Annotated in this window: 100 protein-coding genes, 1 tRNA gene, 3 pseudogenes and 1 riboswitch (2 of these 105 only partly in view); of the genes and pseudogenes, 45 read left to right on the top strand and 59 right to left on the bottom strand. The window is 73.0% G+C overall.

What is annotated here, in order from left to right; all coding sequences use genetic code 11:
- On the top strand, positions 1 to 579 hold the 3' portion of the coding sequence (locus AYX06_RS15485) for a carbon-nitrogen hydrolase family protein (protein WP_062736529.1). The gene continues 228 nt to the left of window position 1, outside the view; the window shows 579 of its 807 coding nt (coding positions 229-807); its start codon lies off the left edge, out of view; its stop codon occupies positions 577 to 579.
- A 4-nt stretch (positions 580 to 583) separates the two neighbouring features.
- On the opposite strand, the gene AYX06_RS15480 is transcribed toward AYX06_RS15485, so the two are convergent.
- Entirely contained in the window at positions 584 to 2,176 is a 1,593-nt protein-coding gene (locus AYX06_RS15480; RefSeq protein WP_062736528.1) for a helix-turn-helix domain-containing protein, read from the bottom strand.
- Between the two features lie 98 nt (positions 2,177 to 2,274).
- Here AYX06_RS15480 and AYX06_RS15475 point away from each other — a divergent pair.
- From AYX06_RS15475 to AYX06_RS15455, 5 genes and pseudogenes are all read left to right on the top strand, one after another.
- Positions 2,275 to 3,789 (top strand): annotated as a pseudogene (locus tag AYX06_RS15475) (amino acid permease).
- Positions 3,786 to 5,486: a flavin monoamine oxidase family protein gene (locus AYX06_RS15470; RefSeq protein ID WP_062736527.1), complete on the top strand. Its 1,701-nt coding sequence runs from the start codon at positions 3,786 to 3,788 to the stop codon at positions 5,484 to 5,486. The pseudogene AYX06_RS15475 and the gene AYX06_RS15470 overlap by 4 nt, the downstream one beginning before the upstream one ends.
- A gap of 116 nt (positions 5,487 to 5,602) precedes the next feature.
- A complete protein-coding gene (locus AYX06_RS15465) occupies positions 5,603 to 5,875 on the top strand; it encodes a hypothetical protein (RefSeq protein WP_062736526.1) in 273 nt (90 codons plus the stop codon).
- 17 nt (positions 5,876 to 5,892) lie between these two features.
- A complete protein-coding gene (locus tag AYX06_RS15460; RefSeq protein ID WP_062736525.1) occupies positions 5,893 to 6,153 on the top strand; it encodes a hypothetical protein in 261 nt (86 codons plus the stop codon).
- A 147-nt stretch (positions 6,154 to 6,300) separates the two neighbouring features.
- On the top strand, positions 6,301 to 8,724 hold the full coding sequence (locus AYX06_RS15455) for a S8 family serine peptidase (RefSeq protein ID WP_062736524.1): 2,424 nt from the start codon (positions 6,301 to 6,303) through the stop codon (positions 8,722 to 8,724).
- A 136-nt stretch (positions 8,725 to 8,860) separates the two neighbouring features.
- Here the strand turns inward: AYX06_RS15455 and AYX06_RS19930 are convergent, their stop codons facing one another.
- Positions 8,861 to 9,082, bottom strand: coding sequence for a hypothetical protein (locus AYX06_RS19930; RefSeq protein ID WP_062736523.1), 222 nt, complete (start codon positions 9,080 to 9,082; stop codon positions 8,861 to 8,863).
- 256 nt (positions 9,083 to 9,338) lie between these two features.
- Here AYX06_RS19930 and AYX06_RS15445 point away from each other — a divergent pair, with 256 nt between their 5' ends.
- Entirely contained in the window at positions 9,339 to 10,172 is an 834-nt protein-coding gene (locus AYX06_RS15445; protein WP_062736522.1) for a hypothetical protein, read from the top strand.
- Between the two features lie 136 nt (positions 10,173 to 10,308).
- On the opposite strand, the gene AYX06_RS15440 is transcribed toward AYX06_RS15445, so the two are convergent.
- From AYX06_RS15440 to AYX06_RS15430, 3 genes are all read right to left on the bottom strand, one after another.
- The gene (locus AYX06_RS15440) at positions 10,309 to 10,527 is read right to left on the bottom strand and encodes a hypothetical protein (RefSeq protein ID WP_062736521.1); all 219 of its coding nucleotides are present in this window, start codon (positions 10,525 to 10,527) and stop codon (positions 10,309 to 10,311) included.
- A 166-nt stretch (positions 10,528 to 10,693) separates the two neighbouring features.
- Positions 10,694 to 11,140: an ester cyclase gene (locus AYX06_RS15435; RefSeq protein WP_147017760.1), complete on the bottom strand. Its 447-nt coding sequence runs from the start codon at positions 11,138 to 11,140 to the stop codon at positions 10,694 to 10,696.
- Positions 11,141 to 11,142: 2 nt separating this feature from the next.
- Positions 11,143 to 11,625 (bottom strand): ester cyclase, encoded by a 483-nt coding sequence (locus tag AYX06_RS15430; protein ID WP_062736519.1) that lies wholly within the window; start codon positions 11,623 to 11,625, stop codon positions 11,143 to 11,145.
- A gap of 287 nt (positions 11,626 to 11,912) precedes the next feature.
- On the opposite strand from AYX06_RS15430, the gene AYX06_RS20775 reads away from it, so the two are divergent.
- From AYX06_RS20775 to AYX06_RS15415, 4 genes are all read left to right on the top strand, one after another.
- Positions 11,913 to 12,038 carry a hypothetical protein gene (locus AYX06_RS20775; protein ID WP_261775437.1) on the top strand — a complete coding sequence of 42 codons (126 nt, stop codon included), beginning with the start codon at positions 11,913 to 11,915 and terminating at the stop codon, positions 12,036 to 12,038.
- Between the two features lie 318 nt (positions 12,039 to 12,356).
- Positions 12,357 to 12,902 (top strand): hypothetical protein, encoded by a 546-nt coding sequence (locus tag AYX06_RS19925; RefSeq protein WP_062736518.1) that lies wholly within the window; start codon positions 12,357 to 12,359, stop codon positions 12,900 to 12,902.
- A 68-nt stretch (positions 12,903 to 12,970) separates the two neighbouring features.
- Complete coding sequence (locus tag AYX06_RS19920) at positions 12,971 to 13,234, top strand: PLD nuclease N-terminal domain-containing protein (protein WP_062736517.1); 264 nt, start codon at positions 12,971 to 12,973, stop codon at positions 13,232 to 13,234.
- The gene (locus tag AYX06_RS15415) at positions 13,224 to 13,721 is read left to right on the top strand and encodes a hypothetical protein (protein WP_147017762.1); all 498 of its coding nucleotides are present in this window, start codon (positions 13,224 to 13,226) and stop codon (positions 13,719 to 13,721) included. Before AYX06_RS19920 ends, AYX06_RS15415 begins: the two co-directional genes overlap by 11 nt.
- Here the strand turns inward: AYX06_RS15415 and AYX06_RS15410 are convergent.
- Together AYX06_RS15410 and AYX06_RS19915 are read right to left on the bottom strand one after the other, a co-directional pair.
- Positions 13,718 to 13,963 (bottom strand): hypothetical protein, encoded by a 246-nt coding sequence (locus AYX06_RS15410; RefSeq protein WP_062736515.1) that lies wholly within the window; start codon positions 13,961 to 13,963, stop codon positions 13,718 to 13,720. The genes AYX06_RS15415 and AYX06_RS15410 overlap by 4 nt on opposite strands.
- Positions 13,960 to 14,133, bottom strand: a complete 174-nt coding sequence (locus AYX06_RS19915; protein WP_157093470.1) for a hypothetical protein — start codon at positions 14,131 to 14,133, stop codon at positions 13,960 to 13,962. The genes AYX06_RS15410 and AYX06_RS19915 overlap by 4 nt, the downstream gene beginning before the upstream one ends.
- 114 nt (positions 14,134 to 14,247) lie before the next feature.
- Between AYX06_RS19915 and AYX06_RS15405 the strand changes: the two genes are divergently transcribed.
- Positions 14,248 to 15,351 carry a hypothetical protein gene (locus tag AYX06_RS15405; protein ID WP_062736514.1) on the top strand — a complete coding sequence of 368 codons (1,104 nt, stop codon included), beginning with the start codon at positions 14,248 to 14,250 and terminating at the stop codon, positions 15,349 to 15,351.
- Between the two features lie 12 nt (positions 15,352 to 15,363).
- The gene (locus AYX06_RS19910) at positions 15,364 to 15,630 is read left to right on the top strand and encodes a hypothetical protein (RefSeq protein WP_147017764.1); all 267 of its coding nucleotides are present in this window, start codon (positions 15,364 to 15,366) and stop codon (positions 15,628 to 15,630) included.
- Here the strand turns inward: AYX06_RS19910 and AYX06_RS15400 are convergent.
- Positions 15,600 to 16,025 carry a DUF6578 domain-containing protein gene (locus AYX06_RS15400; protein WP_147017766.1) on the bottom strand — a complete coding sequence of 142 codons (426 nt, stop codon included), beginning with the start codon at positions 16,023 to 16,025 and terminating at the stop codon, positions 15,600 to 15,602. The two genes, AYX06_RS19910 and AYX06_RS15400, sit on opposite strands and share 31 nt — an antisense overlap.
- A 45-nt stretch (positions 16,026 to 16,070) precedes the next feature.
- On the opposite strand from AYX06_RS15400, the gene AYX06_RS20770 reads away from it, so the two are divergent.
- Entirely contained in the window at positions 16,071 to 16,202 is a 132-nt protein-coding gene (locus AYX06_RS20770) for a hypothetical protein (RefSeq protein WP_269148880.1), read from the top strand.
- 85 nt (positions 16,203 to 16,287) lie between these two features.
- On the opposite strand, the gene AYX06_RS15395 is transcribed toward AYX06_RS20770, so the two are convergent.
- Positions 16,288 to 16,361 (bottom strand) — tRNA-Leu (locus tag AYX06_RS15395).
- Positions 16,362 to 16,604: 243 nt separating this feature from the next.
- Here AYX06_RS15395 and AYX06_RS15390 point away from each other — a divergent pair.
- Positions 16,605 to 16,895 carry a hypothetical protein gene (locus AYX06_RS15390; protein WP_062736512.1) on the top strand — a complete coding sequence of 97 codons (291 nt, stop codon included), beginning with the start codon at positions 16,605 to 16,607 and terminating at the stop codon, positions 16,893 to 16,895.
- On the opposite strand, the gene AYX06_RS15385 is transcribed toward AYX06_RS15390, so the two are convergent.
- Both AYX06_RS15385 and AYX06_RS15380 read right to left on the bottom strand, forming a co-directional pair.
- Positions 16,883 to 17,959 (bottom strand): hypothetical protein, encoded by a 1,077-nt coding sequence (locus tag AYX06_RS15385; protein WP_062736511.1) that lies wholly within the window; start codon positions 17,957 to 17,959, stop codon positions 16,883 to 16,885. The two genes, AYX06_RS15390 and AYX06_RS15385, sit on opposite strands and share 13 nt — an antisense overlap.
- A 127-nt stretch (positions 17,960 to 18,086) precedes the next feature.
- The gene (locus tag AYX06_RS15380; protein WP_062735104.1) at positions 18,087 to 19,097 is read right to left on the bottom strand and encodes an IS481 family transposase; all 1,011 of its coding nucleotides are present in this window, start codon (positions 19,095 to 19,097) and stop codon (positions 18,087 to 18,089) included.
- Positions 19,098 to 19,495: 398 nt separating this feature from the next.
- On the opposite strand from AYX06_RS15380, the pseudogene AYX06_RS15370 reads away from it, so the two are divergent.
- Both AYX06_RS15370 and AYX06_RS15365 read left to right on the top strand, forming a co-directional pair.
- Positions 19,496 to 20,649 (top strand): annotated as a pseudogene (locus tag AYX06_RS15370) (IS3 family transposase).
- A 130-nt stretch (positions 20,650 to 20,779) separates the two neighbouring features.
- A complete protein-coding gene (locus tag AYX06_RS15365) occupies positions 20,780 to 21,124 on the top strand; it encodes a hypothetical protein (RefSeq protein ID WP_062736510.1) in 345 nt (114 codons plus the stop codon).
- 77 nt (positions 21,125 to 21,201) lie between these two features.
- Here the strand turns inward: AYX06_RS15365 and AYX06_RS15360 are convergent, their stop codons facing one another.
- From AYX06_RS15360 to AYX06_RS15275, 18 genes are all read right to left on the bottom strand, one after another.
- The gene (locus tag AYX06_RS15360; protein WP_062736509.1) at positions 21,202 to 21,546 is read right to left on the bottom strand and encodes a hypothetical protein; all 345 of its coding nucleotides are present in this window, start codon (positions 21,544 to 21,546) and stop codon (positions 21,202 to 21,204) included.
- A 196-nt stretch (positions 21,547 to 21,742) separates the two neighbouring features.
- Entirely contained in the window at positions 21,743 to 23,152 is a 1,410-nt protein-coding gene (locus tag AYX06_RS15355; protein WP_062736508.1) for an NAD(P)/FAD-dependent oxidoreductase, read from the bottom strand.
- An 86-nt stretch (positions 23,153 to 23,238) separates the two neighbouring features.
- Positions 23,239 to 24,672 (bottom strand): S8 family serine peptidase, encoded by a 1,434-nt coding sequence (locus AYX06_RS15350; protein ID WP_062736507.1) that lies wholly within the window; start codon positions 24,670 to 24,672, stop codon positions 23,239 to 23,241.
- Positions 24,673 to 24,695: 23 nt separating this feature from the next.
- Positions 24,696 to 25,646, bottom strand: coding sequence for a Ppx/GppA phosphatase family protein (locus tag AYX06_RS15345; protein WP_062736506.1), 951 nt, complete (start codon positions 25,644 to 25,646; stop codon positions 24,696 to 24,698).
- A 64-nt stretch (positions 25,647 to 25,710) separates the two neighbouring features.
- Positions 25,711 to 26,319: a DUF501 domain-containing protein gene (locus AYX06_RS15340; RefSeq protein WP_062736505.1), complete on the bottom strand. Its 609-nt coding sequence runs from the start codon at positions 26,317 to 26,319 to the stop codon at positions 25,711 to 25,713.
- Between the two features lie 8 nt (positions 26,320 to 26,327).
- Positions 26,328 to 27,098, bottom strand: a complete 771-nt coding sequence (locus AYX06_RS19385; RefSeq protein WP_084271659.1) for an FtsB family cell division protein — start codon at positions 27,096 to 27,098, stop codon at positions 26,328 to 26,330.
- Between the two features lie 117 nt (positions 27,099 to 27,215).
- Positions 27,216 to 28,499, bottom strand: a complete 1,284-nt coding sequence (gene eno / locus AYX06_RS15330; protein WP_062736504.1) for a phosphopyruvate hydratase — start codon at positions 28,497 to 28,499, stop codon at positions 27,216 to 27,218.
- A 189-nt stretch (positions 28,500 to 28,688) separates the two neighbouring features.
- Positions 28,689 to 29,423: a MazG family protein gene (locus AYX06_RS15325; RefSeq protein WP_062736503.1), complete on the bottom strand. Its 735-nt coding sequence runs from the start codon at positions 29,421 to 29,423 to the stop codon at positions 28,689 to 28,691.
- Complete coding sequence (locus AYX06_RS15320; RefSeq protein ID WP_062736502.1) at positions 29,420 to 30,544, bottom strand: adenosine deaminase; 1,125 nt, start codon at positions 30,542 to 30,544, stop codon at positions 29,420 to 29,422. The genes AYX06_RS15325 and AYX06_RS15320 overlap by 4 nt, the downstream gene beginning before the upstream one ends.
- A gap of 7 nt (positions 30,545 to 30,551) precedes the next feature.
- Positions 30,552 to 32,120 (bottom strand): hypothetical protein, encoded by a 1,569-nt coding sequence (locus tag AYX06_RS15315; protein WP_147017599.1) that lies wholly within the window; start codon positions 32,118 to 32,120, stop codon positions 30,552 to 30,554.
- Between the two features lie 72 nt (positions 32,121 to 32,192).
- Positions 32,193 to 33,500 carry a thymidine phosphorylase gene (locus tag AYX06_RS15310; RefSeq protein ID WP_062736500.1) on the bottom strand — a complete coding sequence of 436 codons (1,308 nt, stop codon included), beginning with the start codon at positions 33,498 to 33,500 and terminating at the stop codon, positions 32,193 to 32,195.
- 101 nt (positions 33,501 to 33,601) lie between these two features.
- The gene (locus tag AYX06_RS15305) at positions 33,602 to 34,039 is read right to left on the bottom strand and encodes a cytidine deaminase (RefSeq protein WP_062736499.1); all 438 of its coding nucleotides are present in this window, start codon (positions 34,037 to 34,039) and stop codon (positions 33,602 to 33,604) included.
- An 8-nt stretch (positions 34,040 to 34,047) separates the two neighbouring features.
- A complete protein-coding gene (locus AYX06_RS15300) occupies positions 34,048 to 35,427 on the bottom strand; it encodes an ABC transporter permease (RefSeq protein WP_062736498.1) in 1,380 nt (459 codons plus the stop codon).
- Complete coding sequence (locus AYX06_RS15295; RefSeq protein ID WP_062736497.1) at positions 35,424 to 36,677, bottom strand: ABC transporter permease; 1,254 nt, start codon at positions 36,675 to 36,677, stop codon at positions 35,424 to 35,426. Before AYX06_RS15295 ends, AYX06_RS15300 begins: the two co-directional genes overlap by 4 nt.
- Positions 36,674 to 38,227 (bottom strand): ABC transporter ATP-binding protein, encoded by a 1,554-nt coding sequence (locus AYX06_RS15290; protein WP_062736496.1) that lies wholly within the window; start codon positions 38,225 to 38,227, stop codon positions 36,674 to 36,676. The genes AYX06_RS15295 and AYX06_RS15290 overlap by 4 nt, the downstream gene beginning before the upstream one ends.
- A gap of 112 nt (positions 38,228 to 38,339) precedes the next feature.
- Positions 38,340 to 39,446: a BMP family lipoprotein gene (locus tag AYX06_RS15285; RefSeq protein WP_062736495.1), complete on the bottom strand. Its 1,107-nt coding sequence runs from the start codon at positions 39,444 to 39,446 to the stop codon at positions 38,340 to 38,342.
- Between the two features lie 115 nt (positions 39,447 to 39,561).
- Positions 39,562 to 40,809, bottom strand: a complete 1,248-nt coding sequence (locus AYX06_RS15280) for an amidohydrolase (RefSeq protein WP_062736494.1) — start codon at positions 40,807 to 40,809, stop codon at positions 39,562 to 39,564.
- Between the two features lie 39 nt (positions 40,810 to 40,848).
- Positions 40,849 to 41,970, bottom strand: a complete 1,122-nt coding sequence (locus AYX06_RS15275; protein ID WP_232319465.1) for a mannose-1-phosphate guanylyltransferase — start codon at positions 41,968 to 41,970, stop codon at positions 40,849 to 40,851.
- A gap of 228 nt (positions 41,971 to 42,198) precedes the next feature.
- Between AYX06_RS15275 and sdhC the strand changes: the two genes are divergently transcribed.
- From sdhC to AYX06_RS19380, 4 genes and pseudogenes are all read left to right on the top strand, one after another.
- On the top strand, positions 42,199 to 42,594 hold the full coding sequence (gene sdhC / locus AYX06_RS15270) for a succinate dehydrogenase, cytochrome b556 subunit (RefSeq protein WP_062736492.1): 396 nt from the start codon (positions 42,199 to 42,201) through the stop codon (positions 42,592 to 42,594).
- Positions 42,595 to 42,597: 3 nt separating this feature from the next.
- Positions 42,598 to 43,086 carry a succinate dehydrogenase hydrophobic membrane anchor subunit gene (locus tag AYX06_RS15265; RefSeq protein WP_047804023.1) on the top strand — a complete coding sequence of 163 codons (489 nt, stop codon included), beginning with the start codon at positions 42,598 to 42,600 and terminating at the stop codon, positions 43,084 to 43,086.
- Positions 43,087 to 43,194: 108 nt separating this feature from the next.
- On the top strand, positions 43,195 to 44,946 hold the full coding sequence (gene sdhA / locus AYX06_RS15260; protein WP_062736491.1) for a succinate dehydrogenase flavoprotein subunit: 1,752 nt from the start codon (positions 43,195 to 43,197) through the stop codon (positions 44,944 to 44,946).
- Positions 44,946 to 45,896, top strand: a pseudogene (locus AYX06_RS19380) (succinate dehydrogenase iron-sulfur subunit); the annotation flags it as partial. The gene sdhA and the pseudogene AYX06_RS19380, both read left to right, overlap by 1 nt.
- A 108-nt stretch (positions 45,897 to 46,004) precedes the next feature.
- Here AYX06_RS19380 and AYX06_RS15245 read toward each other — a convergent pair.
- The 8 genes from AYX06_RS15245 to AYX06_RS15210 all read right to left on the bottom strand — a co-directional run bounded on the left by AYX06_RS15245 (position 46,005) and on the right by AYX06_RS15210 (position 53,873).
- Positions 46,005 to 47,126: a YihY/virulence factor BrkB family protein gene (locus tag AYX06_RS15245; protein ID WP_084271657.1), complete on the bottom strand. Its 1,122-nt coding sequence runs from the start codon at positions 47,124 to 47,126 to the stop codon at positions 46,005 to 46,007.
- Positions 47,127 to 47,135: 9 nt separating this feature from the next.
- Positions 47,136 to 47,699 carry a 2'-5' RNA ligase family protein gene (locus tag AYX06_RS15240; protein ID WP_062736487.1) on the bottom strand — a complete coding sequence of 188 codons (564 nt, stop codon included), beginning with the start codon at positions 47,697 to 47,699 and terminating at the stop codon, positions 47,136 to 47,138.
- 28 nt (positions 47,700 to 47,727) lie between these two features.
- Positions 47,728 to 48,783, bottom strand: a complete 1,056-nt coding sequence (gene trpS, locus AYX06_RS15235) for a tryptophan--tRNA ligase (RefSeq protein WP_062736486.1) — start codon at positions 48,781 to 48,783, stop codon at positions 47,728 to 47,730.
- 61 nt (positions 48,784 to 48,844) lie between these two features.
- Entirely contained in the window at positions 48,845 to 49,681 is an 837-nt protein-coding gene (locus AYX06_RS15230; RefSeq protein ID WP_062736485.1) for an exodeoxyribonuclease III, read from the bottom strand.
- A 60-nt stretch (positions 49,682 to 49,741) separates the two neighbouring features.
- Positions 49,742 to 50,269 (bottom strand): hypothetical protein, encoded by a 528-nt coding sequence (locus AYX06_RS15225; protein ID WP_232319324.1) that lies wholly within the window; start codon positions 50,267 to 50,269, stop codon positions 49,742 to 49,744.
- 152 nt (positions 50,270 to 50,421) lie between these two features.
- A complete protein-coding gene (locus AYX06_RS15220; RefSeq protein ID WP_062736483.1) occupies positions 50,422 to 51,309 on the bottom strand; it encodes a bifunctional methylenetetrahydrofolate dehydrogenase/methenyltetrahydrofolate cyclohydrolase in 888 nt (295 codons plus the stop codon).
- 2 nt (positions 51,310 to 51,311) lie between these two features.
- On the bottom strand, positions 51,312 to 52,598 hold the full coding sequence (glyA, locus tag AYX06_RS15215; protein ID WP_062736482.1) for a serine hydroxymethyltransferase: 1,287 nt from the start codon (positions 52,596 to 52,598) through the stop codon (positions 51,312 to 51,314).
- 33 nt (positions 52,599 to 52,631) lie between these two features.
- Positions 52,632 to 53,873: a heparan-alpha-glucosaminide N-acetyltransferase domain-containing protein gene (locus AYX06_RS15210; protein ID WP_062736481.1), complete on the bottom strand. Its 1,242-nt coding sequence runs from the start codon at positions 53,871 to 53,873 to the stop codon at positions 52,632 to 52,634.
- A 293-nt stretch (positions 53,874 to 54,166) separates the two neighbouring features.
- Between AYX06_RS15210 and AYX06_RS15205 the strand changes: the two genes are divergently transcribed.
- From AYX06_RS15205 to AYX06_RS15190, 4 genes are all read left to right on the top strand, one after another.
- Positions 54,167 to 54,913 (top strand): response regulator transcription factor, encoded by a 747-nt coding sequence (locus tag AYX06_RS15205; protein WP_269148879.1) that lies wholly within the window; start codon positions 54,167 to 54,169, stop codon positions 54,911 to 54,913.
- Between the two features lie 39 nt (positions 54,914 to 54,952).
- Positions 54,953 to 56,443 carry a sensor histidine kinase gene (locus tag AYX06_RS15200; protein ID WP_062736480.1) on the top strand — a complete coding sequence of 497 codons (1,491 nt, stop codon included), beginning with the start codon at positions 54,953 to 54,955 and terminating at the stop codon, positions 56,441 to 56,443.
- Positions 56,444 to 56,639: 196 nt separating this feature from the next.
- Entirely contained in the window at positions 56,640 to 59,960 is a 3,321-nt protein-coding gene (locus AYX06_RS15195) for a beta-phosphoglucomutase family hydrolase (RefSeq protein ID WP_062736479.1), read from the top strand.
- A gap of 53 nt (positions 59,961 to 60,013) precedes the next feature.
- Positions 60,014 to 60,550 carry a gamma carbonic anhydrase family protein gene (locus tag AYX06_RS15190; RefSeq protein ID WP_062736478.1) on the top strand — a complete coding sequence of 179 codons (537 nt, stop codon included), beginning with the start codon at positions 60,014 to 60,016 and terminating at the stop codon, positions 60,548 to 60,550.
- Positions 60,551 to 60,571: 21 nt separating this feature from the next.
- Here the strand turns inward: AYX06_RS15190 and AYX06_RS20765 are convergent, their stop codons facing one another.
- Positions 60,572 to 61,216, bottom strand: a complete 645-nt coding sequence (locus AYX06_RS20765) for a TetR/AcrR family transcriptional regulator (protein WP_062736477.1) — start codon at positions 61,214 to 61,216, stop codon at positions 60,572 to 60,574.
- Between the two features lie 82 nt (positions 61,217 to 61,298).
- Between AYX06_RS20765 and AYX06_RS15180 the strand changes: the two genes are divergently transcribed.
- The 3 genes from AYX06_RS15180 (at position 61,299) to AYX06_RS15170 (ending at position 65,464) form a co-directional block, all read left to right on the top strand.
- Positions 61,299 to 62,393: a Gfo/Idh/MocA family protein gene (locus AYX06_RS15180; RefSeq protein WP_062736476.1), complete on the top strand. Its 1,095-nt coding sequence runs from the start codon at positions 61,299 to 61,301 to the stop codon at positions 62,391 to 62,393.
- 156 nt (positions 62,394 to 62,549) lie between these two features.
- Complete coding sequence (locus AYX06_RS15175) at positions 62,550 to 63,053, top strand: Hsp20/alpha crystallin family protein (RefSeq protein WP_371860068.1); 504 nt, start codon at positions 62,550 to 62,552, stop codon at positions 63,051 to 63,053.
- Between the two features lie 188 nt (positions 63,054 to 63,241).
- Positions 63,242 to 65,464, top strand: a complete 2,223-nt coding sequence (locus AYX06_RS15170; RefSeq protein ID WP_062737119.1) for an NADP-dependent isocitrate dehydrogenase — start codon at positions 63,242 to 63,244, stop codon at positions 65,462 to 65,464.
- 116 nt (positions 65,465 to 65,580) lie between these two features.
- Here the strand turns inward: AYX06_RS15170 and purH are convergent, their stop codons facing one another.
- Both purH and purN read right to left on the bottom strand, forming a co-directional pair.
- Positions 65,581 to 67,191 carry a bifunctional phosphoribosylaminoimidazolecarboxamide formyltransferase/IMP cyclohydrolase gene (gene purH, locus AYX06_RS15165; RefSeq protein ID WP_062736475.1) on the bottom strand — a complete coding sequence of 537 codons (1,611 nt, stop codon included), beginning with the start codon at positions 67,189 to 67,191 and terminating at the stop codon, positions 65,581 to 65,583.
- 166 nt (positions 67,192 to 67,357) lie between these two features.
- Positions 67,358 to 67,930, bottom strand: a complete 573-nt coding sequence (gene purN / locus AYX06_RS15160; protein ID WP_084271656.1) for a phosphoribosylglycinamide formyltransferase — start codon at positions 67,928 to 67,930, stop codon at positions 67,358 to 67,360.
- Between the two features lie 59 nt (positions 67,931 to 67,989).
- Between purN and AYX06_RS15155 the strand changes: the two genes are divergently transcribed.
- Positions 67,990 to 68,490, top strand: coding sequence for a hypothetical protein (locus tag AYX06_RS15155; protein ID WP_062736474.1), 501 nt, complete (start codon positions 67,990 to 67,992; stop codon positions 68,488 to 68,490).
- Here AYX06_RS15155 and AYX06_RS15150 read toward each other — a convergent pair.
- Positions 68,385 to 69,908: a cell division protein PerM gene (locus AYX06_RS15150; RefSeq protein ID WP_232319323.1), complete on the bottom strand. Its 1,524-nt coding sequence runs from the start codon at positions 69,906 to 69,908 to the stop codon at positions 68,385 to 68,387. The genes AYX06_RS15155 and AYX06_RS15150 overlap by 106 nt on opposite strands.
- Positions 69,909 to 70,021: 113 nt before the next feature.
- Here AYX06_RS15150 and AYX06_RS15145 point away from each other — a divergent pair, with 113 nt between their 5' ends.
- A complete protein-coding gene (locus AYX06_RS15145) occupies positions 70,022 to 71,191 on the top strand; it encodes a glycosyltransferase family 4 protein (protein ID WP_062736473.1) in 1,170 nt (389 codons plus the stop codon).
- Between the two features lie 3 nt (positions 71,192 to 71,194).
- Here AYX06_RS15145 and AYX06_RS15140 read toward each other — a convergent pair whose 3' ends face one another.
- Together AYX06_RS15140 and AYX06_RS15135 are read right to left on the bottom strand one after the other, a co-directional pair.
- Positions 71,195 to 71,578 carry a PIN domain-containing protein gene (locus AYX06_RS15140; protein WP_062736472.1) on the bottom strand — a complete coding sequence of 128 codons (384 nt, stop codon included), beginning with the start codon at positions 71,576 to 71,578 and terminating at the stop codon, positions 71,195 to 71,197.
- Between the two features lie 22 nt (positions 71,579 to 71,600).
- Complete coding sequence (locus AYX06_RS15135; protein ID WP_062736471.1) at positions 71,601 to 71,789, bottom strand: hypothetical protein; 189 nt, start codon at positions 71,787 to 71,789, stop codon at positions 71,601 to 71,603.
- A gap of 13 nt (positions 71,790 to 71,802) precedes the next feature.
- Positions 71,803 to 71,928, bottom strand: a riboswitch (SAM riboswitch).
- A gap of 391 nt (positions 71,929 to 72,319) precedes the next feature.
- Between AYX06_RS15135 and AYX06_RS15130 the strand changes: the two genes are divergently transcribed.
- Positions 72,320 to 72,616: a hypothetical protein gene (locus AYX06_RS15130; RefSeq protein ID WP_047804986.1), complete on the top strand. Its 297-nt coding sequence runs from the start codon at positions 72,320 to 72,322 to the stop codon at positions 72,614 to 72,616.
- A gap of 173 nt (positions 72,617 to 72,789) precedes the next feature.
- Here AYX06_RS15130 and AYX06_RS19905 read toward each other — a convergent pair whose 3' ends face one another.
- From AYX06_RS19905 to AYX06_RS15115, 3 genes are all read right to left on the bottom strand, one after another.
- Positions 72,790 to 72,975, bottom strand: coding sequence for a hypothetical protein (locus AYX06_RS19905; protein WP_062736470.1), 186 nt, complete (start codon positions 72,973 to 72,975; stop codon positions 72,790 to 72,792).
- Positions 72,976 to 73,164: 189 nt separating this feature from the next.
- On the bottom strand, positions 73,165 to 73,371 hold the full coding sequence (cspE, locus tag AYX06_RS15120) for a transcription antiterminator/RNA stability regulator CspE (RefSeq protein WP_047804984.1): 207 nt from the start codon (positions 73,369 to 73,371) through the stop codon (positions 73,165 to 73,167).
- A 219-nt stretch (positions 73,372 to 73,590) separates the two neighbouring features.
- Positions 73,591 to 74,121 carry a TetR/AcrR family transcriptional regulator gene (locus tag AYX06_RS15115; RefSeq protein ID WP_062736469.1) on the bottom strand — a complete coding sequence of 177 codons (531 nt, stop codon included), beginning with the start codon at positions 74,119 to 74,121 and terminating at the stop codon, positions 73,591 to 73,593.
- Positions 74,122 to 74,298: 177 nt separating this feature from the next.
- On the opposite strand from AYX06_RS15115, the gene betT reads away from it, so the two are divergent.
- The 3 genes from betT to AYX06_RS15100 all read left to right on the top strand — a co-directional run bounded on the left by betT (position 74,299) and on the right by AYX06_RS15100 (position 79,692).
- Positions 74,299 to 76,443 (top strand): choline BCCT transporter BetT, encoded by a 2,145-nt coding sequence (gene betT / locus AYX06_RS15110; protein WP_062736468.1) that lies wholly within the window; start codon positions 74,299 to 74,301, stop codon positions 76,441 to 76,443.
- On the top strand, positions 76,440 to 77,933 hold the full coding sequence (locus AYX06_RS15105; RefSeq protein ID WP_062736467.1) for an aldehyde dehydrogenase family protein: 1,494 nt from the start codon (positions 76,440 to 76,442) through the stop codon (positions 77,931 to 77,933). Before betT ends, AYX06_RS15105 begins: the two co-directional genes overlap by 4 nt.
- A gap of 127 nt (positions 77,934 to 78,060) precedes the next feature.
- A complete protein-coding gene (locus AYX06_RS15100) occupies positions 78,061 to 79,692 on the top strand; it encodes a GMC family oxidoreductase (RefSeq protein WP_062736466.1) in 1,632 nt (543 codons plus the stop codon).
- Positions 79,693 to 79,782: 90 nt separating this feature from the next.
- Here AYX06_RS15100 and AYX06_RS15095 read toward each other — a convergent pair whose 3' ends face one another.
- Positions 79,783 to 82,908: a hypothetical protein gene (locus AYX06_RS15095; protein ID WP_062736465.1), complete on the bottom strand. Its 3,126-nt coding sequence runs from the start codon at positions 82,906 to 82,908 to the stop codon at positions 79,783 to 79,785.
- 127 nt (positions 82,909 to 83,035) lie between these two features.
- Here AYX06_RS15095 and AYX06_RS20760 point away from each other — a divergent pair, with 127 nt between their 5' ends.
- The 4 genes from AYX06_RS20760 to purU all read left to right on the top strand — a co-directional run bounded on the left by AYX06_RS20760 (position 83,036) and on the right by purU (position 90,876).
- A complete protein-coding gene (locus AYX06_RS20760; RefSeq protein WP_062736464.1) occupies positions 83,036 to 86,380 on the top strand; it encodes a DEAD/DEAH box helicase in 3,345 nt (1,114 codons plus the stop codon).
- 176 nt (positions 86,381 to 86,556) lie between these two features.
- Positions 86,557 to 87,969, top strand: a complete 1,413-nt coding sequence (locus AYX06_RS15085; protein ID WP_062736463.1) for a TY-Chap domain-containing protein — start codon at positions 86,557 to 86,559, stop codon at positions 87,967 to 87,969.
- 247 nt (positions 87,970 to 88,216) lie between these two features.
- A complete protein-coding gene (locus tag AYX06_RS15080; RefSeq protein WP_062736462.1) occupies positions 88,217 to 89,362 on the top strand; it encodes a VIT1/CCC1 transporter family protein in 1,146 nt (381 codons plus the stop codon).
- Positions 89,363 to 90,003: 641 nt separating this feature from the next.
- A complete protein-coding gene (gene purU, locus AYX06_RS15075) occupies positions 90,004 to 90,876 on the top strand; it encodes a formyltetrahydrofolate deformylase (protein ID WP_062736461.1) in 873 nt (290 codons plus the stop codon).
- 82 nt (positions 90,877 to 90,958) lie between these two features.
- Here purU and AYX06_RS15070 read toward each other — a convergent pair whose 3' ends face one another.
- Entirely contained in the window at positions 90,959 to 92,002 is a 1,044-nt protein-coding gene (locus AYX06_RS15070; protein ID WP_062736460.1) for a Gfo/Idh/MocA family oxidoreductase, read from the bottom strand.
- 225 nt (positions 92,003 to 92,227) lie between these two features.
- Between AYX06_RS15070 and AYX06_RS15065 the strand changes: the two genes are divergently transcribed.
- From AYX06_RS15065 to AYX06_RS15055, 3 genes are all read left to right on the top strand, one after another.
- Positions 92,228 to 92,968: a GntR family transcriptional regulator gene (locus AYX06_RS15065; RefSeq protein WP_062736459.1), complete on the top strand. Its 741-nt coding sequence runs from the start codon at positions 92,228 to 92,230 to the stop codon at positions 92,966 to 92,968.
- A gap of 190 nt (positions 92,969 to 93,158) precedes the next feature.
- Positions 93,159 to 94,076 carry a 5-deoxy-glucuronate isomerase gene (iolB, locus tag AYX06_RS15060; RefSeq protein WP_062736458.1) on the top strand — a complete coding sequence of 306 codons (918 nt, stop codon included), beginning with the start codon at positions 93,159 to 93,161 and terminating at the stop codon, positions 94,074 to 94,076.
- Between the two features lie 113 nt (positions 94,077 to 94,189).
- Positions 94,190 to 95,554, top strand: coding sequence for an MFS transporter (locus AYX06_RS15055; protein WP_084271786.1), 1,365 nt, complete (start codon positions 94,190 to 94,192; stop codon positions 95,552 to 95,554).
- Positions 95,555 to 95,705: 151 nt separating this feature from the next.
- On the opposite strand, the gene AYX06_RS15050 is transcribed toward AYX06_RS15055, so the two are convergent.
- Both AYX06_RS15050 and AYX06_RS15045 read right to left on the bottom strand, forming a co-directional pair.
- Positions 95,706 to 96,734 (bottom strand): sugar phosphate isomerase/epimerase family protein, encoded by a 1,029-nt coding sequence (locus AYX06_RS15050; protein WP_062736457.1) that lies wholly within the window; start codon positions 96,732 to 96,734, stop codon positions 95,706 to 95,708.
- Positions 96,731 to 97,909: a Gfo/Idh/MocA family protein gene (locus tag AYX06_RS15045; protein ID WP_186815638.1), complete on the bottom strand. Its 1,179-nt coding sequence runs from the start codon at positions 97,907 to 97,909 to the stop codon at positions 96,731 to 96,733. The genes AYX06_RS15050 and AYX06_RS15045 overlap by 4 nt, the downstream gene beginning before the upstream one ends.
- A gap of 157 nt (positions 97,910 to 98,066) precedes the next feature.
- Here AYX06_RS15045 and AYX06_RS15040 point away from each other — a divergent pair, with 157 nt between their 5' ends.
- Entirely contained in the window at positions 98,067 to 99,080 is a 1,014-nt protein-coding gene (locus AYX06_RS15040; protein WP_084271652.1) for a LacI family DNA-binding transcriptional regulator, read from the top strand.
- Positions 99,081 to 99,180: 100 nt separating this feature from the next.
- Here the strand turns inward: AYX06_RS15040 and AYX06_RS15035 are convergent, their stop codons facing one another.
- The 7 genes from AYX06_RS15035 to AYX06_RS15005 all read right to left on the bottom strand — a co-directional run bounded on the left by AYX06_RS15035 (position 99,181) and on the right by AYX06_RS15005 (position 107,611).
- Complete coding sequence (locus AYX06_RS15035) at positions 99,181 to 100,221, bottom strand: Gfo/Idh/MocA family protein (protein WP_062736456.1); 1,041 nt, start codon at positions 100,219 to 100,221, stop codon at positions 99,181 to 99,183.
- Positions 100,222 to 100,317: 96 nt separating this feature from the next.
- Complete coding sequence (locus AYX06_RS15030; protein ID WP_062736455.1) at positions 100,318 to 101,844, bottom strand: CoA-acylating methylmalonate-semialdehyde dehydrogenase; 1,527 nt, start codon at positions 101,842 to 101,844, stop codon at positions 100,318 to 100,320.
- A gap of 12 nt (positions 101,845 to 101,856) precedes the next feature.
- Positions 101,857 to 103,812: a 3D-(3,5/4)-trihydroxycyclohexane-1,2-dione acylhydrolase (decyclizing) gene (gene iolD / locus AYX06_RS15025; RefSeq protein ID WP_062736454.1), complete on the bottom strand. Its 1,956-nt coding sequence runs from the start codon at positions 103,810 to 103,812 to the stop codon at positions 101,857 to 101,859.
- A complete protein-coding gene (locus AYX06_RS19900; RefSeq protein WP_062736453.1) occupies positions 103,809 to 104,747 on the bottom strand; it encodes a Cgl0159 family (beta/alpha)8-fold protein in 939 nt (312 codons plus the stop codon). The genes iolD and AYX06_RS19900 overlap by 4 nt, the downstream gene beginning before the upstream one ends.
- Positions 104,744 to 105,730 carry a 5-dehydro-2-deoxygluconokinase gene (gene iolC, locus AYX06_RS15015; protein WP_062736452.1) on the bottom strand — a complete coding sequence of 329 codons (987 nt, stop codon included), beginning with the start codon at positions 105,728 to 105,730 and terminating at the stop codon, positions 104,744 to 104,746. Before iolC ends, AYX06_RS19900 begins: the two co-directional genes overlap by 4 nt.
- Positions 105,727 to 106,617, bottom strand: coding sequence for a sugar phosphate isomerase/epimerase family protein (locus AYX06_RS15010; protein ID WP_062736451.1), 891 nt, complete (start codon positions 106,615 to 106,617; stop codon positions 105,727 to 105,729). The genes iolC and AYX06_RS15010 overlap by 4 nt, the downstream gene beginning before the upstream one ends.
- 34 nt (positions 106,618 to 106,651) lie before the next feature.
- Entirely contained in the window at positions 106,652 to 107,611 is a 960-nt protein-coding gene (locus AYX06_RS15005) for a sugar phosphate isomerase/epimerase family protein (protein ID WP_062736450.1), read from the bottom strand.
- A gap of 433 nt (positions 107,612 to 108,044) precedes the next feature.
- Here AYX06_RS15005 and AYX06_RS15000 point away from each other — a divergent pair, with 433 nt between their 5' ends.
- Positions 108,045 to 108,437, top strand: coding sequence for a tautomerase family protein (locus AYX06_RS15000; protein ID WP_062736449.1), 393 nt, complete (start codon positions 108,045 to 108,047; stop codon positions 108,435 to 108,437).
- 94 nt (positions 108,438 to 108,531) lie between these two features.
- On the opposite strand, the gene sucD is transcribed toward AYX06_RS15000, so the two are convergent.
- Both sucD and sucC read right to left on the bottom strand, forming a co-directional pair.
- Positions 108,532 to 109,449, bottom strand: coding sequence for a succinate--CoA ligase subunit alpha (gene sucD, locus AYX06_RS14995; RefSeq protein WP_062736448.1), 918 nt, complete (start codon positions 109,447 to 109,449; stop codon positions 108,532 to 108,534).
- A gap of 39 nt (positions 109,450 to 109,488) precedes the next feature.
- Positions 109,489 to 110,658 (bottom strand): ADP-forming succinate--CoA ligase subunit beta, encoded by a 1,170-nt coding sequence (gene sucC / locus AYX06_RS14990; RefSeq protein ID WP_062736447.1) that lies wholly within the window; start codon positions 110,656 to 110,658, stop codon positions 109,489 to 109,491.
- 263 nt (positions 110,659 to 110,921) lie between these two features.
- Between sucC and AYX06_RS14985 the strand changes: the two genes are divergently transcribed.
- Both AYX06_RS14985 and AYX06_RS14980 read left to right on the top strand, forming a co-directional pair.
- On the top strand, positions 110,922 to 111,665 hold the full coding sequence (locus AYX06_RS14985; protein ID WP_062736446.1) for a hypothetical protein: 744 nt from the start codon (positions 110,922 to 110,924) through the stop codon (positions 111,663 to 111,665).
- Positions 111,666 to 111,993: 328 nt separating this feature from the next.
- Positions 111,994 to 112,815, top strand: the 5' portion of a protein-coding gene (locus AYX06_RS14980) for a sugar porter family MFS transporter (protein WP_062736445.1). It continues 627 nt past the right edge of the window; only the first 822 of its 1,449 coding nucleotides appear in the window; the start codon lies at positions 111,994 to 111,996; its stop codon lies beyond the right edge, outside the window.

Raw genomic sequence — 112,815 nt, 5'->3', positions numbered from 1 at the left:
ATCGCCCTGGTCTACAGCGCGCCCCGGCAGGGAGCGGGCGGGCGCTGGCACATCGCCGCCACGCTCCTCGACGACGCCGGGCGGGCCGTGCTGAGCTACGACAAGGTGCACCTGTTCGGGGACGAGGAGCGGCGGGCCTTCGCCCCGGCCGAGGACGCCCCGCGGGTGGTGGAGCACGGCGGCCTGCGGATCTCGCTGCTGATCTGCTACGACGTGGAGTTCCCGGAGAGCGTGCGCGCCGCCTCGGACCAGGGCGCGGAGCTGCTGCTGGTCCCGACCGCCCTCGGCGCCGGGTTCGCCGCCGTGCCGAACATCCTCCTGCCGGCCCGCGCCCTCGAGAGCCAGGTGGTCATCGCCTACGCCAACCACTGCGGCACCGAGAGCGGGCTGGAGTTCGGCGGGGAGAGCGTGGTCGCCGGCGCCGACGGGAGCCTCCTGGCCCGTGCCGGCACGGGCCCGGACCTGGTGCACGCCGTCGTGGACTCGGCCCTGGTGGCCGCCGCCCGCGAGCGCGTGCCCTACCTGCGGGACCGCCGCCCGGACCTGTACGGGCGCTGGGGCGGGCGCCCGACCGGCTGAAGGACTACGGCGCCCCGGGCACGAACTGCAGGGCGATCAGCAGCTCCGCGCGCACCCGTGCGTCGTCGAGGTCCACTCCCAGCAGCTCGGCGACCTGCTGCACGTGCCGGCGCACGCTGTTGCGGTGCAGGCCGAGCCGGCGGCTGCACGCGTCCCAGTTGCCGTGGGCGTCCAGCCAGCACCGCAGCGTGCCGAGCAGCAGCTCCCGCCGCTGCTCGGGAAGCTGCTCCAGCGGCGCGAGGAGCCGGTCCGCCACCAACCGCCCCGACTCCGGGCCGAGCAGACCCGCCACCGACCACGGCACGTCCTCCGCCCGCAGGCTCCTGCCGCCGGCCCGCAGCCTGCGGCGCAGGGCGGAGACCTCCTCGTGGCCGGCCCGCAGACCGGGGAGCTCCGCGGGCCGGCCGACGGCCACGAGCCACCCCCGCAACTCCAGGTCCGCGAGCAGCCGGCCGGGCACCGGCGAGCGGGTGACGGTGACGAACCCGTACGCGGTGAGCTCCACGAGCCGGGTGTCGAACAGCCGGCGCAGCTGGAGCAGCTCCGGGAGCTCGTCGGGGGCCCGGGGCGGCCACGGCCCGTCGTGGCCCGGCCCGCGGACGCCCTGCACCACCCGCACCGGCTCCCCCTCGGGGCCGGCGACGCTCTGCGCCAGCGCCCGCAGCACGGCGCGCTCTCCCCCGGGCTCTCCCGCCCCCAGCAGCAGGGCGGTGGCGAGGCGGCTCGGCGCCAGGTTGCCCACCGTGCGCTGGCGCAGGAGCACCTCGAGCAGACCGACGGCGACGGAGACGGCGGTGTGCTGGGCCGGGGTGAACGCGGCGGGCGCCCCGAGGACGAGCGTGCCCAGGTTGACGTCGCGCTCGCTGCGCAGCGGGTGGCCGACGACGACGGCCGCCCCGGGCTCGGCGAAGCTGGCGACCTCCACCCGCGGGCCGCTCCCGGCGAAGATCTTCTCCTGGAGGGGGCGCAGCTGCTCCTCGTCGAGGGCGGGGCGGCCGGCGGAGGCACTGATCCGCCCGTCGGCCCCGGTCAGCACCGCCCACGCCCGGACCTCCGCGGCCAGCACCTCCAGGAGGGAGCTCTCCGGGGCGCCGGAGAGCACGGCCCGGAGCATCCGGCGGTTGGCCTGCACCAGGTGCCGCGCCACCCGGTCGTTCTCCGCCTCCAGCACGGCGGCGAACCTGCGGGTCACGGCGACGAACGGCGTGTGCTCGGCCACCCGCACCAGGGGCAGGCCGTGCTGGGCGCAGGCCGGGGCGAGCCCGGCGGGGAGGGCGTCGTGCACCGGGGACACGCCCAGCCCCAGGGCGGTGACCCCGGCGGCGGCCAGCCGCGCCACGTAGGCGGCGACCTCCGCCGGCGACCGTCCGGCCAGCGGGACCCCGGCGGTGAGGAGCAGCTCCCCGCCCAGCAGGAAGGGCGTGGGGTCCTCCAGCTCGCTGGTGGCCACCCAGCGCAGCGGCGGGGCCGCCGCCCCCGCCCAGGAGGTCACCAGCTCCAGCTCCGCCGGCATCTGCGCCAGCAGGCGGTCCAGGGTCAGCTCCCCCCAGCCCTCCGTGGCGACGGACCGTTCCCGCAGTGGTGCACTTCCGCTCATGCCAGGGAACTATAGGACACTTCGTCCCGCCTGAGATGCGCGTCACATCCCTAGGGTGTGTGGTGCCCCGCAGGTCGCTCGTCGAAAGGGACCCCACCATGACCACGTCACCCACCCTGCCGGACCGGCGTCCGCGCCCGGGCCTCCCGCTCGGCAGCCAGCTGGTCCGGCGCAAACCGCTGCACCAGATGGCGCGCGAGTCGGAGAGCGCCAGCACCGGGCTCATCCGCAGCTTCGGGCTGCTGCAGCTGACCATGATCAGCGTGGGCGCCACGCTCGGCACGGGCATCTTCGTGGTGCTCGGGGACTCGGTGCCCCTCGCGGGGCCGGCGGTGTGGATCTCGTTCGTCATCGCCGGTGTCGCGGCCATGCTCTCGGCGCTCTAGTACGCGGAGATGGCCGGTGCCGTGCCCGTGTCCGGGTCCAGCTACTCCTACACCTACGCCACCATGGGCGAGGGCCTCGCCTGGATCTGCGGCTGGTGCCTGCTGCTGGAGTACGCCGTGTCCGTCGCCGCCATCGCCGTCGGCGCCGGGGAGTACCTCACCGAGATGGCCACGGCCTTCGGCGTCGCCCTGCCGGAGGCCTTCGTGCAGCCCCCCGGGGACGGCGGCGTCTTCAACGTCCCCGCCGTCGCGGTCGTGCTCCTCGCCACGGTGATCCTGATCCGGGGTTCGCGCGAGAGCGCCTGGGTGAACACCGTGCTGGTGGTGCTCAAGATCGCCGTGCTGCTGTTCTTCGTGGCCGTGGCGTTCACGGCCTTCGACTCCCGCAACTTCGCCCCGCTGCTCCCGATGGGCACCGCCGGCGTCACCGCCGCGGCCTCCCGCCTGTTCTTCTCCTACATCGGCTTCGACGCCGCCTCCACCGCCGGGGACGAGGCCCGCGATCCGCAGCGGGACCTGCCCCGGGCGATCATCCTCTCCATGGCCCTGATCACCTCCCTGTACATCCTCGTCGCGGTGGCCGCCGTCGGCGCCCGGCCGTGGCACTGGTTCGACGGCCAGGAGGCCGCCCTCGTGGGCGTCCTGGAGGAGATCACCGGACGCCCCTGGGTCTCGCTCGTCTTCGCCACGGGCGCCGTCGTGGCCATCGTGAGCATCGTGCTCGTCGTCCTCTACGGGCAGACGCGCATCCTGATGGCCATGTCCCGGGACGGTCTGGTGCCGCCCGTCTTCGGCCGGGTGTCGGCCCGCACGGGCACCCCGATCGCGAACACGCTGATCACGGGCGGCGTCATCGCCACCACGGCGGGGCTCGTCCCCCTGGGCGAGCTGGCCGACGCCACGAGCATCGGCACCCTCTTCGCCTTCAGCCTGGTCAGCCTCGCCGTGATCCACCTGCGCCGCACCCGCCCCGACCTGCCCCGGACCTTCCGGGTGCCGCTCTACCCGGTCACGCCGATCCTCGCCGTGCTCATGTGCGCCTTCCTCATGCTGAACCTGGGAGGCTCCACCTGGGTGGTGTTCGCCCTGTGGATGGCCGTCGGCGCCGGCGTGTACCTCGGCTACGGCCGGCGGCACTCGGCCGTGGCCGCCCTGACCGACCGGGAGTACGCGGAGGCCTCCGCCCCCGTGACCCCCACCCACGAGACCGTGAAGGACACCGTATGACCATCGCGACCGACATCAACCACTCCGGGGCCGGCGCCGCGCCGATCACCATGCTCAGCCCCGACTTCCCGTTCGGCTACGACACCTACCTCCAGCACCCCGCGGGGCTGGGCAGCGTGCCCGAGGCCGCGCTGGGCACGAAGGTCGCGGTGATCGGAGCGGGCCTGTCCGGGCTCGTGACGGCCTACGAGCTGATGAAGCTGGGCCTGCACCCCGTGGTGTACGAGGCGGGCGAGATCGGCGGGCGGCTCCGCACGGCCTCGTTCTCCGGCGCGCCGTCGGTGACCGCCGACCTGGGCGGGATGCGGTTCCCGGTCTCCGGCCGGGCCTTCTACCACTACGTCGACAAGCTGGGGCTGCGCACCGAGGCGTTCCCCAACCCCCTCTCCGAGGTCACCCCCAGCACCGTCATCGAGCTCGGCGGCCGGGCCCACTACGCCCGCACCCCCGACGAGCTGCCCGCGTTCTTCCAGGAGGTCGCCGACGCCTGGCACCACGCGGTCGACGACGGCGCCCAGTTCCTGCAGATGCAGGAGGCGATCAAGGCCCGCGACACCCGCCGGATCAAGCAGCTCTGGAACGAGCTGGTCCGCGACCTCGACGAGCAGACCTTCTACGGGTTCATCGCCGCCAGCACGGCGTTCAAGGAGGCCGGGTTCGAGCACCGGGAGGCCTTCGGCCAGGTGGGCTTCGGCACGGGGGGCTGGGACACCGACTTCCCCAACTCCATCCTCGAGATCCTCCGGGTGGTCTACACCGACGCCGACGACGGTCACCGCAGCATCGTCGGCGGCGCCCAGCGGCTCCCCGAGGCGCTGTGGCACCACGCGCCGGAGGACATCGCCCACTGGCCCGCCGGGACGTCCCTCGCCTCGCTGCACCACGGCTCCCCCCGGGGCGCCGTGGCCCGGATCTCGCGCCCCGCCACGGCCGGCGGCGGCGTCGGGGACCTGCGGATCGAGGAGAAGTGGGGGCGCGCCGCCGAGTACCGCGCGGTCGTCGCCACCTGCCAGTCCTGGCTGCTGTCCACGCGGATCCACACCGAGGAGGGACTCTTCCCCGCGCCCCTGTGGACCGCCATGGAGCGCTCGCACTACATGCAGTCCTCGAAGACGTTCGTGATGGTGGACCGCCCCTTCTGGAAGGACGTCGACCCGACCACGGGGCGGGACACCCTCAGCATGACGCTGACCGACCGCCTGCCGCGCGCCACGTACCTCCTCGACGACGGCCCGGACCGGCCGGCCGTGATCCTCCTGTCCTACACCTGGAACGACGACGCCCTGAAGTGGCTCGCCCTCGACGCCGACGGGCGGGTGGAGCTGATGCTGCACTCCCTGAAGCAGATCTACCCGGACGTGGACATCGCCTCCCACATCGTCGGGGAGCCGATCACCGTGTCCTGGGAGGCCGACCCCAACTTCATGGGCGCCTTCAAGGCCAACCTGCCCGGCCACTACCGCTACCAGCAGCGCCTGTTCACCCACTTCGCGCAGCAGGACCTGCCGGAGCAGCAGCGCGGGATCTTCCTGGCCGGTGACGACATCTCCTTCACCGCCGGCTGGGCCGAGGGCGCGGTGACCACCGGCCTGAACGCCGTGTGGGGCGTCGTCCGGCACCTGGGCGGGTCGAGCGCCCCCGGCAACCCCGGACCGGGAGACCTCCTCGACGAGCTCGGCCCGATCGCCCTGGACTGAGCGGCACGCCCCGGCGGTTCCCGGACCGCCGGGGCGGCCCCACATCTGCGGACAGACAGGCGTTCGCAGATGCACACATGCTGGTGACGAACGACCGTCACCGCCGGAGGCCCGCCATGCCCGACTCCTTCGTCTCGTGGGTGCTGCTGGCCGCGATCCCCGTGCTGCTCGTGGTCGGCGGCCTGTCCGCCCTGCACTGGAGCCGCTACATCGGCACGCTGACCCGGCTGCACCGCTCGCGCAGCGGGCCGCAGGCCGCCCTCGCCCCGTCCACGGTGGCGTGGCTGGAGCTGCGCGGGGAGCAGCAGTACCGCCGGGCCTACCGCCGCACGTGGGAGCTCGTGGGCGTCCTGGCCCTGGGGCTGGCCGTGGCGCTGGCCGTCGGCTGAGCGGCCGGCATCCCCTGGTGGTCCAGCTGCCCGGCGTCCTCGTGCTCTACGGGTGCCTCGTCGTGGCCGCCTCCGTCGCCACGTCCGCCTGGAGCCTCGTCCAGGCCGGGCTGCACCTCTCCGGGCCCGGCCGGCGCCGGGCCCCCGGAGCGCGCGCGGCCGCGGCCGCGCACCTGGACCGGGCCGCGGCCGGCGCGGGCCTGGCCGCGGCGACCGCCGCCCTCCCCCTCGCCCTCGGCCACGCCCGGACGCTCGGCGCCCTGCTTTCGGCATTCTGACCACCCCGGCGCCATGCCGCGCGGAGCGGCCTGCGCCCCAGGTGGCGTCACACTTCGTGATGAAGTCGTGATCTCTTTGTAGATCTTTCCGCATGTATTTGCATGTGAGAACCTGTCTCGGGACCCCCCACCCCCAGGAGTACGCCCATGCAACGATCCACGCTCGCCCCCACCGTGTCCGCCCTCACCCTGGCCCTCGTGCTGGCTCCGCTGACCCCCGCAGCGGCCGCCCCCGAGGACACCGGCGCGACCCTGTCCACCCAGCAGGTCACCGACCAGGCCCCGCCCGCGGTCACCGACCGCATGATCGTCAAGTACAAGACCGAGACCCCCGCCGCGGAGGCGGAGCGCAGCGTCGAGGACGCCGCCACCGCCGTCGACGTCCCCGAGGCCGAGCAGGCCACCGAGGTCCGCAGCACCGCCGACGGCGCCGCCGTCGTCGAGCTGGCGGACGCGGTGTCCACCGACCGGGCCGAGAAGCTCGCCGAGAAGCTCGCCGAGGACCCGGACGTGGCCTACGCCGAACCGGACCGCCTCGTCTCCACCGCCCGGATCCCCGGCGCGGAGGAGGAGCCCCCCGAGCAGCTGGGCTCCGTGGCCGCCACCGCCGCCGACCCCGGGGTGCCGTCCCTGTGGGCGCTGGGCAACCTGCGCGCCTTCGAGGCGTGGGACACCGCCACCGGCCGCGGCGTGACCATCGGTGTCGTGGACACCGGCTTCGCCGGCCACCCGGACCTGGACTCCAAGGTCATCGGCGGCTACGACTTCGTCTCGACCGCGAACCTCGGCAACGACGGCAACGGCCGTGACACCGATCCGCGCGATCCGGGCACCTACTCCTCCTACGGGCAGTGCTACGCCGGCTCCGCGGCCACGAACTCCATCTGGCACGGCACCCACGTGGCCGGCTCCGCGGCCGCCAAGCGGGACGCCTACGGCACCGTGGGCATCGCCCCGGACGCCACCCTGCTCAACGCCCGCGCCCTCGGGGCGTGCGGCTACGGCTACGTCTCCGACATGGCCGACGCCGTGCGCTGGCTGGCCGGCGCCCCCGTGAGCGGTGTTCCGGCGGCACCCAAGCGCGCCGACGTGATCAACATGTCCCTGGCCCTGGGCGGGTCCTGCCCGGTGACGCTGCAGAGCGCCATCGACACCGCCTGGACCCGGAACATCCCCGTGGCCGTGGCCGCCGGCAACTCGAACGCGCCGGCCATCGACTACGCGCCGGGCAACTGCTACAACGTCATCACCGTCGGGGCCATCGGCTCCGACCGCGTGAAGGCGCCGTACTCCAACCACGGCTGGGCCGTGGACATCTACGCCCCCGGGCACCACATCCTCTCCTCCTCGAACTCCGGGACCCGAGGACCGGTCGCCCCGTCGACGAAGTTCGACTACGGCACCTCGATGGCCACCCCGCACGTGGCCGGCACCCTGGCGCTGCTGAAGCAGAAGAACCCCACGCTGACCGCCGCCCAGTACAAGCAGGCGATCCTGGACTCCGGCGACACCTGGGACACCCTGCCGGGCGGCAAGACCCTCAACACCCACGACGCGCTCTACATCACCAAGCCGGCCGCGACCGCGACCCCCGCCGCCCCGGCGCCCAGCTACACCACCAAGGGCGCGATCAACACCTTCTACCAGCGGAACCAGACGCTGCTCGGCACCCCGACCTCCAACGAGATCAGGATCGGCGCGGGAGTCCACCAGCACTTCACCAAGGGCACCGTCTACTGGTCCTCGGCCACCAGCGCGCAGTTCGTGAAGGGCGGCATCAGGACCGCCTACGACCGCAACGGCAAGGCCACGGGGAAGCTCGGCTTCCCGACGAGCGGGGAGAAGTCCAACGGGATCGGCGGCGCCTATCAGCTGTTCCAGAACGGCAAGATCCTCTGGGGCTCCGCCCACGGCGCCTTCGCGCTCGAGGGCGCCGTGGGCTCGGCCTACGCCGCGCTGGGCAGCGAGAAGGGAGCGCTCGGCTACCCGATCTCGGACAAGCAGAGCAACGGCGCCGGCGGCTACTACCAGCGCTTCCAGCGCGGCACCATCCTGCAGGGCCCGCAGACGGGGGCCTACGCGGTCAAGGGCGAGATCAAGAACGCCTACGCGCGCAAGGGCTCGGAGCACGGCTCCCTGGGCTACCCCACGGCCGGGGAGACGTCCGACGGCACCGGCGGGGTCCAGCAGACCTTCCAGAGGGGCCGGATCGTGTGGACCGCCGGCACCGGGGCCCACCCCCTCCAGGGTTCGATCGCCGGACGCCACGCCCAGTCGGGCGGCACGGCCGGCGTCCTGGGCTACCCCACCACCGACGAGGCCTCGACCGGCACCGGCGGGGTCTACCAGGTCTTCCAGAAGGGCCGCATCTACTGGAGCCCGACCACCTACGCCCAGGAGATCAAGGGATCGATCGGCAACGCCTACCTCGCCCTGGGCGGGACGAAGAGCCGGCTGGGCTTCCCCCGCACGGGAGAGGTCGCCCGCGCCGACCGCTCCGTGGTGCAGTACTTCCAGGGCGGATCGATCACCTGGCGCCCCGGGGGCTCCATCCGGATCGACTACCGCTGATCCGCCTCCGGTCCCGCCGCGGCCCCGCTCCCGTCCCCCGGAAGCGGGGCCGCGGTGCGTCCGGGACCGACGACGAGCCCACGGCCGCACCGCAGGTCCCGGCCGTGGGGACCCGCGGCGGGCCGCGCGCCCCGGCTCAGAGCAGCGGGACCAGACCCGACCGCAGCAGCGGCAGCCCGCGCACGGTGAGGAACTGCTCGATGGTGGTCACCGACGGCGACGTGCGGTCCTCCTCCGCGTCCCACAGCGCCTCGCACTCGTCGCAGAACTGGACGATCTCCTGCGTGGCGGTCACCCGGTAGCGGGCCACCGTGCCGTAGTCGCACTCGGTGCACTCGTTGGACTCGTTGGACTCCATGGAAGCGCGCTCCTTCAGGCCGTCCCGGCCGGTTCCCGGGTGGTCGGCGATGGACCGAGGACCCCACTGCACCGGTGCATCAGTGCGCTCGCGAGGTCCTCGATGGATCAGATTGTGCACCCGGATGGCCCGGTCACGGAAGAGCCCCGCCCCGGCACCCCACCGGGGCACGGCCTTCCGCGCCCCGGTGCGGTCCCGGTCCGCTCCGCGCACCGCCGGGGAGCGGAGCACGCCGATCCGCAGTAGGGTCGCGCACATGGTGGACCAGCCGTACGAGTTGATGGACGCGCGACAGGCCGCCGACGCGCTCGACGCCTATCTGGCCGAACGCGACCCGGCGCTGCGGCGCCTGCGCGGCGCCCTGGCGGACGGCGGCCTGGACCCCGACGAGACGCTCGACGGGTCGGTCTACTCCGTCTGCCCGCTGTGGGCCTGGATCACCGCGCGGATCACCGAGCTCGGGGTGGACCCGCACGCGCTCGCCGACGATCCGACCCGTCCCGGCTGGCCGTCCTGGGCACGGCACGGCCGGCTCGTGGACCCGCACCCACCGGCCGAGACGATCGCGCTGGTCGACGGGTTCGCCTCCTATCTCGGCCGGGTCATCGGCGCCGAGGTCCCGGAGGCGGCCTGGCGGGTCGGTGAGCACCTCCTCGCCGACCACCCGCTGCTGAACTACCCCGTGCTCGCCACCGACCACCACCTGATCTTCCTGCCGGCCATCCCGCTCTACAGCGCCTATCAGTCCGCCCACGGCCGGGCCCCCATGAGCGGGACGGAGATGCTCGCCCACACCCGCCGCACGATCGACGCCCTGCACGGGGAGGGCCCGGAGGCCGCCGCCATCCAGGAACCCCTCGTGACGGTGGTCGCCGAGGTCGACTGCTTCGACGTCGGGCTGCGCGAGGACATCCCCGCCGAGCACCCGCAGATCGTGCCGCGGCTGATCGACGAGCTGTGCGCCCGGGAGGGTGTCCAGTCCGTCCACCGCTACGGGCCCGCCGCCCTGGTCGTCGACGTCCCGGACTGGGACGAGCTGCGCCTGAAGCTGTGGTGCACCCTGTGGCTGCAGCGCCACCTGCCGCGCTGACGCACCGCGGAGCCGCTCCCGGACGGGCCCACGGTGGTGCTGCGGCTGTCCGTCCGTGGGCGCCGGCACCGGGCCCCGCCGGTGCCGACCGCTCCGGTCGGCCCGTCCCCGCGCGCTCGGCGGCCACCTGCCTGGGCTAGGGCGTCGCCCGCGCCCGCGCCAGCTTCTCCGTCTGCCGCAGGTCGACGGCGATGCCGGCCACCCCGGTCAGCAGGGCGGCGGTGATGAACTCGATCTCGGCGAAGTGGACGGCCGCACAGAACAGGACGGCGGTCAGCACGGCCAGGCCCGCGCGGGTGCTCGTCCGCGTCGCCGTGGCTCTCTCGTAGGGGCTGCGGGTCGTCGGTGTGCTCATGGTCCCCGAGCCTGCCACCGGCACCTGTGCCGCGCCTGGGTCGAGGCCAGGAGTCGCCCGTCCGGCACAGGAGCGGAGGCGCCGATGCACGCGCGGAAGGACGACGAACCGCTCGGACCGCCGAGGTGAGCACCTCATGACGGAGCCCGGGGCGTGCGGCGTCGTGCTAGGCCCGGCCCAGTTGGCGGAAGATGCCGGCGACGTCGAAGTAGCGGCGTTCCTCGACGATCCGGCCGGCGTCGTCGAAGCGGATGAAGGCGGCATAGGGCAGCCGCAATCGCCTGCCCGTGGCCGGCAGGGGCGTCCCGCCGGGCACGCCGATCGGGCCGGTGTTCGTCCCGGTCATCGTGATCTCGACCGCAGCGGTCCGCCCGGAGGTCAGCATCTGGTGCAGCTCGCCGACGACGTCGGGGAACGCAGTGAGGAACTTCCGCATGTCGCGCCGGATCGCCTCCCGGCCACGCAGCGGTTCGGGATACTCCGGGTCGTGCAGCACCGCGTCCTCGGCGTAGTAGGCGGCGTGCCGGTCCGCGTCGTGGGCGTTGACGGCGGCCGGCTGCTCCTCGAGCACGCGCCGGCAGGACGTGGCGACGTCCGCCGCGGAACCGTCCATGATCACGGCCCGCTCGGGTCGAGCAGGCCGAGCTGCTGGGCCAGACCCATCAGGTCGTAGTAGCGGTGCTCCTCCTCGATCAGGCCGTCCTCGCCCCGGCGGCAGAACACGGCCAAGGCGAGCGATGCCCGCCGGCCGGTGGGAGGGACCTCCCCGGTGGGCATGATCATCGGGCCGGTGTGGGTGCCGACGAGCAGAGCCCGGAACGCCGTGGTGGGGCCCTCACCCGGCAACAGCTCCTCCAGCTGCAGGACGAGGTCCGGCATGGCGGTGATCAGCTGCTGGGCGTCCTGCTGGATTCCGGCCCGCCCGCGCAACGGCTCCGGGGCGGCCGGGTCGTAGCCGATGGCGTCGGGACTGTAGAAGGAGGCGAACTTCGCCGCGTCGTGGGTGTTGAAGGCGTCGATCACCTCCTGGACGCGCTGACGACCGTCCCCGCCCGCTCCGGGCACCGGTCCGACGACGGATGTGTGCGTGTCGCTCATGATGATGACCTCCGTTCCCCGAGAGCCCCGCCGCTGCACGGAGCCGTCCTCCGACGGTAGGCACCATCCGAAGGCCGCCCCAAGCGCTGCCCCTGTATCGCCGCAGGACTGTTACTGGGGACCGCATCATGACGTTCGCCCCGGCGGCGAGCGCCCCGATGGTCATGGCGCCGGCGCCGAAGCGACGCACCGCCACGAGCCCACTGCCCTGCTCGTGGACGTGCCGTGCGGGACGGGATGCGGCCGGGGCCGTGGCACATGCGGCGGCTGCACCGCCGCCTGCCGTGATGAGCCGCCGGCTGATCGCCGGGGCGGTGGTCACCGCCGCCGTGCTCGTGGCCGTGCGAGCCGGCGTGCCGCTGCCGCGCCCGCAGCGCACGCACGTCCGCACCACCGTCGGGTGCCGCCCGTAGAGTGCGGTTCGTGAAGCGGACGTACTACATCACGATGACCAAGCGCCAGGCTGCCGCCGCCTTCGAGGAGTACCTCGCCGAGCGGCCGCCTGCCCTGGAGAAGCTGCGCGCGGAGCTCGCGGCCGACGGCCTGGATGCGGACGCCCTGCTGGACGGGACCCCGCAGTCCCTGGCCCCGCTGTGGCGGTGGGTCGCGTCCCGGATCACGGCGGTCGAGGACGAGGACGTGCCCTGGGATCCGGAGGCGCCCCCGAGCCCTGGTGGCCGTCGTGGGCCCGCTATTCCTCGGACATCCTTCACGGCACCCCGGTGGAGGTCGTGGCCCTGCTCGACGGGTTCATCTCCTACCTCGGCGACGTCATCGCCGCCGGTGCACCCGAAGCGGTGTGGCAGGTCTGCCACCACCGGGTGAAGCGGTACCACCTGCAGAACCACCCGGTGCTCGCCAGCCCGCTCGGCGGCTCGGAGATCCATCCCCCGAACCTGGTCGCCGTCATCGCCAACCGGCTGCGGCGCGGCATGGACCCGCGGCGCGAGGACGAGTTCACCGACTACGCGATCACCGTCATCACCGAGCTGCGCGGGGAGAACGAGCCCGTCCCCGTGGTGGAGGAACCGCTCGTGGAGGTCGGGTCCGACGGCGACGACGGGGTCTTCGACGTCGGGCTGCACGAGGAGATCGCCCACGAGCACTCCCGCAAGGTCAACCAGCTGGTCAAGGAGCTCGCCACTCAGCCGGGCATCCTCTCGGCCCACCGGGAGGACCGCGAGGTGCTGCTGGTGCGCGCCCCGGACTGGGACGCCGCCCAGATCGAGCAGTGGGTCCTGAACTGGCTGAAGGCACGGATCCCCGAGCTGGACTGAGCCCGCCGAGGCCGCGACACACCGGGGCCGCCGCGGGGTCCGCCCGCGCGCAGCCCTACCGTGGAGCCATGGATCTCGTCTCGATGGTCGCCGGCGCGAACCCGATCCTCCCCACGTCCTGGGAGCTCACCGCGCTTCTGCTCGGCGGCGCGCTGATCGCCCTGGTCGGCGTCGCGGTCATCTCCCTGTCCCGCGACCGGTACTACACCCCGGTGCAGCGGCTGCTGTGGCTGTTGGTGATCCTGGCAGCCCCGGTGCTCGGTCCGATCCTGTGGCTGGCCGTCGGCCGGCGCCACACCCTCGAGCAGGAGGTACGTGGCCATGACGGCTGAGGGAGGTGAGCAGAGGGACACTTCAGCTGCCCCGGACGGGACGTCCCGCACGCGACCTCCCTACTGGGTGCTGCAGGTGCTGGTGCGGGCGGTGCCGGTCGTCGTCGTGCTGCAGGTGAGCTTCGAGGTGCTGCTGCGCAACAACTGGTTCGTCGCCGACTCCCCCTACACGCCCGGACTCGTGGCCGGGCTGCTCGCCTTCGTGCCGGCCGGCGTCTGGGCGGTGGTCGACGGGTACCGCTACGTGCCCACCCCGCAGGTGGTCGCCCTGTGGGCTGCCGCGGGAGCCATGGTGGCTCTCGTCAACACTCTCTACGGCTACCTGTCCGGTCTGTGGGTATACGTCCTGGATCTGCCGTTGCGCGACCTGGCCCTGATGCTGGCCGAGCTTCTGCCGCTCGCGGTGATGTACGCCGGGCCCGCCGCCCTGCTGGCACTGTTGGGCGCCGGCCTGTACCGCGTGCGGGAGTCGCGCACCTCCTCCTAGTCCGCGGGCACGGAGTCCTGCCGCGCTCTCTTCCGGGCCTTCCGCTTGCCGTCCAGCAACATCCCGCCCCACACGCCGACGGCCAGCCCGACCCCCAACAGCACGCTGTCGGTGCGCACGGCGCACCAGATCAGGAACGCCAGCAGGAACGGCAACGCGATCAGCGCCAACAGCCCCTGCCGCTCGGTCCGCCGCACCTCAGCGGACTGCGGGGCCCGGTGCCGCGGAGTGCGGGTGCTCATCGGTCGGGCCCGTGCTGCTCCCGGAACAACCGCAGCACGCCCACCGCCATCATGAGGGCACCAGCGATCATGCCCCACCCCCACCAGTGGCCTTCGATCGCCCCAGAGACTCCGGCGATCACCATGAACACCGCGAAGATCGCGTAGAACCAGCGCATCCGTCGCGACACCGTCCGCTCCTCCTCGTCCCGCCGTCCTCGCATCCTGGCACGCCGGCCACCGCGCCGTCGTTCCCCTCAAGTGCACCTGCCACGCCGCCTCGGCCCGCCGGTAGCGTCAGCGCCATGGACCAGTCCGCCCCGCGCACCGACGAGGTGCCCGTACCGCGTGCCGGGCAGGTGCTGGTGCGCACGCTGCCCGCCGCGCTCATGCTGGCCATCGGCCTTCCGGGGCTGGCGCTGTGGGGCCTGGACGAGAACGGCAACGCAGGATCCGGCTGGTTCCTGTTCCTGCCCGGACTGCTCGTTCCAGCAGCCCTCCTTCTCCACCGGCTCACGAGGGCGCCTCGGCCCGATCTGCCACCTGCCACCGAACGGGCGCCGTTGACCTGGGACCTGGCGATCGCGGCCGAGACAGGTCGACTTCCACCGAGATCTTCAGCCCAGGCGGCCACAGCCCTGGCCTGCCGGCAGGTCGAGATGACCGTGCTGGTCGGCGCCGCTGCCCTCGGTGCGACCATCACCTGGGCTGCTCGTGCGGTGTGGTTGTGGCTGGTGCTCGCGACTCTCTGTGCTGCGACCACCTTGGTCGCGGGCCGCCGAGCCCGCCACGGCTGGGCCTACCTGCAAGCCGCAAACTCCACGGGCCGGCCGACGCCATCCGGTGGCATCAGTGTCATGCTCCGTGCCGCCCGGCAGACCACAGAGGTGCCCGTCCCGACCGCCGGTCAGGTTCTCGTGCGCGCGCTGCCCGAGGCGGCCGTGATGATTGTCGGGCTGCCGCTGGTCGTCCGGTTCGTGCTGGACGAGAACGGTGACACGAGCACGCCCTGGTGGCCGGTGCCGCTGCTCGCGCTGGTCGGTCTGGTCATGCTCGTCGACCGCTGCGCCCAGGCTCCGCGCCCACGCTTCGACCAGCGGGTCGGTGAGGCGCAGTGGAAGCCGGCGTTCGCGGCGGCTGTGAAGACCGGGACACTGCCCGAGCACCCCGAGGTGCGGACCGCAGTCGGTGTCGTCGCCTGCCGGACCATCGAAGGAGTGGTGGTCGGCATCGCCATGGTTGTGTCTGTCGCTCTCAGCGCACTGGCCGCCCCTGGCTTCCCGTGGCTGGGTGCACTGGGTGTCCTCTCGATCCTCACCGGGATCAACGCCTTCCGCGTCCGCCGTTCCTGGGCCTACCTGCGTGCCCTGCACACCGCCGAGCGCACCGGCCGACGCTTCGAAGCGTAAGGAGGCACCTTTTTGAAAGCTGCTCGATCGCTGCGTTTCTGGGCCCTGGTGACCACCGGTCCAGGTCTCGTCGTGGTGATGGCGATGCTGGGTCTGGCGGTCATCGCAGACGTCCTCGACCTGGGCGTCCCCATCCCCCCGTTCATGATTGCCACCGGCGGCTGTGCATTGGCAGCCGCCGGACTGATCGTCCTCGTTCTTGATGCAGCACTACGCCTGACCGGCCGGCGCTTCGGACCGGGCGGGCCCTACTCCCAGCCCGGCTCCCCGGGAACGTAGCCCGGCAGCTCTGTGCCGTCGGCGACCTCCAGCTGCACCCGGTAGGTCAGCAGCCGGTGCTCGGCCGAGCATCCCGGCAGCTGGGTGCCGGCGCCGGGGACCGCCTCGAGCTCCACGCCCACTTCGCTGCCGGGACGCACGGTGAGCTCACCGGCGTTCGGTCCCTCGTCGAAGGCGCAGTGCAGCCCCAGGACGGCGCGCACGGTGCCGATCACCGGCAGGTGCGGCACGTGCTCGGGCGTCTCGCCGTGGTGCTCCTCGCGGTAGCGACCCACCGTGCCGGCGTCCTGGCTCGGGGCCCGGGCCACCAGCTTCCACGTCACCGTCGAGCCGACGCGGAACGGGTCGCCGCAGCACTGCTGCTCCCACTCGCTGAGGTCCACCTCGATCACCATGGAGCCGACCATAGCAACGGCCTCCGATGGGCTGCGGCCCATCCGGTGCCCGCGCTCGGTTCCTCGGCGGCGCGCCGGCGCCGGAACGCCCCGGCCACCCGGCAGGACTCCTCGGCCGAGACCACCGCCGGCATCGCCCCGGCGCTGATGCGCACGCTCGAACCGCCCCTCAGGTGACCGGCGGGCCCGTCACCCAGCCCCCGCCCTCACCGGCGACGACGACCGAATCGGCCGGTCTCCGCGCACTCGTCCACGTCCTCGGTGCCCCCAGTCAGACTCGAACTGACACTGAGCGGATTTTAAGTCCGCTGCCTCTGCCGATTGGGCTATGGGGGCCGGTGCCGCCCTCCCGGGCGCCGCACCACCCTACCCCGTCACCACGCCGGAGGGCGCGACGCCACCCGTCCGGATCGAGTATCCTTCGACGGTGGTCGAGCAGCCGGCCGCGTCGTCGTCGAACACGCAGGAGGCTGCCGCCGTGCACCACCCACCCCTCGCACCCACCGCCCGGCGGTCGCCGGAGGGACACTGCCCCGCAGCACCCGGCCACGGGCACGCCGCGGGGATCCGGCGGACGGCATGAGCGACGGCCTGAGCGACGACCCGGCGGTGCCGGGCGACCCGACGCCGAGCACCTACCTGCCGCCGGAGGCGGCGTTCCCGGCGGATCTGACCGAGCTGGCCGCGACGGAGCTGCACGTGCTCCACAGCAAGGTCTCCCGCCAGCTCGAGCAGGAGTACCTCACCGTCCCGGACGGGGCCCATCCCCTCACCCTGGAGCGGTGCCAGGAGATCACCGTGGAGCTCGACGCCCGCGAGATCAACGCCGCCCACAGCGTCCGGGACGCGCTCCGGCCTCAGTCGTCGTAGGTGTCCGCGAGCTGCCGCCGCTGGTGCTCCCGCCGGCTGTAGGTCGCTTCGCGGATGGCCTCGTCGCTGTCGAAGTTCGAGCCCAGGGCCCCGGCCAGGGTGCCCAGGGACGCGGCCAGCCAGGACAGGTTCGCGTAGTCGAGGACGCTGACCGGGTGACCGAGCTGGCTCTGGAGGTAGTCGGCCTCGATCACCGCCAGGGCCACGCCGAAGAGCAGGCACCAGAGCACCGCGTACATCAGGGCCACGCTCAGCCACACGGTGATGACGGTGGAGGCGTTGTCCGACCCGGCCCGCCAGGGCTCGTCGGAGTCCCTGCTCCGGTTCCACAGGCTGTTGTGGAAGATGAGCCACCCGCTGAGCGCCGCGGTGACCACCACGCTGATCATGGCCAGCCGCGCCGGGTGCAGGGCGTCGGACATGTTCCAGATGGAGGCGTAGAAGATGCCGAAGGCGCCGGTGGCCGCCGCCGCGGCCACACAGCTGGCCAACGCCGGCAGGAGCCGTCCGGGGCGGTTGCTCAGCACCATGCCGGCCAGCAGCCGCGCCCGGTTCACCCGTCCGGGCAGCACGATGTAGGAGACGTCCCCGGCGCCGTCCGGCAGCATGCAGCGGACCTGCCCGTGCCCGAGCGCCTCCACCACCTCCGGCGCGGAGGGACACTGCGCGGTGCCCTCCTGCAGGGCGTCGACCAGCGCGGCCAGCAGCCGGCGCGCCTTCCGCGCGAAGTGGTCGAGGCCCAGGGCCGGCAGGGAGACGAGGGCCGCGGAGGCCTCGGCGCTGAGCTCGCACAGCATCGGGGCCCCGCCGTGGGAGCGGGGCAGATCCGTCAGGTAGACGACGACGTCCCAGCCGTAGCGCTCCCGCAGCTGCCCCGCCCGGTCCAGCAGCGGGATGACGCCCTCCGCGGTCAGGGGCAGCGTCTCGCGGCTGACCTCCACCTCCCAGGAGACATCCGGACCGGAGCGGGCCGACAGCACCCCGGGCAGATCCTCCGCGACCCGTCGAGCCACCTTCTCCGGCAGGCCGGGGTCGGCCATGATCCCCACCGTCGTCGTCCGCATCGTCGTCCTTCCTCGTGGCGCGCCCGGCTCCGCCCCCGTCGTCCGGGTCTCCGAGCACGATCCGGCGCACCCGGGGGGCATCGGCAGGGCACCGTGGCGCCCGAAAACCTGCCGTTCCTCCCCGAGCCTAGTTGTAAGAGGGCATGACGTTATTGGCACGGGCCGGGGTGCGTGAGACCGGGGGCTGATCACCACAGGCGGTGTGGGGCCGATGGTAGTTGAAGTGGTTGACCCACACCCCGATCGCGTCCCGGCGGGCCTGCTCGCTGGCGTAGGGGCGGGCGTAGAGGACTTCGTCGGCGAGCAGCCGGTTGAACCGCTCCACCTTCCCGTTGTGGCGCGGGGTGTACGGGCGGATCCGCTGATGCCGGGAGGCGAGGACCTCCACCGTGCGGGTGAAGTCTTTCGCCCGGTAGTTGGCGCCGTTGTCGGTGACCACCCGATGCAGCCGGTCGATGCCGTGGGCGGCGAAGAACACCCTCGCCCGGCAGAAGAACCCGATCGTGGTGGTCGCCCGCTCGTCCTCGAGGGCCTCGGTATAGGCCAGCCTTGAGAACCCGTCCACGGCCGAGTGCAGGTAGGTGTAGCCGACCTTCGCCCCGGGACCACGCTTGGACTGCTTGGCAGCAGCGCTGCCACGGCCGTGGGCCCGCCAGCCGCCGCCGTCGGGGATCCGTCCGACCTTCTTCACGTCCAGGTGCACCATGTGCCCTGGCCACCCCGCACGGATCCGCCGCGGCGGGCGCCGCAGGTCGTCCCCGTCCGGAGTGAGGTCGCGCAGCCGAGAGATGCCCAGCCGGGACAGCCAGCGGCCCACGGTGCGCAGGTGCAGGCGGTGCCCCAGATCCAGCAGGTGGCGGTGGATGCGCCGGGCCGACCACTTCCGGTCCCGGCGCAGGGACTCGATGAGCTCCACGACCGCCGCAGGGGTGCGCTGAGGGCTGCGCCGCGGAGTCGAGGGATGATCGACCAACCCCGCCTCACCCGCTGCGAGGTAGCGGGCCACCCAGGTGGCCACCGTGGGACGGCTGACCCGGAACTCGGTCGCCACATGGGCTTTCGGGATGCCGTCGTGGAGGTGACGGTGGACCATGCGCAGCCGGCCGGTGGGGGTCAGGGGTGCATTACGGTGGGTCATGAACGGGCTCTCTCGCGCGGATGTTGGTGTAGGAACTTCCATCCTGAAGCGAGGAGCCCGTTCCTCATCTCAGCGCCGCACCCGCGCCAAGAACCTCATGCCCCGCAACACCTAGTCGCCGGTGACCGGGCCGGGACGGGCACCGGCGAACGGCCCGGGGCCAGGACGCCGGACCGCGGCGGCACGCCGCTCACGACCGGGGCTGCGCCGCCGGCCGATCGCGACCGCCCGTGGGCACCGGTCGTTGTGGCGCGCGGGAACCGCCGCACGCGCAGCCCGTTCGGCGCGACGGCTCGCAGGCGGTCTGTCCGGCGTTTTGTGGACAGACTGACCTGCCCTATGGCCTGCTTACCCCTGTAGGTGTGAAGATCGGCGCATCTCATTGAGAGGCCCCGACCATGCCACGCCCCTTTCCTGCAGAGTTCCGTCTTCGTGCCGTCGCCCTCGTACGGGCCGGCAAGACCATCACCGCCACCGCCGCCGAGCTGGGCATCAGCACCGGTGCGCTGCACAACTGGGTTCGCCAGGACCAGATTGACCGCGGCGAACGGCCCGGGCTCACCACCCATGAGTCGGCGGAGCTGGCCAAGGCGAAGAAACGCATCCGGGCCCTCGAGGCCGAGGTCGAGATCCTTAAGCGCGCCACGAAGCTGCTCGGGGAGGACCGTCCCGCCCCAAAAGGATTCATCCGGTGATCGATGAGCTCGTCGACGCCGGGCACCCCGTCAAGGTCTGCTGCCGGCTGCTCGGGGTGAGCAGTCCCGGCTACTACCAGTACAAGAATCGGCCGCTGTCGCCCACGGCAATGCGCCGGCAGTGGCTCACGGGGCTGATCCGGGAAGTGCATACCGCCTCCCGCGGCACCTACGGCTCCCGGCGGGTCCACGCAGAGCTCACCCGCGGCATGGACGTGGTGGTCAGTGAGAACCTGGTGGCCGTGCTGATGAGTCTCGCGGGGATCGCCGGGCTACCGGGCCCGGCCAAGGTGAAGAAACTCAAGGGCGTGGCCACCGCCGATGACCTGGTGCACCGGAAGTTCCACCGGCTGGCGCCCAATGAACTATGGGTCACGGACATCACCGAGCACCCCACCAGAGAAGGCAAAATCTACTGCTGCGCGGTGCTGGACGCCTTCTCCCGCCGGATCGTCGGCTGGTCCATCGACAACCACCAGGACTCCTCCCTGGTGGTCAACGCCCTGGACATGGCGATCAAGAACCGTCGACCGGCGCCGGGCGGGATCGTGCACGCCGATCACGGCGTGCAGTTCACCTCCTGGGCCTTCACCCGCCGCATCCGGGAGGCGGGCCTGATGCCCTCATTCGGGACGATCGGGGATGGCTACGACAACGCGATGATGGAATCCTTTTGGTCCTCCATGCAGATCGAGCTGCTCAACCGGAAGAAGTGGCGCACCCGGATCGATCTGGCCAACGCGATCTTCGAGTACATCGAGATCTTCTACAACCGGCAACGGCGTCACTCACAGCTGAACTACGAGTCCCCGGTCACCCACGAACTACGCTACGAATCACCATCCATTCCTGCCTGATCTTCAGACCGCACGGGGTAAGCGAACCGTGGGGCAGGTCAGACTGCTTGTGACGACCGCCGCACGCTGCCTAGGCTGAGCAGCGGTCCAGCAGGTGGCCGCCGGAATGCATGCGAAGAAGGATGCTCCCATGGACCACAAGCTCTCCGTCCTCGTCCAGGTGGACCTCGACGGCCGCTACGTGCGGCTGCTGGTGACCGGCTGCCTGACCGAGGCCAATCAGCACGCCCTGCACCCGCTCATCCGCCGAGCCCGGACCCTGATCCCGCCGGTGACGGTCAGCGTGGACCTCACCGCCGCCGAGCACGTCGAGGGGAGCGCGGTCGGGCAACTGCGCACCGCGGTCGACCACGACCCCACGCTGGAGGGGACGAGCCCGGTGGAGCTGCTGCTCTCGTGCGCGCTGCCGGAGCACCCGGAGGCGCCCGCACGGATGACCCGCCATCTGCGGGCTCCCGGATGGCTCGCCGCCTGAACCGGCCGGCGCGCTGGCCAGGCCGCGGCCTGCTCAGCCGCCCAGCTCGCGGACGTCCTGGTCGGCGAGGGACCTGCTCAGGCCGCGAGTCCGGACACCGCGTCCCGGCCGCGGCGCCCGCCGTACGGTGCGGGCCGGTGCTCGGGCAGCGGATCCGGGAGCACGAGCTCCACCGGGCCGATCTGCTCCAGCATGGCGTCCTCGTCGAGGGACCAGCGCAGCAGGTCCACCGCGGAGGCCTCCACGTGGTCGGCGCAGGTCAGGTCCACCATGACGTTCGCCGGAGGGAACAGGGTGCGCGCCCGGAGGACGAGCGGACGCACGGCCTGGTGGTTGTGCTCGGTCAGGCATCCGCTGACGACCAGGCGCACGGCGGCGCTCTGCCGGTCGACCTGGACGAGGACGGAGACGTGGTGGTCCATGGGGTGCACCCTTCTTCGCGTGCGGTCGCCGCGAGACGGTGTCCTGCGGTCGCGTCAGCCTAGGGAACGCGGCGCACGCCCACAAGGAGGCGTGCGCTTTGCGGACCATCCCCCGCCGGCCGGGCCGGTCCCGGGAACGGCTCGACCCCGCTGCCGGGCGGTGCCGGGGCGGGGTCGAGCGGGTCGGACGGTGGTGTCAGAGGCTGGCCTTGCTCGTGGCCGGGGCGGTGCCGGTGGCCTCCTGGAAGTTCAGCCGGGGCTCGCGCGCGTGCCGGATCGGCGCGGTGTCGCGGCCGAACACGGCGTTGAGCACGTACTCGGAGAACACCCGTGCCTTGCGCTCCACGGTGGGGATCGCATAGCCGTGGTAGAGGCGGTGCATCATCCAGGCCGGGAAGCCGGAGAACTCGACCCCGTTGCCCTTGATGCCGGGCAGGTTCTTGATGCTGGCCACGCCCTTGTACAGGCCCAGGCCGGCCACGGCGCCGAGGTTCTCGTGGTAGTAGTCCTCCAGCGGCTTGCCCGCGCGGGCGGCCAGGACGTTCTTGGCCAGGACGCGGGCCTGGCGCACGGCGTGCTGGGCGTTCGGCACGCAGAACCCGCCGACGCCGCCGCCGGTCAGGTCCGGGACGGCCGCGACGTCGCCGGCGGCCCAGGCGCCCTCGAGGGGCCCGTCGTCGCCGGTGATCCGCAGGTCGGCCCCGGCACGCACGCGCCCGCGCTGGTCCAGCGGGAAGTCGGTGTTCTTCACCAGGGGGTTGGCCTGCACGCCGGCGGTCCAGACGAGGGTGTCCGTGTCGATCTCGCCGGCCGGGGACTTGTCCTGCATGTTGATCAGCTTCAGGTGCTTGTCCACGGCGGAGTCGAGGGATGTGTTGAGCAGCACCTCGATGCCACGGCTGCGCAGGTGGGCCACGACCTTCTCGGCCCGCTCCTCGGAGACCTCCGGCATGATCCGGCCCATGGCCTCGATCAGCACGAAGCGCAGGTCGGACGGCTGCAGGCGGTCGTTGCGCTCCACGGCGGTGCGGGCCATGTCCTCGATCTCGGCGAGGCCCTCCGTGCCGGCGTACCCGCCGCCGACCACGACGAAGGTCAGTGCGCGGCGGCGCTCGTCCTCGTCGGAGGTCAGGGATGCGAACTCGATGCGCTCGAGGACCCAGTCGCGCAGCCCCACGGCCTCCTCGATGGACTTCAGGCCGATGCCGTTCTCGGCGAGGCCCTCGATCGGGAAGGCGCGGGTGACGGACCCACCGGAGATCACGATCTCGTCGTAGGCGAGCTCGAAGGTCTCGCCCTCGTCGACGCCCTGGACGGTCGCGGTGCGGTTGGCGTGGTCGACGCCGATCACGCGCCCGCCGACGAGCTCGCAGTCACGCAGGTGCTGACGGTGCGGGACCACGGCGTGGCGGCCCTCGATGTTGCCGGCGGCCACCTCCGGGAGGAAGGGCAGGTAGGTCATGTACGGGTTGGGGTCGACGACGGTCACGACCCCGCCGGAGTCCTTGATCCGCTTCTGCAGTTCCTGCGCCACGGTGAAGCCGACGTAGCCTCCGCCGACGATCAGAAGGCGCGGACGATCCTTGGCCAGTTGAGTGAAAGACATGCCCCCGAGTCTACTCAGAAAGCTGTCGGCCCCGGGTCCCCGGCAGGAGGCCCGGCACCGTGTCCGGGAGCGGCCGCGGCACCGGCTCAGGCTCCGCCGTCCGCGTCCTCGCGCACGATGCGGCGGATGTGCACGGCGGCCCCGGCGGTCAGGCCCAGGACGAGCAGCCCGAACCCTGTGAGCACCACCACGGGCAGCAGGCCCGTCTCGTCGATCGGGGCCACCGGTTCGGGCGGGGCGACCTCGGCCTCGACCTCCTCGGTGACGGGTGCGGAGCTCTCCGCCGGCGTGGCCCCGGGCGTCGCCCCGACGCTCCGCCGGTGGACCTGCACCCACTGCCGCATGCTGCCCAGCGGGTTCGCCCCGACCTCGGCGACGTCCTCGGTCAGCGCGGCCTCGACGTCGAGCACCCCGTAGCCGTAGAGCGGGTCCTTGCCCGGGGCCCCGGTGTCCCGGGCGGTGGAGATGATCCGGTTGGCGACCTGGGCGGAGCTCATCTCGGGCCACTTCGCCTTGATGAGGGCGGCGGTGCCCGCGACCACGGGTGCGGACGCGGAGGTCCCCGCCCACGACGCGTAGCGGTCCCCGGGGATGGCGCCCACCATGTCCTCGGAGGGGCCGGCGACGGCGATGGAGATGCCCTGCGAGGAGGACTCCCAGCTCGCCTCCCCGGTGCGGCCCACGCCGCCCACCGTGAGCACTCCGGGGATGGTGGCCGGGGCGCCCACCTGGACGAGCCCAGAACCCCGGTTGCCCGCGGAGGCGACGATCAGCACGTCCTTCTCCTCGGCGTAGAGGAACGCCTCGTCCCAGCTCTCGGGCCAGGAGGTGGTGTTGGAGCCCACGGACATGTTGATGACGTCCGCGCCCTGGTCCACGGCCCACCGGACGGCGTCCGGGAGCTGCTCGTCCACGCTGCGGACCTCCGAGGTCTCCCCGCCCAGCCACGTGGACACGGCGAGCACCTCGGCGTCGGGAGCCACCCCGACCACGCCGGCGGGGCGGCCCGGTCCGGCGTCGTCGCGCCCGCCCGGGGCCACGTGGCCGCGGCCCGCGGCCACGGAGGCCACGAGGGTCCCGTGCTCGGGCTCCGTGCCGAGGCCCTCCTGGCCGTCGGCGGCGCCCCCGCCCGAGACGTCGGTGCCGCCGACGACGGCGCCCTCCAGGTCCTGGTGGGAGCCGTCCACCCCCGTGTCGATGACCGCGATCCGGGCGCCCTCGCCCGTCGACTCCTTCCAGGCCTCGCGCACCCCGTACTCGTCCAGCCAGTACTGCAGGGAGCGGATGCCGTCCTCGGCGATCCGCGAGGTGTCCGGGGCGGGGGTCTCGCCGGGCGCCGGGCTGACGGGGTCCTCGATCGGGATGCTGGGGGCCGGGGCCGGCGGCCGGGCATGGACCGGCCCCGCCACGGCGGTGCCGGCCGCTGCGGTGCCGGCCACGGCGCACACGGCCGCCGCGGCCGTCCACCGCGCGGGCACGCGGGGGCGCGGAGTGCGGCGGCGGGCGGGGGTGGAGACCATGGGTCCTTCCGGGTCGGGGCCGGTCAGCCGAGCTGGGACAGGGCGATCCCGTCCAAAATATCGTGCTCGCTGGCGATCGCCGTGCACACCCGGCCGCCGGTGGCGGCGCCGACCCGCTCCACGATCCGCCGCCACACGAGGGCTCCGCCGCCGATGACGTCGACCCGGCCCTCGTGCATGTAGGGCAGCGCGGCCCGCTCCTGGCGGGTCATGGCCGTGAGTTCCCGGCACGCCCGGTCGATCCGCTCGGCCGGGAGCTCGGTCCCGTCGATCGCCTCGGGGTCGTAGCCGGGCAGCCCGAGCGCGTGCGCGGTGACGGTGGTGATCGTGCCGGCCACCCCCACGAGGTGGGTGGCCTCGGCCAGGGGCACGCTCTGCTGCACCACGTCCACCGCGTGGTCGACGTCGCGCAGGACGGCCGCCTGCTGCTCCGGGGTGGGCGGGTTGGAGCCGAGGTGCCGCTCGGTGAGCCGGACGCAGCCGATGTCCACGCTGCGCTCGGCACGCACGCCCCGGGAGTTGCCGAGCACGAACTCGGTGGACCCTCCGCCCAGGTCCACCACGAGCACCCGGTCCTCCGGGTCGGTGCCGGGCACGGCCGCGGACGCGCCGAGGAACGACAGCTCCGCCTCCTCGTCCCCGGTGATCACCTCGGGGCTCACGCCGAGCCGCTCGCGGATCCCCGCGAGGAAGACGTCCCGGTTGCCGGCGTCGCGGGTGGCGCTCGTGGCGACGAACCGCAGCTGCTCGACGCCGTGCTCCGCCAGGAGCCGGGCGTACTCGTCGGCGGCCGCGAAGGTGCGCTCCAGGGCCGCCTCCGCCAGCCAGCCGGTGGCGTCCACGCCCTGGCCCAGCCGGACCACGCGCATCTCCCGCACCAGGTCGTCGAGGACCGTGCGGCCGCCCTCCTCCCGGGTGTCGGCGATGAGCAGGCGGATGGAGTTGGTGCCGCAGTCGATGGCGCATACGCGCATGGGTCGTCCTCGAGGTGGTGGGGGCGGGGGAAGGCCGGGCCGCGGGAGCGGACCGGAAGGGGGCTCAGGCCTCGCGCCAGGCCGGGTCGCAGTGGCACGTCCCGGGGGTCCACCACTCGGCGATCGCCTCCAGGGTCTCGTCGCCGAGCACGTTCACGCCGCGGCCCGCCGCGAGGGCGTGGCCGGCGAGCACGTGCAGGCACTTGACCCGCACGGGCATGCCCCCGGCGGAGATGCCCTCGATCTCCGGGACGGGCCCGGTGCCCGCCCGAGCCCCGATCCGGGCCCGCTCGGCGAGGTAGTCCTCGTGCGCGGCGCGGTGGGCCGCGGCGAGCTCCTCGTCCTGCACGATCCGGTCGGACATCTCGTACATCAGCCCGCCGGCCTCGAGCCGGGACACCGCGGCCGTGATCACCGGGTGGGCCAGGTAGAACACGGTGGGGAACGGCGTCCCGTTGGCCAGCCGGGGCGCGGTGGCCGCCACGAGCGGGTTCCCGCAGGTGCAGCGCGCCGGGATCTCGACGACGTCGCGGACCGGGCGCCCGAGCTGGCGGGACAGGACCTGCAGGTCCAGGGCCGTGGGCGCGACCGTCTCGGCCGTCACCCCGAGCCCCCGCGGGGCGCGTGGTCCGCCCGCCGCCTCGCCGGGTTCGTGTCCGTGCTGGAAGTTCACGCCGTTCCTCACTCCGCGGCCGTGCCGCGGCTGTCCGTCGCCGCGTCCTGCGGCTCGTCGGTCCCGCCCGTCGGGGCGGGGGTCCCCTCGGCGGCGCCGTCCGCCGGGACCGGGGTCCCGCCGTCCTGGGCCCCGCCGGTGTCCTCGGCGGCACCGGTGCCGTCCGTGCTGTCGGTGTCGTCGGTGCCGGTGTCGTCGGTGGTGCCGGTGGCGCCGGTGCCGTCCGGGTCGTCGGTCCCGCTCGTGTCCTCGGTGCCGAGCGTCTCCGGTGCTGCGGCGGCGTCCTCGTAGGCGGAGCTGACCACGGAGTCCCAGAGGGCGTCCACCCAGGCGGGCTTCTCGGCCTCCACCTGGGCCGCCGAGGAGTCCACCACGGCGCCCTCCATCTCCTCGGCGCCCACCACGAGGTAGGACCGCTCCCCCGGCATGACGTAGAGGAGCCGGTCCCGTGCCTGCTGCTTGACGTAGGTCTCGTCCGACCACTGGTCCACCCGGTCCTCCAAGGACGCCTGCTCGGCCTCCATGTCGGCGATGGACTGCTCGAGGGCCGCGATCTCGGCGCGCTGCTCGAGCCAGATCTTGGTGGTCGGGGCCGCCAGGAAGACGATGAGCACGGCCACCAGCGTCAGGAGCAGGAAACGGCCGCTGAAGGTGCGGGCGGGGGTGGGTGATCCCACGGCGCTGGAGCCGCCGCCCGGCCCGCGGGTCCCCGGCGCGGCACCCTGCGCGGCGTCCCGGCCGCCGAGCAGGCGGGTGGTGCGAGGACGGGGAGCGGGCATGGGGACCTCACGGGGAACGGGCGGGAACGGGGACCAGTCTAGCGCTCAGGGGGCGGCCGTCCGGGGACGGCCCGCCCTCGCGGCGGCCGGACCCGCCGGCCCGGCCGCCGCGGCGCCTCACTTCGCGGTGTAGCGCGGGAACGCCGAGGCGCCCGCGTAGCGCGCGGCGTCGCCGAGCTCCTCCTCGATGCGCAGCAGCTGGTTGTACTTCGCCACGCGCTCGGAGCGGGCCGGCGCGCCGGTCTTGATCTGCCCGGCGTTGGTGGCCACCGCGATGTCGGCGATCGTGGTGTCCTCGGTCTCGCCCGAGCGGTGCGAGATCATGCAGTGGAACATGTGCCGCTGGGCCAGGGAGATGGCGTCGAAGGTCTCCGTGAGGGAGCCGATCTGGTTGACCTTCACGAGCAGGGCGTTGCCGGCCCCCTCCGCGATGCCGCGGCTGAGCCGCTCCGGGTTGGTGACGAACAGGTCGTCGCCGACGATCTGCACCTGGGTGCCCACGGAGGCGGTCAGGGTCTGCCAGCCCTCCCAGTCGTCCTCGTCCAGCGGGTCCTCGATGGAGACGATCGGGTAGTCCCGCACGAGCTCCTCGTAGTAGGCGGTCATCTCCGCGGCGCTGAGCTGCTTGCCCTCGAAGCTGTACGCGCCGTTCTCGAAGAACTCGGAGGAGGCGACGTCCAGGGCGAGCGCCACGTCGGTGCCCACGGTGTAGCCGGCCTTCTCGATCGCCTCGGAGATGAGGTCCAGGGCGGCGCGGTTGGACTCCAGGTTCGGGGCGAAGCCGCCCTCGTCGCCCAGGCCGGTGGCCAGCCCGCGCTCTTTGAGCACGGCCTTGAGGGAGTGGTAGACCTCCACACCGGTGCGCAGGGCCTCGGAGAAGGTCGCCGCGCCGATCGGGGCGATCATGAACTCCTGGATGTCCACGTTGGAGTCCGCGTGGGAGCCGCCGTTGAGGATGTTCATCATCGGCACCGGCAGCACGTGGGCGTTGGGCCCGCCCAGGTACTTGTAGAGCTCCAGGTCGGAGGCGTTCGCGGCCGCGCGGGCCACGGCGAGGGAGACGCCCAGGATCGCGTTGGCGCCGAGGCTGGCCTTGTTGTCCGTGCCGTCGAGGTCGAGCATGGTCCGGTCGATCAGGCGCTGGTCGGTGGCGTCGAGACCGATCACGGCCTCGGCGATCTCCTCGTCCACGGCCTTCACGGCGTCGAGGACGCCCTTGCCGAGGTACACCTTCTTGTCGCCGTCGCGGCGCTCGACCGCCTCGAAGGCTCCGGTCGAGGCGCCCGAGGGGACGGCCGCCCGGCCGTAGCTGCCGTCCTCCAGGAGGACCTCGACCTCCACGGTCGGGTTGCCGCGGGAGTCGAGGATCTGACGGGCGTGCACTGCGGTGATCATGGCCATGTGGTGCTCCTGACGTTGGTGCTGGCGTTCGTGCTGACGGTGGTGCGGGCGTGGAACGTGCGGGGCGGGCGGGAGACCGGTGCCGGGCACCGGTCGGGGCACGTCCCCGTCACGACCGGGCGCCCCTGCCGGATCCAGCCTAGCGACTCGTGGCGGCCCGGTCCTTGCCGGCGGCGGCCCGGGACGGGCTCAGTCGCCGTCCCGCGCGGCGGCGTAGGCGCGGGCGGCCCCGCGCAGGGCCCGCTCGGCGTCCAGTCCGCGGGAGGAGGCGGTGCGCACGAGCGCGAACAGGGCCTCCCCCAGTTCCTCCTCGGTGTGCGGGCCGGCGGCCTCCTGCCCGTGGGGGGCCGGGGGCTCGAGGTCGTGCTTGCGGGCCCGGGCGAGGGTCTTCTCCGCCAGGGCCAGGGCGGGCAGGTGCGGCGGGATGCCGTCGAAGGGCCCGGTCCGCTCGGGCTTCTCGGCCTGCTTGAGGTCCTCCCAGCGGGAGTGCAGCTGGTCGAGGGTCTGCTCCCCCGCCACGTCCCCGGACGCCCCGGGGTCGAAGACGTGCGGGTGGCGGCGCACCAGCTTGGTGGTGATCGCCTCCAGCACGTCGGCGACGTCGAACCCGCCCTCGGCGCGCGGGCGCTCCTGGGCGACGCGCGCGTGGAAGACCACCTGCAGCAGGACGTCGCCGAGCTCCTCGACCAGCAGGGAGGCGTGGGCGGCCGGGCCGCCCTCGGCCTCGACGGCCTCGACCACCTCGTAGGCCTCCTCCACGAGATAGCGCACGAGCGACTCGTGGGTCTGCTGGCCGTCCCAGGCGCACCCGCCCGGGGAGCGCAGCCGGTCCATGACCGCCACGAGCTCCGCGAAGCGCTGCGCGGTGCGCTCGGGCACGCCCAGTCCTGCGGGGACGTCGTCCGTTCCGTGTCCCTGGCTCATCCGTGCATCCCTTCGAAGCCCTCCGTGATGATCCCCTCCAGTGCGCTGCGGTCCTCCAGCGGCAGGAACGCGGCCGCGGCCGCGTTGCGCTGCAGCTGCTCCAGGTCCTCGAGCCCGTAGCCGAAGTGGGTCACGAGGGAGGCGAGCTCACCGGTGACCGACGTGCCGCTCATCAGCCGGTTGTCCGGGGAGATGGTCACGGTGAAGCCCGTGCGGTAGAGCATGTCCACCGGGTGGCGTTCGGGGGCGGTGCCGAAGGCGGCCACCGCGCCGGTCTGGAGATTGGACGTGGGGCAGACCTCGAGCGCGATGCCCCGGTCCCGGACCCACTCGGCGGTGCGGCCGAGCGTGACGACGGCGACGCCGTCCTCCTCCTCGATCTCGATGTCCTCCGCGATGCGCACCCCGTGGCCCAGCCGCAGGGCGCGGCCCGTAGCCAGCGCGTCCCGGATGGAGCCGATGCCCGCCGCCTCGCCGGCGTGCAGGGTCACGGGCATGAGCTCGTCCGCGAGCAGCTCGAGGGCCGCGCGGTGGCGCACCGGCGGGAAGCCGTCCTCGGGCCCGGCGAGGTCGAAGGCCACGACGCCGCGGTCCCGGTTGTCGACCACCAGGCGGGCGACCTCGAGGGAGCGCTCGGCGTGGCGCATGGCGCACAGGATCTGGGTGACGGAGACGATGTGCCCGGCGTCCTCCGCGGCGAGCACCCCCTCGGAGAGCCCCAGCCGGACGGCCTCGACGGCCTCGGCCATCGACAGCCCGCCCGCGGTGTGCTGCTCCGGGGCCCACCGGACCTCGGCGTGCACGACGCCGTCGGCGACGAGGTCCTCGACGTACTCCCGGGCGCAGCGCACGAGCGCCTCGGGGGACTGCATCACGGCCACGGTGTGCTGGAACGTCTCCAGGTAGCGCACCAGCGAGCCGGAGTCGGCGCTGGCGCGGATCCACCGGCCGAGGGCCTCGGGCTCCTCGACCGGCAGGCGGTGCCCGGCGGCGGCGGCCAGCTCGACCACCGTGGCCGGGCGCAGCGCGCCGTCGAGGTGGTCGTGCAGGCAGACCTTGGGCAGGTCACGGAGCACGCGGTCCGGCACCCGGGCCGGACCGCGTTCGGCGGACGTCAGCATCACGGGCTCAGTAGTTCCAGTCCTGCAGGGCCTCGTTCATGTGCTGCGGGATGTTCGCCCCGGTCCGCGGGTACATGCGCAGCTCCTCGAGGTAGTTCTGCGCGGGCAGCCGCTCCTCGTAGCGCACGAAGGCCTCCTCGTCGGCGTAGTCGAAGGACACCTCCGGGGGGATGCCCGGGCGGAAGCGGAACATCATGGCCAGCGGAGCGCCGGTGCCCTCCACGTAGGACTCGTTTTTGAACTGCTGCACGTGCAGCAGGTCCTCGGGGATCAGGTCGAAGGTGCGGCGCTGGTCCCAGAAGCCGTTCTTGCGCACGTGCGTGAGGGCGTCGTAGTAGGTGCCCAGGGCGCGGATGCGCACCAGGACGGTGGAGACGTCCATGGCCGTGCCGTCCGGGCCGAACAGGCGCCGCTGGGCGGCCGCGAGCCGGCGCAGGACGTCGGCCTCCTTGAGCACGAGGTTGCCCTCGGCGAGGGCGTCCTGCGAGGGGCGGTCCGTGGCCACGGACGGGGCGCGGTAGGACGGGGAGACGTCGGTGGAGACGGCGGTCTCCGGCGCCGAGGAGTCCTGGTCCTCGCCGGTCGAGGTGCCGGCCGCGACCGCGGCGGCAGCGGCGGCGCCGGCGCCGGTGGGGGCCGGCGGCTCGACGTCCTCGTGCCACTCCTCGTGGTCGACGTGGTCGGGGACGCGCTGGGCGTCGTCGGTCCCGGGTGCGGTCCCCGGTGCGGTTCCGGCCGCGCTGGGCCCGGACGGGGCTGCGGAGGAGCCGGTGGGTCCGTCGACCTCGGTGATGACCGGCGTGCCGCCGGTCGCGGGAGCGGGCTCGGCGGCCGGTGCCCCGCTGTCCGGGGCCTCGGCGTCCTGCGCCGCGGCCTCCGGGGCGCCGGTCCCGGAGCGGGCCCCGGAGTCCTCGGTCCACCGCTCGTCGGGCCGCTGCTCGTGCGCCGGGGCGCCGGCGGCCCGGTCACCGGGGCGCTCGTCGCCGTCCGTCCCCACGGCGCTCGCCGGGGGCGGCGGGGTGGGCCGGCCCGACCGCCAGGTCTGCACGTCCTCGGCCCCGTCGGCGAACCCGTAGGTGGTCACGACGGGACGGACCCCGCCCTGCTCCGGGCCCACCTCGATGCGGGCGTTCTGCCACGCGCCCCGCGGGGAGGACATGGCCTCGCTGTAGAGGTCGGCGACCGGGTCGAACAGCGGCGAGTCCTGGTCCACGGTGCCCGACTCCACGGACGGGGCCACGTCCCCCACGGACTGCTCCGTCTGGTGCGTCATGGTGTTGCCGCGCTGGACCAGGGTGAGCACGGCGCGGTCGGCCCCGCGGGACGTCAGCCGCTCCACGAGAACGGCCAGCGGCCCCTCCGGCGGCACCGGGCGGGCCTCCCCGGCCCCGTGCTCCCGGCCCGGGGCGACGGGTGCGCCCGCTCGTCCCTCGGCCTCGCCGGGACCGGTCTGCCCGGCGGGCGGAGCGGCCGGGCGGCCCTCCGGGGCCGTCTCCTGCGACGTGCCGTCACCGCTGTTCTTCCGGAAAATGCCTCGCAGACCCAACTGGACCCACCCTTCTGAGCGTGTGCGCACGCCCTCGGTTCTCGTTTCGCGCTGGTTCTCTCCGCAGTATAGGCGGGCCCGCGGGGACCCCTCCCGGCGGTCTCAGCGCACGGTCTCGAGGACCACCCCGCGGGCCGGACGGTCTTCCGGGGCCGAGGGCAGGACCACGGCGGCGCCCTCGAGGGCCTCTCGGGCCCGGGCGAAGCGCTCGGGGGTGTCGGTGCGCAGCGTCAGCAGCGGCTGGCCCGCCCGGACGGCGTCGCCGGGCTTGGCGTGCAGCAGGATCCCGGCACCGGCCTGGACCGGGTCCTCCCGGCGGGCCCGGCCCGCGCCGAGGCGCCAGGAGGCCAGCCCGACCTTGTAGGCGTCGAGCTCGGTGAGCACCCCGTCGGCCTCGGCCGTGACGGTCTCGGACTCCCGGGCCTGCGGCAGCGGGGCGCCGGGGTCCCCGCCCTGGGCGGAGATCATGGCCCGCCACACGTCCATCGCGCGGCCGTCCCGCAGGGCCTCCGCGGGGTCCGCGTCGGGGATCCCGGAGGCGGCGAGCATCTCCGCGGCGAGCGCGACGGTGAGCTCCACGACGTCGGCCGGGCCTCCCCCGGCGAGCACGTCCACGGACTCCTGGACTTCCACGGCGTTGCCGACCGCCAGACCCAGGGGCGTGGACATGTCGGTGAGCAGCGCGGTGGTCGTCACGCCGGCGTCCGTGCCGAGGTCCACCATGGTGCGGGCCAGCTCGTGGGCGGACGCGAGGTCCTTCATGAACGCGCCGGAGCCGACCTTGACGTCGAGCACCAGGGACTGCGTGCCCTCGGCGATCTTCTTGGACATGATGGAGGAGGCGATGAGCGGGATGGACTCCACCGTGCCGGTGACGTCGCGCAGCGCGTAGAGCTTCTTGTCGGCCGGGGCCAGGCCGGAGCCGGCGGCGCAGATCACCGCGCCGACGTCGCGCAGCTGGTCCATCATCTCCGCGTTGGTCAGCGCGGCACGCCACCCGGGGATCGACTCGAGCTTGTCCAGGGTGCCGCCGGTGTGGCCGAGCCCGCGGCCGGACAGCTGCGGGACGGCCACCCCGTAGACCGCCACGAGCGGCGCCAGCGGCAGCGTGATCTTGTCCCCCACCCCGCCGGTCGAGTGCTTGTCGCTGGTCGCCGAGCGGGCCCCGGAGCGCACGAGCTGCGAGAAGTCCATCCGCTCCCCCGAGGCGATCATCGCCCGGGTCCAGCCCGCGATCTCGTCCCGGTCCATGCCGCGCAGGAAGATCGCCATGGCCAGCGCGCTCATCTGCTCCTCCGCCACGACCCCGCGGGTGTAGGCGTCCACCACCCACGCGATCTGGGCGGGCGAGAGCGTCTCGCCGTCGCGCTTGGTCCGGATGACGTCGACGGCGTCGAACTGCTCGGTCATGAGGGGTCCTTTCGGCAGGAGGTTCGGTGCGGCGGCACGGGGCCGCCGGAGGGCTCGTCGGAGAGTTCGTCGGAGAGTTCGTCGGAGGCGACCGCGGCCGGTCAGAGGTGCTCGGGGCCGAAGGCGTCGGGCAGGACCTCGGCCATGGTCCGCACCCCGGAGACGGTGAGCAGCCGCAGACCGGGCGCCCGGTGCTCGTACAGCAGCTGGCGGCAGCGCCCGCAGGGCATCAGGACGTCGCCCTGGGCGTCCACGCAGACGAAGGCGGCGAGCCGGCCGCCGCCGGACATGTGCAGGGCCGAGACCAGGGAGCACTCCGCGCACAGGGTCAGCCCGTAGGAGGCGTTCTCCACGTTGCACCCGGAGACCACGCGCCCGTCCTCGGTCAGTGCGGCCGCGCCCACGGGGAAGCGGGAGTACGGCACGTAGGCGTGCTCGCGGGCGGCGACGGCGGCCGCGCGCAGCCGCGCCCAGTCCACGGTGTCCTCCGGGGCGTCGGGGGCGGCTGTGGTCCCCGCCGGGGGCTGGTGCTCGGTCACGGTGGGCTTCACTCCTTGGTGTAGGGCTGGCCCGAGGCCGCGGGGGCGCGGGAGGCGCCGACGAGCCCGGCCACCGCCAGGATCGTCACGACGTACGGGAGCATCGCCAGGAACTGGCTGGGCACCGGGGTGCCCAGGAAGGACAGGATCGACTGGAGGTTGGACGCGAAGCCGAACAGCAGGGACGCGAGCAGCGCCCCGATGGGGTTCCACCGGCCGAAGATCAGCGCGGCCAGGGCGATGTACCCGGCCCCGGAGGTCATGTCCCGGGTGAACGCGGACACGGAGACCAGGGTGTAGAACGCCCCGCCGACCCCGGCGACCATGCCGCCGAGCAGCACGTTGCGGAAGCGCAGCGCGTTGACCTTCACGCCCAGGGTGTCCGCGGCCTTGGGGTGCTCGCCCACCGCGCGGGTGCGCAGCCCCCAGCGGGTGCGGTAGAGGGCGAACCACACCACGGCCACCGCCACGTACATCAGGTACCCGATCACGGACTGGTCGAAGAGGATGGGGCCGACCACGGGGATCTCGGAGAGCACGGGCACGGCGAAGCGCGGCAGCCGCGGCGGGGAGTTGAACACGCTCGCGTTGGTCTCCAGCACCGTGGCGAAGAGGAAGCCGGTCAGCCCGGAGACCAGCACGTTGAGCACCACGCCCACGATCACCTGGTTGACCTTGTAGGTGATCGAGAAGACGGCGAGCACCAGGGAGACCAGGCCCGCGCCGAGCACGGCGGCCAGCAGCCCCACCCAGGCGCTGCCGGACAGGGACCCGGCCACGGCCGCGGAGAAGGCGCCGAACAGCAGCTGGCCCTCGATCGCGATGTTCACGACCCCGGAGCGCTCGCACAGCAGCCCGCCCAGGGAGCCGAAGATCAGCGGGATGGCCAGGGCCACGGACCCGGCGAGCAGGCCCGACAGGGACACGTCCGGGGTGCGCGAGCTGCCCACGACCCACACGAGGAAGCCGCTGACGAAGAAGAAGCCGAAGACCAGCACCGCCCAGCGGGGCAGCTGCGCCCGGGCCCGGGCGCGCACGAACGCCAGGGCCGTCAGGGCGAGGAGCACGACCGCGGTGAGCCAGCCCCACACCACGCCGTTGACCGCCAGGTCCGGCACGCGGAAGAGGTCGCCGTCCTCGGAGACGCGGAAGGCGACCCGGTTGTCCGGGGCGTTGAGCGCGAACAGGACGAGGGCCACGGCGCTCAGCAGGGCCAGGACCACGGGGGTGCGCCAGCTGGTCACGCCCACGACCTCGTTGGCCGCCGCCGTGGACAGCTCGGACTCGGCCGGCGCGGTGGCGGTGCCGGTGGCGGCAGTGGTGGTGGCGGTGCTGCCGCCGTCCCACGGGGCGCTCTCGTGCTGCGGTGTCGGTTCCTGCGAGCTCATGCCCGGGCCCCCTCGGTGGCGGTGGTGGTGGTGCCCCGTCCGCGCCGGGCCCGGACCCGGTCCTGGCCGGTTCTCAGCAGCGGCGGCAGGGCGATGAACAGCACGATCAGCGACTGCACGACCAGCACGATGTCGATGTTCGTGCCGGTCATCGACTGCATCGTGACGCCTCCGGCGCGGAAGGCGCCGTAGAGCAGGCCGGCGAAGAACGTCCCCCACGGCCGGGACCGGCCCAGCAGGGCCACCGTGATCGCGTCGAAGCCGAAGGACGCGGCGATCCCGGAGGTCAGCGCCCGCTCGGTGCCGGCGACCTGCGCGACGCCCGCGAGACCGGCCAGCGCGCCCGCGAGCAGCATGACGACGACGTAGCCGCGCGTGACGGAGATGCCCGCGGTGCGGGCCGCGCGCGGGTTGGCGCCCACGGAGCGCAGCTCGAAGCCCACCGTGGAGCGGTGGAGCAGCCACGCCACGAACACGGTGGCGAGGACCGCGAGCACGAAGCCCCAGTGCAGCCGGAACTGCTCCCCCAGCAGCCGCGGGAACATCGCGGTCTCGGCGACCTGCGGGCTCACCGGGTTCGAGGACCCGGGACGCAGGAACGCGGGCCGGGTCAGCAGGTAGGCGACCAGGTTCAGCGCGATGTAGTTGAGCATGATCGTGAGGATCACCTCGTGGGCCCCGGTGCGGGCCTTGAGCAGCCCGACGATCCCGCCCCACAGGGCCCCGCCCAGGGCGCCGGCGAGGACCACGGCGAGCAGGTGCACGCCCACCGGCAGCTGCCAGGCGAAGCCCACCCACGCGGCGAGGGCCGCGCCGATCAGCAGCTGGCCCTGGGCGCCGATGTTGAACAGCCCCGCCCGGAAGGCCACGGCCACGCCGAGGCCCGCGAGGATCAGCGGGGTGGCCACGGTCAGCGTCTCGGTGAGCGGGTAGATCCGCTGGGCGAAGGTCGTGCCGTTGGGGTTGTAGACGGCGCCGTAGAACATGGCCTCGTAGGCGGAGGACGCCGCGGCCCACATTGCGCCGAGGGTGTCCGCGGGGCGGGCGAAGAAGTAGCCCGCGGCGTCGGCGACGCGCTCGTCGGTCACGGCGATCAGCAGCCCGCCCAGCACCAGGGCCGCGACGATCGCGAGCACCGACTGCAGCGCCGAGCCCAGCCAGGTGCGCCGCGGGGCGTCGGGGGTGGTGGCCGTGGGCGGCGGCGCGCTCTGCTGCTCGGCGACCGCGGGGGCCGCTCCGGTGGCGCTCATGCCTGCTCCTTCGTGTGCTGGGCGGTGTGCTGGGCGGTGGAGGCGCGGGCCTCCTCGGCGGTGGCCCCGGCCATCATCTGGCCCAGGACGTCCCGCGGGGTGTCGGGGCCGACGATGCCCATGATGCGGCCGTGGAAGAACACGGCGATGCGGTCCGCGAGCGCGTAGACCTCGTCGAGCTCGGTGGAGACGATGAGCACGGGCACGCCCTTGTCCCGCTCGGCGACGATCTGCTCGTGGATGAACTCGATCGACCCGACGTCCACCCCGCGGGTGGGCTGGGAGGCGAGGAAGAGCTCGAGCGGCCGGGACAGCTCCCGGGCGATCACGACCTTCTGCTGGTTGCCGCCGGAGAGCGTCCGGACCGGGGCGTCCACCGACGGGGTGCGCACGTCGAACTGCTCGACGGCGCGGCGGGCGTTGGCCAGGATCTCGCCCAGGCGCAGGGAGGGCCCGCGGGAGAAGCGGTCGTCGCCGTAGAGGTCCAGCACCAGGTTCTCGGCGACGGTGAAGGGCCCCACGAGCCCGTCCGTGGAGCGGTCCTCCGGGACGAATCCCACGCCGGCCTCCAGCACCTGGCGCACCGACCTGCCCAGCAGCTCCGTGCCGCCCAGCCGGATCGAGCCGGTGGCCCGCTCCCGCAGGCCCAGGATCGCCTCGGCGAGCTCGGTCTGGCCGTTGCCCTGCACACCGGCCACCGCGAGGATCTCCCCGCGGGCCACGTCGAAGCTGACGTCGTCGAGCAGCTTCACGCCGTTGTCGCCGACCACGGTGAGCCCGCTGACCTCGAGGGCGCGCTCCCCCGGTGCGGCCTGCCCCTTGGCCACCGTGAGGGAGACGTCGCGGCCCACCATCAGCGCGGCGAGCTCGGAGGTCGAGGCCTCCGGGGAGGTCTGTCCCACCACGCGGCCGCGGCGGACCACGGTGATCACGTCGGAGATCTCCTTGACCTCGCGCAGCTTGTGCGAGATGAACAGGATCGAGCGGCCCGAGCTGCGCAGCTGGCGCATGATCTCGAGCAGCTCGTCGGTCTCGCGCGGGGTGAGCACGGCGGTGGGCTCGTCCAGGATGAGAACCTGGGCCTCCCGCACGAGGGCCTTGATGATCTCGACGCGCTGCTGGACGCCCACGGGCAGGTCCTCCACGACGGCGTCCGGGTCCACGTGGAAGCCGTAGCGGTCGGAGATCTCCCGGATCCGGCGGCGGGTGGTCTCCAGGTCCAGGGCCGCGCCCTTCGTGCTCTCCGCCCCCAGGGCGACGTTCTCGGCGACCGTGAACACGGGCACGAGCATGAAGTGCTGGTGCACCATGCCGATGCCGGCGGCCATGGCGTCGCCGGGGCCCTTGAAGGACACCTCGGCGCCGTCCACGAGGATGCGCCCCGCGGTGGGCCGGTAGAGCCCGTACAGGACGTTCATCAGGGTCGACTTGCCGGCCCCGTTCTCCCCGAGCAGGCAGTGGATCTGCCCGGGCTCGACGACGAGGTCGATGTCCTCGTTGGCCGCGAAGGCACCGAACCGCTTGGTGATGGACTGCAGCTCGAGCTTCATGGTGGTCCTCCTCTTGGGCCGTGCGCGGCCCCGGGCGGGCACGCCACCGCCGCCAGCTGCGGCCGGGGGCCGTGCTGGCGGCGGTGGGTGCGGTGGTCGCCTGCGTCCGGGATCAGGCCTGCGGCGAGTTCTCGGACTCGACGGTGATGGTGCCGTCGATGATGTCCTGCTTGAGCTGCTCGACCTCGGCGGCGAGCTCCTCGCCCACGGCCTCCTCCTGGTCGTGGTAGGGCGCGATGCCCACTCCGCCGTTCTCGAGGGTGCCGATGTAGGGCTCGTTGCTGAACTGGCCCTCCGCCGACGTCTCGACGACGTCCTGCACGGAGGTGCTCATCTGCTTGAGCACGGAGGTGAGCTGGTACTGCTGGCCCTGGTCGAGCGTCTCGTAGCCGTCGGCGTCGACCCACACGAAGCGGACCTCGTCGCCGCCGTCGTTGGCGGCGACCACGGCGTCGAGGGTGCCCAGCGCCGCCTGGCCCGCCACGGGCATGATGATGTCCGCGCCCTCGTTGATGAAGTTCTGCGTGGTGGTCTTCGCCGCGGAGGTGTCGGTGAAGCTGTTGACGAAGGTGCCGTCCTGGGCGTCCTTGTTCCAGCCCAGCAGCTCGACGTTCTCGCCCTTGGTCTCGTTGTAGTGGGCGACGCCGTCGGCGAAGCCGTCCATGAACACCGTCACGGTGGGGATGTCCATGCCGCCGTAGGCGGCGACCTTGCCGGTCTGGGTGGTGCCCGCCGCGACGTAGCCGGCGAGGAACGCGGCCTCGGCCGTGTTGTAGACCAGCGGCTTGACGTTGTCGAGCTCGATCGAGGCGTCGTCCACGATCGCGAAGTTCGAGTCCGGGTTGGCCTCGGCGGCCTCGCGGGTGGCGTCGGCGAGGAGGAAGCCCACGGAGACGGTCAGGTCGCAGCCCTGCTGGACCATGGAGTTGAGGTTGGGCACGAAGTCGGTCTCGGCCTGGGACTCGGCCTGCTGGATCTCGATGCCCATGGACTCCTGGGCGGCCTGCAGGCCCTCGTAGGAGTTCTGGTTGAACGAGCGGTCCTGGAAGCCCCCGGAGTCGGAGACGATGCAGCCCGTGAAGTCGGTGGCCTGCTCCTGCGCCTCCCCGCCCTCCTCGGGCGCGGCCCCGCAGCCGGCGAGGACCAGGGCGGAGGCGCCGAGCAGCGCGGCGGCGGAAAGCGGGCGGGATCCTCGGGACGTCCGGGGTGAGAAGGTCATGGTTCCTCCAGGAGACAGGGGTGACCCGGCCGCGGGCAACGGGTCCCGTCCACGCGGGGTGGCGTGACGTGGTGTCATTCTACCCACGGGTAGGCGCGGTGGACGGAGACTCGCGTCAATTCGCCGTGACGTCGGGGTGCGTCTCCCGGGAGCGCAGCCGGATGGCCCGCAGGGCGGTGTTGGCCATGACCTGGACGCCGCAGCCGATGGCCGCCTCGTCCGCCACGTAGTCCGACTGGTGCAGGTCGTAGGTGTGCCCGCCCCGGGTCCGGGTGCCCAGGCGCATCATCGCCCCGGGGACCTCCTGGAGGAACCACGCGAAGTCCTCCCCGCCCATCGACTGGTGCACCAGCACCACGGCGTCCTCGCCGAGCTCCGCGCGGGCGGCGTTCTCGATGAGGGTGGTCTCGACCTCCCCGTTGACCACGGGCGGCACGCCGCGGATGTGCTCCAGCTCCACGTCCACCCCGTAGGGCGCCGCGACCTGGTGCACGACCTCGTCGAGCAGGCGGCCGGCCCGGTGCCAGGCGTCGGCGTCGAGGCAGCGCATGGTCCCGGACATGAACCCCGTGGCGGGGATGGCGTTGGGCGCCACACCGGCGTGCATCTGTCCCCAGACCACCGCGACCCCGGACCGGACGTCGATCCGCCGGGAGAGCACGGCGGGGACGTTCACGGCGATCTGGGCCATCGCGTAGACGAGGTCCTGCGTCAGGTGCGGGCGGGAGGTGTGCCCGCCGCGGCCGGTGAACTCGATCCGCACGGTGTCCGAGGCGGAGGTGATCGCCCCGATCCGGGTCCCGACCTGCCCCACGTCGACCTTGGGCTCGCAGTGCAGGGCGAACATGCGCGGCACGCCCTCCAGCGCGCCCTGGCGGATCACCGTGAGGGCGCCTCCGGGCAGCTGCTCCTCGGCGGGCTGGAAGACGATCCGCACGGTGCCGGCGATGTGCGCGGTGCGGTGCAGGTCCGCGAGCACCTTGGCCACGCCCACCATCACGGTCGCGTGGATGTCGTGGCCGCAGGAGTGCGCCACGCCGTCGTTGACGGAGGAGTAGTCCAGGCCCGTGGCCTCCTGGATGGGCAGCGCGTCGATGTCCGCGCGCAGGCCCACGGCCAGCGGCCCGTGGCCGATGTCCACGTAGCACCCGGTGTCGCTGAGCCGCACGGGGCTCAGGCCCATGTTCTCCAGGGCGGCGACGATCCGGTCGGTGGTGCGGAACTCCTGGTAGGACAGCTCCGGGTGCCGGTGCAGGTCCCGCCGGAAGGCGATCAGGTCCGGCAGGTACCGCTTGAGGAGGGGGCCGATGGCCGGCGGGAGGCCGGCCTCCAGGGCTGCGGCGGGGGATGGCGCGTCAGGCATCTGTCCAGGGTACTCCGGGCCGCGCGCGGCCCGGGACGCTCACAGCACGTCCGTGTTGCCGCTCTGCTTGAGCGAGGCCACGGCGTCCTTGACCCGCTGGGCGTGCTCCTGCGTGGTCACCAGCAGCGCGTCGGGGGTGTCGACGACGACGATGTCCTCCACGCCGATCAGCGCGATCATCCGGCCCGTGTCGGAGACGACGATGCCCGTGGAGCTGTCGGCGAGCACCCGGCTGTTGTCGCCCAGCACGGTCACGTGCGGGTCCCCGTGCGGGTCGACGTGGTTGAGCCGGCTGATCGCGGCGAAGTCGCCCACGTCGTCCCAGGTGAAGGTCGCGGGCACCATGGCGACGTCCCCGGCCGCCGCGGCGGGCTCGGCCACGGCGTAGTCGATGGCGGTCTTCGGCAGGCCGGGCCAGACCCGGTCGACCACCTCGTCCTGCGCGGGCGTGCCCCACGCGTCGGCGATCTCGGCCAGCCCGGCGTGCAGCGCGGGCTCGCTGGCGGCGAGGTGGCGCAGCATCAGCGAGGCGGGGGCCACGAACATGCCGGCGTTCCACGTGTAGTTGCCGCTGTGCACGTAGGCGCGCGCGGTGGCCTCGTCCGGCTTCTCCACGAACTGCTCGACCTGCAGGGCGTGCGGGGCGCCCTCGAGGCCCAGCTGCGAGCCTGCGCGGATGTAGCCGAAGCCGGTGGCCGGGGAGCTCGGCGGGATGCCGATGGTCACGATCCGGCCCGAGGCCGCGGCCGCGACCGCCTCCCGGACCACGTCCTGGAACGCCTCGGCGGGCTCGATCACGTGGTCGGCCGCGAAGGAGCCGACGATCGCGTCCGGGTCCTGCCGCGCGATGAGCATGCAGGCCAGGCCGATGGCCGCCGCCGAGTCCTTCGGGGACGGCTCGAGCACGAGGTCCCCCGGGGAGAGCTCCGGCAGCTGCCGGCAGACCGCGGGGGCGTGGGTGCGTCCGGTGACGACCATGACGCGGCCGCCGCTGAGTCCGGCCAGCCGGTCGTAGGTGGCCCGCAGCAGCGACGAGCCGGACCCGGTGAGGTCCAGCAGGAACTTCGGGGCGTCGGCCCGGGAGAGCGGCCAGAGCCGGGAGCCGACCCCTCCGGCCGGGATGAAGGGGTGGAAGTGCGCGAGGGGAGAGGTCACACGCATCACCATACGACGCCGGGACGGGCGGCACGGAAAACGACGTCCGCCCACGGCGAGATCCGTGTCCTGGCGGGGGACAGGCTGTCAGTAAACGGCCTCCGTGCTGGTATCGTGGAAAGGAACTCGCGCAACATCCGACACAGAGCCGGAGGGCTCCGCTCACGTCGTGCGCAGTGCGAATTCCCGGTTTTCAAGAGCGCACGACGGCGAGCGACTCAGGGAGGTTTTTCAGTGGCGAAGACATCCAAGGGCACCTTGTACCGCGGCCAGGCCCATGGCCAGTGGTCCTGGGTCGCCCACCGCATCACCGGCGTGGCCATCTTCTTCTTTCTTCTGGTCCACGTCCTGGACACCGCGCTCGTGCGGGTCTCGCCCGAGGCCTACAACGCGGTCATGGAGACCTACAAGAACCCGGTCATGGGCCTGGGCGAGGCCGGTCTCGTGGCGGCCATCGTCTACCACGCCTTCAACGGCCTGCGCATCATCCTCGTGGACTTCTGGTCGAAGGGCACCCGCTACCAGAAGCAGATGCTCTGGGGCGTCCTCGCGCTGTGGCTCGTGGTGATGGTCCCGTTCCTGGTCCGGCACCTGTCCAACATCTTCCACCTCTCCATCTTCGGGGGTTAAACAATGAGCACTCCGCTCAAGGCAAGCATCTCGGTCCCCCGGAGCAAGGACCTCGAGGTCAACGGCGTCAAGTACAACCGCTCCTCCTCCCGTCGCAACAACTTCGAGATGTTCGCGTGGCTGTTCATGCGCTTCTCCGGCGTGGTCCTGCTCGTGCTGGTCTTCGTGCACCTGTGGGTGAACCTCGTCTCCCCCGAGGGCGGGGTCGAGGCCGTGGACTTCGCGTTCGTCGCCGGCAAGTGGGCCAGCCCGTTCTGGCAGGTCTTCGACATGCTCCTGCTGTGGCTCGCGATGCTGCACGGCACCAACGGCCTGCGCGTGATCATCGACGACTACGCCGAGAAGGACCGCACCCGGTTCTGGCTGAAGGTCTTCCTCTTCACCACCTCCGCCTTCGTGATCCTGCTGGGCACCCTGGTGATCTTCACCTTCGAGCCCTGCCCCACCGGCGCGGACCCGGCCCTGCTGGCCTCCTTCTGCACCGCGGGCTGAGACCTCTCGCGCGACGGCCCGCTCCCCGGCGGGCCGTCCGCGCCGTCCGGCCGCAGGCGACCGGAACCCAGAACACCTCCCGAACATCCAACAGAAAGAACAACCGGTATGCAGGTTCACAAGTACGACGTGGTCATCATCGGTGCCGGTGGTGCCGGTATGCGCGCCGCCATCGAGGCCGGCCAGCGCTCTCGTACTGCCGTACTGACCAAGCTGTACCCCACCCGCTCCCACACCGGCGCGGCGCAGGGCGGCATGTGCGCAGCACTCGCCAACGTCGAGGAGGACAACTGGGAGTGGCACACGTTCGACACCATCAAGGGCGGTGACTACCTCGTCGACCAGGACGCCGCGGAGGTCATGGCCAAGGAGGCCATCGACGCGGTCCTGGACCTGGAGAAGATGGGGCTGCCCTTCAACCGCACCCCCGAGGGCAAGATCGACCAGCGCCGCTTCGGCGGACACACCCGCGACCACGGCAAGGCGCCCGTGCGCCGGGCCTGCTACGCCGCGGACCGCACCGGGCACATGATCCTCCAGACGCTCTACCAGAACTGCATCAAGCACAACGTGGAGTTCTTCAACGAGTACTACGTCCTGGACCTGGTCATGACCGAGATCGACGGTCAGCGGCGCGTGGCGGGCGTGGTCTCCTACGATCTGGCCACCGGCGAGCTGCACGTCTTCCAGGCGAAGTCCGTGGTCTTCGCCTCCGGCGGGGCCGGCAAGGTCTACAAGACCACCTCCAACGCGCACACCCTCACCGGCGACGGCATGGCCATCGCGTTCCGCAACGGCCTTCCGCTCGAGGACATGGAGTTCATCCAGTTCCACCCGACCGGTCTGGCCGGCCTGGGCATCCTGGTCTCCGAGGCCGCCCGCGGCGAGGGCGGGATCCTGCGCAACGCGGACGGCGAGCGCTTCATGGAGCGCTACGCCCCCACGATCAAGGACCTCGCCCCCCGTGACATCGTGGCCCGCTCCATGGCCAACGAGGTGCGCGAGGGCCGTGGGGCCGGGCCGAACAAGGACTACGTCCTGCTCGACCTCACCCACCTGGAGCCGGCGCACATCGACGCGAAGCTGCCCGACATCACGGAGTTCGCCCGCACCTACCTGGGCGTGGAGCCCTACACCGAGCCGGTCCCGGTGTTCCCCACGTGCCACTACGCGATGGGCGGGATCCCGACCAACATCAAGGCCGAGGTGCTGCAGGACAACGAGACCGTGGTCCCGGGCCTGTACGCCGCCGGCGAGGTCGCCTGCGTGTCCGTGCACGGCTCCAACCGCCTGGGCACCAACTCGCTGCTGGACATCAACGTGTTCGGCAAGCGGGCCGGGATCTACGCGGCCGAGTACGCGCAGCAGGCCGAGTTCGTGCCGGTCCCGGACACCGCCCTGGACAGCACCGTGGCGCTGCTCGACAACGCCCGCAACGGCACCGGCACCGAGAAGGTCGCCGCGATCCGCAAGGACCTGCAGGACACCATGGACCTCAACGTCCAGGTGTTCCGCACGGCGGAGACCCTGCAGACGGCGCTGGACGACATCGCCGCCCTCGAGGCCCGCTACGCGAACATCTCGATCCAGGACAAGGGCAAGCGCTTCAACCTGGACCTGCTCGAGGCCGTGGAGCTCGGCTTCCTGCTGCAGCTGGCCAAGGTCATGACGGTCGCGGCGCTGCACCGCAACGAGTCCCGCGGCGGCCACTTCCGGGAGGACTTCCCGGAGCGCGACGACGAGAACTTCATGAAGCACTCGATGGTCTACCTCGACCCCTCCTCCCCCACCGGGGGCATCAGGCAGGAGACGAAGCCCGTCATCTTCACCCGCTACGAGCCCATGGAGCGTAAGTACTGATGTCCACCGCACACACTCCCGACCGCCCCGAGGACGGGCGCAACGACGACCCGCAGGACCGGGCTCCCGAGCACGGCCACGCGCCGGGCCACGACCAGGACGACCGCGCGGGCTACAAGACCGACGCGGACGCCGGGTCCGTCGACGAGCGCAACGAGGCCGAGGTCCCGGCCGTGGACCCCGCCGCCGAGAACGCCGAGGGCGGTGAGCCCGCCTCGCAGGTGAACCTGCCCGAGGAGCAGCAGGGCAACCAGGAGATCCCCACGTTCGACCTCACCCTGCGGATCCGCCGCTACAACCCCGAGCTCTCCGACGAGGTGCGCTGGGACGAGTTCAAGCTCACCATGTACGGCACCGACCGCGTGCTGGACGCCCTGCACAAGGTCAAGTGGGAGATCGACGGCTCGCTGTCCTTCCGCCGCTCCTGCGCCCACGGCGTGTGCGGCTCCGACGCCATGCGCATCAACGGTCAGAACCGCCTCGCCTGCAAGGTGCTGCTCAAGGACCTGGACCTGTCCAAGCCCGTCACCGTGGAGCCCATCAAGGGCCTGCCGTGCGAGAAGGACCTGATCGTGGACATGGAGCCGTTCTTCCAGTCCTACCGCGAGATCATGCCCTTCCTCGTGGCCGGCGGCAACGAGCCGACCATGGAGCGCTACCAGTCCCCGGAGGACCGGGCGCGCTTCGACGACACCACCAAGTGCATCCTCTGCGCCGCGTGCACGTCCTCCTGCCCGGTGTTCTGGACCGACGGCCAGTACTTCGGTCCGGCCGCGATCGTCAACGCGCACCGGTTCATCTTCGACTCCCGCGACGACGCCGGGGACCTGCGCCTGGAGATCCTCAACGACAAGGAGGGCGTGTGGCGCTGCCGCACGACCTTCAACTGCACCGAGGCCTGCCCGCGCGGCATCCAGGTCACCAAGGCCATCTCCGAGGTCAAGAACGCGGGCCGCCGTCGTCGTTGCCGCAGGACCCCACCCAGGCGTCACCCTGACGTCACCGTGGCGGCTCCGGGCGACATCCCGGCCGGCCGGGCGGGCGCCCCGCGGGGGGGGTCAGCGGGCGGGAGCGGGCACCGAGCTCATCGGCAGCACGGTGACGGCCACGGCCTCCCCCGCGGGGTGCACCCGGCCGCCGTGCTGGTCCGCCTGCACGATCGCCCCGAGCGCGGCGGAGAAGAGCAGGACCTGGCTGAACAGGTAGAACCACACGAGCACCCCCACCACCAGCGCCACGGACAGCAGATAGGGGTTCGCGGTGGCCCCGGAGATGAGGGACCCCCCGGCGTAGCGCAGGGCGAAGTTGCCGGCCGCCGCGGCGAGCACCGTGGTGAGCAGGGCCCGGCGGGTCAGCCGCAGTCCGGCCACGCCGCGCACGAGCTCGAGGGCGAACAGGGCGTCCAGGACCACCACGAGGAGGGTGCTCAGCGCCCAGGTCAGCCCGGTGCGCAGCCACTCGGGCCCCCGGCCCCAGCCCAGCTCGCCGGCGGTGTCGAGCAGGAAGCCCAGGAGCCCCGAGGCGGCGCCGTTGGCCACGGCCGACAGCGCCAGCAGCACGCCGAGCACGAGCAGGCCCAGGAGGTCGCGCGGCACGGCCGCGATGGGCATGCCCTGCGCCGGGGGCACCTCGAAGATCCGGCGGAACGCCAGGCGCACCCCGGAGACCCAGCGCCAGCCCGAGAAGAGCAGCACGGCGGCGCCGATCACCGTGGCCAGGGTGAAGGGGCGGGTGTCCTCCAGCAGGTCGAGGGGGACCACTCCCCCGGCGCCGGTGTCGAGCAGTCCCGGCACGCGCTCGGTGACGGCGCGCACCACGGCGTCGCGGACCTCGGGGTCGTTGCCCAGCAGGAGGCCCATCGTGGCGAAACCGCCGACCAGCAGGGAGGTGGACGCGAAGATCAGCACGAAGGACAGCCCGGCCGCCATGAGCGGGCCGCCGTGGAAGAGGTAGTGCATCACCACGCGCACCGGCAGGCGCGTGAAGAAGCGGGAGAGCACGACCGCGAGCGCGGATCCCGCCAGCGCCGCGGGCCCGGCGCCGGCGGCGCGCCGCTCGCGCAGCAGCGCCTGCTGGCGCAGCGCCTCCCGGCGCAGCCCGTGCCGGTCCACCGCCCGGGGCGGCATCTCCGGTGCCGGGCCCGTACGGGGTCCCGTGCGGGGTCCCGTGCGGGTGCTCATGGCGGCAGGTCAGCGTTCGCCGCGGTCGGTCCCGGCGAAGGGGAACTCCTCGCGGATCCGCCAGACGCCGTGGCCGTCGAGCTCGTAGAGGCCGATCCGGTCCACGAGGAACCCGGCGCGGTAGGTCCGCAGCATCTCCTGGGCGCGGTCGAGGTCGTCCTCCCCCACGGCCTGGGCGATGGTGACGTGCGGGTGGAACTCGAAGGGGGACGCGGAGACCAGCCGCTCCTCGTGCAGGGCCTCGTGCAGGGCCCGGCACTGCTGTGCGCCCTCCAGGACGCGCAGGTAGACCACCGGGCTCACCGGACGGAACGTGCCCGTGCCGTTGATCTCCAGGTGGAACGGCCGCCAGGTCCGGGCCACGGACCGCACCCGCTCGACGACCTCACTCCAGTGGACCGCCTGCGGGGCGATCATCAGGGTGATGTGCGCCGGCACGGCGTAGGAGGCCGGGTCCCCGAAGGACGCGCGCCAGTCCTGGAGCTCCCGCCCCACGGGCTCGGGCAGCTCGATGACCACGCCCGCGTAGACCTGACCGGGGCGGATGGTCGGAGACTGGTGCGTTGGGATCACGTCAACTCCTCACAGGACGGGACCCAGCCTAGCCCAGCCCCCCGGCCCGGCTCAGGAAGCCCATCCGGTCGTAGACCGCGGCCAGGGTCGCCACGCTGAGCTCCCGGCCCTTCTCGGCGCCGCGGGCCAGCATGCGGTCCAGCTCGGCGGGGTCGTCCAGCAGCTCGAGGGCGCGGCTGCGGATGGGCTCGAGCGTCTCGGTGACCACCTCGGCCAGACCGACCTTGAGGTGTCCGTACATCCGGCCCTCGTACTCCGCGACGATCTCGTCCACCGGGCGGCCCGTGAGCGCGGAGTGGATGGTGAGCAGGTTCGAGATCCCGGGCTTGGCCTCGCGGTCGAAGCGGATCTCGGTGCCGTCGTCGGTGACGGCGGACTTGATCTTCTTGGCGTTCTTCTTCGCCGGGTCCAGCAGCCGGAGGAGCCCGTTCTCCGCGGCCGCGGACTTGGACATCTTGGCCGTGGGGTTCTGCAGGTCGTAGACCTTCGCCGACTCCGCGAGGATCTTGGCCTCCGGGACCACGAAGGTGTCGCCGTACCGGGCGTTGAAGCGCTGCGCCAGGTTGCGGGTCAGCTCGAGGTGCTGGCGCTGGTCCTCGCCGACCGGCACCTGGTGCGCCTGGTAGATCAGGATGTCCGCGGCCATCAGCACGGGGTAGGCGAACAGGCCCACGGTCGCGTTCTCGGCGCCCTGCTTGGCGGACTTGTCCTTGAACTGGGTCATCCGGGAGGCCTCCCCGAAGCCGGTGATGCAGTTCAGCGCCCACGCCAGCTGGGCGTGCTCGGGCACGTGGGACTGCACGAGCAGCGTGGAGCGCTCCGGGTCGATGCCCGCCGCGATGTACTGGGCGGCCGTGACGCGGGTGCGCTGGGCCAGCGTCGCGGGGTCCTGGTCCGTGGTCACCGCGTGCAGGTCCGCGACGAAGAACACGCACTCGTTGTCGTTCTGCATGTCGACCCAGTTGCGCACCGCGCCCACGTAGTTGCCCAGGTGCAGGGAGTCCGCCGAGGGCTGCACCCCCGACACGACACGGGGCCTGCCGGAGGCGGATCGGACGTCGAACGGCGCGGGGTCAGCGGTCACGGTGTGGGGTCCTTCGTTCGGGCCGGCGCCGGGTGGGCGCGGGGGTGCGGGGCGGAGCGGGTCAGAGCTGGTAGTCGACCACCACGGGCGCGTGGTCGGAGAAGCGGGTGTCGTAGCTGGGGGCGCGGTCGACCACCGCGGAGACGGCGGCGGACGCCAGCCCCGGGGTGGCCATGTGGTAGTCGATGCGCCACCCGGCGTCGGTGTCGAAGGCCTTGCCGCGGTAGGACCACCACGTGTAGGGGCCGGGGACGGGTCCGGCCAGCTCCCGGGCGACGTCCTTGTACCCGTGCTCCCCGAAGAAGCGGTCGAAGTAGGCCCGCTCCTCGGGCAGGAACCCGGCGTTCTTGACGTTGCCCTTCCAGTTCTTGATGTCGAGCTCGGTGTGCCCCACGTTGAGGTCCCCGACCACGAGGACGTGCTCCCGGGTGCGGGCCAGCTCCGGCAGCCGCTCGGTCATGACGTCGAGGAAGCGGTACTTGTCGTCCTGGCGCACGGTGCCGACCTCTCCGGAGTGCACGTAGGCCGAGACCACGGTGAGCGTGCTGCCGTCGGCGAGGGCGTGGTCGGTCTCGACCCACCGCCCCGAGGCCGCGAAGTGCTCGTGGCCGATGGAGTCCCGGCGGGCGACCGGCAGCAGCGTCCCGGCGCGGGCGTCGCGGCGGGTCGCGACCGCCACGCCGGCCCGGCCCTTGTCCGCCGCCTCGGCGTGGTGGACGTCCCAGGTCTGCTCGTCGAGCAGCTCCCGGACGACCTTGTCCGGGGCCCGCACCTCCTGCAGGCACAGGATGTCGACGTCGCGCCCGGCGAGCCAGTCGGCCATGCCGCGCTTGTAGGCGGCGCGGATGCCGTTGACGTTGACGGTGGCGACGCGCAGGACGTTCTCGGGGCGGGACATGCAGGGGCACCTGGCCTTCGGGACGGGGGGCGATCGGGGGGGGGACGGGCGGGTCGCGGGTCAGTCGACGACGGTGCCGCTGAGCGGCTCCTGGCGCAGCATGCTCATCCCGTTGCCGGCGGTGATGTCGATCGTGTCGAGCGCCCGGTCCAGGGCCTTGCGGTCCACGCCCTCGGCCGGCAGCCCGGCGAGCTCCTGCTTGATGACCTTCGACTGGACGAGCACGATCTGGAAGCTGTGCGAGAGCTTCTCGTCCCGCATCGAGCGGGTGGCGCCGGACGGCGCGGCGGCGGGGGCGCGGCCGGAGCCGGCCCGCAGCTGCTCCTGGGCCTCCTCGACCTGCCGGCGGCCGAAGCGGGCGGCCTTGCGGACCATGAGCACCACCCACGTGGCGAGCAGCAGCCACCCGAGCGCGATGCCCGCGAGCGCCCAGCCCAGCCACGAATTGGCGTTCGCGGCCTGCAGCAGCGCCACCACGAAGATCACCACGAGCACGGCCAGGCCGATGACCGTGCCCCAGAGGGTCGTGCGGCTGCCGGTGCCGGGGGCGGACGGGCTGGACGTGGCGGAGGATCCGATGGAGCGCATGGTCACCATTGTCTCAAATCCCCGGCCCGGCCACGAACCCGGCGGTCCCGGCAGGTCCGGTCCTCGGCGCGGGGGGGGTCCGCCCGGAACGGCCGCGGCGCCGGGAACGATCGCTCGTTGCCGGCGCCGCGGCCCGCTCCGGGGGCCGGTGCTCAGCGGGAGCCGGCGTGCCGCTCGGCGGCCTCGACGACGTTGAGCAGCAGCATGGCCCGGGTCATCGGGCCGACGCCGCCGGGGTTCGGCGAGATCCAGGAGGCCTTCGCGGCGGCCGCCGGGTCGATGTCGCCGGTGAGCCGCTTCTTCCCCGTCTCCGGGTCCTCCACGCGGGAGACCCCCACGTCGAGCAGCACGACCCCGTCCTTGAGGGCGTCCGCGCCGATCATGTGCGGGCGCCCGGCGGCGGCGACCACGACGTCGGCCTGGGCCAGCAGCGCGTCGAGGTCCTCCGTGCCGGTGTGGGCGAGGGTGACCGTCGCGTTGATCTCCCGGCGGGTCAGGATCAGCCCCATGGGCCGCCCGACGGTCACACCGCGGCCGACGACGAGCACGTGCCGGCCGGCGAGGTCCACGTCGTGGCGGCGCAGCAGCTCCACGATGCCGTTGGGCGTGCAGGGCAGCGGGGAGGTCATCGGCTCGGAGACGTTGAGCACGAGCCGGCCGAGGTTGGTCGGGTGCAGCCCGTCGGCGTCCTTGGCCGGGTCGACGCGCTCGAGGATCGCGTTGGTGTCCAGGTGGCCGGGCAGCGGCAGCTGGACGATGTAGCCGGTGCAGGCCGGGTCCGCGTTGAGCTCGTCGATGACCGCCTCGAGGTCCTCCTGGGAGACGTCGGCGGGCAGCTCGCGGCGGATCGAGGAGATCCCGACCTCGGCGCAGTCCTTGTGCTTGCCGCCCACGTAGGAGTGGGAGGCGGGGTCGTCGCCCACGAGCACCGTGCCGAGGCCCGGGGTGACGCCCCGCTCCGCCAGCGCGGCCACGCGCTGGGCGAGCTCGGCCTTGATGGCCGCGGAGGCGGCCCGCCCGTCGAGGGTGCGCGCGCCCACGCTCACCACTCCTCGAGGCCGTCGTAGAGCGGGAAGTCGGCGGCGAGCTTGTCCACGCGCGCGCGCAGGGCGGCGACGTCGGCGCCGGGCTTGAGCGCGGTCGCGATGATCTCGGCGACCTCCTCGAACTCGGGGGCGCCGAAGCCCCGGGTGGCCAGGGCGGGGGTGCCGATCCGCAGCCCCGAGGTGACCATCGGCGGGCGCGGGTCCCACGGCACGGCGTTGCGGTTGACGGTGATCCCGGCCTCGTGCAGGAGGTCCTCGGCCTGCTTGCCGTCCAGCGGCGAGTTGCGCAGGTCCACCAGCACCAGGTGCACGTCGGTGCCGCCGGTCAGGACGGAGACCCCGGCCTCGGCGACGTCGGCGGCGGTGAGCCGCTCGGCCAGGATGCGGGCGCCCTCGACGGTGCGCTCCTGGCGCACGCGGAACTCCTCGGTGGCGGCGATCTTGAAGGCCACGGCCTTGCCCGCGATGGCGTGCATCAGCGGGCCGCCCTGCTGGCCCGGGAAGACGGCGGAGTCGATCTTCTTCTTGAGCTCACCGGTGGTGAGGATCACCCCGGAGCGGGGGCCGGCGAGGGTCTTGTGCACGGTGGAGGTCACCACGTGGGAGTGCGGGACCGGGTTGGCGTGCAGGCCCGCGGCCACGAGTCCGGCGAAGTGGGCCATGTCCACCCACAGCTTGGCGCCGACCTCGTCGGCGATCGAGCGGAAGGCCTCGAAGTCGAGCTCGCGCGGGTAGGCGGACCAGCCGGCCACGATGGTCTGCGGCCGCTCGGCGAGAGCCTGCTCGCGGAGCCTGTCCATGTCGATGGTGTAGCTGTCGGGGTCGACCTCGTAGGCGGCGATCTCGTAGAGCTTGCCGGAGACGTTGAGCTTCATCCCGTGGGTGAGGTGGCCGCCGTGGGCCAGGGACAGTCCCATGAGCTTGTCGCCGGGCTGCATCAGGGCCTGCATCACGGCGGTGTTCGCCTGGGCGCCCGAGTGCGGCTGCACGTTGGCGTGCTCGGCGCCGAACAGCGCGGTGGCGCGGTCGCGGGCGAGGTTCTCGACGACGTCGACGTACTCGCAGCCGCCGTAGTAGCGGCGGCCGGGGTAGCCCTCGGCGTACTTGTTCGTCAGCACCGAGCCCTGCGCCTCGAGCACCGCGCGCGGGGCGAAGTTCTCGGAGGCGATCATCTCGAGGGTGCCGCGCTGGCGTCCGAGCTCGTCGGCGATGGCCGCCGCGACCTCCGGGTCGACCTCGGTGAGAGGCTGGTTGGTGACGGACTGGATCGAGCTCGTGGACATGCCGCTCCTCGGGTGGGGACCAGGGTGGATCGCCTACGAGTTTAGGCGATCGCCGACCACCCGGTCGCGGGCGGCGTGCGAGGCCCTGCTCACGCCCCGCTCCAGCGGGCCCTGACCCCGGCTCCGGCGCCACAGGACGGCGAACCCGACCGCCGCCGCGGCCTGCACGAGGAACCACAGGACGGGCTGCTCGTAGTGCACCTCGAGGTTCAGCGCGAGCAGGTGGGCCGAGTAGAGGGTCAGGGTCATCGAGCCGGCCGCGACCAGCGGCAGCAGCAGGGCCTCCGCCCGGCGGGCGACGAGCAGGCACAGGCCCAGGGCGAGGGCACCCGTGCCCACCCCGCTCAGCAGCGCGAGCGGGGTGTTGGTGTGCGGGCCGGAGACGGCCAGCCACCACCAGGTGGACGTGGGCAGGACCGGGTCCGGTCCCCACACGAGGATGTCCTGGACGTCCTCCCGGCCCAGGAACGGGCTGGCGTCCAGCAGCCGCTCCATGCCGCCGAGGGGGTGCAGCAGGAGCCAGGAGACCAGCGCGGAGCCGGCCGCCAGCACGGCGCCGCCCACGAGCAGGCCCAGCTGGGTGCGCCGCTCCGCCAGGGACAGTCGGCCGATGGCCAGACCCGCCAGGAGGTACACGAGGTAGGTCAGCGCCGGGTACGCACCGGTCAGGAGCAGCTGGGCCAGGGTGGTGCCCGGCGCGGTGAGGGCGTCGGCGACGGTGGGGTTGTAGCTCTCGAACACGGGCAGGTGGGGTCCCAGCGCGTGGATCAGCACGGGGCCGAGCACCGCGAACCCGGCGGCCCAGGCCAGCAGGGCGCGCGCGGACAGGTGCAGGAACGGGATCGCCAGCAGGAAGAACACCCCGTAGTAGACGAGGATGTTGTAGGCGGGCGGGTCGGCCGGCGAGGTCTGGTTGACGAGCAGGCCCAGGACGGCGACGAGCAGCGCCCGCACGAGCAGCCCCACCCGGTCCCCCGTCCTGCGCCGGCCCTCGTGCACGCGGCGCCCCCCGGAGGTGAACGCCAGCCCCACTCCCGCGAGCAGGGCGAAGAGGGCCGCGGCGCGCCCGGAGAACACCGTCCACTGCGCGGTCGCGCCGAAGGTCTCCGGGTCCCAGGAGGGCAGGATGTGGATCGACATCATGCCGAGCAGGGCGATCCCGCGGGCCGCGTCGACCCCGACCAGGCGCCGTGCGGTGCGCCGCGCCGGGGCGGTCCCGCGGGCCGGGGTCTGCCCGGCCGGGGTGTCCTCGGCCGGGTGGTGGGTGTGCAGCATGGCAGTCGTTCCCCTCTCGCGGTGGGCCGGCGGGCCCCCTGCCCGTCGGCTCCGGGCCCGGGGCCCGTCGCTGGCCCCAGTCCAGCAGGCCGGGATGTGGGCGCCTTATCCCGTTCCTGTGCCCCGCCTGTGAAGCCCCGGCGCACCGCGGCGCGCCGGGGCCGCGGAGCTACGCTGGAGGCGTTCCGCGGACCACCGGGCCGCCGCCCGCCGGCCGCGGAGCCCCGTGCCCCGAGAACCCGTCCCGTGGGTCCCGTCCCATCGAGGCCTCGCCCCGTGAGGAGAGCAGCGCCGTGACCGAGCCCGTGCAGCGGCCCACCGCCGTCGACCTGCCGCGCCTGCGGCACCCGGACGGCACCCCGGTGCGCGCCCTCGTCGTCGACGACGAGCCGCTGCTCGCGCAGATGGTCTCCATGGGGCTGTCCATGCTCGGCTGGCAGGTGCGCTCGGCCCACGACGGGGACGCCGCGGTGGCCGAGGCCCGCGGGTTCCGCCCCGACGTGCTCGTGCTGGACGTCATGCTGCCCGGCGGCACCGGGGTCGAGCTGCTCGAGCGGATCCGCGCCTTCGCCCCTACCGTCCCGGCCCTGTTCCTCACTGCCAAGGACAGCGCGGAGGACCGGATCACGGGCCTGGCCGCGGGCGGGGACGACTACGTCACGAAGCCGTTCAACATGGAGGAGCTGCTGCTGCGCCTGCACCGCCTGGTGCAGCGCTCCGGCATCGCCCACCCGGACGCCGCCGAGCTCGTGGTCGGCGACCTGGTGCTCAACGCGGACACCCGGGAGGTCCACCGCGGCGGGGAGGAGATCACCCTGACCGCCACCCAGTTCGACCTGCTGCGCTGCCTGATGGAGAACGCGCGCCGGGTGCTGAGCAAGGCCCAGATCCTCGAGCAGGTGTGGGGCTACGACTTCGGCGGCCAGACCAACGTGGTGGAGCTCTACATCTCCTACCTGCGCAAGAAGATCGACGCCGGCCGCAGCCCCATGATCCACACGGTCCGCGGCGCCGGCTACGTGCTCAAGCCGGCCGAGTGAGCGCAGGACAGCACGCGGCGGGCAGGGGGTGAGCACCGGATGAGCAGGACGGGACGGGCCGGGGCGCTGCAGTTGCGCACGAAGCTGCTGCTGACGGTCCTCGCGCTGCTGACGCTGGCCTGCGCCGCCGTCGGCGTGCTGGGCCACGCCGCCCTGAGCGTCTCGCTGGGCGAGCAGCTGGACCGGCAGGTGCGGGACGCCTCCTACCGCACGATCGAGCACGGGGTGCGGGCCTCCACCGGGCCCTCGGAGGAGCTGGAGGCCATGATGGACGTCCCCGCGCAGGGCGCCGGGACGCTCAACGCCCGGATCGTGGACGGCGAGGTGGTCCGCGCGGGATTGTTCGCCCCCGACGGCTCCCGGCAGGAGCTGGGGGACGAGGACCGGGCGCGGATCGAGGCCCTCGTCGAGGAGCTGGGCGCGCGCTCCGACGAGGACGGGGGCGCCCAGTGGGGGCCCCTGGACGTGGACCTGACCGAGGGCGGGTACCGGGTGCTGCTGGTCGACGACCCGTGGGACTGGGGGCTGGTGCTGACCGGGCTGCCGCTGGCGGACAAGGAGCAGACGCTGCGCCGGTTCGGGGCGAGCACCGCCGCGATCTCCACGGGGGCCCTGGCCGTCACCGGGCTGTTCGGCCTGGTGGTCATCCGGCGCACGCTGCGCCCGGTGGAGCGGCTCTCCGACGTCGCGACCCGGGTCTCCGAGCTCGACCTCGACCGCGGGGAGGTGGTCCTGCCGGTGGCAGCGGTCGCCCCGGCGGCCCACCCGGACACGGAGGTCGGCCGGCTCGGCCACGCCTTCTCCCGGATGCTGGACAACGTCGCCCGCGCCCTGGCCACCCGGCAGCGCAGCGAGACGCGGGTGCGCCGCTTCGTGGCCGACGCCAGCCACGAGCTGCGCACCCCCCTGGCCAGCATCCGCGGCTACGCGGAGCTGATCCGGCTCACCGAGCCGATGAGCGAGCAGGGCCGCAGCTCCCTGGCCCGGGTGGAGTCGGAGTCCGCGCGGATGACCGCGCTCGTCGAGGACCTGCTCCTGCTCGCCCGCCTCGACGAGGGCCGTCCCGTGGTGCCCGAGGACGTGGACCTGCTGGAACTGGTCGTCGAGACCGTCAGCGACCGCCGGGTCACGGCGCCCGGCCACGACTGGCGGCTGGAGCTGCCCGACGAGCCCGTCGTCGTCCGGGGCGACCCGGCCCAGCTGCGCCAGGTGCTCATCAACCTGCTGTCCAACGCCCACCAGCACACGCCGGCCGGGACCACGGTGACCACCTCGCTGGGGACCGGGCCCGGCCACGAGGCGGTGCTCACGGTGGCCGACGACGGACCGGGCATCGGCGCCGCGTTCCAGGAGCACATCTTCTCCCGCTTCGCCCGGGAGGACGACGCCCGCGCCGGGGGCTCGGGGGGCGTGGGGCTGGGGCTGTCCATCGTGGAGGCCATCGTGCAGGCCCACCACGGGCGGGTGCGGGTGCGCAGCGTCCCGGGCTCGACCCGGTTCACCGTGCACCTGCCCCGCGCGGCGGACTGAGCCGGCGGCGGCTTGCCCCGATCGCCCCTGGGCCCTTTAATGAACTGGTCAGGAACCGTCGGCACGGACGGCCGCGCCGAGCCCGTGCCGAACCCGCAACGCCGCGTCCGGGATCCGTAGCGTGCCGCGTGCTGGGTTTCTCCGTGCGGTTCCGCCGGGGCCACGGACGCCGCACCCACGTCCGGAGGAACCCCCCGTGAACGCTCTGCCCACCGCCCCGTTCACCGCGTCCCTGCCCCGCATCGGCGGCTCGGACGGTCCTTGGCAGCCCGTCGACCAGCTCCGCATCCCGCACGAGGCCGTGATCTTCGACATGGACGGCGTGGTCACCGACACCGCCGCCGTGCACGCCGCGGCCTGGAAGACCCTCTTCGACGGGATCCTGGCCGACGACCGGCTCGAGCCGGCGGAGGAGGGCGCGGCGGTGGACCGGCGGGCCTTCGACGAGGACGCGGACTACCGCCACTACGTGGACGGCCGGCGGCGCGAGGACGGGATCCGCTCCCTGCTCGCCTCCCGCGGCGCCCGCCTGCCCGAGGGCGACGAGACCCCGGGGGCGTGGTCGGTGCAGGGCCAGGCGGCGCTGAAGAACACCTACTTCCAGGAGGCCCTGGAGATCACGGGCGTGCGGGTCTTCGACAGGACGGTGGCGCTCATCGAGCGCCTGCGGGCGGCCGGGGTGCCGGTGGGCCTCGTGACCGCCAGCCGCAACAGCGTCCCGGTGCTCGCCGCGGCCGGCCTCCAGGACGCCTTCGACATCATCGTGGACGGGCACTTCGCCGCCGAGCACGGCCTGCCCGGCAAGCCCGCCCCGGACACGTTCCTCACCTGCGCCCGGATGCTGGGTGTGGACCCGGCCCGGTCCGTGGTGATCGAGGACGCCGTGTCCGGCGTCCAGGCCGCCGCGGCCGGCGGCTTCGGCACCGTGGTGGGGATCCGCCGGCACGGCGAGCGACGCGACCTGTTCCGGGCCGGCGCCACGACCGTGCTCAACGACGTGGGCGAGCTGGACCTCGGCGCCCGCCGCGACCACCCGTGGAAGCTGGTCTTCGAGGGCTTCGACCCGGCGACGGAGGCCCGGCGGGAGACGCTGCTGACCCTCACCAACGGCTACATGGGCGTGCGCGGGTCCGCCTGCGAGTTCTCCGCCAACGGGGTGCACTACCCCGGCAACTACCTGGCCGGGGTCTTCAACCGGGTGGTCAGCCACCTCAGCGGCCGCGACGTCGAGCACGAGTCCATGGTCAACGCCCCCAACTGGACGCACCTGGACCTGCGGGTCTCCGGCGGCGACTGGTGGTCCGAGGGCGGGCTGCACCCCTCCGAGGAGCGCACGGAGCTGGACCTGCGCCGCGGTCTGCTCATCCGTTCTCTCGTGCTGACCGACCTCAACGGCGACCGCGGGGAGGACGGCTCCCGCGCCCGCCTGGAGATCGTCCAGCGCCGCCTCGTCTCGCTGCGCCACCGGCACCTGGGCGCGCAGGAGACCACGGTGACCGCCCGCGGCTTCTCCGGGCGCCTGCACCTGCGCACGGGCATCGACCCCAGCGTCCGCAACACGGGGGTGGCGGAGTACCAGGACCTCAACGACCACCACCTGGTGGACCTCGAGTCCACGTCGCTGCCCGACGACCACGAGACCCTGCTGTCGCACGTGCGCACCACGCAGTCCAAGATCGAGATCACCACCGCGCAGCGCACCACGATCGAGGGCGGCCACAACGTGCGGGAGCGCCGGGAGATCCGCCCCGGCGGCACGGAGTTCCGCCGTCACCAGGTCAACATCGCCGACGGGCGGCCGGTGATCATCGACTCCACCACCGCGGTCGTCACCAGTCGCGACGCCGCGATCGGCTCCCCCCGCGAGGGGGCCCTCGCCGAGCTGGACCGCAACCCGAGCGGCGTGCGGGGCCTGCTGCCCTCGCACGAGGTCGAGTGGTCCCTGCTGTGGGACCGCTACGACGTGGACGTGTGCCCGGACCCCGAGGCGCAGACCCCCGAGCTGCTCCTCACCCAGCTGGCGCTGCGGGTGCACCTGTTCCACGTGTCCCAGACCCTCGCCCCCCACATGTCGCTGCGCGACGCCGGCGTGCCGGCCCGCGGCCTGCACGGCGAGGGCTACCGCGGGCACATCTTCTGGGACGAGCTCTACATCCTGCCGGTGGTCAACCTGCGCCAGCCGCAGGTGACGCGCTCGCTGCTGTCCTACCGGTGGCGCCGGCTGCCCATGGCCAAGCACCGCGCCATGGAGTTCGGCCTCGAGGGCGCGGCGTTCCCCTGGCAGTCCGGCTCGGACGGCCGGGAGGAGACCCCGCCGGAGCTGTTCAACCACCACTCCAACCGGTGGCTGCCGGACAACTCCTGGCGGCAGTTCCACGTGGGCCTCGCGATCGCCCACAACGCCTGGATCTACTACGAGACCACCGGCGACGTCGACTGGCTGGCCGGTCAGGGCGCGGAGCTGATCATCGGCATCACCCGGCTCTTCGCGTCCCTGACCGACTACGACCCCGCGGACGGCCGCTACCACATCGCCGGGGTGATGGGACCGGACGAGTACCACGACGGTCCCCGCGGCCAGCACGGCGGCGGGCTGAAGGACAACGCCTACACGAACGTGCTGGCGGCCTGGCTGTTCCGGCACAGCGCCCACATCTTCCACCACATGGTCGAGCACCAGCGCGAGGAGCTCTCCGCCCGCTTCGGCCTCTCGGCGGAGGAGGTGGGGACCTGGCAGCGGATGTCGGAGCGGATGTTCGTGCCGTTCAACAAGGACGGCACCATCAGCCAGTTCCACGGCTACGACGACCTCGACGAACTGGACTGGGAGTTCTACCGGGCCAAGTACCGCAACATCGGCCGCCTCGACCTCCTGCTGGAGAACGAGGGCGACATGACCAACAACTACAAGCTCGCCAAGCAGGCGGACACCATCATGCTCGTCTACCTCTTCGGCCCCGACGGCCTCGTGGAGGAGCTCGGGCGGATGGGCTACGAGGTGGACCACGCCGCCATCGAGCGCACCGTGGACTTCTACATCGCGCGGTCCTCGCACGGCTCCTCCCTCTCCCGGGTGGTCAACGCCTCGGTGCTCGCCTGGCTGAACCCGGACCGGTCGTGGTCGGTCTTCCAGGACGCGCTGCTCATCGACCTGGACGACACCCAGGGCGGGACCACGGGCGAGGGGATCCACCTCGGCGCCATGGCCGGCTCCGTGGACGTCGTCACCCGGGCCTACGCGGGCCTGCGCGTGCGCGGGGAGTGGCTGGAGTTCGACCCCGCGCTGCCGAGCCAGCTGGACCGGGTCTCGTTCACCGTGCTCTACCGGGGCCAGGTGATCCGCGTCTGCATCGACCACCACGTGCTCGAGCTGGAGGGCACCTCGCGGCGGGCCGGCAACGTCACCATCCACGTGCACGGGGCGGAGTACGTGCTCAAGGGCGGGCAGAAGATCCGGGTCGCGATCCAGCAGCGCCACCCGCTGGGCACGGTCCCGGCGGCGTCGCGGCACGCCTGAGCCGGACCGGCCGCCGCCGCGGATCCCGCGGCGGCGGCCGCTACGCTGGGGCCATGGAACACCCCGCCCCGACCGGACTGGTCCTCCCCCACGCCGGGCACACGCCCCGGATCGCCGCCTCCGCCTTCGTGGCACCGACCGCCACGGTGGTCGGCGACGTGGAGCTGGGCCCCGGCTCCGGGGTCTTCTACGGCGCCACGGTGCGCGGGGACCGGTCCCCCGTGCGGCTGGGGACGGACTCGAACCTGCAGGACAACGTGGTCGTCCACTCCGATCCCGACCACCCCTGCACGATCGGGGCCGGCGTCAGCGTGGGCCACGGCGCCGTGGTCCACGGCTGCACCGTGGAGGACGAGGTCCTGGTGGGGATGAACGCGACCCTCCTCAACGGGGCCGTGATCGGCTCCGGGTCCCTGGTCGCCGCCGGCGCGGTGGTCCTCGAGGGCACCGTGGTGCCGCCGGGCTCGCTCGTGGCCGGGGTCCCCGCCAAGGTCCGCCGCGAGCTGACCGGGCCGGAGCGGGAGAAGGTGCGCGCCAACGCCCGGACCTACGTGCAGCTCTCCGCCGAGCACCGCGAGCTCGACGCCTGAGCCCGGGCGCCGGCCGCCCGCTCACTGCGCCGCGAGGGTGCGCGCGTAGTCCAGGTAGGCATCGTGGTCGAATCCGGGCAGCAGGCAGGACTGCACCACGTAGCCCTGCAGCACCGAGAGGATGGCCTGGGCGAACATCGCGACCCACTCCCGGGAGCGGTCCGGGCCCAGGCCGAGCTCCTCGGCGGCCCACCGGCCGTAGCGCTCCTCGACCTGCTCGCGCACCCGTGCGAGGTGCTCGCCGGCCACCGCCGCCAGGGCCGGTTCGCTCACGGCCTCGCCCCACGTGATGAGCAGCAGCCGCGTGGCGGCCGGGTCCGCGGCGAGCCGCTCCAGCAGCTCCGCCACCCACCCGGCCGGGTCCCCGCCGACGGCTCCCGCGGAGCTCCCGGCCCCCGCCGCGGCCCGGACCGCGCCCTCGCCCACGGCCGGCGCCGGGCCCTGGTCCACCGTCAGGACCCGGTCCAGGGCCGCCCGCGCGGACGCGACCACGAGCTCGTGCTTGGACGGGAAGTGGTTGTACAGCGCCCCCGCGGACAGTCCCGTCGCGGCGATGATCCGGTGCATCGAGGCCCCGCCGAAACCGTGCTCCAGGAAGCAGCGGCTGGCGGCCGCGACGATCTCGCGGCGGCGCTCGTCCTTGTACTGCTGGCTGACCCGGGGCACGCCGCCAGTCTAGGCGACGAACGGTCGTTCGGTTCGGTGCCGGGCACCCGTCCTGCCGGGACGGGCGTGGCAGAATGCGCCCATGCCTGCCGCGACCCTCTCGCCCTTCGTCGACGCCGCCCTCGACGCCGCCCACCTGGACGCCCCGCTCACCCCCACCGGCCGCACGCTCGGCTGGGGCGTGGTCAGCACGGCCGACATCGCCGAGAAGGTGGTCCCGGACATCGCCGCCCTGCCGGACGCCCGGCTCGTCGCCGTGAGCTCCCGCCACCAGCACCGCGCCGAGGACTTCGCCCGCCGGCACGGGGTGGAGCGGGCGTACGGGAACACCGCCGCGAGCACGGGCCTGGAGCGCCTCGCGGCCGACCCGGACGTGGAGGTGGTCTACGTGGCCACACCGCACGGCTACCACCACCGGGACGTGTCCGCGCTGCTGCGCGCGGGCAAGCACGTGGTGTGCGAGAAGGCCCTGGCGATGACCGCCGCGGAGGTCCGCGACCTCCTGGGGCTGGCGCGCGCGCACGGGGTGTTCCTCATGGAGGCCGTCTGGACCCGGATGACCCCCGGCTTCCGCACGGCGATGCACTGGATCCGGGCGGGGCGGCTGGGCCGGGTGCGCTCGGTCGAGGCCTCGATCGGCACCCACCGCCCGGTGGACCCCGACCACCGGCTCTTCCGCAACGCCGACGGCGGCGGGGTGCTGCTGGACATGATGGTCTATCCGCTGACCTGGACCGGGGCCGTGCTGGGCGCCCCGGAGAGCTGGACGGCCCGGGCCGAGCTGGGCGCCACGGCCGTGGACCTGGACACCGCCCTGACCCTGGACTTCGGGCACGGCCGGGGCCATGTGAGCGGCACCCTCTCCAGCACCGTGCCGCACCAGGTCACCGTCAGCGGCACGCACGGCTGGCTGCGCGTGGACGGGCGGATCAACTGCCCCACGACCCTGGTGCTGCAGAGCGCCGACGGCGCGCGCGGGGGCGCCGCCCCGGTCGTGGAGCAGGTGGAGGTGACCGGCGCCGGGTACGTCTACGAGATGCGCGAGGCCACCCGCTGCATCCAGCAGGGGCTGCCGGAGTCCCCCGTGATGCCCTGGGCGGACTCCCTCGAGCTCGTCGAGCTCTTCGACCAGGTCCGCGAGCGGATCGGGGTGGGCTACCCCAACGACCGCCGCTGAGGGCGGCGCCGCCCCCGCCGGCGGCCGGGTTCGCCCTGGGCGATCGGCCGTCACAACCGTTGAACCCCGTCCCGCGGCGGAGCTATCATCAATCACAGTTGAGCCGGTACGACTCAACTAACTGTCAAAGGCACTGCTCATGTAGTTGAGGAGATGATGGACGTGGCCACGATGTTCACGCCGTTCAACGATTTCGACCGCCTCGCCGCCTCGCTGTTCGCCCGCCAGGGCCTGCGGGAGATGCCGATGGACCTCTACCGGGACGGCGACCGCTACATCCTGCGGGCCGACCTGCCGGGCATCGACCCGGAGAGCGTCGACGTCGACGTCGACGGTCAGCTGCTGACCATCCGGGCGGAGCGGAAGCTGCCCGAGGTCCAGGAGGTCCAGTGGATCACCCGGGAGCGGCAGAGCTCCTCGTTCGTCCGCCAGCTCAACCTCGGCCAGGGCATCGACATCCAGAACATCGCCGCGAGCTACGACAACGGCGTGCTCACGGTGACCATCCCGGTGTCCGCCCAGGCCAAGCCGCGCAAGATCCAGGTGGTCTCCGGCCAGGGCGAGCAGCAGGCCCTGGGCGACGGCCAGGAGGGCGACCGCGTGATCGGCGAGGGCGAGCTCGTCAACGGCACCAGCTCCACGCAGTCCACCGAGGGCTGATCCCGCCGGCGCTCAGGCGCTCCGGCCCCGCGGCCACGGGCCCGCTCCCTCCGGGGAGCGGGCCCGTGGCCGTGCCCGGGGGCGCCCGCGGGCGGGCACCGGTCACCGGGGCGGGCGCGGGCTCGGGTATCTTGGCACCAGGAAACACCGTCCCGCATCCGTCGACATACATGGGAGACAGCCCGCACATGGCAAAGATCATCTACACCCGCACCGACGAGGCGCCCCTGCTCGCCACCTACTCCTTCAAGCCGGTCATCGAGGCCTACGCCTCGACCGCCGGCGTCGAGGTCGAGACCCGGGACATCTCCCTGGCCGGGCGCATCCTCGCGGCCTTCAGCGACCGCCTGCCCCAGGACCAGCGGGTCGACGACGCCCTCGCCGAGCTCGGCGACCTGGCGAAGAAGCCCGAGGCCAACATCATCAAGCTGCCGAACATCTCCGCCTCCGTCCCGCAGCTCAAGGCCGCGGTGAAGGAGCTGCAGGAGCAGGGCGTCGCGCTGCCGGACTACCCGGACGAGCCGGAGACGGACGAGCAGAAGGACACCCGCGCCCGCTACGACAAGGTGAAGGGCTCCGCCGTGAACCCGGTCCTGCGCGAGGGCAACTCCGACCGTCGCGCCCCCGCCTCGGTGAAGAACTACGCCCGCAAGAACCCGCACCGGATGGGCGAGTGGTCCGCGGACTCCCGGACCAACGTGGCCACCATGGCCGCCGACGACTTCCGCGACAACGAGAAGTCCGTGGTCATGGCGTCCGAGGACACCCTCCAGATCCGCCTGGTGGGCGAGGACGGCGGCACCACGGTGCTCAAGGAGTCCGTGCCCGTCCTCGCCGGCGAGGTCGTCGACGCCACGGTGATGCGGGCCGCCGCCCTGGACGCGTTCCTCGCCGAGCAGGTCGAGCGCGCCAAGCGGGAGGGCGTCCTCTTCTCGGTGCACCTGAAGGCGACCATGATGAAGGTCTCCGACCCGATCATCTTCGGCCACGTCATCAAGGCGTTCTTCCCGGAGCTCTTCGCCGCCCACGGCGCCACCCTGGAGAAGGCCGGCCTCTCCCCCGCCAACGGCCTGGCCGCGATCCTCAACGGTCTCGACGCGCTCCCGGCCGAGGTCCGCGACGAGGTCCGGGCCGCGATCGACAAGGGCCTGGCCGACGGCCCGGCGCTGGCCATGGTGAACTCCGACAAGGGCATCAGCAACCTGCACGTGCCCTCGGACATCATCGTGGACGCCTCGATGCCGGCCATGATCCGCACCTCCGGGCACATGTGGGGCCCGGACGGCGAGGAGGCCGACACCCTGGCGGTGCTGCCGGACAGCTCCTACGCCGGGATCTACCAGGCCGTGATCGACGACTGCCGCGCCCACGGCGCGTTCGACCCGCGGACCATGGGCTCCGTCCCGAACGTGGGCCTCATGGCGATGAAGGCCGAGGAGTACGGCTCCCACGACAAGACCTTCGAGATCCCCGCGAAGGGCACCGTCCAGCTCGTCGACTCCTCCGGCACCGTGCTGATCGAGCACGAGGTCTTCCCCGGCGACATCTGGCGCGCCTGCCAGACCAAGGACGTCGCGATCCGGGACTGGGTCAAGCTGGCCGTGACCCGCGCCCGGGCCTCCGCGACGCCGGCCGTGTTCTGGCTGGACCGCACCCGCGCCCACGACACCAACCTCATCGCCAAGGTCGAGCAGTACCTCGCGGAGCACGACACCGAGGGCCTGCAGATCGAGATCATGTCCCCCATGGAGGCCACCGCGTTCTCCATCGAGCGGATCCGCCGCGGCGAGGACACCATCTCCGTCACCGGCAACGTGCTGCGCGACTACCTGACCGATCTGTTCCCGATCCTCGAGCTGGGCACCTCCGCGAAGATGCTCTCCGTGGTCCCGCTGATCAACGGCGGCGGCCTCTTCGAGACCGGCGCCGGCGGGTCCGCCCCCAAGCACGTCCAGCAGCTGGTCGAGGAGAACCACCTGCGCTGGGACAGCCTCGGCGAGTTCCTGGCCCTGGCCGCGAGCCTGGAGCACCTGGCCACCACGGCGGACAACGCCCGCGCCCGCATCCTCGGCGCGTGCCTCGACCGCGCCACCGGCACCTTCCTCGAGGAGAACAAGTCCCCGAGCCGGAAGGTCGGGGAGATCGACAACCGCGGCAGCCACTTCTACCTGGCCCTGTACTGGGCCCAGGAGCTGGCCCGCCAGGAGGAGGACGCCGAGCTGGCCCAGGCCTTCACCTCCGTGGCGGAGCAGCTGGCCGCCCACGAGGACGCGATCAACGAGGAGCTGCTCTCCGTGCAGGGCCGCCCGGCGGACATCGGGGGGTACTACCGCCCGGACGACGCCAGGACGTCCGCGGTGATGCGCCCCTCGGAGACCTTCAACCGGGTGCTCGCCTCGCTGTCCGCCTGAGCCGGCCCCGCGCCGGTCGCCCCGGGCGGGGTGACCGGCGCGCACGGCAACGGCCGCACCCCCTCGGGGGTGCGGCCGTTGCCGTGCGCGGCGCCGAAGCCGCGCCGGGGAGCGGGTCAGTGGAAGAAGTGCCGCGCCCCGGTGAAGTACATGGTCACGCCGGCGGCCTCGGCCGCGGCCACGACCTCCTCGTCCCGGATCGAGCCGCCGGGCTGGACGACGGCGCGCACGCCCGCGTCGAGCAGCACCTGCAGCCCGTCCGCGAAGGGGAAGAACGCGTCCGACGCCGCCACGGACCCGCGCGCGCGCTCGGCGCCGTCCTCGCCCAGCGCGTCGGCCCGCTCCACGGAGAGCCGGCAGGAGTCCACCCGGTTGACCTGGCCCATGCCGATGCCCACCGAGGCGCCCTGGTCGGCGAGCAGGATCGCGTTGGACTTCACGGCCCGCAGCGCCTTCCACGCGAAGGCGAGGTCGGCCAGCGTCCGCTCGTCGGCCGGCGCCCCCGCGGCGAGGGTCCAGGAGGCGGGGTCGTCGCCGGCGGCGTCGAGCCGGTCGGCGACCTGGAAGAGGGCCCCGCCGGAGACCTGCCGGTACTCGAGGGCGTCGCGGGCGAAGCCCTCGGGCAGCTCGAGCAGGCGGATGTTCTTCTTCGCCTGCAGGATCGCCAGGGCCTCCGGCTCGAAGCCGGGGGCCACGACGACCTCCGTGAAGATGTCCTTGACCGTCTCGGCCATGGCCCGGGTGACGGTCCGGTTCGCGGCGATCACCCCGCCGTAGGCGGAGAGCGGGTCGCATGCGTGGGCCTTGCGGTGGGCGTCGGCGATCGGGTCCTCGGCGCCGGGGGTGGCCACGGCGATGCCGCACGGGTTGTTGTGCTTGACCACGGCCACGGCCGGCTCGTCGAAGTCGTAGGCGGCGCGCAGGGCGGCGTCGGCGTCCACGTAGTTGTTGTAGGACATCTCCTTGCCGTGCAGCTGGTCCGCCTGGGCGATGCCGGGGGCGGCCGCCTCGTCGACGTACAGGGCGCCCTTCTGGTGCGGGTTCTCGCCGTAGCGCAGGGAGGCGGAGCGCTGGAAGGCCAGCCCCGCGTAGGGCGGCCAGAGGTTGGCGTCCTCGTCCTGGTCGAACTGCTGGGCCGTCCACGTGGCCACGGCGGTGTCGTAGGCGGCGGTGTGGGCGAAGGCCGCGGCGGCCAGCCGGCGCCGGGCCGCGAGGTCGAACCCCCCGGCGCCGGCGGCCTCGACCACCGCACCGTAGGAGGCGGGGTCCACCACCACGGACACGGCCGCGTGGTTCTTCGCGGCGGCGCGCACCATGGAGGGGCCGCCGATGTCGATCTGCTCGACCACCTCGTCCTGGCCGGCGCCGGAGCGCACCGTGTCCACGAACGGGTAGAGGTTCACGACCACGAGGTCGAACGGCTCGATCCCCAGCTCCGCGAGCTGGTCCACGTGCTCCTGCTTGCGGCGGTCCGCGAGGATCCCGGCGTGCACCCGCGGGTGCAGGGTCTTCACCCGCCCGTCCAGGCACTCCTGGAAGCCGGTGACCTCGGAGACCTCGGTCACCGGCACCCCCGCCTCCGCGATCCGGCGCGCGGTCGAGCCGGTGGAGACGATGGCCACCCCGGCCTCGTGCAGACCGCGGGCCAGGTCGTCCAGTCCGGTCTTGTCGTAGACGGACACCAGCGCCCGTCGGATGGGCACGCGGTCAAGTCGGATGGGGCTCACAGGTTCTCCAAGCGTCGGGGTCGGGGCTGCCGGCGGAAACCGCCGGGGACCATTTTACGGACCCGCGCCGCGCCGCTCCTCCGTGCGGTCGCACCACGGGGCGGGCGGGTGTCCGGACCGGGGCCGGATGCCGCCCCGGCCCGCCCGCGAGACCCCGGCGGGCTGCTCAGCGGGCGGGGACGGAACGGGCGAGCAGGCCGAGGGCGTCCACGAGCAGCTGCCGCTCGGCGGCCTTGATCCGCTCGTGCAGCTGCGCCTCGGTGTCCTCCTCCTGCACCGGCACCGCCGCCTGGGCCAGGATCGGGCCGGCGTCGACGTCGGCCACGACCTCGTGGACGGTGACCCCGGTGACCTTGACCCCGTGGGCGAGGGCGTCCCGGACCGCGTGGGCCCCGGGGAAGGAGGGCAGCAGGGACGGGTGGGTGTTGACGATCCGGCCGCGGAACGCCTCGACGAACTCGGCGTCGACGATCCGCATGAACCCGGCGAAGAGCACCCGGTCGGGGGCGTGGGCGGCGACCGCTTCCTGCAGGGCCCGGTTCCACCGGGTCCGGTCCGGGTGGTCCGCGGGCCGGACGAGGAAGGTGGTGATCCCGGCCGCCTCCGCGCGCTCGAGCCCGCGGCAGGGCTTGTCCGCGCCCACGGCGGCGATCTCGACGTCGATCCGGCCCGCGCGGACGGCGTCGAGGACCGCCTGCAGATTGGTGCCGGACCCGGAGACCATGACCACGATGCGCATGCGGTCGAGTCTAGTCGGGCGGCGCGGGCCGGTCCGCGCGGTGCCCTAGAGTGAGGAGCATGACCCCTCCCCGCCCGCATCCCGAGCCGGCCCCCGCGGACGCCCGGCGTGCCGCCACGACCCGCACGGCGGGGGCCGCGCTGGTGTGCGCGGCGGTGGCCCTCGTGCTCGTCGGCTCCGGGCTGTGGCCGACGGTGGCCGGGCTCGTGGCCGCGGCGGCCGGCCTCGGCCTGGGCATCGCGGCGCTCGTGCGCTCGCGCGGGTCCGGCCGGCGCGCGCTGCTGGTGGTGAGCGCGGTCGCCGCGATCGTGCTGGGCGCCCTGAGCCTGGCCACCGGCGGAGCCCGGCTGCTGCTGTGGCCGGTGGCCGAGGCCTATCAGCAGTGCGTGTCCAGCACCCTGACCCTCTCCGGGACGGCGCAGTGCCAGCAGCAGCTCGAGGACGGGATCTGGAGCTACCTCTCCGGGGACCCCGGGACCTCGGAGGGCGCCGCGGGAGCGTCCACGTCGAACGCCCCGGCCGATCCCGGGGTCTCCGCGTCGGCCACGCCGCGCCCCTGAGCCGGGCGCGGGACCGCGCTGCTGCCTGCTCCCCGGGCCTCCCGCCGGCCCGTCCGCCCGAGGTCCGCACCGGGCCCGTCCCCGGGGTCCTCCCCGGCGGCGCCGCCGCGCAGCGGCGCGAACGGCGGCTCCCGCTCCAGCCAGGGACCCACCACGTAGCCGACGGCCGCCCCCACGGCCACCTCCGCCCCGAACCACAGCAGCACGTCCGGACCGTGCGGGCCGATCACCGTGAGCCGGCCCAGCCCGAGCGAGCCCTGCGCCAGCCAGCTCAGCAGCATCGCCAGCACGCCCGCGACCGCGCCGATGAACAGCCCGGTCAGCAGCGTGGAGAGCGGGAAGGTGATCCAGCGGGCGGGCAGCCGGATGGCCATCCAGTCGTCGAGGTGGTTCTCGCCCTCCCGCAGGAACCACCAGCCGGCGAGCACCCCGGCCAGGACCGGCAGCACGACCACGACCGCCGACCAGGACGGCAGCTCCCCGGGGGGCAGCGCGGCCAGGGCCGGGAGCAGCGGGACCGGCCCGGCCTGCGTGCCCAGCGGTGACGTGTGCGTGCCCTCCCCCACCTCGAAGCCCGCGCCGGTGGCCCACGCGAGGGCGTAGACCGCGAGGTTCGGCAGGTAGCCCAGCTGCAGCCCCGTCAGGGCGGTGTCCCCCGGGACCCCGGTGCCCAGCCGCTGGTAGACGTTCACCACGTCGTTCCAGTTCCACAGCAGCGCGGCGGCCAGCAGCGCCGCCCCGGCACCGACCCCGGCGACGGCCGCGACGAAGCCCGCCCGCAGCACCGCCCACACGTAGGAACCGGCCCACCGCGAGTACTGGCTCGTGCGCTCGACCCACGCGGCGGCGTTGACGCCGATCAGCCCGGGCAGGGAGCGGGAGGCCCGGTACGCCCCGACGAACGCGCCCAGGGCGACCGGCACGAGGGGGAACACCGCGGCGGCGGCCGGTCCCGCCGCGATCTCGCCGGTCCCGAAGAGCAGCGCGGCCACGGCCCCCGCGGCGGAGTACACCGCCAGCCCGCTCAGGTACGGCTGCCAGAACTGCCCCTCCCAGCAGGCCCGCGCCAGCCGTCGCCCGGCGTGCCAGGCCAGCACGAAGGGCACGAGCGTCAGGCCCAGCGGGACGAGGTTGACGGTCCCGGTGGTCGCGGGCAGGCCGGCCCCGGGGTCCAGGGCGACCTGCAGCGGGGTCAGGTGGGCCAGCAGCCACACCTGGCCGGAGAGCACGAAGCCGCCGGTCAGCCCGAGCGAGTCGAAGCCGTCGGCGAGCCACACCATGAGGACGGTCAGCAGGATCAGCAGGTAGGAGACCACGGCCACGGAGCCGAGCTCCACCACGCCCTGCAGCCACAGCGGCATGGGCACGCCGCGGCGGTCGGCGGACGGGGCGGGGGAGGAAGAGCCTTGGGAGTTCATCACCGCCCATCTTCCCACGCCTCCGGCGCCCGGGCCGAGGCTTCACGGGGCCTTCACCGGCGGGCCACGTGCCGCTCCCCCGGGGGACGCCCGGGACGGGAAGGCTCGGCGCCATGAGAGTCGCCGTGGTCGCCGAGCAGTTCCTCCCCCACCTCAACGGTGTCACCCACTCGGTCCTGCGGGTCGTCGAGCAGCTGGGCGCGCGCGGGCACGACGTCGTGGTCGTGGCGCCCTCCTACGACCCCGCGCCGCTCGGACGCCTCGCCGAGGACGTCGTCGAGGACCTCGACGGCGTGCCGGTGCACCGGCTGCCGGCCCTGCCGCTCACCGGCTATCCCGACGTGCGCGTGGCCGGCGGGACCGTGGCCCGGGTGCGCCGGCACCTGGAGCGGTTCCGCCCCGACGTCGTCCACGTCGCCTCCCCGTTCGTCCTCGGCCGGCGGGCGATCCTCGCGGCCCAGCAGCTCGGCGTGCCGGCCGTGGCCGTGTACCAGACGGACGTGCCCGGCTACGCGGCGAAGTACGGAGCCCCCTTTCTCGAGCAGCTCCTGTGGGGGCACGTGCGGAGCATGCACAACGCCGCGACCCTGACCCTCGCCCCGTCCTCCTCGGCGGTGGGGCAGCTCACCGCGCACGGGGTGCGCGACGTCCACCTGTGGCGGCGCGGGGTGGACACCACCCGCTTCTGCCCGCGGCACCGCGACGAGCGGTGGCGGGCGGAGGTCGGGGGCGGCCGCCGGATCGTGGGCTACGTGGGCCGGATCGCCCCGGAGAAGCAGGTCGAGGACCTCGCCGCGGTCGCGGACCTGCCCGGCACCCGCCTCGTCGTCGTGGGCTCGGGGCCGGAGGAGGAGGCGCTGCGGCGCCGCCTGCCGGGGGCGCACTTCACCGGTCGCCGCTCCGGGGCCGACCTCGCCCGGATCATGGCCTCCCTCGACGTGTTCGTGCACCCGGGCGAGTTCGAGACCTTCTGCCAGACCGTGCAGGAGGCCATGGCCTCCGGTGTGCCGGTGGTGGCCACGGGCCGGGGCGGTCCGGTGGACCTCGTCGACTCCTCCCGCACCGGCTGGCTCTACCCGCCCGGGGACCTCGCGGCGCTGCGCGGGCACGTGGCCGACCTGGTCGGCGACGAGGCCAAGCGGGCCGCCTTCGGGACCGCCGCGCACGCCGCCGTGCAGGGCCGGACCTGGGACGTGCTGGTCGGGCAGCTGCTGGAGCACTACGACCGGGCCGTGGCGCTGGGCGCCGCGGGCCACGGTCCGCGCCACCGCCGGGCCGTCTGAGGCCTATCCCCGGGCGGGGACCGCGTCCAGCACGGAGGCGCCCGTGCCGGCGTACCGCCCGGGCTCCGCGCTGAGCACCGTCAGCCCGTGCACCAGGGCGGTGGCCGCGGTCAGGCCGGCCACCGGATCGGCCGTCCCCGCGGCGCCGAGGGCGCCCCAGGCCCTGCTCACGGCGGCGTCCACGGGGAGCACGCGGTCCGGGAAGCGCAGCTCCAGCTGCTCGGTCCACCGCGCCTCGTCGGGCCGGTCCGACAGCAGCTCCCCCAGCACCAGGGCCGACAGGAAGAGCCGCCGGTGGCCGTGCCGGCGCAGGGCGCCGGCCAGCTCGGGCGAGCGGTCCGGGGTGCGCACCCCGAGCAGCACGGATCGGTCCAGGAGCAGGTCCACGGGCTCGGTCCTCCGCCGGCGCTCAGGCCGCGGCGGCGAGGCGGCCGCGGACGGGGGCCAGCAGGAAGTCCACGAACTCCGTGCGCGCCTGGACCACCCGGGCGTAGTCGTCGATGCTCATCGCCGCGCAGCCGAGCACGGCCGGAGCGGCGGGAACGGGGGCGGGCCCGCCCGGGCGGGCGGCGACGACGGTGGGAAGGGCGTCTGACATGACCGGGATCCTTCGGGCGCTCTTGCTCGCAGCGGGTGCCGCCACGGCGGCGATGCGAGCCGCTTCGTCATCCGAACCACCCGTGAACATGGGGTTGGTGCCCGGTCTAGTCGGAGCTTGGCGACCGGATCTCTTGAAGCTGTCCCCATTCAACCACATCGTCCCCGCCCGGTCCCGCCCGGCCGGTGCGCCCGGGCGTGTGAGCCCACCTTCCCCGACCCGTCACCGCGACGACACCTCGCCGACACATCGTTGCGCTGGAATGGGCTCCGAGCACCCGGGCGGGCCCCGACATTACGGTTCGGTGACACAAGTCATGGCCGTCTTGCCGGTCTGTCGGAGGCGCGGGGTAGCCTGGTCCTGCTTCTCGAGATGCGGCGTCCGCGTGCTCGACGGAGGGCACACCGCCCTCCGGAGGGACCGCGGAGGGGCTCCGACCCGCTGCGCGCCAACCCGATGTTCCCGGGTGGATCGGATGACGAAGCGGTGGGCAACGGCATCGGATGCCCGCAAGAACGTCAGGAGAAAACATGACCATGTCCGAAGAAAGAACAACCTCCACCACCGACCAGCGGGAGGAGTGGGTCGACGTCACCGTCACCGCCCTCCCCGATCTGCACCTCGTCCGGATCACCTCGACGGACGGCGACGTGCAGGAGTACCTCAGCGCGGAGGCCGACGACCTCGCCGCCGCGGCGGAGCACACGGCGGGCACCGCGCAATGGTGCGCCAAGTACCGCCAGCTTCTCGTCCCCGGCGCCCTGGCCGCGACCGGACGGCACCCGTTCTTCAAGCTCCATCCCGCGTCCCTCCCGCTGTCGGCGTAGCCGGCGGGCAGGACACGACGAAGGCCGCAGCCCGGTGGGCTGCGGCCTTCGTCGTGCGGCCGGAATCACCTCGCCGGCAGCACGGGATCGGCCTCGGGAGATCGGCGCCGCGAGGCCCGCGCCGCGCGCGGCGCCCGGAGAGCTCGGCCGGACGGGCCCCGCGGCTCGGCGGCTCACTCCAGGCCGTAGTCCCCGGCCGATCCCCAGCCCTCCCCCGCCTCGTCGGCGGAGCCGTCGAGGTCCCACTCCGAGACCTCCAGCTCGAAGGGCACGGAGACGTCGAGCTCGGCGTCGGAGACCCGGTTCACCACGAACGGGTCCTCCTCGCCCGGTGGACGGGACGGGACGGGTCCGGTCATGCGAGCTCCTCCGGGTCTGTGACGGAACGACGAGCGCCGACGGCACCGGCTCCGACGACGCCCCAGCCGCCGGCGCGGCGTGCGGCGATCCGCCGGCTCCGGCCGCCGGAACGGCAGAACCGCCCCCGGGAGCAAGCCCGGCGGCGGTTCTGGACGATCAACGGGCCCGTGAGCCCCTTGAGGAGAACGTCAGGAGATGACGGTGATGTTCGCGGCCTGGGGGCCCTTGGGACCGTCCTGGGTCTCGAACTCGACGCGGTCGTTCTCGTTCAGGGAGCGGAAGCCACCCGAGTTGATCGCGGAGAAGTGGGCGAAGACGTCCTTGGAGCCGTCCTCGGGGGTGATGAAGCCGAAGCCCTTGTCAGCGTTGAACCACTTGACGATACCGGTAGTCATGGTGAGACCTGATCTTTCGTGAGATGAACGTTTCCCGACGTTCGAGAAACACAAGAGTTGTGATGCGTGGAGAACGTCTTCTCAGAAAAACTGCTGCACCCGGATGGGCCGAACTGCTTGAAATACAAAAACGACAACCTCAACAACTTCGCTCCACTGTACACGAGTTCCGGCGGCCCGCCACCCCGGGTCGCGGCGGCCGCCGGCCGCGGCCGGCGCTCAGCCCGCCAGCAGCTCGTCGGCGACCGCTCGCACGCGCGCCCGCTCCTGCGGGTCCGGGGGGAAGACGTCGGCGGCGTCGGCGAACCACACGCCGTCGGCCAGCAGGCGCACGGCCAGCAGGCGGGTGCGCCGCTCGACGGGCAGGTCCTCCGGGAGGTCCACCCAGGGGGCGATCCGCTCGGCCCAGTGCTTCTTGAGGGTGGCCCGCAGCCGCTGGTCGGTGAGCATCACGAGGTCGGTCTCGTCGACCTCCCCGGACAGGCACCAGTCCAGATAGGCGCGCACCCGCTCCTCGGCCGGCACCTGCTCCGGCGGGGCGGGCAGGCGCCGGGCCATCTCCGCGTCCCAGCCGTCCAGGACCCGGTCCACCAGGGCGAGCATGAGCGCCTCCTTGGTCCGGAAGTGGTACATCACCCCCGGCTTGCTCAGTCCCACCCGGCGGGCGGCCGACTCCAGGGACACCGTGCCGCCGCTGCGCACGAGTTCGAGGGCGCCGTCCAGGATGCGGTCGCGGGTGGAGGAGTTCATGGAAACTACTTTACCAACCGGAAGGTTGGTGACACCATGTGACGCAGGCCGGTGCCCCGCCCAGGCGGAACAGCGGCCCGCCGCGGGGACGACGACGTCCCGCTCCGCCCGGTCCGCCCGGACCGGCGTGCGGGCGACCCCACGAGATCCGGACCACCCTTCTCAGGAGGACCCGACATGACCGCTGCCCTGTCCACATCCGCCCCCGAGAGCGAGGCTCCGCCGAGCGCGCGGACCCGCCCCAAGGTCAACCGTGCCGTCTTCGCCGGCTCGGGCGTGAGCATCGTCGTGTTCTCGCTCTGGGCGATCCTGGCCCCCGAGCAGGCCTCCACGGTGATCGGCGCCGTGGTCGGCTGGATCGCGACCAACATGGGCTGGTTCTACGTGCTCACCGCCGCCGTGGTGACGGCGTTCGTGGTGATCGTCGCGGTCTCCCGCGAGGGCACCATCAAGATGGGCCCGGACCATTCCAAGCCGCAGTACAACCTGTTCACCTGGACGGCGATGCTCTTCGCGGCCGGGATCGGGATCGACCTGCTGTTCTTCTCCGTGGCCGAACCGGTCACCCAGTACTACGGCCCGCCGGCCGGCGAGGGCGGGAGCGCCGAGGCGACGCGCATGGCCGTGGTGTGGACGCTGTTCCACTACGGCGTGATCGGCTGGGCGATGTACGCCCTGATGGGCATGGCCTTCGGCTACTTCGCCTACCGCTGGAACATGCCGCTGAGCATCCGCTCGGCCCTCTACCCGCTGATCGGCAGGCGGGTGCACGGCCGCGCCGGGGACGCGGTGGACATCGCCGCGCTGCTGGGCACGATCTTCGGGGTGGCGACGTCCCTGGGCATCGGCGTGGTCCAGCTCAACTACGGCCTGTACCTGCTGTTCGGGATCGAGGAGGGCGTCGCCGCCCAGACCGCCCTGATCGTGGTGGCCGTGGTCATGGCCACCGCCTCGTGCGTGTCCGGCGTGGACAAGGGCATCCGCCGGCTCTCCGAGCTCAACGTCCTGATGGCCGTGGCCCTCGTGGCGTGGGTGCTCATCGCCGGGCGCACGTCCTTCCTGCTCGACGCCACCGTGCAGAACCTCGGCGACTACGTGGCCGAGCTGCCGTCGATGGCCCTCGTCACGTTCGCCTACACCGGGGCGGCGGAGTGGATGGCCGGGTGGACCCTGTTCTTCTGGGCCTGGTGGATCGCCTGGGCGCCGTTCGTGGGGCTGTTCCTGGCCCGCATCTCCCGCGGCCGCACCCTGCGCGAGTTCGTGGTCGCGACCCTGACCGTGCCGTTCGTGTTCATCCTCATCCTGGTCTCGGTCTTCGGCAACAGCGCCCTGGAGATCGTCACCGGCGGCGACGACGCCTTCGGGCAGGCCGCCATGAACACCCCCGAGCGGGCCTTCTACTCCCTGCTCGAGCAGTACCCGGGAGCGCCGCTGCTCATCGCGCTCGCGACCCTGTCCGGGCTGCTGTTCTATGTCACCAGCGCCGACTCCGGGGCGCTGGTGATGTCCACGTTCACCTCGACCATCCAGGACCCCACCCAGGACGGGCCCAAGTGGCTGCGCGTGTTCTGGGCCGCGGCCACCGGCCTGCTCACTCTGGCGATGCTGCTCGTGGGCGGGGTGCCGACCCTGCAGGCCGCCACGCTGATCATCGGCCTGCCCTTCTCCATCGTGATGTACCTGGTGATGATCGGGTTCTGGAAGGCCCTGCGCGCCGAGCGCTCCCAGCGCGAGGGCCGCTCCGCGACCCGCCGCTCCGTGACGGCCTCCCGCACCCCCGGCCCCGACAGCCAGTGGCGGCGCCGGCTCACCCGCATCGGCTCCTTCCCGGGCCCGCGGGCGGTGCGCCGCTACGAGGAGCAGGTGCTGGCCCCCGCCCTGGCCGAGGTCGTCGAGGAGTTCTGCGCCCAGGGCCATGCCGCCGAGCTGTCCAGCTCGGAGGTCGGCTACCAGGAGCTGCGGGAGTACACGCTGACCGTGCCGATGGGCGACGACCGGGACTTCTGCTACCAGATCTACCCCGTGGCCACCCCGGTCCCGGCCTTCGGCGGGTTCCGCACCAACCCCGACTCGGACCTCTACTACCGCCTGGAGGTCTTCAACGAGACCGGCTCGCAGGGCACCGACGTCATGGACTGGAACCGCGAGCAGCTCATCAACGACGTCCTCGACAACTGGGAGGCCCACCTGGCCTTCCTGAGCATCCACACCGGGCCGTCCAAGATCCAGGCCGGCGCCGAGGGCCACCCCGACTGGTCCACCGACATCCACGACGTGCCGACGGGGCAGACCCCCGCGGTGACGAAGGAGGCACACCCGTGACCGAGACCCTGTTCATCGACGGACGCTGGGCGGCCGCCGCCGCCGGCGGCACCCGCACCATCGTCTGCCCCGCCGACGGCACCGAGGTCGGGGTCGTGGCCGAGGCCACGGCCGAGGACACCGAGCGCGCCATCGCCGCGGCCCGTCGCGCCTTCGACGACGGCCGCTGGTCCTCGGTGCCCGGCCCGCAGCGCGGGGACCTGCTGCTGCGGGCCGCCGCCCGGCTGCGCGAACGCAAGGCCGAGTTCGCCCGCGCGGAGTCCCTCGACACCGGCAAGCGCCTGGTGGAGTCCGAGATCGACATGGACGACATCGCCGCCTGCTTCACGTGGTTCGGCAAGAACGCCGCCGAGCACGCCGGCCGCGTCGTCGACGCCGGGGACCCGGCCGTGGTGTCCACGGTCGTCACCGAGCCCGTGGGCGTGTGCGGGATGATCACGCCCTGGAACTACCCGCTGCTGCAGGCCGCCTGGAAGATCGCCCCGGCGCTCGCCGCCGGGTGCACCTTCGTGCTCAAGCCCGCCGAGCTCACCCCGCACACGGCGATCCTGATGATGCAGGTCCTCCAGGAGGTCGGCCTGCCCGACGGCGTGGCCAATCTCGTGCTCGGCGCCGGCGCCGAGGCCGGCGCGCCGCTGTCGAGCCACCCGGACGTGGACCTGGTCTCCTTCACCGGCGGGGTGCTGACCGGCCGGGCGATCGCCGCCGCGGCCGCGCCCACCGTGAAGAAGATCGCCCTGGAGCTGGGCGGGAAGAACCCCAACGTGGTCTTCGCCGACGCCGACTTCGACGCCGCCGTGGACAACGCCCTCAACGGCGCGTTCGTGCACTCCGGGCAGGTCTGCTCCGCCGGGGCGCGGCTGGTGGTCGAGGAGTCGATCGCCGAGCGCTTCGTCGACGAGCTCGTCCGCCGCGCCGAGGGCATCCGCCTCGGCGGGCCCTTCGACGAGCAGGCCGAGACCGGCGCGCTGATCTCGGCCGCCCAGCGCGAGAAGGTGCACGCCTACGTCGAGTGCGCCCGGGAGCAGGGCGCCCGGATCCGCACCGGCGGCGGGTTCGCCACCGGCGCCTCCGCCGACGGCTCGCTGGACCTCGAGCAGGGCTTCTTCTACCGGCCCACGGTGATCGACCGCTGCACCCGCGAGATGGACTGCGTGCACGACGAGGCCTTCGGCCCCACCGTCACGGTCGAGACGTTCACGACCGAGGACGAGGCGGTGGAGATCGGCAACGACACGATCTACGGCCTCGCCGGGGCCGTGTGGACCTCCGACGCCGGGCGCGCCCAGCGGGTGGCCGCCCGCCTGCGCCACGGCACGATCTGGATCAACGACTTCCACCCCTACCTGCCGCAGGCCGAGTGGGGCGGGATGAAGCAGTCCGGCATCGGCCGCGAGCTCGGCCCCACCGGCCTGGGCGAGTACCAGGAGCTCAAGCACGTCTACCAGAACACCGCCCCCGCCGTGACCGGCTGGTTCGCCGCGCGGTGACCCGCGCCCGCCGCGGCGCCGTCGCCCCTCGGGGACGACGGCGCCGCGGCGACCGCACCCCGGGAGACGCCCGAGCACCAGCCCGAGACCCCTGAGACCCCGAGATCCCGAGACGTCGAGGAGAGACATGAGCACGCCCAGCCCCACCCCCGCCCCCGAGACCGCGCAGGAGTTCGACTACCTGGTGGTCGGCGGCGGCTCCGCCGGAGCCGTCGTCGCCGCGCGGCTGTCCGAGGACCCGGCCGTGACGGTCGGGCTCATCGAGGCCGGCCCGCACGACCAGCACCTCGACGAGGTGCTCACCCTCAGCCGCTGGATGGAGCTGCTGGAGTCCGGCTACGACTGGGACTACCCGCTCGAGGAGCAGGAGAACGGCAACTCCTTCATGCGCATGGCCCGGGCCAAGGTGCTCGGCGGCTGCTCCTCCCACAACTCGTGCATCGCGTTCTGGGCCCCGGCCGAGGACATCGACGAGTGGGAGGAGGTCCACGGCGCCGAGGGCTGGAACGCCGAGACCGCCTTCCGGCTCTACCAGAAGCTCGAGACCAACGACGACGAGGGCGCCCACCACGGCCACGACGGCCCCGTGCACCTCATGCAGATCCCCGACGCCGACCCCTGCGGCGTCGCGCTGCTGGAGGCCTGCGAGCAGGCCGGCATCCCGCGCACGCCGTTCAACACCGGCAAGACCGTGGTCGAGGGCGCGAACTTCTTCCAGATCAACCGCCGGCCCGACGGCACCCGCGCCTCGGCCTCGGTGTCCTACCTCCACCCCGTCGCGGACCGGAGCAACCTCACGGTCCTGCACTCCACCCAGGCCAGGCGCGTGGTCGTGGAGGACGGCCGGGCCGTGGGCGTGGAGGTCGTCGACAACGCCTTCGGCACCGCGCGCACCGTGCGCGCCCGCCGCGAGGTGGTCGTCTCCGCCGGGGCGATCGACACCCCCAAGCTGCTGATGCTCTCCGGGATCGGTCCCGCCGAGCACCTGCGCGAGGTCGGCGTGGACGTGCTCGTGGACTCCCCCGGCGTGGGCTCCCACCTGCAGGACCACCCCGAGGGCGTGATCCAGTGGGAGGCGAGGAAGCCGATGGTCACCGAGTCCACGCAGTGGTGGGAGGCCGGGATCTTCACCCGGGTCGACCCCGACGGCGACCGGCCGGACCTGATGATGCACTACGGCTCCGTCAACTTCGACATGCACACCTACCGGCAGGGCTACCCGACCGCGGACAACGTCTTCTGCCTCACCCCCAACGTCACCCACGCCCGCTCCCGCGGCACGGTGCGGCTGCGCTCGCGGGACTTCCGCGACAAGCCCAGGGTCGACCCGCGCTACTTCACCGACCCCGAGGGCTACGACATGCGGATCATGACCGCCGGGATCCGCAAGGCCCGCGAGATCGTGGCGCAGTCCCCGCTGGCCGAGTGGGCCGGGCGGGAGCTGTTCCCCGGCGAGGACGTGCAGACGGACGAGCAGATCGCCGACTACGTGCGCCGGACCCACAACACCGTCTACCACCCGGCCGGCTCCTGCCGGATGGGCCCGGTGGACGACGCGATGTCCCCGCTCGACCCGCAGCTGCGGGTCAAGGGCGTGCGCGGGCTGCGGGTGGCCGACGCCTCGGTGATGCCGGAGCTGACCACCGTCAACCCCAACATCACCGTCTACATGATCGGCGAGCGGGCCGCCGAGCTGATCGCCGCGGACGCCGGCGACCGGGCGGCCGCCGAGGACCAGGCGGCCGTGCCGACGGCCTAGCCGCGGACGGGCCGCGCACCGGGCGGCGGACGAGGACGGGCCCCGGGTCTCACGACCCGGGGCCCGTCGCCGTCGCCGGCCGGCAGCCGCTCAGCTCATCAGCTTGTCGACCAGCGCCTGGGCGAACTCCGGGGAGACGTCCCCGTAGTTGAGCGAGAAGTCCTCGTCCACCTTCGCCGGCAGCAGGCCCGAGCACAGCACCGCGGCGCGGGCGTAGAGCCCGGCCAGCTCCGCCCCGATGGGCACGGACAGCAGCTCCAGCTCGGGGTCGTAGGAGACGATCGGCACCCCGGCCTGCCGGGCCGCGAAGTGCTTGCCGATGCCCGAGGCCACGAACCGTGCGTGACCGGACTCGACGTCGGCCGGGGTGCGGAAGGCGTAGCGCGTCCGGTGGTGGTGGTTGATCCGGTACAGCCCCGGCCGGTCGCGGTCCTCGGTGGGCTCCCAGGTGGCGTCCTCGGGCACGAACCGCTCGGCGACCCCGTTGTACTGCATCTCCGCGCGCCGCAGGTGCTCCTCGACCTCCGACAGCGGCGGCAGGGTCTCCAGCATCGCCGGCCCCGCGTCGAGCACCACGTCGCACAAGCCCGCGGGCAGGGCCGCCCGCAGCTTCTCCAGGTCCACGTCCTGCAGCAGGGTCGTCCCGTGGTCCTCCGGGGAGAGCACCACCACGGAGGCGTCCTGCGCGGCGGCCGCCTCGGCCACCACGGCCTCCTTCTCCGGCGTCCACCCGCCGGTGAGCAGCACGGAGCCGTCCACGAGCTGGGTCAGGGTCGGCCCGCAGACCTGCCAGCGGCGCACGGTCCAGTGCTCGTCGCGCACCACCTCGAGGAAGCCCAGGGCCTGCAGGTGGCCCACGAACCACTCCTCGAACCGCTCCGAGTCCTCCAATTGCCGGGCGAGGATCGACAGGCTGGAGCGCTTGCCCCCGCCCAGGAAGGTGAGGGCGTCGCGGAACGGCGCCCAGGACGTGGGGTACTCCCCCTCGTCGGGGCCGATGAAGCGCAGCGCGTCCACGGAGCCGGTGGAGGTGATCGCCGACGGCTTCGTGAGCCGCCCGGGGTAGCGCTTCTGCAGCCCGCACTGGGCGCACTCCCCGAAGATCCAGGGGGCCCTCGCCTTCGGCTCCATGGCGGGCAGCACGATCCGGTGCCGGCCGGTGGCCAGGCAGGAGCGTCCCTCCGGCTCGGGCAGCACGTTGGTGCGCTCGAGCAGCAGCTGCCCCTCGGAGGAGTGCCAGCCGGGGGCGCCGGGCACCTCGTGCTCCTCGGGCGCCGGGCGCGCGGGCAGGTTGTCGAAGGCGCCCTGCACGTAGTGCTCGGGCAGCTGCCCCACGGTGGAGGCGGTGACCGGCCACAGCGGCTCGTCCGCCACGTGCACCATCTCCCCCTCGTAGCCGAGGGAGCGCTGGGTCAGGTAGAAGGACGAGTCCCGGAGCTTGAACTCCCGGCGCTGCCTGACCGTGCGCCCGGCCTTGAGCACCAGGGTGTAGTCGTTGGGCTTGAGCGTCCCGTCGGCCCGGGCCAGGGGCGTGCCCTGGAGGGAGATCTGGAACGGCGGCACCCGGGCCTCGGCGAGCTTCGCCTTCTCCAGCTTGAAGGAGTGCGGGTTGCGCCACTCGCACTCCACGGTCAGCGGCACGTCCGAGTCCGAGGTGATCGTCACCTGCGGGGGCCGCTGCGTGGACCAGCGCACCACGTCACCGGGGATGCGCAGGCCCCCCGAGAGGGTCACCGCCGGCACCAGCCGCGGCACGAGGCCGGAGAAGTTGTCGTTGGCGGTGAGCTCCGGGTTGCCCGCCCGCAGCACCTGCACGTCGTCGAACATCACCCAGCCCTCCGCGAGGCCGTGCGTGCCGGCCTCCACGAAGCGGTAGTCGGGGGACGCGGAGTCGTCGAGCACGCGCTTGATCTGGGCGATCCACTCCGGCTCGTCCCGGACCATGATCCGGCAGGGCCAGGCCGCGGGGATGTGGTCCACCGAGATGAAGGTGTCCGAGAACCCGTCCTTGGCGAAGATGACGACCGGCCGCGGGTTGCGCTCGAAGCGCACGTCCCCGGCGCTGAGCCGCAGCGCCCCGCCCAGCAGCGTCCCCGGGTCCGTCCGGGCGGTGTAGGCCGACACGCCCAGGAAGGCGTCCCCGATGAAGGACAGGAACACCGTGCGGGGACCCGCGGTGGTCTCCAGCTCCACCTCCCGGCCGGAGAGGAACCGCTTGGGCACCACGAAGCCGAGCTCGAACACGGGGTTGCCCACGTAGTCGGTGCTGTCCGCCAGGGACAGCGAGCACGACTTGACGGCGCTGCGGCCCGGCCCGCGGACGTGCGCGCGGACCTCGGCGCGGGCCTGCTCGCGGGACTGCTCCCACACGGCGAGCTCGGCGAGGGCGATCTCCAGTCCCGGCTCCCGGGTCAGCGGGTTCGCCCAGACCTGCTTCATGGCCTTCGAGGCCTTGGTCTCGGCCATGTCCAGCCAGAAGTCGAGGTAGACCCCGAGCTCGGCCGCGGAGAGGCCCTGGGCGGTGGTCATCCCCAGGTCCTCGAACATCCGGTGCAGCTGGCGGCGCTCCGCCTCCCCGAACATCGTCTGGGAGAGTGCGAGCCCCACGGGCCGCTGGTTCACCGCGTAGGCCGTGGGCAGCCCGATCTCGCCGTCGCGCAGCTCCAGCCAGTAGCGCAGCGCGTCCCAGTAGGCCTCGGTGTCCTTCTTGAAGGAGGACTCGAGGGCCTTGGCGTTGTCCGGGCCGGCCTGCAGCAGCACGGTCAGCGGCAGGAAGAAGGTCGAGACGGACTTGTTGCCCGTGCGCGCCGCGAGGGTGGACATGTGCCGCCCGGCGAGCGCGAACAGCGCCAGCAGCGCGACGACGGGCGGCGGCGGGATCTCCGCGATGGAGTCCAGGCTGCGGCGGGTGGCGCGGTACCACTGGCCGTTGAGGCGGTTGAACACGTCGAACACGGAGCGCCGGCTGTCCCCGGTCACCAGCAGCGGGGTCACGGAGTCCGCGAGCGCCCGCAGCGCCGCGGGCCCGTCGAGCCCGTGCTCCTCGCCGATCGCGGCGAGGACCTTGTCGTCGAGGTCGAGGTAGATCAGCTCCCCCGCCCGCTCCGGGCCGAAGAAGGCCGCGCAGACGGCGTCGTTCCACCGGAGGTAGGCGAGCTCCTCGGCACTGTCGGCAATGGCATGGTCTCCGAGGCGGAGCCCAGCAGTGTCGGGCACGAGTCCTCCGTCCGCGGCCGCACGTGGGGCCGCTGTCGTCGTTCGAGGGGTCGCCTCGATTATAGATAGCCCGCGGGGGGCCTCCGCACGCTCGTGGTTCGTCCGCGCGGGCGGATACGGTGGGGGGATGCAATCCCTCCCCGGTCCCCTCGTGGACGCCCGGCGGCTCGTGGCCGCCTCCGGGCCCGCGGTCTTCCAGCGCGGCCAGGAGTACTTCCGCGCCGGGCGCGTCCGGACGGTGCGGTGGTCCCCGGGGGCCCAGGAGGCGGGCAGCCTCTCCGCCGAGGTGGAGGGCTCGGGCTCCGTGTACAGCGTCACCGTGCGCGTCGGCACCGGCGGCGCCCCGGGGCCGGCGTGGTGCAGCTGCCCCGCCGGGGGCTTCTGCAAGCACGCCGTCGCCACGGTGCTGCGCCACAACTTCGAGACCGCCGTGCGCGCCCACCGGCCCGGCGGCAGTGCAGCCCCCCTCTCCCCCGCGGCCGCGGCCGGGGGCACGGCCGCGGGCAGCACGGCCACCGGGCGGGAGGAGCCGCCGGACTGGAAGGACGCCCTGGCCGAGATCCTCGGCGGCGCGGGACCGGCTGCCCCGGAGGACACGTCCGGGGTGGCGCTGGAGTTCGACCTGCGCCGCGAGCCCTACCGCTACGTGCACGGCACGGGCCGGGCCGGCTCCCCGTGGCACCTCTACGTGCGGCCGGTGCGCAGGGGTCGCCGGGGCCAGTGGATCAAGGGCGGGCTGGACTGGGAGACCGTCGGCGGGGACCCCGGCGCCGGGCCGCTGAGCCCGGGCCAGGCGGACTGGTTCGACGAGCTCCGGGCGCTGAGCGCCACCCGCACCCCCTACGCGGTGCACGACCGGCACTGGATCCGCCTGGACTCCTACGCCTCGCCGCTGCTGTGGGGCATCCTCGCCCGGGCCGAGGACGCCGGGATCACCCTGGTCGGCCGGGAGCACGGGCTGCCGGTGACGGTCGAGGAACCGGGACGCTTCCACGTGGACGTCGTCCGCGGCCCCGGGAAGGACCTCCAGCTGCGGCCCACCGTGGACAGCGGCGGGCGCCGGATCGCGCTGGACACCGCCCGGATCATCGGCGACCCCGGGCACGGGCTGTTCGCCCCGGACGGGGACCCCCGGGACGTCGCGGACACCGAGGACCTCAACGTCTTCCCGCTGCGCCTCGTGCCCCTGGCCACCCGGCTCACCCGGGAGCAGCGGCGGTTCCTGGACACCGCGGGCGGTCTGACGATCCCGCAGGACGAGGTGGAGGAGTTCTTCGACCGCTACTTCCCCCGCCTGCACCGCAGCATGGACGTGGACAACGGGGACGGGTCGATCGAGCTGCCGCAGGTCGCCGACCCCGAGCTGGTGCTCACCCTGGAGCACCAGGAGCTGACCATCCGCGCCCGGTGGGAGTGGGAGTACCAGAAGGGCCGCGACCGGGTCCGGCTGCCCTTCCGCCCGGTGGATCCCCTCGCCGACGAGCCGGTGCACCGGGAGTCCTCCTGGGAGACCGCGGTCACCGCCGCGGTCCGGCACCGCGCCCCGGGCGTGGACCTCCGCCGCTCGAGCTACGTGGCGGCGGACGCCCTGGTGCTCGTGCGGCAGTGGCTGCCCGCCCTGGAGAAGATCCCGGACCTGCGGATCGAGCACACCGGCGGGCGCCCGGCCTACCAGCAGATCACCGACCCGCCCACCATCACCGTCAGCACCGCCCCCACGGAGCGCCGCGACTGGTTCGACCTCGGGGTCACGGTGAAGGTCGGCGAGTTCTACATCTCCTTCGCCGACGTCTTCCGCGCCCTGGACCTCGGCCAGGACGTGATGCTGGCCCCGGACGGGTCGTGGTTCTCCCTGGACCGGCCCGAGTTCGACCGGCTGCGCGAGCTCATCGCCGAGGCCCGTTCCCTGCAGGAGACCCCCGAGGGCCCGCTGCGGATCCACCGCCACCAGGCCGGGCTGTGGGAGGAGTTCGAGGACCTCGCGGCCGAGACGGACCAGGCCGAGGCCTGGCGGGCGTCGGTGCGCTCCCTGCTGGAGCTCGAGACGGTCGAGGCGCCCGCCGTGCCCGCGTCCCTGCACGCCGAGCTGCGCCCGTACCAGCGCGACGGCTACGCCTGGCTGAGCGTGCTGTGGGACCACGGGCTCGGCGGGATCCTCGCCGACGACATGGGTCTGGGCAAGACGGTCCAGGCGATCGCCCTGATCTGCCGCGCCGTCGAGCGCGACCCGGACCTCCCGCCCTTCCTGGTGGTGGCGCCCACCTCCGTGGTGCCCAACTGGGTGGCCGAGATCCACCGCTTCGCCCCGTCCCTCACCGCCGTGGGCGTGACCGACACCCAGGCCAAGGCCGGCACCGCGCTCGCGGACACGGTTGCCGGCGCCCAGGTGGTCGTGACCTCGTACACGCTGCTGCGCCTGGACGAGAGCGCCTACCGGGGCGTCCCCTGGGCGGGGGTGCTGCTGGACGAAGCGCAGTTCGTCAAGAACCCCCGCACCAAGGCGCACCGGGCGGTCCGTGACCTCGGGGCCCCGTTCACGCTCGCGATCACGGGCACCCCGCTGGAGAACAGCCTCGTGGAGCTGTGGGCGCTGCTGTCCCTGACGGCGCCGGGCCTGTTCCCGTCGCGGCGGAAGTTCACCGAGACCTACCAGCGCCCCATCGAGCGCGGGGAGGACGCCGCGGCGCTGGCCCGCCTGCGCCGGCGCGTGAAGCCGCTCATGCTCCGGCGCACCAAGGAGTCCGTGGACCTGGAGCTGCCGCCCAAGCTCGAGCAGACCATCGAGGTGGAGCTCTCCCCCGCCCACCGCCGGCTCTACGACACCCGCCTGCAGCGCGAGCGGCAGAAGGTCCTGGGGCTGCTGCAGGACCTGGACCGGAACCGGTTCACGATCTTCCAGTCCCTGACCACGCTGCGCCTGCTGAGCCTCGACGCCTCCCTCGTGGACCCCGAGGCGGAGGTCTCCTCGAGCAAGCTCGACCTGCTCTTCGAGCACCTGCCGGAGATCGTGGCCGAGGGCCACCGCCCGCTGGTGTTCAGCCAGTTCACGAGCTTCCTCAAGAAGGCCGCGGCCCGCCTGGACGAGCTGAGTATCCCCTACGCCTACCTGGACGGCTCGACGACCGACCGGGCGCGGGTGCTCGAGCGCTTCACCTCCGGGGAGGCGCCCGTGTTCCTGGTGAGCCTCAAGGCGGGCGGCTTCGGGCTGAACCTCACCCAGGCCGACTACTGCTTCCTGCTCGACCCGTGGTGGAACCCCGCCACGGAGGAGCAGGCCGTGGACCGCACCCACCGCATCGGCCAGGAGAAGAAGGTGATGGTCTACCGGCTCGTCGCCCGGGACACCATCGAGGAGAAGGTCATGGCGCTCAAGGAGCGCAAGGCCCGGCTGTTCACGGCCGTGCTGGACGACGACCGGATGTTCTCCAGCGCGCTCACGGCCGAGGACATCCGCGGGCTGATTGCGCCCTGACCTGCGGTTTTGCCGGTGGGAACACCGGCGTCATCCGCCGGTCACAATCCCCCGGGACACCCGGGCGGCACCCGTCACCGACTAGGATCGACAGTGCGCCCCCCGCTCCCTGTGGGACGCCCCTACCCGGTCTCCCCGACCGGGCACCCGACGACCGACCGACCGGAGGACCCTCCATGCCCTACGCCGTGGCGGGCCTCGCAGCCTTCGTGCAGCGCTATGGCTCCCTGATCCGCGCCATGGCCGACCGCGGCATGACGCGCGGGCAGGTGCGGATGCGCTTCCAGCTGCTGTTCCCGGAGGAGTCCACCGTCCTGCTGGACGCGGCGATCGCCGAGCTGGGCCAGCGCTTCCCGCAGGAGACCACCGCCCCCGAGGTCACCGACGGCGCCGTCGGCGCCGGTGTCTGGCTCGTCATGGCCCAGCACCTGGGCCTCGGCCCCGCCCGCGACTACGCCGCCCTGCACCTGAGCGCCGACGTGGTGCGCGACGTCACCGCGCTGCTTGCCGGCGCGGATCCCGACGGCGACCTGACGCAGCAGACCCTCGCGCTCATCGGCGCGGCCCAGCAGCACTGCGCCGAGGAGACCGCCTGCCGCCCGCTCAGCGCGCACGCCTACGAGCTCGCCCGGCTGAGCCTGTGCACGGACGCGAACTTCCTGTGCGGCATCGCCCACTACTGGCCCGTTCCCGAGCGCGTGGTCGCCCAGCGCCTGGGCGGCGGGCACTGGGACGCGGCCCTCGAGCGGATCGGCCTGCGGGCCGGCACCGAGCCCGCCCACGAGCACGTCTTCACGGAGGACGAGTACGCCGCGGCGGTGACGGCCTTCCTCACCCACTGCCGCAGCACCGGCCACCACCCCACCACGGCCCGGTACGGCCGCTGGGTGGTCGAGCAGGAGGCCTCCAGCGCGCGCCGGCCGTACTTCGACGGCGTCCGGCGGTTCTTCGGCTCCTGGGAGGAGGCCATGCGCTTCGCCTCGACCCGCCAGCCGGCCGGGGAGCCGGTCGGGGAGGGCTTCTCGGACACACGGACCTGGTCGGACCTGGCCACCCCCGAGGCCCAGGAGATGCTGGGCCGCGCGGGGATCGGGGTGGTCGGCCCCGGCACGGCGACCGAGGCCGTCGGCGAGGACGTGTGGGAGGACCTGCGGCGGCTCATCGCCACCGTGCTCGCCCGGCTGCCCTGGAACGACTTCCTCGTGGTCGAGTACGAGCGCTACGACGACCGCTCGGAGGCCCCGGTCGCGTGGGCCGGGGTGGGACCCCACGGCGTGGACTGTTCCGTGGTCTCCGGCGGCCAGCTGACCCACGCGGCCTGGCCCGTGGACGCCACGTTCTTCCACGAGGACGAGTGGAACGAGCCCTCGGCGTGGAACCAGCCCTGGACCACCGGCCCGCTGGGCTTCCCGGAGGCGGCGCAGAAGCTGGTCGAGGGGCTGCGCTTCGGCTGGGGCTGCTCCGACCCCTACCGGTTCCACTGGGGGGTGGGCTCCTTCCCCGCCGAGACGCGGGAGGAGAGCTCCGTGATCGCCCCCGAGGCCCACCGGTGGCCGGCCCCGGACGCCGCGGACAGCATCGACTCCTGACCTCCCGGGGCCCGCGCCCCTTCGGTGCACCGAAACCGGGGGCGGGGGCTGCCGGTCTACACTCGTCGGGAAGCGAAGGGGAGTAGTTCCCGGGTGCCGCGCACCCGTCGGTCTGTCGCCATCCCGGTCTCGACGAGGAGTCCCGGCAGCCCACCCGCACCGGCGGGCGAACGAGACCTTCCGGACCACCCCCGCCCCCGGTCGGGCCCCGCGCGCCGTGCGCCGCGACGGGCCCGAGGAAGGCCCCATGAGCCCCGAACAGACAGCCCCCTCCCCCGCTCCCGGGGAGCGTCCTCCCCGTCCGGGCCCGCCGGAGCGCGGCCAGATCCGGCGCTGGCGCAAGTACCTCGCGGAGGAACGGGCCGAGGCCCGCATCTACCACCTGCTGGCCGCCCGCAGCACCGGCCGGGAGGCGGAGATCCTGCACCAGGTCGCGGAGGCCGAGCAGCGCCACGCCGAGCACTGGGTGCGCCTGCTCGGCCCGCACGCCGCCACCGACGCCCGCCCGTCCCTGTACTCCCGGCTGCTGATCTTCCTCGCCTCCCACTTCGGCTCCGTCTTCGTCCTGGCCCTGCTCCAGCGCGCCGAGAGCCGCTCGCCCTACGACGGGGAGCAGGACGCCTCCGACGCCATGGCCGCCGACGAGGCGGTGCACGAGGAGATCGTCCGGGCGCTGGCCACCGAGGGCCGGCACAAGCTCTCCGGCAACTTCCGGGCGGCGGTGTTCGGCGCCAACGACGGCCTCGTCTCCAACCTCGCGCTGGTCATGGGCGTGGGCGCCACCGGCACGTCCCCCGCGATGGTGCTCTTCGCCGGGATCGCCGGCCTGCTCGCGGGGGCGCTGTCCATGGGGGCCGGGGAGTTCGTCTCCGTGCGTTCCCAGCGGGAGCTGCTCGACGCCTCCCAGCCCACCCAGGTGACCCTGCACGTCGCCCCGAACCTGGACCTGGACGCCAACGAGCTGGTGCTCATCTACCGCGCCCGGGGCATGAGCGAGGAGGCCGCCGAGCACCGGGCGGCGGAGCGCCTGGGCTTCTACGAGTGCGACTGCGACCCGTCCCGCTCCTTCCAGGACCCGGCCGAGGACCAGCCCGAGCAGCGGGAGCACGTGGCCCTGGGCACCGACCTGGGAGCCGCGGCGTCCAGCTTCTGCTTCTTCGCCTCGGGAGCCGTCATCCCGATCCTGCCCTACCTCGTGGGCCTGACGGGGTTTCCGGCGATGGCCGTCGCGCTCGTGCTGGTCGGCCTCGCCCTGCTGGTGACCGGCGGGCTGGTCGGTCTGCTCTCCGGGGCCTCCCCCTGGAAGCGGGGTCTCCGCCAGCTGGCCATCGGCTACGGGGCCGCCCTGGCCACCTACGTCCTGGGCCTGCTCTTCAACACGACCGTGGCCTGAGACGCGGCTCGTGACGGGGCCTGGGACGCCACGCGTCCGCCCGGAGGGCCACCCCTGGCTGTCCCCACTTGAGCGGACAGCGCGGCGCGAGTGCCGCGGTGCCCGCGCCGGACCCCGCGCCCGGAGATGCTGGTCAGACGCGAATTCCCGCGGGAGCGCCCGGCCGGGAGCGCGGGCAGCGGACCCGTCGCCGCCCGGCAGCGGGGCCTCGGCGCGGCTCCCTGGAGATTTCCTGGGGACAGCGGGTGCCGACACGGCGCCGGGTCGGATAAAGTTGCGATCGTGGTGAGAACCACAGCAATGGGGGAAATTGCGCGGGCACGACCGATTCGGACGCACTGGGGGGTGCACCGTCTGCGGCGCCCGCGCTCTGAAAGCCGCTCAGCCCACGGCTCTCCTCTGTTGAGGCGTGCAACGCCTGCCGATGGCCGCGGGTCCTCCGAAGCGAGGCGCATCTCTCCCCGCGCCGGGCGGACTCCTACCGCCCGTTCCCGCGGCCATCGGTCTACACCGCGCCGGCTCGGCACCGAGCCCGCTGCGCCGTCCCGCGCCTCCGGCCGCGCGGGCTAGGATCGTAGGGCCGCACCGGCCGACGCCGTGCTGTGCGGCCCACCACCTGCCCAGCGCCGAGGAGCTCTGCCATGCCCGACCAGGTCCCGGGGACCGTCGAACACGTCCTGACCGTCCACTGCCCCGAGGCCCACGGGCTCGTCAGCGCCATCACGTCGAACCTGACGCAGCAGGGCTGCGACATCTTCGACGTCAAGCACTTCTCCGACCGCTTCACCGACGAGTTCTTCATCCGCTGCCACACGGTCAGCGAGGCCGGGACGGCCACCGTGGAATCCCTGACGGACGGCTTCGCCCCGGTGGCCGAGCAGCACGACATGCGGTTCCGCCTGGTCTCGGCGCAGCGCAGGACGCGGGTGCTCGTGATGGTCTCCCGGTTCTCCCACTGCCTCACCGACCTGCTGCACCGCACCCGGATCGGCGAGCTGCCCATCGAGATCGTGGCCGTGGTCTCCAACCACCTCGACCACAAGAGCCTCGTCGAGTGGCACGACGTCCCGTTCCACCACGTGCCCGTCACCGCGGAGACGAAGCCGCTGGCGGAGGCGAAGCTGCTCGGGCTGGTCGAGCGCTACGACGTCGAGCTGGTGGTGCTGGCCCGCTACATGCAGGTCCTCTCGGACGAGCTGACCCGCGAGCTGTCGGGCCGGTGCATCAACATCCACCACTCGTTCCTGCCCTCGTTCAAGGGCGCCAAGCCCTATCACCAGGCCTACGCGCGCGGCGTGAAGATGGTGGGCGCCACGGCCCACTACGTGACCCCCGACCTGGACGAGGGCCCGATCATCGCCCAGCGCGTCATCCCCGTGGACCACGCCCACACGCCCGCGGACCTGGTGGCGGTCGGCCGCGACGCCGAGATGCAGGCCCTCTCGCGGGCCGTGAAGTGGCACGCCGAGGGCCGCGTGGTGCTCTCCGGCAACCGCACCATCGTCCTGGTCTGACCGCGCGGACGGCGCCGCGGCCGGACCGGCACCCCACCGGCCGCGGCACCGTCCGGCGGGCCGCCGCGGCGGCCCGGCGGTGCTAGCCGGCGCTGCGCACCGGGTCGGCGGCCACCCGCACCGGGACGCCGGTGCGCAGCGACTCCTGGGCGGCGTCGGCCACCCGCGCGGCGGCCACGGCGTCCTCCGGGGGGCACGGGTTGGGCCGGCGGCCCAGGACGAGCTCCACGAAGGCGACCATCTCCGCCCGGTAGGCCGGGGCGAAGCGCTCCGCGAAGGTCCGGTGCGGGGCGCCGGCCGGGAAGGTCACGCCCGGTTCGGCCGAGCGCACCGCGGCCCGGTCGTCCAGGCCCACGGTCAGCGAGGCCCGGGAGCCCTGGATCTCCAGGCGCACGTCGTGGCCCGCCCCGTTGTAGCGGCCGGCCGAGACCGTGCCCACGGTGCCGTCGTCGAAGGTCACCACGGCGAGCGCCGTGTCCACGTCCCCGACGGCCCCGATGGCGGGATCGCCGTTGTTGGAGCCCTTCGCGTAGACCTCCACGATCTCGTGGCCGGTCAGCCAGCGCAGGATGTCGAAGTCGTGCACGGAGCAGTCGCGGAACAGCCCGCCCGACGCGGCGAGGAACTCCACCGGGGGCGGGGTCATGTCGCAGGTGACGGCGCGCAGGGAGTGGATCCAGCCCAGCTCGCCGGCCGCGAGGGCCTCCCGGGCGCGCAGATAGCCCGCGTCGAAGCGGCGCTGGTGGCCGATCTGCACGGTCCCGCCCGCCGCCCGGACGTGCTCGAGCACGGGCAGTGAGTCCGCCACGTCCAGGGCCACGGGCTTCTCGCAGAACACCGGCACGTCCGCGTCCACGCCCGCCCGGATCAGCCCAGGGTGGGTCGCCGTCCCGGTGGCCACGACCAGCCCGTCCACCCCGGACGCCAGCATCTCCGCCGCGGAGGGCAGGAACCGGGCCCCCAGCCGCTCGGCCACCGACCGGGCGTGCGCGGCGGCGACGTCGGTCAGCACCAGCCGGACGTCGATCCCCCGCGGGTTCAGCTCCCGGTTGAGGGCGGCGAGGTTCTCGGCGTGCATGACGCCGATGCGGCCGACGCCGACGAGACCGAGGGTGATCTGCTCCATGGTGCTCCTTCGTGCAGGGCCGAGGACCGGCTGCGGGACCGGGCGGTGGATCGGGAGGAGGGGCAGCGGGCCGGGCCGGTCAGCGCGGCCCCGAGGCTCCGCCGTCCAGCCTCCGTGACACCAGTCACAGATGTCAATAAAATGTATGGACATATTCTCATCTCCCCGGGGACAATGGACAGCAGCGCCATCCGTCCCCGCCCGGCCCACCCCTGGAGGCACACCATGTCCGGCCCACTCCGTCTCACGGTCGACAAGTCCTCCCCCGTCCCGCTCTACCATCAGGTGGCGCAGGGGCTCGAGGACGCGATCCGCAGCGGAGAGCTCCCGCCCGGGACGAAGCTCGACAACGAGATCGACCTGGCGAACAGCCTGAACCTCTCCCGCCCCACCATGCGCAAGGCGATGGACCAGCTGGTGCGCGCCGGGCTGCTGGTGCGCAAGCGCGGGGTGGGCACCCAGGTGGTGGGCACCCAGGTGCGCCGTTCCCTCGAGCTGACGAGCCTGCACGAGGATCTCCGGCGCAGCGGCAGCGCGCCCAGCACCGACGTGCTGGACTTCGCCGTGGTGCCCGCCGACGAGGAGGTGGCCCTGCTGCTGGGCCTGCAGCCCGGGGACGAGGTCTACCACCTCGTGCGGCTGCGCTGCACGGACGGGGAACCGCTCGCGCTCATGGAGAACTGGATCCCGCGCGCGCTGTGCGAGCTCAGCCGGGAGCGGCTGGCCGAGGAGGGGCTCTACTCCCTCATGCGCGGCCAGGGCGTCAACTTCCAGCTGGCCCACCAGCGGGTGGGCGCCGTCTCGGCCGACGCGTTCCAGGCGGAGCAGCTGCGCGTCGACCCCGGTGCCGCGCTGGTCAGCATGCACCGCACCGCCATGGACGATCTGGGCCGCCCCGTGGAGACCGGCCGGCACGTGTACCGGGCGGACAAGTACACCTTCGAGCTGACCCTCGTCCAGCGCTAGGCCCCGCCCGGGCCTCGCACGCCCCGCATCCTGCCGCCCCGGCCCGCGGCTCCTCCACGAGCTCGGCCACGCCCGCTCCTCCCCGAGCACGGCCCGACCGGCACCGACCGACCAGCACCACCCGATCAACACCGCCCGACCAGCACCGCCCGACCAGCACCGCCCGACGACACCGGAGGACACCGACCGCATGCGCACCGACAGCTCCCGCCCCGAATGGGTCCACCCCAAGGACTCCGCCGCCCAGGACGGCTGGTTCGTCTCCCTCGGCGGCCACGACTCCGCCACCGAGGTCCCCGGCTGGGCCCACACGGGCCTGCGCGTGGCCGATCTCGGCCCGGGCGACCGGATCACCCTGGACGCCGCCGAGGAGGAGCGCATCGTGGTGCCCCTGGCCGGCAGCTTCACCGCCGAGACCGGCGGTGAGACCTACGACCTCGCCGGGCGCCCGTCCGTCTTCGCGGGCCCCACCGATGTCCTCTACACCGGGATCCGCCGGGACCTGACCGTGTCCACCGCGACCGGCGGCCGGGTGGCCGTGGCCTCCGCCCCCGCGCGCGAGGAGTACCCGACCCGGCTGGTGGCCCGTGCGGAGATCCCGGTGGAGCTGCGCGGGGCGGGCAACTGCTCCCGGCAGGTGCACAACTTCGGCACGCCCGCGGCGCTGGAGGCCGACCGGTTCATCGTGTGCGAGGTGCTCACCCCGGCGGGCAACTGGTCCTCCTATCCCCCGCACAAGCACGACGAGGAGAAGGACGGGGAGACGGCCCTCGAGGAGATCTACTACTTCGAGACGCAGCTCGCCGTCGGCATGCCCGCCCCGGAGGACGGCGGTCCGGACCCCATGGGCTACCAGCGGGTCTACGCCTCCGACGACCGGCCCATCGACGTGGCCGCGGAGGTGCGCTCGGGCGACGTGGTCCTGGTGCCCTACGGCTGGCACGGCCCGGCCATGGCGACCCCCGGCTACGACATGTACTACCTCAACGTCATGGCCGGTCCCGGCCGGGTGCGCGAGTGGCTGATCAGCGACGACCCGCACCACGGCTGGATCCGCCGGACCTGGGACGAGGCGGCGATCGACCCGCGCCTCCCCTTCGGGCGCTGAGCACGTCCGCGCCGCCGCCTCCGGGCGAGCGGCCCCGGAGGGGCCGGGGAGACGCGGAGCCCGCCCGGCCGTGGAGCCGCCGGCTCGCGCTGCTCGTGGCGGGGGTGCTGTTCATGGAGCACCTCGACGGCACGATCCTCGTGACGGCGGCTCCGCGCATCGCCGCCGATCTCGGCGTGGGCAGCGCCGAGATCGGCCTCGCGATGACCGTCTACCTCGTCACGGTGGCCACCTTCATCCCCGTGGGCGGGTGGCTGGCCGGCCGCTTCGGGGCCCGGCGGGTGTTCTGCGCCTCCATCGCCGTCTTCACCCTGGCCTCCGTCCTGTGCGCGGCCAGCACCAGCCTGCCGGCCCTCGTGGCCGGACGGGCCCTGCAGGGCCTGGGCGGGGCCCTGATGGTCCCGGTCGGACAGCTCCTGGTGCTGCGGGCCACGGACCGGCGGGACCTGCTGCGGGCGATCGCCTGGATCACGTGGCCGGCGCTGCTCGCGCCCGTGCTGGCACCGCTCCTGGGCGGGCTGCTGACCTCCTGGGCGAGCTGGCACTGGATCTTCCTGGTCAACGTCCCGGTGGGGGCGGTGGCCCTGGTGGCGGCGCTGCGGCTCGTGCGGGACGTGGAGACCGAGCGGCGGCCCCTGGACGCGCCCGGCCTGCTGTGGACCACGGTCACCGTGTTCGGGCTGGTGGCCGGTCTGCAGCTCGTCGCGGACCCGGGGTGGGCCCCGGCCGGGGCCGGGCTGCTGTGCGCGGCCGCGCTCAGCGGGGTCGCGGCCGTCCGGTGGCTGCTGCGCAGCGCGCACCCCCTGCTGGACCTGCGCGTCTACCGGATCGCCGGCTACCGGGCGGCGAACTCGGGGGGTCTGGTCTACCGCGCGGTCGTCAGCTCGGTCCCGTTCCTGCTGCCGCTGCTGTTCCAGGACGGCTTCGGCCGCTCGCCCGTGGAGTCGGGGCTGCTGGTCACCGCGGTCTTCCTCGGCAACGTGGGCATCAAGCCGGCCACCACGCCGCTGCTGCGCCGGTTCGGGTTCCGCCCCGTCCTCCTCGGCTCCGTGGCCGGTGGTGCCGCCTGCCTCGCGGCGTTCCTGCTCCTCGCCCCCGCGACGCCCCTGTGGCTCGTGACCGCTCTGCTGCTGCTCAGCGGGGCGCTGCGCTCGGTCGGCTTCACCGCCTACAACTCCCTGCAGTTCGCCGACGTGGAGCCGGGCCGGCTCTCCTCGGCCAACACCCTGTCCGCCACCGGCGCGCAGCTGGCCACCGGCCTGGGCATCGCCGTGGGCGCGCTGGTCCTGCAGCTGGCCGCGAGCGCGGCACCGGCCCTGCCCTCGGCCGGCGACCTGTTCCCCCACCGGGTCGCTTTCGCCGTCATGGCGGTCCTGCTCCTGGCGCCCCTGCTCGGTGCGCTGCGGCTCCCGCCCGGGACCGCCGCGCACGTCGCCGGGCGGCTCCCCCGGACGGCGGCGTCCCGGCGCGCGGGGTGAGGCTGGCGAGCCGGTGCGCATCCGCCCGCCGCGGCATCGGCGGCGTCAGTCCGGGACGCCCCTCCCCCTCGTCGTCCCCAGCCGTCCCGGACGTGGCAGGACCCCTCCACCACGGAGGGGCCCTGCCACGGTGTGCTCTGCCACAGGGCGCTCAGCCGTGGACAGGACCGGGTCGGCCCAGCACGCCCGCCACCCGGGCGGCCTCCCGCAGGACGCCGGCGGCGACCTCCAGACCCTCGATCCGGCCGAGGGAGACGTCCTCGTGCTCGATGTTGACGGCCATGTCCGGATCGACCTCGTACAGGGCGGTGAGGAACTGCGCCCAGTACGCGGTGTCGTGGCCACGCCCCAGGGCCACGAAGTCCCACGCGGAGTTCTTCGGCCACTCGTTGACCCACTCGTCGCCGCCGAGGTTCGTGCGGTCCTCCTCGGGGGAGAGCCGGCGGAAGCTGTTGTCCAGCACGCCGTGGAGCGCGGCGTTGCCGGGGTTGATCCGCACGTCCTTGGCCGCGGCGTGGAACACCAGGGGGCCGAGCTCGCGCACCACCGCGACCGGGTCCATCTGCTGCCAGAACAGGTGCGAGGCGTCGAGCTCCACCCCCACGTGGGTGGCGCCGGTCAGCTCGATCAGCCGGCGGACGTCGGCGGTGTTGAACACGACGTTCTGCGGGTGCAGCTCCAGGGCCACCTTGACGCCGTGGTCGGCGGCCATCCGGTCGGTCTCCCGCCAGAAGTCGGCGACGATGGCCCACTGGTGGTCCAGCACGTCGAGGGCCCCGGAGTTCCAGGCGTTGACGACCCAGTTCGGCACCGTGGCCCCGGGCTCGCCGCCAGGCAGCCCGGACATGGTGACCACGCGGTCCTGGCCCAGCCGCGCGGCCAGCCGGATGGAACGTCGGACGTCCTCGGCGTGCCTGTCGCCGATCTCGGGCTTGGGGTGCAGCGGATTGCCGTTGCAGTTCAGCCCGGCGATCGAGACCCCGGTTCCCTCGAAGATCGCCAGGTAGTCGTCGCGGGCGGCGTCGCTGACGAGGATCTCGTCCATGTCCGGGACGTGCACAGCCGGCAGGAACCCGCCGGTGTTGATCTCGATGCCCGTCAGGCCGAGGTCCGCGACGACCTTCAGGGCCTCGGGCAGGGGGCGGTCGTGAAGGATCGCACTGTAGACGCCGAGCTTCACAGGACGACCTTCTTCCCGTGGTGGGCGGCCGACTCCACGGCGGCCTCCAGGATCTCCATGTTGTGCACGCCGTCGGCGAAGGAGGCGTTGCGCGGCAGCGAATCGGACACGTCGAGACCGGCGACCTCCTCCAGGAAGGCGCGGGCCTGGTATCCGAAGGCGTCGTTCTGCCCGAAGCCGACCCCCGGGGCGTCCATGGCCAGGCCGGCGCTCAGATAGGCGTGGCCGGGGCCGAGGTTGACGGTGCGGTAGCCGTTGGTGGCCTCGGGGCCCTCGTGCAGGAACAGCTCGATCTCGGCCGGCCGGAGCTGGTCGAACCGGGCCGCGCCCTTCTCGCAGAACACCTCGAACGTCAGCGTGTTGGGGTGCCCGGCCGCCACCCGGGAGACTTCCAGGCTTCCGGCGCCCTGGGCGAACTCGGCGGAGAAGGCGGCGTAGTCGTCGTTCTCCACCGCCTCGTAGTCCTCGCCGACCTCCACCAGGTGGTGTCCGGTCACGGCGCCCAGCGGCAGCGGCCGCTCGGGGATCGCGGTGGCCAGCCGGCCGCCGGCCACGGAGCGGATGTCCCCGCAGAGGAACTCCGCGACGTAGGAGAGGTGGCTCCCGATGTCGGCCAGGGCGCCGGTGCCGGGACCGCCCTGGTAGCGCCAGCTCATGGGAGCCTTCGGGCTGCACCCGTAGTCGGTCCAGTAGCGGCCGCTGAAGTGCAGGACCTTGCCCAGGGTGCCGTCCCGGATCAGGTCGCGGATGGCCGCGATGCCGGGGTTGCGGCGGTAGGTGAAGCCGATCCGGGCGACCGTGTCCGCCTGCTCGGCGGCCCGGGCCATGGCGCGGGCGTCGTCGAGGGTGTCGCTGAGGGGCTTCTCGCACAGCACGTGCTTGCCGGCCGCCAGCAGTCCTTCGACGACCTGGCGGTGGAAGCGGTTGGCGACCACGACGCTGACCACGTCGACGGCAGGGTCCTCGGCGACCGCCTCCCAGGAGCCGACGGCGCTCTCGTAGCCGTAGCGGCGGGCCACGTGGCCGCCGAGCTGCTCGTTGACGTCGCCGATGGCCACATAGCGCAGCGGGGGCAGGACGGGGTCGTAGAGCGTGGGGGCCACGCGGTAGGCGGCCGCGTGGGCCTGGCCGGCCATGCCGGCACCGATGACGGCGACGCCGATGCTGTCGGGCACTGGTCTCTCCTGACGGGTCGAACGGACACGGGTGGCGCTGCGGAGCAGGGGCGGCCGGAGCCGGACCCGGTTTTGGAGCGCTCCAAAGAAGCGTAGAGGTGGCCCTGTCCCAGGGTCAAGACATATGTCAGGACAATCCCTGGCGGATAATGGGGCCATGAGCTCCCGCCCGCACCGCGCCCCGACCATCTACGACGTCGCCCAGGCGGCCGGCGTCTCGAAGTCGCTGGTCTCCCTGGTGCTGCGCGGCTCTTCCAGCGTGTCGGAGGCCCGGCGCACGGCGGTGCTCGAGGCCATGGCGCGGCTGGACTACCGGCCCAGCCAGGCGGCCTCCGCGCTGGCCGGGGCCACCACGCGCACGATCGGCGTGCTGATCGACGACTACCGCAACCTGTGGTTCGTGGAGCTGCTGCGCGGACTGCAGGAGGGCCTGGCGGAGCACGGGCTCCGGATCGCCGTCGCCGACCACACGCTCAACGCCCACGTGGAGGCGAGCCCGCTGGACGGCTTCCTGTCGATGCGCGTCGACGGGCTGGTCATCGCCACCGAGCCGAGCGCGGCCATGCGCGTCCCGGAGGGCCTGCCCGTCGTCGTCGCGGGACACCGGCAGGCCGTGGTCCCCGGCGCCGACGTCGTCGCGAACGACGACCGGCTGGGGGCCCGCAGGGCGACGGAGCACCTGCTCGGGCTCGGCCACCGCGGGATCGGCCACCTCACCGGCGGCGGCGGAGCGGCCCGCCTGCGGGCGGAGGGCTTCGCGGAGGCGATGTCCGCGGCCGGTCCGGCGCCGCGGACCGTTCCCGGGACCGGGGCGACCACCGAGGAGGACGGCTACGTGGCCGCGGCGCGGCTCCTGGACGAGGCACCGGAGACCACCGCGGTCTTCGCCGCGAACGACACCATGGCCATGGGCGCGCTGGCGGCGGCCCGCGAGCGCGGACTGCGCGTGCCGCAGGACCTCTCCGTGATCGGTTACGACGACTCCCCCATCGCCTCCACCCATCTCCTGGAGCTGACCACGGTCGACAGCCGCAACGCCCGGATCGGGGCGATGGCCGCCGAACGGCTCATGGCGCGGATCGCCGGGAACGGGGGTCCTGCGGGGTGTTCCCTCCTGAGCCCCGAGCTGGTCGTCCGGGGCTCCACGGCCCCGCCCCGCCCCGGGGCCTGACGGGGCCCGCAGGAGAGCACGGCAGGACCCGCCCCCGCGCGCGGGGGGTCCTGCCGTGCCGGGGGCCGCCGGGCGGCCCCCGGCACCGTGGCGCCGGTCGTCAGCGGGTGGCGCCGGCCGGCACGCCGGCGCCGTAGAGCTCCGGCTTGGGCTGGAGCTGCACGGGGACGATCTCCCCGCTCGCCTGCGCCCGGACACCGGCCTCGCAGCAGGCGGCCGTGGCGTAGCCGTCCCAGGCCGAGGGCCCGCCGATCCCACCGCGGGCGGCCGCGTCGACCCAGGCCTGGATCTCGCGGTCGTAGGCCTCCACGAAGCGCTCCTCGAAGCCGGGGGTCACGGACCCGCCCCAGGTGCCGGCGGTGCGCACGTAGGGCTCCTGGTCGCCGCCGATGCCGACGATGCCGGTCTCGAAGGACGCCTGCGTGGCGACCTGGTAGCCGAACTGGGCGTTGACGTAGACCTCCACCTGGGCCAGGATCCCGGACTCGGTCTCCAGGAGCACCAGCTGCGGGTCCCGCTGGCCCGCGGGCGCGTTGCGGGTGGAGCGCCCGATCCGGACCTGCACGGAGGTGATCTCCTCGCCGGTGAAGAACCGCACGGCGTCGAACTCGTGGACCACCGAGTCGTTGATGATCATCTCGTTGGTGAACCCGGCCGGGGTGGTGGGGTTGCGGTGCTGGTGGTGCAGGGTCAGCAGCTCGCCGTAGGTCTTCTCCTCGATCATCCGGCGCAGGCTCAGGTAGCCGGCGTCGAAGCGGCGCATGAAGCCGACCTGGACCAGCTGCCGGCCCGCGGCGACCTCCGCCTGGACCACGCGCCAGGAGGACTCGGCGTCGGGGGTGAGCGGCTTCTCGCACAGGGTGGGCAGGCCGTGCTCGATGACGGGCAGCAGCACCTGCTCGTGCAGGAAGCCGGGGGTCGCGATCAGGACGGCGTCGACGGCGCCCCGGTCCAGGACCTCCTGCAGGTCCGTGTAGGCCACGGCGCCGGGGATGTGGGCCACGGCCGCCTCGGCGCGGGGCTTGTCGATGTCGACGACGGCGGCGACCTCGGCGCCGTTGATCCGTCGGTGGAGGCGCTCGATGTGGTCGGCGCCCATGCGTCCTGCGCCGACGACGGCGACGCGCAGCGGGGTGTTCATGGTCGGTCTCCTTCATCTGCCCGGTGGGGCACGGGTGGTTCGGGACCGCGCCCCCGCCGGTGCGGGGCCGGCGGGAGCGCGGGAACGGGGTGCGGGTCAGTGGTCCCCGGAGGACGGGAACGCGAAGGACGCCCCGGAGGCGTGGTGCGGCTCGGGCCAGCGCTCGGTGACGGCCTTGCCGCGGGTGTAGAAGCGCACGCCGTCGGGACCGTAGATGTGGTGGTCGCCGAACAGGGAGGCCTTCCAGCCGCCGAAGGAGTGCCAGGCCACGGGCACCGGGATCGGGACGTTGACCCCGATCATGCCCACGGTCACCCGCCGCTTGAACTGGCGGGCGTAGGCCCCGGAGGACGTGAAGATCGCGGTGCCGTTGCCGTAGGGGTTGGCGTTGATGATCTCGATGCCCTCGTCGAGGCTGTCCACGCGCAGCACGACCAGCACGGGGCCGAAGATCTCCTCCTCGTAGGCCTCCATGTCCTGGCGGACCTTGTCGAGGACGGTCGGGCCCACGAAGAAGCCGTTCTCGTGGTCCTGGACGACGAGGTCGCGCCCGTCCACGACCACGGCCGCGCCGGCCTCCTCGGCGGCGGTCACGATCCGCACCACCCGGTCGCGGGAGGCCGGGGTGATGACCGGGCCCATGTCGGAGGAGGAGTCCATGCCGTTGCCCACGGTGATGTCCTGGGCGCGGGCGGCGAGCTTGTCCACGAGCAGGTCTGCGGCCTCCCCCACGGCCACCGCCACCGAGACGGCCATGCAGCGCTCCCCGGCGGAGCCGAAGGCCGCCGCCGTGAGGTTGTCGGCCGCGGAGTCCATGTCGGCGTCGGGCAGGACGATGGCGTGGTTCTTCGCCCCGCCCAGCGCCTGCACCCGCTTGCCGTGCTTGGTGGCGGTCTCGTGCACGTACTTCGCGATCGGGGTGGAGCCGACGAAGGAGATGCCGTCGACGTCGGGGTGGGTCAGCAGCCCGTCCACGGCCTCCTTGCCGCCGTGCAGGACCTGGAAGACACCGTCCGGCAGCCCGGCCCGCTGCCACAGCTCCGCGATCAGCAGGGACGGGGACGGGTCCCGCTCGGAGGGCTTGAGGATGAACGCGTTGCCGGTGGCGATGGCCACCGGGGCCATCCACAGCGGCACCATGACGGGGAAGTTGAACGGGGTGATGCCGGCGACCACGCCCAGGGGCTGACGGAAGGAGTAGACGTCGATGCCGGTGGAGAACTGGTCGGAGAACTCCCCCTTGAGCTGCTCGGCGATCCCGCAGGCGAACTCGACGACCTCCAGGCCGCGGCCCACCTCGCCCTTGGCGTCGGAGAGGACCTTGCCGTGCTCGGCGGTGATCAGGGCGGCCAGCTCGTCGGTGTGGGAGGCCACCAGCTCGCGGAACTTGAACAGCACCGCGGTGCGCTTGGCCAGGGAGACGTCGCCCCACGTGTCGGCGGCCTTCCGGGCCGCGGCCACCGTGGCCTGGAGGTCCTCGTCGGTGGTCAGGTGCAGGATGCCGGACACCTCACCGGTGGCGGGGTTGTAGATCTCCTGGGTGCGGTCCCCGGTGCCGGGGGTGCGCTCCCCGTTGATGAAGTGCTCGACGTGCTTGATCTGCTGCTGGGTCTGCTGTGTCATGGGGTTCCTCCTTCAGTTGCCGAGCAGCGGGCGCTGCCGGGCCTTGTGCTGCTGGTAGACCTCGTAGGCCTCGTGGGTGGATGCGAGGGTGGCGGTGCCCGTGACGGGCACGTCCCACCAGGACTCGGAGCTGGGCGCGTCGATCAGCGGGTCCGACTCGACGTGCACGAGCACCGGGCCGGAGCCCTCGGGCACCGCCTTGGCCTGCTCGACGGCCGCCTTCAGCCGCTCGATCACGCCGTCGCCGCACTCGACCCGCAGCACCCGCACGCCGAGGGACTCGGCGTTGGTGGCGAGGTCGATCGGCAGCGTGGCGCCCTCGTCGAAGCTGTGCCGCTCGCCGTCGAGGTAGCGGTACTTCGTGCCGAAGCGCTGGGAGCCCAGCTGCTCGGACAGGGCGCCGATCGAGGCGTAGCCGTGGTTCTGGATCAGCACGACCACGAGGTTGAGGCCCTCGGCCACGGCCGTGACGAGCTCGGTGTGCATCATCAGGTAGGAGCCGTCGCCGACCATGACGACGACGTCGCGGGCGTCCTGCGGCGCCCCGGCCCGCTCGGCCTCGGCGACCGCGGCCCGCTTGACGCCGAGCCCGCCGGCGATCTCGTAGCCCATGCAGGAGAACGCGTACTCCACGTGGTAGCCGTACGGGTCCTTGACCCGCCACATCTTGTGCAGGTCCCCGGGCAGCGAGCCCGCGGCGCACACCACGACGTCGCGGTCGTCCATGGCCTCGTTGACGGCTCCGATGATCTCGTTCTGGCTGGGCAGCGGCAGGTGCCGCTCGCCGAAGGCGGCGTCCACGGTGGCGTCCCAGCGCTGCTTCTCCCGCTCGACGGTCGCCGCCAGGTCCCCGCCGACCCGGTACCCGCCGAGCGCCCTGGTCAGCTCGACGAGGGTCTTGCGGGCGTCGGCGACGATCGGCACGGAGCTGCCCTGCTTGTAGGCGTCGAAGGCCGCGACGTTGACGTTGACGAAGCGCACGTCCGGGTGCTGGAAGGCGGTGCGGGAGGCGGTGGTGAAGTCCTCGTAGCGGGTGCCGACGCCGATCACGAGGTCGGCCTCGGCGACCACCGCGTTGGAGGCGGTGGAGCCGGTCGAGCCCACGGCGCCCAGGCACAGCGGGTGGTCCCAGTCCAGCACGCCCACGCCGGCCTGGGTGTAGGCGACGGGGATGCCGGTGGCCTCGGCGAACTCCCGCAGCGCCTCGGTGGCGAAGGCGTAGTGCACCCCGCCGCCGGCGATGACGACCGGCCGCTCGGCCGCGCGGATCGCCGCGACGGCGGCACGGACGTCCTCCTCCTCCGGGGCGGGGCGGCGGATCCGCCACTCCCGGGGGGCGAGGAACTCCTCGGGCACCTCGAGGGCCTCCGCCTGCACGTCCTGCGGCAGCGCGATCGTCACCGCACCGGTCTCGGCCGGGTCCGTGAGCACGCGCATGCCGGACAGCAGCGCCGAGAAGAGCTGCTCGGGCCGCACCACGCGGTCGAAGAAGCGGGAGACCGGGCGGAACACGTCGTTGACCGTGATGTCGCCCGCGTCGGGGCGCTCCAGCTGCTGCAGCACGGGGTCCGGGGTGCGGGTGGCGAACTGGTCCGAGGGGAACAGCAGCGCCGGCAGCCGGTTGGTGGTGGCCAGCGCGGCGCCGGTGACCATGTTCGTGGCCCCGGGCCCGATCGAGGTGCTCACCGCGAAGGTGGCCCGGCGGCGGGTGTGCCGGGCGTAGCCGACGGCCTGGTGCACCTGGGCCTGCTCGTTGCGGCCCTGGTAGTAGGGCATGACCGTGGGGTCCTCGGCCTGGAACTGCTTGAGCGCCTGGCCCACGCCGGCCACGTTGCCGTGCCCGAAGATGCCGAACATGCCCGGGATCGTGCGCTGCCGGTACTCCTCGGCGCCGATCCGGTCCACGGTCCACTGGTTGGCCAGGAACGCGACGAGCGCCTGGGAGACGGAGAGGGTGCGGGTGCTCATCGGGCGGCTCCTTCCTCGACGGGGTGGCCCTTCAGCAGGGAGGCTGCGGTGGCGACGGCGCCGGCGACGTCGCCGTCCTCCGGGTACAGCAGGGTGCGCCCGACGGTGAGGCCCTGGACGCCGGGCAGGGCCAGCGCGGCCTCCCAGGTCGCGAAGACCTCGTCCGGCCGCCCGCTCGGGTCCCCGCCCAGCAGGACGGTGGGCAGGGTGGTGGCCGCCATGACCCGCTCCATCTCCTCCACCACGGGCAGCTTCATCCAGGTGTGCGCCGACGTGCCGCCGAGCCCCTGGGCGATGGCCACGGACCGGATCACGGCGTCGGCGGAGAGGTCGTTGACGATCCCGCGGTCGGTGATCCGGGAGATGAACGGCTCGACCATCGCGATGAGGCCCAGGGCGGCCAGGGAGTCGACGGCCTTGGCGGTGTTCTCCAGGACGGAGGTGGTGTGCGGGTCCTCGAAGCAGATGCGGGTGAGCATCTTGCCGCCGTCGGCGCCGACCTTGTTCAGCGCCTCGGCGGTGTGCCCGGTGAAGCGGTCGTCGATCTCGTTGACCAGGCCCGGCAGGCCGCCGCGGTTCATGGAGCCGAAGACGAGCTTGCCGTCGAGGGCCCCGAGCAGCAGCAGGTCGTCGAGCACGTCCGGGGAGGCGAGGACGCCGTCCACCTGGGGGTTCGCCAGGGCGATCTGCAGCCGGTCGAGCAGGCTGCGCCGGTCGGCCATGGCGTCGTGCTCGCCGCGCACCCTGAGGGCGCCGCGGGCGGCGTGGTCGGCGGCGACCACGAAGTTCTGCCGCCCGTGCACGGGACCGGGGTGGCGGCGCCGGGAGTCGGCGGCGCGCTGGACGGCCCGGGGGTCCTCGAGCCGGATCCGGGAGAGGTGCTCGTAGCGGCGCGGATCGGCCGTGTCGAGCTCGGCGGGGGACGTGGTCGTCATCGGGTGGCTCCTTCGGGAACGGCGCGGCCGCGCTCGCGCAGCAGCTGGAATACCTCGTCGGGGGTGGGCATGGCGTCCGAGCAGGAGATCCTCGACGCGACGATGGCGCCGGAGGCGTTGGCGTAGTCGAGCACCTGCTCGAGCGGCCAGCCCTGGTTGATGCCGTGGCAGAAGGCGCCGCCGAAGGAGTCCCCGGCGCCGAGGCCGTTGACGGTCTCGACCGGCACCGGGGCGGAGACCACGCGCTCGTCGCGGGTCTTGGCCATCACGCCCTCCGGGCCGAGCTTGACCACGGCGATGCGCACGCCGGCCGCGAGCAGCCGGTCGGCCTGCTCGTCGGGGGTGCCCTCCCCGACGGCCACGGCGCACTCCTTGTCGTTGCCGATGGCGATGGTCACGTGCTGCAGCAGCTCGTGCACCTGCGACCGGGCCTCCTCCTCGGAGGTCCAGAACATCGGGCGGTAGTCGAGGTCGAGGATCGTGTGCTGGTCCGCGCGCAGCTGCTCCCGGGGGCGGGCCTCGTGCGCGGCGACGTGGGCGGAGCGGCTGGGCTCCTGGCACAGCCCGGTGACCGTGGACCACAGGATGCGCGCCTCGCGCACGGCCTCGGCGTCGATCTCCTCGGGGCGGATCTGCAGGTCCGGGGCCGTGGGGAACCGGCCGTAGAAGTACAGCGGGAAGTCCTCCGGCGGGCGGATCGCGCAGAACGTGGCGGGGGTCTGCAGTCCCGGCACGGCCGTGACGAACCGGTCGTCCACGCCGTAGCGGGTCAGCTCGCGGTGCAGGTAGGTGCCGAACGGGTCGTCGCCGGTGCGGGTGATCACCGCGGCGGACTCGCCGTGGCGGGCCGCGGCCACGGCCACGTTGGACGGGGAGCCGCCGAGGTACTTGCGGAACGTGGTCACGTCCTCGAGGCCGACCCCGACGTCGTCGGGGTAGATGTCGACGCTGATGCGCCCCAGGGTCACGACGTCGTAGCTCACGCCTTCACCTCCACCTTCTGCGCCGCGGCGGCGCGCTCGCGCATCTGTTCCAGCTGGTACCGGGAGACCTCCACGGCGTTCTCGTTCTCGGCGAAGACCGAGGAGACCATCACGGTGTCCTCGCGGTCGAGGAAACCGTTGGCCGCGAGCCCGCCGAAGAACTCGTCCCAGTCGACGTCGCCGTCCCCGATCTTCAGGTGCTGGTGCACCCGGGCCGCGCTGCCCGGCGGGTTGGTGATGTAGCGCAGCCCGTGGGAGCGGTGGTGGTCCATGGTGTCGCCGACGTGCACCACCCGCAGCCGGTCCCCCACGGCGGCCATGATCTCGAGCGGGGCGTCCTCCATGTGGAAGGTGTGCGGCGCCACGTAGACGAAGCCGAGGTGCGGGGAGTTCACGCCGCGGATGACGCGCCAGGCGGCGAGACCCTGCTCGACGAAGTCGTCGGGGTGCGGGTCGATCGCGACGTGCACGCCCTCCCGCTCGATCATGGGCAGCAGCTCCTCCACGGAGCGGTAGAACGCACGCTCGGACTCCTCGGCGAGCTCGGGCCGGCCCTGGAACTCGGTGTTCATCTGGGTCACGCCGAGGTCCACGGTCATCCGGATGGCGCGCTTCCAGTAGCGCACCGCGGCCTCCCGGGCGTCCGGGTCCGGGGAGGACCAGCGCAGCACCGGCAGCACCGAGGCGATCTGCACGCCGGCGTCGCGGCAGGCCCGGCGCAGGTCCGCGACGAGCTGGTCGTCGGCCTTGGGGTGGTTGAAGAAGGGCAGGAAGTCCGCGTGCGGGGTCAGCTGCAGGTACTCGTAGCCGAGCTCGGCCGCGAGCGCGGGGAACTCGAGCAGCGAGTGGGAGTGGTGGAACGGGGTGGGGTCGAGAGCGATCTTCATGGACGGTTCTCCAGGTCTGTGGTGCCGGGGCGGGTCAGCGGACGCTCGTGCGCGAGCCGCAGCCCAGCAGGTAGGAGCGGGTGCGGGTGGCGATGGGCAGCGGGACGTCGAAGGAGGAGACGGGGTACATGTCCTGCTCGACGATGCCGAAGATCGGCCGGTCGAGCTTCTCGACCTCCGCGGTCACCGCGGCGAGGTCCGGCAGGCCGGCGGGGGGCTCCACCATGACGCCGGCGAGGTTGGCGGCGGCCCAGGTCATGTTCTCCCGGCGCACGCGCTCGAGGACCACGGGGTCGATCTGCTTCAGGTGCAGGTAGCCGATCCGCTCGGGGTACTTGCGGATCAGGTCCACCGAGGACGCCCCGCCGTACTCGGCGTGGCCGGTGTCCAGGCACAGGGTCACGAGCTCGGGATCGGTGCGCTGCAGGAACGTCTCGATGTCGGGCTGGCCGCACACGTGGGAGTCCGCGTGGGAGTGGAACTGCTGCTGGAGACCGAAGTCCTCGCGCAGCACCTTGCCCAGCCGGTCGTGGCCCTCGCACAGGGCGTTCCACTGCTCGGTGCTCAGCTGCTCGTTCTCGAGCGCCTCGCCCGTGACGTCGTCGCGCCACATGGCGGGGATGACCGCGATGTGCTCACCGCCCATGGCGGCCGTCAGCTCGGCGACCTTCCGGGCGGGCTCCCAGGCCTCCTGCCACTGGTCGGCGCCGCGGTGGAAGGCGGTGAAGACGGTGCCCGCCGAGACCTGCAGGTTCCGCTGGGCGAGCTCGTCGGCGAGCCGGGCGGGATCGGTGGGCAGGTAGCCGTAGGGCCCCAGCTCGATCCAGGAGTACCCCGCCTCGGCCACCTCGTCGAGGAAGCGCTCCCACGGGGTCTGCTGCGGGTCGTCGGGGAACCACACGCCCCACGAGTCCGGGGCCGTGCCGATGAGCACGGGGTTCTGCTGCTGTGCCGCCGCGCCGGCGGTCGCGGTGGTCGCGTTCTGCTGCGCCATGATGACCTGCTTCCTGGTTCTGGTACCTGGTCACCGCCACGGTCCGTCGTCCGGGCGACGGGGCGATCAGTGGTCGGGATCACAACCAGAATACCGACCCAGGTCAGTTTGTAAAGACATACCGTCTTATGCGTCCCGCGGCCTCCGCGCACGGTGCCGCACCAGCACCGCCGAGCCCCGCAGCGGTGCGCCGGCACCGGGGCCGCCGCCGGTCCGCGCCGACCGGTGCACACGCATGTAAGTATGTCTTGACATAACGGGTCGGGCGGGGTGATGGTGGAACAGCCCCGACCGCACGGAGCCGGGCCCACGGCACGTCCGGGGCCGGGCCGTCGCCGCCGGGAGCGGCGCGGCGACCCGACCACCGCCCCGTCCGGCCCGGGACCATCCTGCCCCCGAGCCCTTCCGCAGCATCCGACCGAAAGGCCCTGCCGTGCCCCTCGTGCGCATCGACGTCACCGAGAACCGCCGCACCCCCGAGCAGCTCCGCGCTCTGGCCGACGTCGTCCAGGACGTCATGCTCGACACCTTCGCCGCCCCGCCCCGGGACCGCTACCAGATCGTCACCGAGCACCGGCCCGGGCAGATCATCGCCGAGGACACGGGCCTGGGCCTCGCCCGCACCGACGACCTCGTGGTGGTCCAGGTCGTCCAGCAGGGCCGCAGCGAGGCCCAGAAGCAGGCCATGTACCGGGCCCTGGCCGACCGCCTCGAGCAGCGGACCGGCCTGGACCCGCAGGACCTGATCGTCTCCGTCACCGAGAACACCCGCGAGGACTGGTCCTTCGGCCGGGGCGTCGCCCAGTTCCTCACCGGAGAGCTCTGAGCCGCGCGGGCCCGCGCACACGGGAAGGCCCCGTCCACGAACATCGTGGACGGGGCCTTCCCGTGTGCCGGTCGACGGGCCGGGGCCCGCCGGGTCACTTGCCCTCGAAGATCTCCCGCATGAGCTGGGCGGTCTCGGACGGCGTCTTGCCGACCTTCACGCCTGCCGCCTCGAGAGCCTCCTTCTTGGCCTGGGCGGTGCCCGAGGAGCCCGAGACGATCGCCCCGGCGTGACCCATGGTCTTGCCCTCGGGGGCCGTGAAGCCCGCGACGTAGCCGACGACCGGCTTGGTCACGTTGGCCTTGATGAAGTCCGCGGCACGCTCCTCGGCGTCGCCGCCGATCTCGCCGATCATCACGATGGCCTCGGTCTCGGGGTCCGCCTCGAACGCCTCGAGGGCGTCGATGTGGGTGGTCCCGATGATCGGGTCGCCGCCGATGCCGATGGCGGTGGTGAACCCGATGTCCCGCAGCTCGTACATCATCTGGTAGGTCAGGGTGCCGGACTTGGAGACCAGGCCGATCTTGCCCTTGCCGGTGATGTTCGCCGGGGTGATCCCCACCAGCGACTCGCCCGGGGTGATGATGCCGGGGCAGTTCGGGCCGATGATCCGGGTGGTCTGCTTGCCGTTCGCGTCGGTCTTCGACTTCGCGTAGGCCCAGAACTCCGCGGAGTCCTGCACCGGGATGCCCTCGGTGATGACCACGACGAGCGGGACCTCGGCGTCGATGGCCTCGATCACGGCGTCCTTGGTGAAGGCCGGCGGCACGAAGACGATCGACACGTCCGCGCCGGTCTTCTCGACGGCCTCGGCGACGGTGCCGAAGACCGGCAGCTCGACGTCGTTGCCGTCCTTGTCCTGGTGGGCCACGGTGGTGCCGGCCTTGCGGGCGTTGACGCCGCCCATGACCTGGGTCCCCGCGGCGAGCATCCGGCCGGTGTGCTTGGTGCCCTCGCCGCCGGTGATGCCCTGAACGATGACCTTGGAGTCCTTGTTCAAAAAGATAGACATTGCTGTTCGTTCCTTAGAAGTGTTCGTCCGGTCGGCGGATCAGTTGGCGGCGTGGGCGAGCTCGGCGGCCTTGTCCGCGCCCTCGTCCATCGTCTCGGCGAGGGTGACCAGCGGGTGGTTGGCGGCGGCGAGGATGCGTCGGCCCTCCTCGACGTTGTTGCCGTCCAGGCGGACCACGAGCGGCTTGTCCTCCTCGTCGCCGAGGATCTCCAGGGCCTTCACGATGCCGTTGGCCACGGCGTCGCAGGCGGTGATCCCGCCGAAGACGTTGACGAACACGGACTTGACCTGCGGGTCGTTGAGGATGACGTCCAGGCCCGCGGCCATGACCTCGGCCGAGGCGCCGCCGCCGATGTCCAGGAAGTTGGCCGGCTTGACGTCGCCGTGCTTCTCCCCGGCGTAGGCGACGACGTCCAGGGTGGACATGACCAGGCCCGCGCCGTTGCCGATGATCCCGACCTCGCCGTCGAGCTTGACGTAGTTGAGGTCGTGCTCCTTGGCCTTCTCCTCGAGGGGGTCGGCGCTGGACTTGTCGACGAGCTCGGCGTGGTCGGCCTGCCGGAACTCGGCGTTCTCGTCCAGGGTGACCTTGCCGTCCAGGGCGATGACCTGCCCGTCGCCGGTCTTGACCAGCGGGTTGACCTCCACCAGGGTGGCGTCCTCCTTCTTGAAGACGTCCCACAGCTTGACCAGGACCGGCACGACCTTGGCGGCGGTCTCCTCGTCGAACTTCGCCTGCGCCACGATCTCGCGGGCCTTGGCCTCGGTGATCCCCTCGGTGGGGACGACCTCGACGCGGGCGAGGGCCTCGGGCCGCTCCACGGCGAGCTGCTCGATCTCCACACCGCCCTCGACGGAGCACATGGCCAGGTAGGAGCGGTTGGCGCGGTCCAGCAGGATCGAGAAGTAGTACTCCTCGGCGATGTCGGCGCCCTGGGCGATCATCACCCGGTGGACCGTGTGGCCCTTGATGTCCATGCCGAGGATCTGCTGGGCGTACTCGTAGGCCTCGTCGGCGGTCTTGGCGACCTTCACGCCACCGGCCTTGCCGCGCCCTCCCACCTTGACCTGGGCCTTCACGACGGTGACGCCGCCGATCTTCTCGGCGGCGGCCTTTGCTTCTTCCGGGGTGGTCGCGACGATGCCCTGGAGCACGGGGACGCCGTGCTTCTCGAACAGGTCGCGTGCCTGGTATTCGAACAGGTCCACGGGTGAATGCCCTTCTTCGTCGAAGTCGTGGATCGGCGACGGCCCGGGCAGTAGGCGGGTCGTCCTCCGACCTGATGGTGAACGGAGCGCCGCACATCCCCGGGCCGAGGCCTGAGGCATGCGTCCGGACCGTTCCGCGGAGCCGTTCCCGGGCGCGGGACGTGCCGGGGCACTCCCTGTACGAGACTGTAGTCCATGCTGAATCGGCGGCCACAACCGGGCCCGCGCACGAGTTCCCGGGCGTTTCTTGATTGACTGGCCCCATGAGCTCCGTCGACACCCCCGAGAACCGGGCGTTCGCCCCCGCCGACCCCGGCTTCCTCGTCTCCATCGCGACCTTCGCCTTCGTGGCCCTCGGCCTGGAGGCCGTGGTCGACGGCACGGTGCTCACCCTCACCGGGGAGATCCCCGACGTGTACCCCCTGGGCTGGCAGGTCTTCGCCTGGCTGTGCCTGGGCGCCGTCTGGCTCGGGATCCAGCGCGGGCTCGTGGCGTGGCTGCGCCACCGGGCGGCGGACCCCGCCGCTCCGCAGCCCCCCGCGCCCTCCCCCGCCCTCGACCACCGGCGGACCACCACCGCGCTGGTGCTGTTCGTGCTGGCGGTCCTGCTCGGGGTGATCCTGCCGGTCTTCCTCGTGGGCCAGTGGCGGCTCCAGCCGGTCCAGCTCTACCTCGACCTCTACGCCGACTACGGCGGGGGCGCCTGGCTGGGCATGGTCGGCTTCGCGGCCTACCACGTGGGCCGGTCCCTGCTGCTGGCCCTCGTGCTGACGTGCGTGCAGCGGGCGGTGGAGCTGCGCCGCCCCGGTCGCTGGACGCAGGCGGCCCCGGTGGGCGGGCTGGTCCTGGGGGTCCTGCTCGCCCTGCCCGGCCTGGTCCTGGGCGGGTGGGCCTCCGCGGCCACGGCGCTGGTCTGCTGCACGCTGCTGGGGATGGTGCACAACCTCACCGGCCGGTCGCTGCGCTGGACGGGCCCCGCGGCGGTCGTGGTCCTCCTGTTCGTCTAGACCCCTCCGGCGCGGGACCGGCGCCACCGCCGGGCCCGCCACCCCGTCCCGGGTGGTGCGGCCGGAGGCCGTCTCCGCCGGTGCGCCCGCCGTCCCCGCACGCCGTGCCGCCGGCGCGCCCGGCGCCCGCGGGGACGACTGGGGCGGCGGCGACATGTTGCGCCGATCACAGGAATTTCCCGGAGAGGGTTTCCTGACTCGTGCATATGTCCTAACATAATGACATCCGAACCAGTGAGACGTGCGTCACTCCGTGAGGGACGCGTCGACCCGGCGAGATCACCACTGTGCAGAGCGCACCGGTTGCGCACGAACAAAGGAACCTTCGATGGCCACATCGTCACCACGGGAGACAGCGGCTGCGCTGCCTCCGCTGACCTCCGGACCACATCGCAAGCGCCTCGGCCTCATCTCCATCGTGGCCTGCTTCGGCGGTCTGCTCTTCGGCTACGACACCGGCGTGATCAACGGTGCGCTGCGTCCCATGTCGGAGGAGCTCGGCCTGACGCCGTTCACGGAGGGCGTGGTCACCAGCTCGCTCGTCTTCGCCGCCGCCGTCGGCGCGCTCTCCGGAGGCCGCATCTCCGACGCCTGGGGGCGCCGGCGGACCATCCTCCTGCTCTCCGTCCTGTTCTTCGTCGGGACGATGATCGTGGTGTTCACGCCCAGCTACGAGGTGCTGGTCGCCGGGCGCGTCTGCCTCGGGCTCGCCGTGGGCGGCGCCTCCGCCGTGGTGCCCGTCTTCCTCGCGGAACTGGCCCCCTACGAGATCCGCGGCTCGATCGCGGGCCGCAACGAGGTGGCCATCGTGATCGGCCAGCTCTCGGCGTTCGTGATCAACGCGATCATCGGCAACGTCTTCAGCGAGTCCCCGAGCGTCTGGCGCGTCATGTTCGCGATCTCCGCGCTGCCGGCCGTGGCCCTGTTCATCGGCATGCTCCGGATGCCGGAGTCCCCGCGGTGGCTCGTGGAGAAGGGCCGCCACCGGGAGGCCCTCGAGGTGCTCAAGACCGTGCGCTCCGAGGAGCGGGCGATCGCCGAGCTCGGCGAGGTCGAGCACGTGGCGGAGGAGGAGCGCGCCGAGCACCAGATCGGCCTGGCCGCCATCCTGTCCAACAAGAATCTGATCCGGATCCTGCTCGTCGGCATC

It is taken from the genome of Kocuria turfanensis, from assembly GCF_001580365.1.
Classification (GTDB): domain Bacteria; phylum Actinomycetota; class Actinomycetes; order Actinomycetales; family Micrococcaceae; genus Kocuria; species Kocuria turfanensis.
Note: the sequence above shows the minus strand (reverse complement) of the source record. Positions and strands in the feature narration are given on the sequence as shown.

Bases quoted from the DNA above. Each gene is read 5' to 3' on its own strand.
- AYX06_RS15480 (WP_062736528.1), bottom strand. From the start codon at position 2,176: ATGAGCGGAAGTGCACCACTGCGGGAACGGTCCGTCGCCACGGAGGGC.
- AYX06_RS15470 (WP_062736527.1), top strand. From the start codon at position 3,786: ATGACCATCGCGACCGACATCAACCACTCCGGGGCCGGCGCCGCGCCG.
- AYX06_RS15465 (WP_062736526.1), top strand. From the start codon at position 5,603: ATGCCCGACTCCTTCGTCTCGTGGGTGCTGCTGGCCGCGATCCCCGTG.
- AYX06_RS15455 (WP_062736524.1), top strand. From the start codon at position 6,301: ATGCAACGATCCACGCTCGCCCCCACCGTGTCCGCCCTCACCCTGGCC.
- AYX06_RS19930 (WP_062736523.1), bottom strand. From the start codon at position 9,082: ATGGAGTCCAACGAGTCCAACGAGTGCACCGAGTGCGACTACGGCACG.
- AYX06_RS15445 (WP_062736522.1), top strand. From the start codon at position 9,339: ATGGTGGACCAGCCGTACGAGTTGATGGACGCGCGACAGGCCGCCGAC.
- AYX06_RS15440 (WP_062736521.1), bottom strand. From the start codon at position 10,527: ATGAGCACACCGACGACCCGCAGCCCCTACGAGAGAGCCACGGCGACG.
- AYX06_RS15435 (WP_147017760.1), bottom strand. From the start codon at position 11,140: ATGGACGGTTCCGCGGCGGACGTCGCCACGTCCTGCCGGCGCGTGCTC.
- AYX06_RS15430 (WP_062736519.1), bottom strand. From the start codon at position 11,625: ATGAGCGACACGCACACATCCGTCGTCGGACCGGTGCCCGGAGCGGGC.
- AYX06_RS20775 (WP_261775437.1), top strand. From the start codon at position 11,913: ATGAGCCGCCGGCTGATCGCCGGGGCGGTGGTCACCGCCGCCGTGCTC.
- AYX06_RS19920 (WP_062736517.1), top strand. From the start codon at position 12,971: ATGGATCTCGTCTCGATGGTCGCCGGCGCGAACCCGATCCTCCCCACG.
- AYX06_RS15415 (WP_147017762.1), top strand. From the start codon at position 13,224: ATGACGGCTGAGGGAGGTGAGCAGAGGGACACTTCAGCTGCCCCGGAC.
- AYX06_RS15410 (WP_062736515.1), bottom strand. From the start codon at position 13,963: ATGAGCACCCGCACTCCGCGGCACCGGGCCCCGCAGTCCGCTGAGGTG.
- AYX06_RS15405 (WP_062736514.1), top strand. From the start codon at position 14,248: ATGGACCAGTCCGCCCCGCGCACCGACGAGGTGCCCGTACCGCGTGCC.
- AYX06_RS15400 (WP_147017766.1), bottom strand. From the start codon at position 16,025: ATGGTGATCGAGGTGGACCTCAGCGAGTGGGAGCAGCAGTGCTGCGGC.
- AYX06_RS15390 (WP_062736512.1), top strand. From the start codon at position 16,605: ATGAGCGACGGCCTGAGCGACGACCCGGCGGTGCCGGGCGACCCGACG.
- AYX06_RS15385 (WP_062736511.1), bottom strand. From the start codon at position 17,959: ATGCGGACGACGACGGTGGGGATCATGGCCGACCCCGGCCTGCCGGAG.
- AYX06_RS15380 (WP_062735104.1), bottom strand. From the start codon at position 19,097: ATGACCCACCGTAATGCACCCCTGACCCCCACCGGCCGGCTGCGCATG.
- AYX06_RS15365 (WP_062736510.1), top strand. From the start codon at position 20,780: ATGGACCACAAGCTCTCCGTCCTCGTCCAGGTGGACCTCGACGGCCGC.
- AYX06_RS15360 (WP_062736509.1), bottom strand. From the start codon at position 21,546: ATGGACCACCACGTCTCCGTCCTCGTCCAGGTCGACCGGCAGAGCGCC.
- AYX06_RS15355 (WP_062736508.1), bottom strand. From the start codon at position 23,152: ATGTCTTTCACTCAACTGGCCAAGGATCGTCCGCGCCTTCTGATCGTC.
- AYX06_RS15350 (WP_062736507.1), bottom strand. From the start codon at position 24,672: ATGGTCTCCACCCCCGCCCGCCGCCGCACTCCGCGCCCCCGCGTGCCC.
- AYX06_RS15345 (WP_062736506.1), bottom strand. From the start codon at position 25,646: ATGCGCGTATGCGCCATCGACTGCGGCACCAACTCCATCCGCCTGCTC.
- AYX06_RS19385 (WP_084271659.1), bottom strand. From the start codon at position 27,098: ATGCCCGCTCCCCGTCCTCGCACCACCCGCCTGCTCGGCGGCCGGGAC.
- eno (WP_062736504.1), bottom strand. From the start codon at position 28,499: ATGGCCATGATCACCGCAGTGCACGCCCGTCAGATCCTCGACTCCCGC.
- AYX06_RS15325 (WP_062736503.1), bottom strand. From the start codon at position 29,423: ATGAGCCAGGGACACGGAACGGACGACGTCCCCGCAGGACTGGGCGTG.
- AYX06_RS15320 (WP_062736502.1), bottom strand. From the start codon at position 30,544: ATGCTGACGTCCGCCGAACGCGGTCCGGCCCGGGTGCCGGACCGCGTG.
- AYX06_RS15310 (WP_062736500.1), bottom strand. From the start codon at position 33,500: ATGACCGAGCAGTTCGACGCCGTCGACGTCATCCGGACCAAGCGCGAC.
- AYX06_RS15300 (WP_062736498.1), bottom strand. From the start codon at position 35,427: ATGAGCTCGCAGGAACCGACACCGCAGCACGAGAGCGCCCCGTGGGAC.
- AYX06_RS15295 (WP_062736497.1), bottom strand. From the start codon at position 36,677: ATGAGCGCCACCGGAGCGGCCCCCGCGGTCGCCGAGCAGCAGAGCGCG.
- AYX06_RS15290 (WP_062736496.1), bottom strand. From the start codon at position 38,227: ATGAAGCTCGAGCTGCAGTCCATCACCAAGCGGTTCGGTGCCTTCGCG.
- AYX06_RS15285 (WP_062736495.1), bottom strand. From the start codon at position 39,446: ATGACCTTCTCACCCCGGACGTCCCGAGGATCCCGCCCGCTTTCCGCC.
- AYX06_RS15280 (WP_062736494.1), bottom strand. From the start codon at position 40,809: ATGCCTGACGCGCCATCCCCCGCCGCAGCCCTGGAGGCCGGCCTCCCG.
- AYX06_RS15275 (WP_232319465.1), bottom strand. From the start codon at position 41,970: ATGCGTGTGACCTCTCCCCTCGCGCACTTCCACCCCTTCATCCCGGCC.
- AYX06_RS15265 (WP_047804023.1), top strand. From the start codon at position 42,598: ATGAGCACTCCGCTCAAGGCAAGCATCTCGGTCCCCCGGAGCAAGGAC.
- sdhA (WP_062736491.1), top strand. From the start codon at position 43,195: ATGCAGGTTCACAAGTACGACGTGGTCATCATCGGTGCCGGTGGTGCC.
- AYX06_RS15245 (WP_084271657.1), bottom strand. From the start codon at position 47,126: ATGAGCACCCGCACGGGACCCCGCACGGGACCCCGTACGGGCCCGGCA.
- AYX06_RS15230 (WP_062736485.1), bottom strand. From the start codon at position 49,681: ATGTCCCGCCCCGAGAACGTCCTGCGCGTCGCCACCGTCAACGTCAAC.
- AYX06_RS15225 (WP_232319324.1), bottom strand. From the start codon at position 50,269: ATGCGCTCCATCGGATCCTCCGCCACGTCCAGCCCGTCCGCCCCCGGC.
- glyA (WP_062736482.1), bottom strand. From the start codon at position 52,598: ATGTCCACGAGCTCGATCCAGTCCGTCACCAACCAGCCTCTCACCGAG.
- AYX06_RS15210 (WP_062736481.1), bottom strand. From the start codon at position 53,873: ATGCTGCACACCCACCACCCGGCCGAGGACACCCCGGCCGGGCAGACC.
- AYX06_RS15200 (WP_062736480.1), top strand. From the start codon at position 54,953: ATGAGCAGGACGGGACGGGCCGGGGCGCTGCAGTTGCGCACGAAGCTG.
- AYX06_RS15190 (WP_062736478.1), top strand. From the start codon at position 60,014: ATGGAACACCCCGCCCCGACCGGACTGGTCCTCCCCCACGCCGGGCAC.
- AYX06_RS15180 (WP_062736476.1), top strand. From the start codon at position 61,299: ATGCCTGCCGCGACCCTCTCGCCCTTCGTCGACGCCGCCCTCGACGCC.
- AYX06_RS15175 (WP_371860068.1), top strand. From the start codon at position 62,550: ATGGACGTGGCCACGATGTTCACGCCGTTCAACGATTTCGACCGCCTC.
- AYX06_RS15170 (WP_062737119.1), top strand. From the start codon at position 63,242: ATGGCAAAGATCATCTACACCCGCACCGACGAGGCGCCCCTGCTCGCC.
- purN (WP_084271656.1), bottom strand. From the start codon at position 67,930: ATGCGCATCGTGGTCATGGTCTCCGGGTCCGGCACCAATCTGCAGGCG.
- AYX06_RS15155 (WP_062736474.1), top strand. From the start codon at position 67,990: ATGACCCCTCCCCGCCCGCATCCCGAGCCGGCCCCCGCGGACGCCCGG.
- AYX06_RS15150 (WP_232319323.1), bottom strand. From the start codon at position 69,908: ATGAACTCCCAAGGCTCTTCCTCCCCCGCCCCGTCCGCCGACCGCCGC.
- AYX06_RS15145 (WP_062736473.1), top strand. From the start codon at position 70,022: ATGAGAGTCGCCGTGGTCGCCGAGCAGTTCCTCCCCCACCTCAACGGT.
- AYX06_RS15135 (WP_062736471.1), bottom strand. From the start codon at position 71,789: ATGTCAGACGCCCTTCCCACCGTCGTCGCCGCCCGCCCGGGCGGGCCC.
- AYX06_RS15130 (WP_047804986.1), top strand. From the start codon at position 72,320: ATGACCATGTCCGAAGAAAGAACAACCTCCACCACCGACCAGCGGGAG.
- AYX06_RS19905 (WP_062736470.1), bottom strand. From the start codon at position 72,975: ATGACCGGACCCGTCCCGTCCCGTCCACCGGGCGAGGAGGACCCGTTC.
- cspE (WP_047804984.1), bottom strand. From the start codon at position 73,371: ATGACTACCGGTATCGTCAAGTGGTTCAACGCTGACAAGGGCTTCGGC.
- AYX06_RS15115 (WP_062736469.1), bottom strand. From the start codon at position 74,121: ATGAACTCCTCCACCCGCGACCGCATCCTGGACGGCGCCCTCGAACTC.
- betT (WP_062736468.1), top strand. From the start codon at position 74,299: ATGACCGCTGCCCTGTCCACATCCGCCCCCGAGAGCGAGGCTCCGCCG.
- AYX06_RS15100 (WP_062736466.1), top strand. From the start codon at position 78,061: ATGAGCACGCCCAGCCCCACCCCCGCCCCCGAGACCGCGCAGGAGTTC.
- AYX06_RS20760 (WP_062736464.1), top strand. From the start codon at position 83,036: ATGCAATCCCTCCCCGGTCCCCTCGTGGACGCCCGGCGGCTCGTGGCC.
- AYX06_RS15085 (WP_062736463.1), top strand. From the start codon at position 86,557: ATGCCCTACGCCGTGGCGGGCCTCGCAGCCTTCGTGCAGCGCTATGGC.
- AYX06_RS15080 (WP_062736462.1), top strand. From the start codon at position 88,217: ATGAGCCCCGAACAGACAGCCCCCTCCCCCGCTCCCGGGGAGCGTCCT.
- purU (WP_062736461.1), top strand. From the start codon at position 90,004: ATGCCCGACCAGGTCCCGGGGACCGTCGAACACGTCCTGACCGTCCAC.
- AYX06_RS15070 (WP_062736460.1), bottom strand. From the start codon at position 92,002: ATGGAGCAGATCACCCTCGGTCTCGTCGGCGTCGGCCGCATCGGCGTC.
- AYX06_RS15065 (WP_062736459.1), top strand. From the start codon at position 92,228: ATGTCCGGCCCACTCCGTCTCACGGTCGACAAGTCCTCCCCCGTCCCG.
- iolB (WP_062736458.1), top strand. From the start codon at position 93,159: ATGCGCACCGACAGCTCCCGCCCCGAATGGGTCCACCCCAAGGACTCC.
- AYX06_RS15055 (WP_084271786.1), top strand. From the start codon at position 94,190: ATGGAGCACCTCGACGGCACGATCCTCGTGACGGCGGCTCCGCGCATC.
- AYX06_RS15040 (WP_084271652.1), top strand. From the start codon at position 98,067: ATGAGCTCCCGCCCGCACCGCGCCCCGACCATCTACGACGTCGCCCAG.
- AYX06_RS15035 (WP_062736456.1), bottom strand. From the start codon at position 100,221: ATGAACACCCCGCTGCGCGTCGCCGTCGTCGGCGCAGGACGCATGGGC.
- AYX06_RS15030 (WP_062736455.1), bottom strand. From the start codon at position 101,844: ATGACACAGCAGACCCAGCAGCAGATCAAGCACGTCGAGCACTTCATC.
- iolD (WP_062736454.1), bottom strand. From the start codon at position 103,812: ATGAGCACCCGCACCCTCTCCGTCTCCCAGGCGCTCGTCGCGTTCCTG.
- AYX06_RS19900 (WP_062736453.1), bottom strand. From the start codon at position 104,747: ATGACGACCACGTCCCCCGCCGAGCTCGACACGGCCGATCCGCGCCGC.
- AYX06_RS15010 (WP_062736451.1), bottom strand. From the start codon at position 106,617: ATGAAGATCGCTCTCGACCCCACCCCGTTCCACCACTCCCACTCGCTG.
- AYX06_RS15005 (WP_062736450.1), bottom strand. From the start codon at position 107,611: ATGGCGCAGCAGAACGCGACCACCGCGACCGCCGGCGCGGCGGCACAG.
- sucD (WP_062736448.1), bottom strand. From the start codon at position 109,449: ATGTCTATCTTTTTGAACAAGGACTCCAAGGTCATCGTTCAGGGCATC.
- AYX06_RS14985 (WP_062736446.1), top strand. From the start codon at position 110,922: ATGAGCTCCGTCGACACCCCCGAGAACCGGGCGTTCGCCCCCGCCGAC.